The organism is Chryseobacterium takakiae (assembly GCF_900129385.1).
GTDB lineage: Bacteria > Bacteroidota > Bacteroidia > Flavobacteriales > Weeksellaceae > Chryseobacterium > Chryseobacterium takakiae.
Genome location: NZ_FQVO01000007.1, coordinates 57,672 through 173,014 on the forward strand (window position 1 = coordinate 57,672; position 115,343 = coordinate 173,014).

Annotated in this window: 112 protein-coding genes and 8 tRNA genes (2 of these 120 cut by a window edge); 77 read left to right on the forward strand and 43 right to left on the reverse strand. The window is 36.8% G+C overall.

Annotated elements, in window-relative coordinates:
* From BUA76_RS10285 to BUA76_RS10315, 7 genes are all read left to right on the forward strand, one after another.
* On the forward strand, positions 1-488 hold the 3' portion of the coding sequence (locus BUA76_RS10285) for a 3-ketoacyl-ACP reductase (protein ID WP_072884725.1). It extends 226 nt beyond the left edge of the window; only the last 488 of its 714 coding nucleotides appear in the window; the start codon falls outside the window, past its left edge; it ends in the stop codon at positions 486-488.
* Between the two features lie 359 nt (positions 489-847).
* A complete protein-coding gene (gene prmA, locus BUA76_RS10290; RefSeq protein ID WP_072884726.1) occupies positions 848-1,675 on the forward strand; it encodes a 50S ribosomal protein L11 methyltransferase in 828 nt (275 codons plus the stop codon).
* A 423-nt stretch (positions 1,676-2,098) separates the two neighbouring features.
* The gene (locus tag BUA76_RS10295) at positions 2,099-2,353 is read left to right on the forward strand and encodes a hypothetical protein (protein ID WP_072884727.1); all 255 of its coding nucleotides are present in this window, start codon (positions 2,099-2,101) and stop codon (positions 2,351-2,353) included.
* 61 nt (positions 2,354-2,414) lie between these two features.
* Complete coding sequence (locus BUA76_RS10300) at positions 2,415-3,770, forward strand: radical SAM/SPASM domain-containing protein (RefSeq protein WP_072884728.1); 1,356 nt, start codon at positions 2,415-2,417, stop codon at positions 3,768-3,770.
* Entirely contained in the window at positions 3,767-4,717 is a 951-nt protein-coding gene (locus BUA76_RS10305) for a hypothetical protein (RefSeq protein WP_143149896.1), read from the forward strand. The genes BUA76_RS10300 and BUA76_RS10305 overlap by 4 nt, the downstream gene beginning before the upstream one ends.
* 12 nt (positions 4,718-4,729) lie before the next feature.
* A complete protein-coding gene (locus BUA76_RS10310; protein WP_072884730.1) occupies positions 4,730-6,919 on the forward strand; it encodes a peptidase domain-containing ABC transporter in 2,190 nt (729 codons plus the stop codon).
* Between the two features lie 6 nt (positions 6,920-6,925).
* Complete coding sequence (locus BUA76_RS10315; protein WP_072884731.1) at positions 6,926-7,759, forward strand: GLPGLI family protein; 834 nt, start codon at positions 6,926-6,928, stop codon at positions 7,757-7,759.
* 99 nt (positions 7,760-7,858) lie between these two features.
* Here the strand turns inward: BUA76_RS10315 and BUA76_RS10320 are convergent, their stop codons facing one another.
* From BUA76_RS10320 to BUA76_RS10335, 4 genes are all read right to left on the reverse strand, one after another.
* Positions 7,859-8,275, reverse strand: a complete 417-nt coding sequence (locus BUA76_RS10320; protein WP_072884732.1) for an OsmC family protein — start codon at positions 8,273-8,275, stop codon at positions 7,859-7,861.
* 39 nt (positions 8,276-8,314) lie between these two features.
* Positions 8,315-9,085, reverse strand: a complete 771-nt coding sequence (locus BUA76_RS10325; RefSeq protein ID WP_072884733.1) for a type 1 glutamine amidotransferase domain-containing protein — start codon at positions 9,083-9,085, stop codon at positions 8,315-8,317.
* A gap of 573 nt (positions 9,086-9,658) precedes the next feature.
* Positions 9,659-9,732 (reverse strand) — tRNA-Arg (locus BUA76_RS10330).
* Between the two features lie 17 nt (positions 9,733-9,749).
* A tRNA-Pro gene (locus BUA76_RS10335) sits at positions 9,750-9,824 on the reverse strand.
* A gap of 150 nt (positions 9,825-9,974) precedes the next feature.
* Between BUA76_RS10335 and BUA76_RS10340 the strand changes: the two genes are divergently transcribed.
* Positions 9,975-10,343, forward strand: a complete 369-nt coding sequence (locus BUA76_RS10340) for a hypothetical protein (protein WP_143149897.1) — start codon at positions 9,975-9,977, stop codon at positions 10,341-10,343.
* A 133-nt stretch (positions 10,344-10,476) separates the two neighbouring features.
* Here the strand turns inward: BUA76_RS10340 and BUA76_RS10345 are convergent.
* The 3 genes from BUA76_RS10345 to BUA76_RS10355 all read right to left on the reverse strand — a co-directional run bounded on the left by BUA76_RS10345 (position 10,477) and on the right by BUA76_RS10355 (position 10,775).
* A tRNA-Arg gene (locus tag BUA76_RS10345) sits at positions 10,477-10,550 on the reverse strand.
* 46 nt (positions 10,551-10,596) lie between these two features.
* A tRNA-Pro gene (locus BUA76_RS10350) sits at positions 10,597-10,671 on the reverse strand.
* A 19-nt stretch (positions 10,672-10,690) separates the two neighbouring features.
* A tRNA-Ser gene (locus BUA76_RS10355) sits at positions 10,691-10,775 on the reverse strand.
* A 138-nt stretch (positions 10,776-10,913) separates the two neighbouring features.
* Between BUA76_RS10355 and BUA76_RS10360 the strand changes: the two genes are divergently transcribed.
* From BUA76_RS10360 to BUA76_RS10375, 4 genes are all read left to right on the forward strand, one after another.
* Positions 10,914-11,939 (forward strand): N-acetylmuramoyl-L-alanine amidase, encoded by a 1,026-nt coding sequence (locus BUA76_RS10360; protein WP_072884735.1) that lies wholly within the window; start codon positions 10,914-10,916, stop codon positions 11,937-11,939.
* 98 nt (positions 11,940-12,037) lie between these two features.
* A complete protein-coding gene (gene aspA, locus BUA76_RS10365; RefSeq protein WP_072884736.1) occupies positions 12,038-13,438 on the forward strand; it encodes an aspartate ammonia-lyase in 1,401 nt (466 codons plus the stop codon).
* A gap of 89 nt (positions 13,439-13,527) precedes the next feature.
* The gene (locus BUA76_RS10370) at positions 13,528-14,382 is read left to right on the forward strand and encodes a glycosyltransferase family 2 protein (protein ID WP_072884737.1); all 855 of its coding nucleotides are present in this window, start codon (positions 13,528-13,530) and stop codon (positions 14,380-14,382) included.
* Positions 14,383-14,431: 49 nt separating this feature from the next.
* Positions 14,432-15,499, forward strand: a complete 1,068-nt coding sequence (locus tag BUA76_RS10375) for a hypothetical protein (RefSeq protein WP_072884738.1) — start codon at positions 14,432-14,434, stop codon at positions 15,497-15,499.
* Here BUA76_RS10375 and BUA76_RS10380 read toward each other — a convergent pair.
* From BUA76_RS10380 to BUA76_RS10390, 3 genes are all read right to left on the reverse strand, one after another.
* A complete protein-coding gene (locus tag BUA76_RS10380) occupies positions 15,492-16,970 on the reverse strand; it encodes a lipopolysaccharide biosynthesis protein (protein ID WP_072884739.1) in 1,479 nt (492 codons plus the stop codon). The two genes, BUA76_RS10375 and BUA76_RS10380, sit on opposite strands and share 8 nt — an antisense overlap.
* Positions 16,971-16,972: 2 nt before the next feature.
* Positions 16,973-17,767, reverse strand: a complete 795-nt coding sequence (locus BUA76_RS10385) for an FkbM family methyltransferase (protein ID WP_072884740.1) — start codon at positions 17,765-17,767, stop codon at positions 16,973-16,975.
* A gap of 100 nt (positions 17,768-17,867) precedes the next feature.
* The gene (locus BUA76_RS10390; protein ID WP_072884866.1) at positions 17,868-18,533 is read right to left on the reverse strand and encodes a DUF2461 domain-containing protein; all 666 of its coding nucleotides are present in this window, start codon (positions 18,531-18,533) and stop codon (positions 17,868-17,870) included.
* Between the two features lie 239 nt (positions 18,534-18,772).
* Between BUA76_RS10390 and BUA76_RS10395 the strand changes: the two genes are divergently transcribed.
* The 9 genes from BUA76_RS10395 to BUA76_RS10430 all read left to right on the forward strand — a co-directional run bounded on the left by BUA76_RS10395 (position 18,773) and on the right by BUA76_RS10430 (position 26,438).
* The gene (locus BUA76_RS10395; RefSeq protein ID WP_072884741.1) at positions 18,773-20,455 is read left to right on the forward strand and encodes a DEAD/DEAH box helicase; all 1,683 of its coding nucleotides are present in this window, start codon (positions 18,773-18,775) and stop codon (positions 20,453-20,455) included.
* A gap of 151 nt (positions 20,456-20,606) precedes the next feature.
* On the forward strand, positions 20,607-21,245 hold the full coding sequence (locus tag BUA76_RS10400; protein ID WP_072884742.1) for a DUF47 domain-containing protein: 639 nt from the start codon (positions 20,607-20,609) through the stop codon (positions 21,243-21,245).
* Positions 21,246-21,265: 20 nt separating this feature from the next.
* Positions 21,266-22,408, forward strand: coding sequence for an inorganic phosphate transporter (locus BUA76_RS10405; RefSeq protein WP_072884743.1), 1,143 nt, complete (start codon positions 21,266-21,268; stop codon positions 22,406-22,408).
* Between the two features lie 106 nt (positions 22,409-22,514).
* Positions 22,515-22,748, forward strand: coding sequence for a hypothetical protein (locus tag BUA76_RS19090; protein ID WP_143149898.1), 234 nt, complete (start codon positions 22,515-22,517; stop codon positions 22,746-22,748).
* On the forward strand, positions 22,733-23,029 hold the full coding sequence (locus BUA76_RS10410) for a type II toxin-antitoxin system RelE/ParE family toxin (RefSeq protein ID WP_072884744.1): 297 nt from the start codon (positions 22,733-22,735) through the stop codon (positions 23,027-23,029). The genes BUA76_RS19090 and BUA76_RS10410 overlap by 16 nt, the downstream gene beginning before the upstream one ends.
* A 115-nt stretch (positions 23,030-23,144) precedes the next feature.
* The gene (locus BUA76_RS10415; protein ID WP_072884745.1) at positions 23,145-24,116 is read left to right on the forward strand and encodes a polyprenyl synthetase family protein; all 972 of its coding nucleotides are present in this window, start codon (positions 23,145-23,147) and stop codon (positions 24,114-24,116) included.
* A gap of 76 nt (positions 24,117-24,192) precedes the next feature.
* Positions 24,193-25,152, forward strand: a complete 960-nt coding sequence (locus BUA76_RS10420) for a GSCFA domain-containing protein (RefSeq protein ID WP_072884746.1) — start codon at positions 24,193-24,195, stop codon at positions 25,150-25,152.
* Positions 25,145-25,684 (forward strand): DUF4269 domain-containing protein, encoded by a 540-nt coding sequence (locus BUA76_RS10425; protein ID WP_072884747.1) that lies wholly within the window; start codon positions 25,145-25,147, stop codon positions 25,682-25,684. The genes BUA76_RS10420 and BUA76_RS10425 overlap by 8 nt, the downstream gene beginning before the upstream one ends.
* Complete coding sequence (locus BUA76_RS10430) at positions 25,677-26,438, forward strand: TatD family hydrolase (protein WP_072884748.1); 762 nt, start codon at positions 25,677-25,679, stop codon at positions 26,436-26,438. Before BUA76_RS10425 ends, BUA76_RS10430 begins: the two co-directional genes overlap by 8 nt.
* Before the next feature lie 95 nt (positions 26,439-26,533).
* On the opposite strand, the gene BUA76_RS10435 is transcribed toward BUA76_RS10430, so the two are convergent.
* The 5 genes from BUA76_RS10435 to BUA76_RS10455 all read right to left on the reverse strand — a co-directional run bounded on the left by BUA76_RS10435 (position 26,534) and on the right by BUA76_RS10455 (position 31,199).
* Positions 26,534-27,838: a DEAD/DEAH box helicase gene (locus BUA76_RS10435; protein WP_072884749.1), complete on the reverse strand. Its 1,305-nt coding sequence runs from the start codon at positions 27,836-27,838 to the stop codon at positions 26,534-26,536.
* 89 nt (positions 27,839-27,927) lie between these two features.
* Positions 27,928-28,416, reverse strand: coding sequence for a DUF6438 domain-containing protein (locus BUA76_RS10440; RefSeq protein ID WP_072884867.1), 489 nt, complete (start codon positions 28,414-28,416; stop codon positions 27,928-27,930).
* Positions 28,417-28,871: 455 nt separating this feature from the next.
* Entirely contained in the window at positions 28,872-29,855 is a 984-nt protein-coding gene (gene obgE, locus BUA76_RS10445) for a GTPase ObgE (protein ID WP_072884750.1), read from the reverse strand.
* Between the two features lie 80 nt (positions 29,856-29,935).
* Positions 29,936-30,517: an adenylate kinase gene (locus tag BUA76_RS10450; RefSeq protein ID WP_072884751.1), complete on the reverse strand. Its 582-nt coding sequence runs from the start codon at positions 30,515-30,517 to the stop codon at positions 29,936-29,938.
* Positions 30,518-30,644: 127 nt separating this feature from the next.
* Complete coding sequence (locus tag BUA76_RS10455; RefSeq protein WP_072884752.1) at positions 30,645-31,199, reverse strand: phosphoribosyltransferase; 555 nt, start codon at positions 31,197-31,199, stop codon at positions 30,645-30,647.
* Positions 31,200-31,627: 428 nt separating this feature from the next.
* Between BUA76_RS10455 and BUA76_RS10460 the strand changes: the two genes are divergently transcribed.
* The 32 genes from BUA76_RS10460 (at position 31,628) to BUA76_RS10615 (ending at position 57,155) form a co-directional block, all read left to right on the forward strand.
* On the forward strand, positions 31,628-32,971 hold the full coding sequence (locus BUA76_RS10460; RefSeq protein ID WP_072884753.1) for an AAA family ATPase: 1,344 nt from the start codon (positions 31,628-31,630) through the stop codon (positions 32,969-32,971).
* The gene (locus BUA76_RS10465) at positions 32,961-33,710 is read left to right on the forward strand and encodes an RloB family protein (protein ID WP_072884754.1); all 750 of its coding nucleotides are present in this window, start codon (positions 32,961-32,963) and stop codon (positions 33,708-33,710) included. Before BUA76_RS10460 ends, BUA76_RS10465 begins: the two co-directional genes overlap by 11 nt.
* 70 nt (positions 33,711-33,780) lie before the next feature.
* Complete coding sequence (locus tag BUA76_RS10470; RefSeq protein WP_072884755.1) at positions 33,781-35,067, forward strand: adenylosuccinate synthase; 1,287 nt, start codon at positions 33,781-33,783, stop codon at positions 35,065-35,067.
* A 267-nt stretch (positions 35,068-35,334) separates the two neighbouring features.
* Complete coding sequence (locus BUA76_RS10475) at positions 35,335-36,165, forward strand: energy transducer TonB (protein WP_072884756.1); 831 nt, start codon at positions 35,335-35,337, stop codon at positions 36,163-36,165.
* 163 nt (positions 36,166-36,328) lie between these two features.
* The gene (locus BUA76_RS10480; protein ID WP_072884757.1) at positions 36,329-37,102 is read left to right on the forward strand and encodes a ParA family protein; all 774 of its coding nucleotides are present in this window, start codon (positions 36,329-36,331) and stop codon (positions 37,100-37,102) included.
* Positions 37,103-37,139: 37 nt separating this feature from the next.
* Complete coding sequence (locus BUA76_RS10485) at positions 37,140-38,030, forward strand: ParB/RepB/Spo0J family partition protein (RefSeq protein WP_072884758.1); 891 nt, start codon at positions 37,140-37,142, stop codon at positions 38,028-38,030.
* Positions 38,031-38,672, forward strand: a complete 642-nt coding sequence (locus BUA76_RS10490) for a DUF5683 domain-containing protein (RefSeq protein ID WP_072884759.1) — start codon at positions 38,031-38,033, stop codon at positions 38,670-38,672. It abuts the gene before it with no gap.
* A 78-nt stretch (positions 38,673-38,750) separates the two neighbouring features.
* Positions 38,751-39,452, forward strand: a complete 702-nt coding sequence (gene dapB, locus BUA76_RS10495) for a 4-hydroxy-tetrahydrodipicolinate reductase (RefSeq protein ID WP_072884760.1) — start codon at positions 38,751-38,753, stop codon at positions 39,450-39,452.
* 119 nt (positions 39,453-39,571) lie between these two features.
* The gene (lepB, locus tag BUA76_RS10500) at positions 39,572-41,260 is read left to right on the forward strand and encodes a signal peptidase I (RefSeq protein WP_072884761.1); all 1,689 of its coding nucleotides are present in this window, start codon (positions 39,572-39,574) and stop codon (positions 41,258-41,260) included.
* A gap of 5 nt (positions 41,261-41,265) precedes the next feature.
* Complete coding sequence (gene lepB / locus BUA76_RS10505; RefSeq protein WP_072884762.1) at positions 41,266-41,943, forward strand: signal peptidase I; 678 nt, start codon at positions 41,266-41,268, stop codon at positions 41,941-41,943.
* A 4-nt stretch (positions 41,944-41,947) separates the two neighbouring features.
* Positions 41,948-42,565, forward strand: coding sequence for a WbqC family protein (locus BUA76_RS10510; protein ID WP_072884763.1), 618 nt, complete (start codon positions 41,948-41,950; stop codon positions 42,563-42,565).
* A 1-nt stretch (position 42,566) separates the two neighbouring features.
* Positions 42,567-44,243: a S8 family serine peptidase gene (locus BUA76_RS10515; RefSeq protein ID WP_072884764.1), complete on the forward strand. Its 1,677-nt coding sequence runs from the start codon at positions 42,567-42,569 to the stop codon at positions 44,241-44,243.
* Between the two features lie 126 nt (positions 44,244-44,369).
* On the forward strand, positions 44,370-44,864 hold the full coding sequence (locus BUA76_RS10520; RefSeq protein ID WP_072884765.1) for a lipocalin family protein: 495 nt from the start codon (positions 44,370-44,372) through the stop codon (positions 44,862-44,864).
* A gap of 44 nt (positions 44,865-44,908) precedes the next feature.
* The gene (locus BUA76_RS10525; protein WP_072884766.1) at positions 44,909-45,598 is read left to right on the forward strand and encodes a YiaD family glycine zipper/OmpA-like lipoprotein; all 690 of its coding nucleotides are present in this window, start codon (positions 44,909-44,911) and stop codon (positions 45,596-45,598) included.
* A 105-nt stretch (positions 45,599-45,703) separates the two neighbouring features.
* The gene (locus BUA76_RS10530) at positions 45,704-46,591 is read left to right on the forward strand and encodes a decaprenyl-phosphate phosphoribosyltransferase (RefSeq protein WP_072884767.1); all 888 of its coding nucleotides are present in this window, start codon (positions 45,704-45,706) and stop codon (positions 46,589-46,591) included.
* Positions 46,588-47,904: an FAD-binding oxidoreductase gene (locus BUA76_RS10535; protein ID WP_072884768.1), complete on the forward strand. Its 1,317-nt coding sequence runs from the start codon at positions 46,588-46,590 to the stop codon at positions 47,902-47,904. The genes BUA76_RS10530 and BUA76_RS10535 overlap by 4 nt, the downstream gene beginning before the upstream one ends.
* Positions 47,905-47,909: 5 nt before the next feature.
* Positions 47,910-48,635 carry an SDR family NAD(P)-dependent oxidoreductase gene (locus BUA76_RS10540; protein ID WP_072884769.1) on the forward strand — a complete coding sequence of 242 codons (726 nt, stop codon included), beginning with the start codon at positions 47,910-47,912 and terminating at the stop codon, positions 48,633-48,635.
* A gap of 62 nt (positions 48,636-48,697) precedes the next feature.
* Positions 48,698-49,285, forward strand: a complete 588-nt coding sequence (locus tag BUA76_RS10545) for an HAD-IB family hydrolase (RefSeq protein WP_072884770.1) — start codon at positions 48,698-48,700, stop codon at positions 49,283-49,285.
* A 114-nt stretch (positions 49,286-49,399) separates the two neighbouring features.
* Positions 49,400-50,575: a cysteine desulfurase family protein gene (locus BUA76_RS10550; protein WP_072884771.1), complete on the forward strand. Its 1,176-nt coding sequence runs from the start codon at positions 49,400-49,402 to the stop codon at positions 50,573-50,575.
* Between the two features lie 83 nt (positions 50,576-50,658).
* On the forward strand, positions 50,659-50,976 hold the full coding sequence (gene trxA / locus BUA76_RS10555; protein WP_029296722.1) for a thioredoxin: 318 nt from the start codon (positions 50,659-50,661) through the stop codon (positions 50,974-50,976).
* 126 nt (positions 50,977-51,102) lie between these two features.
* Positions 51,103-51,176: transfer RNA gene (locus tag BUA76_RS10560), tRNA-Asp, on the forward strand.
* Between the two features lie 30 nt (positions 51,177-51,206).
* Positions 51,207-51,280: transfer RNA gene (locus BUA76_RS10565), tRNA-Asp, on the forward strand.
* 30 nt (positions 51,281-51,310) lie between these two features.
* Positions 51,311-51,384 (forward strand) — tRNA-Asp (locus tag BUA76_RS10570).
* A gap of 193 nt (positions 51,385-51,577) precedes the next feature.
* Entirely contained in the window at positions 51,578-52,168 is a 591-nt protein-coding gene (locus tag BUA76_RS10575) for a sigma-70 family RNA polymerase sigma factor (protein ID WP_072884772.1), read from the forward strand.
* A 3-nt stretch (positions 52,169-52,171) separates the two neighbouring features.
* Positions 52,172-52,438 (forward strand): hypothetical protein, encoded by a 267-nt coding sequence (locus tag BUA76_RS10580; RefSeq protein ID WP_072884773.1) that lies wholly within the window; start codon positions 52,172-52,174, stop codon positions 52,436-52,438.
* A gap of 48 nt (positions 52,439-52,486) precedes the next feature.
* Positions 52,487-52,933, forward strand: a complete 447-nt coding sequence (locus BUA76_RS10585; RefSeq protein WP_072884774.1) for a YHS domain-containing (seleno)protein — start codon at positions 52,487-52,489, stop codon at positions 52,931-52,933.
* 6 nt (positions 52,934-52,939) lie between these two features.
* Positions 52,940-53,368 (forward strand): DM13 domain-containing protein, encoded by a 429-nt coding sequence (locus tag BUA76_RS10590; RefSeq protein WP_072884775.1) that lies wholly within the window; start codon positions 52,940-52,942, stop codon positions 53,366-53,368.
* Positions 53,369-53,370: 2 nt separating this feature from the next.
* A complete protein-coding gene (locus tag BUA76_RS10595) occupies positions 53,371-53,754 on the forward strand; it encodes a DoxX family protein (RefSeq protein WP_072884776.1) in 384 nt (127 codons plus the stop codon).
* Between the two features lie 15 nt (positions 53,755-53,769).
* Positions 53,770-54,258: a DinB family protein gene (locus tag BUA76_RS10600; RefSeq protein WP_072884777.1), complete on the forward strand. Its 489-nt coding sequence runs from the start codon at positions 53,770-53,772 to the stop codon at positions 54,256-54,258.
* On the forward strand, positions 54,246-54,959 hold the full coding sequence (locus BUA76_RS10605; protein ID WP_072884778.1) for an NRDE family protein: 714 nt from the start codon (positions 54,246-54,248) through the stop codon (positions 54,957-54,959). Before BUA76_RS10600 ends, BUA76_RS10605 begins: the two co-directional genes overlap by 13 nt.
* Complete coding sequence (locus BUA76_RS10610; protein WP_178337328.1) at positions 54,937-55,995, forward strand: ATP-grasp domain-containing protein; 1,059 nt, start codon at positions 54,937-54,939, stop codon at positions 55,993-55,995. The genes BUA76_RS10605 and BUA76_RS10610 overlap by 23 nt, the downstream gene beginning before the upstream one ends.
* 122 nt (positions 55,996-56,117) lie before the next feature.
* The gene (locus BUA76_RS10615) at positions 56,118-57,155 is read left to right on the forward strand and encodes a L,D-transpeptidase (protein WP_072884779.1); all 1,038 of its coding nucleotides are present in this window, start codon (positions 56,118-56,120) and stop codon (positions 57,153-57,155) included.
* Here BUA76_RS10615 and BUA76_RS10620 read toward each other — a convergent pair.
* From BUA76_RS10620 to BUA76_RS10630, 3 genes are all read right to left on the reverse strand, one after another.
* On the reverse strand, positions 57,152-57,676 hold the full coding sequence (locus BUA76_RS10620) for a hypothetical protein (RefSeq protein ID WP_072884780.1): 525 nt from the start codon (positions 57,674-57,676) through the stop codon (positions 57,152-57,154). The genes BUA76_RS10615 and BUA76_RS10620 overlap by 4 nt on opposite strands.
* 1 nt (position 57,677) lies before the next feature.
* Positions 57,678-59,003 carry a PDZ domain-containing protein gene (locus BUA76_RS10625; protein WP_072884781.1) on the reverse strand — a complete coding sequence of 442 codons (1,326 nt, stop codon included), beginning with the start codon at positions 59,001-59,003 and terminating at the stop codon, positions 57,678-57,680.
* Positions 59,004-59,113: 110 nt separating this feature from the next.
* On the reverse strand, positions 59,114-59,752 hold the full coding sequence (locus BUA76_RS10630) for an alpha/beta hydrolase (RefSeq protein ID WP_072884782.1): 639 nt from the start codon (positions 59,750-59,752) through the stop codon (positions 59,114-59,116).
* A gap of 210 nt (positions 59,753-59,962) precedes the next feature.
* Here BUA76_RS10630 and BUA76_RS10635 point away from each other — a divergent pair, with 210 nt between their 5' ends.
* Entirely contained in the window at positions 59,963-60,415 is a 453-nt protein-coding gene (locus BUA76_RS10635; RefSeq protein WP_072884869.1) for a hypothetical protein, read from the forward strand.
* 138 nt (positions 60,416-60,553) lie between these two features.
* On the opposite strand, the gene tyrS is transcribed toward BUA76_RS10635, so the two are convergent.
* Positions 60,554-61,849: a tyrosine--tRNA ligase gene (tyrS, locus tag BUA76_RS10640; protein WP_072884783.1), complete on the reverse strand. Its 1,296-nt coding sequence runs from the start codon at positions 61,847-61,849 to the stop codon at positions 60,554-60,556.
* A gap of 332 nt (positions 61,850-62,181) precedes the next feature.
* Between tyrS and BUA76_RS10645 the strand changes: the two genes are divergently transcribed.
* Positions 62,182-62,742, forward strand: a complete 561-nt coding sequence (locus BUA76_RS10645; RefSeq protein WP_072884784.1) for an RNA polymerase sigma factor — start codon at positions 62,182-62,184, stop codon at positions 62,740-62,742.
* Between the two features lie 24 nt (positions 62,743-62,766).
* On the opposite strand, the gene BUA76_RS10650 is transcribed toward BUA76_RS10645, so the two are convergent.
* Positions 62,767-63,399, reverse strand: coding sequence for a hypothetical protein (locus BUA76_RS10650; RefSeq protein WP_072884785.1), 633 nt, complete (start codon positions 63,397-63,399; stop codon positions 62,767-62,769).
* Positions 63,400-63,507: 108 nt separating this feature from the next.
* Here BUA76_RS10650 and lipA point away from each other — a divergent pair, with 108 nt between their 5' ends.
* Together lipA and BUA76_RS10660 are read left to right on the forward strand one after the other, a co-directional pair.
* A complete protein-coding gene (lipA, locus tag BUA76_RS10655; protein ID WP_072884786.1) occupies positions 63,508-64,374 on the forward strand; it encodes a lipoyl synthase in 867 nt (288 codons plus the stop codon).
* 214 nt (positions 64,375-64,588) lie between these two features.
* Entirely contained in the window at positions 64,589-65,785 is a 1,197-nt protein-coding gene (locus BUA76_RS10660; protein WP_178337329.1) for an MFS transporter, read from the forward strand.
* Between the two features lie 120 nt (positions 65,786-65,905).
* Here the strand turns inward: BUA76_RS10660 and BUA76_RS10665 are convergent, their stop codons facing one another.
* The 5 genes from BUA76_RS10665 to BUA76_RS10685 all read right to left on the reverse strand — a co-directional run bounded on the left by BUA76_RS10665 (position 65,906) and on the right by BUA76_RS10685 (position 70,603).
* Complete coding sequence (locus BUA76_RS10665) at positions 65,906-66,286, reverse strand: SpoIIAA family protein (RefSeq protein WP_029296622.1); 381 nt, start codon at positions 66,284-66,286, stop codon at positions 65,906-65,908.
* Positions 66,287-66,601: 315 nt separating this feature from the next.
* On the reverse strand, positions 66,602-67,801 hold the full coding sequence (locus BUA76_RS10670; RefSeq protein WP_072884787.1) for a VWA domain-containing protein: 1,200 nt from the start codon (positions 67,799-67,801) through the stop codon (positions 66,602-66,604).
* 11 nt (positions 67,802-67,812) lie between these two features.
* Complete coding sequence (locus tag BUA76_RS10675; protein WP_072884788.1) at positions 67,813-68,487, reverse strand: SIMPL domain-containing protein; 675 nt, start codon at positions 68,485-68,487, stop codon at positions 67,813-67,815.
* Between the two features lie 255 nt (positions 68,488-68,742).
* Positions 68,743-69,096, reverse strand: a complete 354-nt coding sequence (locus tag BUA76_RS10680; protein WP_072884789.1) for a hypothetical protein — start codon at positions 69,094-69,096, stop codon at positions 68,743-68,745.
* Positions 69,097-69,217: 121 nt separating this feature from the next.
* A complete protein-coding gene (locus BUA76_RS10685; RefSeq protein WP_072884790.1) occupies positions 69,218-70,603 on the reverse strand; it encodes a vWA domain-containing protein in 1,386 nt (461 codons plus the stop codon).
* Positions 70,604-70,733: 130 nt separating this feature from the next.
* Between BUA76_RS10685 and BUA76_RS10690 the strand changes: the two genes are divergently transcribed.
* From BUA76_RS10690 to BUA76_RS10700, 3 genes are all read left to right on the forward strand, one after another.
* Positions 70,734-72,515 (forward strand): tetratricopeptide repeat-containing sensor histidine kinase, encoded by a 1,782-nt coding sequence (locus BUA76_RS10690; RefSeq protein WP_072884791.1) that lies wholly within the window; start codon positions 70,734-70,736, stop codon positions 72,513-72,515.
* The gene (locus tag BUA76_RS10695; protein WP_072884792.1) at positions 72,512-73,246 is read left to right on the forward strand and encodes a LytR/AlgR family response regulator transcription factor; all 735 of its coding nucleotides are present in this window, start codon (positions 72,512-72,514) and stop codon (positions 73,244-73,246) included. Before BUA76_RS10690 ends, BUA76_RS10695 begins: the two co-directional genes overlap by 4 nt.
* Positions 73,247-73,965: 719 nt before the next feature.
* On the forward strand, positions 73,966-74,505 hold the full coding sequence (locus BUA76_RS10700; RefSeq protein ID WP_072884793.1) for a lipocalin family protein: 540 nt from the start codon (positions 73,966-73,968) through the stop codon (positions 74,503-74,505).
* Positions 74,506-74,571: 66 nt separating this feature from the next.
* On the opposite strand, the gene BUA76_RS10705 is transcribed toward BUA76_RS10700, so the two are convergent.
* Complete coding sequence (locus BUA76_RS10705) at positions 74,572-75,048, reverse strand: DUF7832 domain-containing protein (RefSeq protein WP_072884794.1); 477 nt, start codon at positions 75,046-75,048, stop codon at positions 74,572-74,574.
* 115 nt (positions 75,049-75,163) lie between these two features.
* Between BUA76_RS10705 and BUA76_RS10710 the strand changes: the two genes are divergently transcribed.
* The 7 genes from BUA76_RS10710 to mutY all read left to right on the forward strand — a co-directional run bounded on the left by BUA76_RS10710 (position 75,164) and on the right by mutY (position 84,572).
* Positions 75,164-76,420, forward strand: coding sequence for a CinA family nicotinamide mononucleotide deamidase-related protein (locus BUA76_RS10710; protein WP_072884795.1), 1,257 nt, complete (start codon positions 75,164-75,166; stop codon positions 76,418-76,420).
* Positions 76,421-76,515: 95 nt separating this feature from the next.
* Positions 76,516-78,543: a M13 family metallopeptidase gene (locus tag BUA76_RS10715; protein WP_072884796.1), complete on the forward strand. Its 2,028-nt coding sequence runs from the start codon at positions 76,516-76,518 to the stop codon at positions 78,541-78,543.
* A gap of 206 nt (positions 78,544-78,749) precedes the next feature.
* On the forward strand, positions 78,750-80,849 hold the full coding sequence (locus BUA76_RS10720; protein WP_072884797.1) for a M13 family metallopeptidase: 2,100 nt from the start codon (positions 78,750-78,752) through the stop codon (positions 80,847-80,849).
* A gap of 256 nt (positions 80,850-81,105) precedes the next feature.
* Positions 81,106-81,552, forward strand: a complete 447-nt coding sequence (locus BUA76_RS10725) for a type VI secretion system contractile sheath small subunit (protein ID WP_072884871.1) — start codon at positions 81,106-81,108, stop codon at positions 81,550-81,552.
* 21 nt (positions 81,553-81,573) lie between these two features.
* Positions 81,574-82,935 (forward strand): DUF5458 family protein, encoded by a 1,362-nt coding sequence (locus tag BUA76_RS10730; protein ID WP_072884798.1) that lies wholly within the window; start codon positions 81,574-81,576, stop codon positions 82,933-82,935.
* Positions 82,936-83,008: 73 nt separating this feature from the next.
* Positions 83,009-83,461, forward strand: a complete 453-nt coding sequence (locus BUA76_RS10735; protein WP_228408479.1) for a hypothetical protein — start codon at positions 83,009-83,011, stop codon at positions 83,459-83,461.
* 34 nt (positions 83,462-83,495) lie between these two features.
* Positions 83,496-84,572: an A/G-specific adenine glycosylase gene (gene mutY / locus BUA76_RS10740; protein WP_394332943.1), complete on the forward strand. Its 1,077-nt coding sequence runs from the start codon at positions 83,496-83,498 to the stop codon at positions 84,570-84,572.
* A 19-nt stretch (positions 84,573-84,591) separates the two neighbouring features.
* Here the strand turns inward: mutY and BUA76_RS10745 are convergent, their stop codons facing one another.
* Positions 84,592-85,680 (reverse strand): endonuclease/exonuclease/phosphatase family protein, encoded by a 1,089-nt coding sequence (locus tag BUA76_RS10745; protein WP_072884800.1) that lies wholly within the window; start codon positions 85,678-85,680, stop codon positions 84,592-84,594.
* A 108-nt stretch (positions 85,681-85,788) separates the two neighbouring features.
* Here BUA76_RS10745 and BUA76_RS10750 point away from each other — a divergent pair, with 108 nt between their 5' ends.
* From BUA76_RS10750 to bla, 3 genes are read left to right on the forward strand one after another with little or no spacing between them, the layout of a single operon-like run.
* Positions 85,789-86,223: a nuclear transport factor 2 family protein gene (locus BUA76_RS10750; protein WP_072884801.1), complete on the forward strand. Its 435-nt coding sequence runs from the start codon at positions 85,789-85,791 to the stop codon at positions 86,221-86,223.
* A gap of 7 nt (positions 86,224-86,230) precedes the next feature.
* The gene (gene gloA2, locus BUA76_RS10755) at positions 86,231-86,608 is read left to right on the forward strand and encodes an SMU1112c/YaeR family gloxylase I-like metalloprotein (protein WP_072884802.1); all 378 of its coding nucleotides are present in this window, start codon (positions 86,231-86,233) and stop codon (positions 86,606-86,608) included.
* Positions 86,609-86,617: 9 nt separating this feature from the next.
* Positions 86,618-87,496 (forward strand): subclass B3 metallo-beta-lactamase, encoded by an 879-nt coding sequence (bla, locus tag BUA76_RS10760; protein ID WP_072884803.1) that lies wholly within the window; start codon positions 86,618-86,620, stop codon positions 87,494-87,496.
* Here the strand turns inward: bla and BUA76_RS10765 are convergent.
* Together BUA76_RS10765 and BUA76_RS10770 are read right to left on the reverse strand one after the other, a co-directional pair.
* Positions 87,477-87,860: a DUF1634 domain-containing protein gene (locus tag BUA76_RS10765; RefSeq protein WP_072884804.1), complete on the reverse strand. Its 384-nt coding sequence runs from the start codon at positions 87,858-87,860 to the stop codon at positions 87,477-87,479. The two genes, bla and BUA76_RS10765, sit on opposite strands and share 20 nt — an antisense overlap.
* Complete coding sequence (locus tag BUA76_RS10770; RefSeq protein ID WP_072884805.1) at positions 87,860-88,690, reverse strand: sulfite exporter TauE/SafE family protein; 831 nt, start codon at positions 88,688-88,690, stop codon at positions 87,860-87,862. The genes BUA76_RS10765 and BUA76_RS10770 overlap by 1 nt, the downstream gene beginning before the upstream one ends.
* A gap of 85 nt (positions 88,691-88,775) precedes the next feature.
* On the opposite strand from BUA76_RS10770, the gene BUA76_RS10775 reads away from it, so the two are divergent.
* Positions 88,776-89,327 carry a DUF1543 domain-containing protein gene (locus tag BUA76_RS10775; RefSeq protein WP_072884806.1) on the forward strand — a complete coding sequence of 184 codons (552 nt, stop codon included), beginning with the start codon at positions 88,776-88,778 and terminating at the stop codon, positions 89,325-89,327.
* Between the two features lie 81 nt (positions 89,328-89,408).
* Entirely contained in the window at positions 89,409-90,521 is a 1,113-nt protein-coding gene (locus BUA76_RS10780; RefSeq protein ID WP_072884807.1) for a 5-(carboxyamino)imidazole ribonucleotide synthase, read from the forward strand.
* A 47-nt stretch (positions 90,522-90,568) separates the two neighbouring features.
* Here the strand turns inward: BUA76_RS10780 and BUA76_RS10785 are convergent, their stop codons facing one another.
* The 3 genes from BUA76_RS10785 to BUA76_RS10795 all read right to left on the reverse strand — a co-directional run bounded on the left by BUA76_RS10785 (position 90,569) and on the right by BUA76_RS10795 (position 94,265).
* Positions 90,569-92,692, reverse strand: coding sequence for a cation:proton antiporter (locus BUA76_RS10785; protein ID WP_072884808.1), 2,124 nt, complete (start codon positions 92,690-92,692; stop codon positions 90,569-90,571).
* A 6-nt stretch (positions 92,693-92,698) separates the two neighbouring features.
* Positions 92,699-93,262 (reverse strand): hypothetical protein, encoded by a 564-nt coding sequence (locus BUA76_RS10790; RefSeq protein WP_072884809.1) that lies wholly within the window; start codon positions 93,260-93,262, stop codon positions 92,699-92,701.
* A 94-nt stretch (positions 93,263-93,356) separates the two neighbouring features.
* Positions 93,357-94,265: a DMT family transporter gene (locus BUA76_RS10795; RefSeq protein ID WP_072884810.1), complete on the reverse strand. Its 909-nt coding sequence runs from the start codon at positions 94,263-94,265 to the stop codon at positions 93,357-93,359.
* Between the two features lie 145 nt (positions 94,266-94,410).
* Here BUA76_RS10795 and purE point away from each other — a divergent pair, with 145 nt between their 5' ends.
* Positions 94,411-94,914, forward strand: a complete 504-nt coding sequence (gene purE / locus BUA76_RS10800) for a 5-(carboxyamino)imidazole ribonucleotide mutase (RefSeq protein WP_072884811.1) — start codon at positions 94,411-94,413, stop codon at positions 94,912-94,914.
* A gap of 53 nt (positions 94,915-94,967) precedes the next feature.
* Here the strand turns inward: purE and BUA76_RS10805 are convergent, their stop codons facing one another.
* The 4 genes from BUA76_RS10805 to ahcY form a co-directional block, all read right to left on the reverse strand.
* Positions 94,968-96,347 (reverse strand): BspA family leucine-rich repeat surface protein, encoded by a 1,380-nt coding sequence (locus BUA76_RS10805; RefSeq protein WP_072884812.1) that lies wholly within the window; start codon positions 96,345-96,347, stop codon positions 94,968-94,970.
* Positions 96,348-96,368: 21 nt separating this feature from the next.
* Positions 96,369-97,922 carry a BspA family leucine-rich repeat surface protein gene (locus BUA76_RS10810; RefSeq protein ID WP_143149899.1) on the reverse strand — a complete coding sequence of 518 codons (1,554 nt, stop codon included), beginning with the start codon at positions 97,920-97,922 and terminating at the stop codon, positions 96,369-96,371.
* A 220-nt stretch (positions 97,923-98,142) separates the two neighbouring features.
* Positions 98,143-98,535: an inner membrane protein YiaA gene (gene yiaA, locus BUA76_RS10815; RefSeq protein WP_066435087.1), complete on the reverse strand. Its 393-nt coding sequence runs from the start codon at positions 98,533-98,535 to the stop codon at positions 98,143-98,145.
* Positions 98,536-98,675: 140 nt separating this feature from the next.
* On the reverse strand, positions 98,676-99,992 hold the full coding sequence (ahcY, locus tag BUA76_RS10820; protein ID WP_072884814.1) for an adenosylhomocysteinase: 1,317 nt from the start codon (positions 99,990-99,992) through the stop codon (positions 98,676-98,678).
* Positions 99,993-100,168: 176 nt separating this feature from the next.
* Here ahcY and BUA76_RS10825 point away from each other — a divergent pair, with 176 nt between their 5' ends.
* Positions 100,169-100,783 (forward strand): 4'-phosphopantetheinyl transferase family protein, encoded by a 615-nt coding sequence (locus tag BUA76_RS10825; protein WP_072884815.1) that lies wholly within the window; start codon positions 100,169-100,171, stop codon positions 100,781-100,783.
* On the opposite strand, the gene BUA76_RS10830 is transcribed toward BUA76_RS10825, so the two are convergent.
* The 3 genes from BUA76_RS10830 to porU all read right to left on the reverse strand — a co-directional run bounded on the left by BUA76_RS10830 (position 100,764) and on the right by porU (position 108,667).
* Complete coding sequence (locus tag BUA76_RS10830; protein ID WP_072884816.1) at positions 100,764-103,043, reverse strand: FUSC family protein; 2,280 nt, start codon at positions 103,041-103,043, stop codon at positions 100,764-100,766. The genes BUA76_RS10825 and BUA76_RS10830 overlap by 20 nt on opposite strands.
* 503 nt (positions 103,044-103,546) lie before the next feature.
* A complete protein-coding gene (gene porV / locus BUA76_RS10835) occupies positions 103,547-104,710 on the reverse strand; it encodes a type IX secretion system outer membrane channel protein PorV (protein WP_072884817.1) in 1,164 nt (387 codons plus the stop codon).
* Between the two features lie 60 nt (positions 104,711-104,770).
* The gene (gene porU / locus BUA76_RS10840) at positions 104,771-108,667 is read right to left on the reverse strand and encodes a type IX secretion system sortase PorU (protein WP_072884818.1); all 3,897 of its coding nucleotides are present in this window, start codon (positions 108,665-108,667) and stop codon (positions 104,771-104,773) included.
* Positions 108,668-108,831: 164 nt separating this feature from the next.
* Here porU and gldJ point away from each other — a divergent pair, with 164 nt between their 5' ends.
* Positions 108,832-110,427, forward strand: coding sequence for a gliding motility lipoprotein GldJ (gldJ, locus tag BUA76_RS10845; RefSeq protein WP_072884819.1), 1,596 nt, complete (start codon positions 108,832-108,834; stop codon positions 110,425-110,427).
* 64 nt (positions 110,428-110,491) lie between these two features.
* Positions 110,492-111,763 (forward strand): UDP-N-acetylmuramoyl-tripeptide--D-alanyl-D-alanine ligase, encoded by a 1,272-nt coding sequence (locus tag BUA76_RS10850; RefSeq protein ID WP_072884820.1) that lies wholly within the window; start codon positions 110,492-110,494, stop codon positions 111,761-111,763.
* Here the strand turns inward: BUA76_RS10850 and BUA76_RS10855 are convergent.
* Positions 111,756-112,367, reverse strand: a complete 612-nt coding sequence (locus BUA76_RS10855) for an NUDIX hydrolase (protein ID WP_072884821.1) — start codon at positions 112,365-112,367, stop codon at positions 111,756-111,758. The genes BUA76_RS10850 and BUA76_RS10855 overlap by 8 nt on opposite strands.
* Positions 112,368-112,406: 39 nt before the next feature.
* On the opposite strand from BUA76_RS10855, the gene BUA76_RS10860 reads away from it, so the two are divergent.
* Positions 112,407-112,796, forward strand: coding sequence for a hypothetical protein (locus BUA76_RS10860; RefSeq protein WP_029296880.1), 390 nt, complete (start codon positions 112,407-112,409; stop codon positions 112,794-112,796).
* 26 nt (positions 112,797-112,822) lie between these two features.
* Here the strand turns inward: BUA76_RS10860 and BUA76_RS10865 are convergent, their stop codons facing one another.
* The 3 genes in view from BUA76_RS10865 to BUA76_RS10875 are tightly spaced (at most 4 nt apart) and all read right to left on the reverse strand, a layout consistent with a single transcriptional unit that may run on beyond the window.
* Positions 112,823-113,866, reverse strand: a complete 1,044-nt coding sequence (locus BUA76_RS10865; protein WP_072884822.1) for an anhydro-N-acetylmuramic acid kinase — start codon at positions 113,864-113,866, stop codon at positions 112,823-112,825.
* Between the two features lie 4 nt (positions 113,867-113,870).
* Positions 113,871-114,464, reverse strand: coding sequence for an LPS export ABC transporter periplasmic protein LptC (gene lptC, locus BUA76_RS10870; RefSeq protein WP_072884823.1), 594 nt, complete (start codon positions 114,462-114,464; stop codon positions 113,871-113,873).
* A gap of 1 nt (position 114,465) precedes the next feature.
* Positions 114,466-115,343 carry the 3' portion of a hypothetical protein gene (locus tag BUA76_RS10875; protein ID WP_072884824.1) on the reverse strand. Its footprint extends 421 nt past the window's final position, so 878 of the gene's 1,299 nt are visible here — the last part of the coding sequence; its start codon lies off the right edge, out of view — the gene reads right to left on this strand; its stop codon occupies positions 114,466-114,468.

The following is a 115,343-nucleotide window of genomic DNA, read 5'->3' on the forward strand; positions in this document are numbered from 1 at the left end:
TGGCGGAACAGCTGGGAGGAATTGATATCCTGATTAATAACGCTGGAATCGGTGACTTCGGATCCATTGAAGATATGCCTTCCGAAACTTGGGAACAGGTTGTTAAAACCAATCTTTTCGGAGTGTATTATGCCGCAAAAGCAGTACATCCTTTTATGAAATCGAAAGGAGAGGGTGATATTATTAACGTTGCCTCAACGGCAGGTTTAAAAGGCGGACCGAATATGTCGGCTTATGCAGCTTCAAAAGCTGCAGTGATCTCCCTTTCACAGTCCATGATGGCAGAATGGAGAAAGCAGAACATCAGAGTGGTTACCCTTACGCCAAGTACCATTGCTTCGGATATGTCGATTCAGGGAGGTCTTACCGACGGGAATCCCGAAAAAGTGCTTCAGCCTGAAGATTTTGCAGAATGGGTAAGAGACATCCTGAAAATGAACAGAAGAGCTTTAATCGCAAACGGGTCTATTTTTTCTACAAATCCTTAAATGGTTGAAATTTAAAGTTTAATGTTTTGAGTTTGAAGTTTTTTAAACTTAATCAAAATAATTGCAAGCGGACTTAGGTTCGCTTTTTTTTATACTAAGTTTGCCCTTCTGAACAGGAAGAAGTGAGAGTGAAGAATCTCTGCTGATAAAAAATAGATTCTTCCTTCGTCAGAATGACATGCTTAATTTACAATCTCTGCTGAGTATAACCTGGAGATTTACAAACATTGTTCAGTCGTTGTGAACGAAATACTCAGAACAATAATTAAATCTTTGCACTTTTTCATGTTAAAAAAACAAAAGAACAATATTTCAATAAAATCAAAAAAGTAGTTTTATTTTTGCAGCAAATTATTCACATGCAAAATTATTTAGAATTCAATTTCAAAATTTCTCCGCTCCAGCCCTGGAACGAAATATTAATGGCAGAGCTTATTGAAATCGGTTTCGACAGCTTTACGGAAGAAATAGACGGTATTTTGGGATATATTCAGAAAGAATTATTTAATGAAGAAGCTTTGAAAGCATTGCCGCTTTTTCAGAATGAAGAGGTAAAAATAGAATACACTTTTCAGGAAATGCCGAATATCAACTGGAATGAAGAATGGGAAAAAAACTTTGAGCCAATTAATATTGATGATAAAGTCCTGATCCGTGCAGAATTTCACGAATCGGTTCCGGGAATGCATGAAATTGTTATCCAGCCGAAAATGTCTTTCGGAACGGGGCATCATCCAACCACCCATCTTATGATCCAGCAGATGATGGATATGGATTTCAAGGGTAAGAAAGTTCTGGATATGGGTTGCGGAACTTCGGTTCTGGCTATTTATGCAAAACAAATTGGAGCCGGAGATACGAAAGCTATCGATATCGATGAATGGTCGGTTGAAAATTCTAAAGAAAATGCAGCAAGAAATAATGTGGAGCTGGATATCGAACTGGGAACGGCAGAAAATTTAGGCAAAGAACATTACGATATTATTCTGGCCAATATCAACAGAAATATTTTAATTTCAGATATCCCGACTTACGTTTCCGTATTAAATGAAGGCGGTAAATTATTACTTTCCGGATTGTGTTTCTTTGATGTGGATGATATTCTGGAAGTTTGCAGAGAAAATGGATTACAGCTTAAAAAACAGCTTCAGAGAGAAGAATGGGTAAGTCTTCTGCTTGAAAAATAAATTCTATAAAGTGTTCATATAAAATCCTTTTAATTTTATAATATCAAAATATTTCTAAGTTTATACTGGACTGAATAAAATGATGCTCATTGAGTGTCATTTTGTTTTATATACATATATATTCTGTATATGTTGAGGTTTTAATCTGAATAGATATATATAATTGAGTTATTATTATGTATTGTTTAGAATGATTATAAATTTGTTAATTCTTTTGTTGGTTAATATTTTTTTTAATAACATTGTACCGTTGTACCGAAGTAAAATCGTTCTGATTTTATTCATTCTCGAAAATTTTGAATAATAATTTCCATGGGATATTCCTGTGGTTTTCTATTGTAATTTATCTAAAAAAATATATTCTGTATAGTCCTGTGTGGAATTAAAACTGTTCAGGTATTGTTTAACTGTAATTGTATAGCTATGAAAAATCAAAAATTACATGAATTATCTAAAAAAATCACTGAGAATAAAGTGAAGAGCTTAGATAATGAGTCAGCAATGATGATTACAGGTGGAACAGGAAACTTAAGTCTTGTTGCAACTTGTGGTACAAATGATTGCTGGGGATTTAGCGCGTCTGGTTGTGATAAGAACGGATGCTGGAGTTACCATGATAAAGTGGTAGCACCATCTTCTTTAGCACCAGCGTCATCATCGCCAACGGCTATTAAGTAAAAAACATGATGAGTGGTTTTATAACCACTCATCTTTTTAAAAACAAAAAACAATAACTAATATGAAATTCAAACTATCAAAATATATCCATGTTTTAGAAGATGAGGATATCCTCGCAGAGCACGTCATATTATTTTCTACCAGAACATCCGTTTCCATAGAAATTAAAAGAGAACTTTACGAACACATCAAGAATATAGAAATCCATAGAATACCCGATTCTATACTTGCAAAGCTGATTGCTTCAGAAATGTATGTTCCTCAGGATGAAGATGAGCTGCAAGAGGTGCTGACTGCCAATATACAAGACATTAATAACCAGGATCGCTATATTCTTTCTTATACAATACAGCCTTCCGGAAATTGCCAGCTGGGATGCCACTACTGCGGGCAAAAACATTTGAATAAGGTGATGTCTCAGGAGGTTCTGGATCTTTCCTATGACAGGATCATCAAAAAAAGCACGGAACTTAAAGATACCCTTAAGGAGATAAATATTACCTGGTATGGCGGTGAGCCGCTTACAGGATTGTCCGCACTTACAGAATTTTCCAGCCGTCTTATAAAATATTGTGATGAAAATAATCTGAAATACTCCTCCAATGTCATAACAAATGCACTGAATCTTAAATATTCTCTTTTTGAAAAACTGGTGCAGGACTGCAGGATTACCAACTACCAAATAACAGTAGACGGAATGAAGGAGTTTCATGATAAAAGAAGATATCTTAAAAATGGTAACGAAAGCTTTGATATCATCATACAGAATATAAAAAATATCGTAAATACCGAACTTTATAAAGAAAAAGCACATTTCAATATCAGATGCAATGTCGATTCTGAAAATAAAACGAATGTTTTGAGCTTTCTGGACTACCTGGAAGAAGAAAATATTCTTAAAAATGTAAGCTTTTATCTGGCTCCAATTCATGATTGGGGAGACAATAAAGCGACCATAAAAGGAATTTCCAAACAAGAATTTGCAGATCTTGAAATTGAAGTTCTCATGAAACTGATGGAAAAAGATACCTTCCTTAAAAAAGATATCGTACCCCCTAGAAATACGAAACCATGCATGGTGGTGAGCCAGACATCCGAGGTATTTGATGCCTTCGGGAATGTGTCTACTTGTTGGGAGGTTCCATATACTCCGTACTATGAGAATACAGAGTATTATTCCGGGAATATGCTGAAAGACAGTAATGTAAATAGTGAAAACACTATTATGAGAAAATGGTTCAGTGAAATTCCTACCAATGATTCGTGGTGTAAGAGTTGTAAATTTTTACCGCTATGCGGAGGTGCCTGTCCTAAAGATTGGAAGGAAGGAACACCTGCGTGCCCGTCTTTTAAATTTAATATAGATGACCGGCTACTTCTTCAGAGATATGTTAACGAAACTTCCTTAACCGTATGATGACAAACGAAAACAGCACAGAAATTCTAAAAAAAATCGAATTTTTAGAAAAAACAGAAGGTTATAAAGTGAAAAGACCGGGACACATCTTTAACGATCTTATTAATAACTTCAGGGATTCCGTATCCAAAGAGCATCTGGTTGATCTTTATTATTATATGAATATTTCCGAAAAAAGCCTTCATGATTTTAGAGGAATGAACATTGTGGCCGGAAATTATAAATGCAGTAAAATCGATGAAATTGGCGATCTTTTTATACAGCCTCTTGAAAAGGGAATGTACAGCCTGCATTATGCCTTGCTGGCTTACAAAGAATATGTAGAAAACAATAGTGATAAAGCAATCCAGTATTTGCAAAAAGCCATAGCAAATTCCATTGAGCAGTCGGAGACTTTTGGTTATTTCTCAATAACAATCGGGGAACAAACGCTTAATAAAATAAGAGTGTATGCTAGAGAAAAAGAGGTTGATCATGTTATTTCCGAAACCAGTAAGATTATCAGTCTTTTTGTATTTAATATCGATCAGGAAAATCTGAAATGCAGAGATAAAATAATGGAACTCGATGTAGAGGAAAAATACGGTATGATCCAGCATATTATCAATGGTACGGAGATAGCGCTCAGCAAAGCTTTTACTTATGAAGACAAATTAGATATTTTTAAAAAGATTTTTTCTCAGGTACTTATGAATACTGCCGAATATACAGATTTCGAAAATTTGTTGTGGGCATTTCAGGTTATTTCTGATATAGGGAAGCTACCGGAAGAAAAATGGTTGGAAAATGTGAATTCCTCATTTTACAAATTGAAGTATGCGCCAAAATCTTTACAGAAAATAATCGTGCAGACTGTAATATCATATAGTAAAGATCATCTTCAAGAGTTCGTAATGAAGCCTGCATTTAATGAAAATATAAAGTTTTTGGAAGTAAACCTAAATTAGAGAAATACATCAATGTTTAATAATTCATTTCCATTTTTTTTTCAGATAGAACAGGCGGATTGTGGAGCGACATGTCTGAAGACAATACTCAAATATTATGGAAAAGATTGTGATACATCTTACCTTAGAGAGTTAACGGAAGTTACAAGAACAGGAGTTTCACTGGCTGATATACATTCTGCTGCCCAAAAATTACATTTTCATTCTACACCCTTCAGGATAACCGTTGATAATTTGAAGGAGGATGTGCATTTGCCTTGTATATTGCATTGGGAGCAGGATCATTTCGTGGTTTTATACAAAATAAAGGATGATAAGTTCTATATTTCCGATCCTAAATTTGGAAAAGTAATTCTGAAACATAAGGAATTTTTAAAGTTATGGCAAAATAATAACAAAGATGGTATTGGTATTCAGCTTATTCCAAAAGAAGAATTTCTCAATTTAATACTTCCGGTACAAAAAGATTATGTTAAAAATTTAGCAATATTTGTTAAGCAAAATCTTGTAGGGCAGAGACAAAAAATATTTTGGATTGTTTTATTGACTTTGATCAGTACAATTATTTCTTATATACTTCCACAGGCTATAAAAGAAATGTTTGATTCGGCTTATTCCAAAAACAGTACCAATATTCTAATCTCAGTATTTGTCTTTCAGCTGGTTTTGTTTTTGGGACAATCCATTGTGAATACGGTACAGAATTTTGTAGGGATACACTTCAGCTCTCAGGTCAGCATTAAGATGCTCAACGGATTGCTTAATAAAGTAGTAAAGCTACCGGTCTCTTTTTTTGAAAACAAATTGTATTCGGATATTTTGCAGAAAATAGATGATCAGAATAAAATTGAAACCCTCTTAACCAGACAGTTTATCGGTGCTTTTTTTTCATTGACGCTTTTTATATGCCTGGAAATAAGACTTTTTGTCTACAATAAATACATTGCATTAGGAATGCTGTTGTTTGTAGTAGTTTCTATTTTCTGGATTTCATTGTTTTATGATAATCGTAGAAAAATTGATTATTACGCCTTTCGATTAAATTCCGAAAATAAAAATCAGCTTGTAGAGCTTATAACGGGAATGGTTTCTGTAAAAATAAGCAATGCCCATTTTTTCAAAATTGCAAACTGGCAGGAAACTCAAAAAAAAATATATGACAATAGGATAAAAAGCCTGATTCTTGAAAATTATCAAACCAACGTGATTTCTGTTTTAAAGCAGTTCGTGGTTTTATTTATTACTTTTTTATGTACCTATTGGGTAATAAAAGGAAAACTTACAATCGGCGAAATGATCAGTATAGGATATATCATTGGTATTATCTCTTCGCAGGCTGAATTTTTTTTCAACTTTTTTAAAACGGTACAGGATGCTAAACTGGTTTATGATCGTACATTATCAATCTACAGCTCAAAAGATGAAAATGAAAATTTGAAAAAAGGTAATCCTGTCATTCTGGACCAGGATATTACGATCAGTAATATGTATTATAAATATGGTGGGGCTAACCAGCCTTACGTTTTAAAAAATATTAACCTCGAAATCGAAAACTCTAATATTATAGCAATTGTAGGGGAAAGCGGAAGCGGTAAATCTACCCTGATGAAACTCTTACTTAATTTTTATACTCCAACCAAAGGTGAAATAAATATTGGAAGTGAAGCTTTATTCGGAATAGATCATGATTGGTGGAGGGATAACTGTGGAGTAGTTATGCAGGATTCTTATATATTCAGCGGATCTATCGGAGACAATATTTCTATGGAAGGCGACAGCTGGGATGAGGAAAGGCTTATTTACGCCTGCAAATTGGCAAATATTCATAGTTTTATCATGAATCTTCCGCTTAAATTCAATACTAAAATTGGAAATTCCGGCTCAGATCTGAGTGGAGGACAAAAACAAAGAATACTTATCGCAAGAGCGGTTTATAAAAATCCGCAATTTATATTTCTGGATGAGGCAACGTCTGCGCTTGATGCAGAAAATGAGATGATTATTCATAATAATCTGAATAATTTCTTTAGAGGAAAGACAGTGGTAATTATTGCCCACCGCTTATCTACAGTAAAAAATGCCGATAAAATTATAACTTTAAAAAATGGGGAAGTCGTTGAAGAAGGCAATCATGAAGAATTAATATTCAGAAGAGGAGAATATTACAATCTCGTAAAAAATCAATTAGAATTAAGTAAATAAATTAAAATGAAAAAAATAACAATATTTATAGCTGTCATTTTGTTTGCATTATCATATTCTCAAACAAACCGGTTTTATTATGAGGTAAAGATGAGAAACACTAATGCGGACGACTATAGGACAAGCGGAATGGTTCTCGACATAAATCCGGAGTCAATAAAGTTTTATGATGAGGATTTTATTGAGGTAGATTCTCTAAACAAAGCAGCGGAAGAAAAAAAAGTAGGATATGGCTCAAGGGCAAGTACTAAAACCGATCAGCTTATAGTAAGAAAACCAAACTCTTTTAAAAATACATGGTATAGGGATTTTTTTGATTATTTTGCCGTACAGACCAATGATGAGATGACGTGGAAAATTTTGCCTGAAACAACTACTTATCAAGGGTATAATCTGCAAAAGGCCACCACTGAATTCGGTGGACGCTCATGGATTGCATGGTTTTGTAAAGAAATCCCCATTAACGAAGGACCTTATAAGTTTAGAGGATTACCCGGACTGATATTTCTGTTGTCTGATACCAATGAGGATGTTATTTACAAGCTGGTTAAAAACAAAAAACTAAATTATACCTATAATACAAATAATTTTCTCGAAAAGCATTACGATAAAAATGCAGTTAAAATTTCTTTGAAAAAATATAATGATTATCTTATAGATATCTATGAAAATCCTACAAGGATGTTTAGGGATCAGGTGAATAACGGAAGTTCTGTTTCTTTTAAGGATAAAGAAGTTAAAAGCCCTGAAGAACTGAACCAGATGAAAAAAAATATGCAAAGAATGATAAAATCCCGGTATATACCCGTAGAATTAAATACAAGGCCTAATTTTCAATAATGGTATAGTGCTAACTTTGAAGTGAGGCATTATGAAATTGACTTTTTTAAACAAAGCCCGTCATACAAAGGTCATTAATTTGTATGACGGGAACAGATATTAATTTAATGTGTAATGTACGGTAATTTTTGTATTTAACAATTTGGAAACCGGGCAGTTTGCTTCTGCGTCTCTCACAAGTTCGTCGAATTTCGCAGGATCTATACCTGAAACCTTCGCAGATAGCGAAAGGTTGGATTGTGTAATGCTTCCGTCTTCCAGTACAATTTCACATTCAGTTCTCAGCTCATCTGCTGCAAAACCCGCTGCCTGAATATTAAAAGCCAGTTTCATACTGAAACATCCCGCATGTGCTGCGGCAATAAGCTCTTCCGGATTGGTGCCGATGCCGTCTGCAAAACGGGAATTGAAGCCGTATTGTGTATCATTCAGTACCGTGCTTTGAGTGTTTAAACTGCCTTTTCCTTCTTTACCTGTTCCGCTCCATAATGCGGTTGATTTTCTTTTGATCTGCATACTTTTGTGTTTATAGTTTAATGTTTTTAAAAAAAATGGTTACTCGCCCAACGCGGCAATAATTGCTTTAGCAGTTTCACTCCCGCTGAAATTTTGCTGTCCGGTTACAAGATTGCCGTCCCTTACCGCAAAACCCTTCCATAAACCGGCTTGGATATAGTTGGCACCAATAGCTTTCATTTCATCCTCAATTCTCCATGGCATAATATGTTGATCTCTCGGCAAAAGATTATAGTCCCAGACTGCGTTATCTGCAAAATCTTCCTCTACGTTGGCAAATCCCGTTACTGTTTTTCCTTTGGCAAGGTATTCTCCATTCCTTAGTTTCGCATATTTAAGTATGGCAACACCGTGACATAATGCTGCGGCTATTTTGCCTGCTTCGTAGAAAGACACAAATTTTTGGTGCAAGACTGTCGCTTCAGCAAAACTAAACATCGGGGCCTGTCCGCCAGCGACTATAATAGCATCAAATTCAGCAACATCAATATCGGCGACTTTTCTAGTGTTTTCAACAAGGCTTTTTAAAGAAGGTGTATGAATAAACCCCTGGCTTATAAGATCTGTGGAGGAGTAGCCGCTCGGGTCATTAGGATCACTCATGGCATCTGCTTCACATCTGCCTCCATCGGGAGAAAATATTTCTACATGGTATCCTTTTTCTGAAAATTCATAATAGGGGTGGGTGAGTTCACTCCACCAAAATCCAACAGGCCAACCTGTAGTGGTTGAAATGGCTGGGTTGGCAATTACCATAGCAATTTTTTTCGGGCTCTCGGGGCGAACCGCATTTGTGTTTTTCAGACTCATTTTTGTTTTTTTACAGGTGCAAATTAATTACATATCCGCATTAAATCAATATGGGCTCTTTTTGTAATAAGCTAACATTTTTGTAAGTGATCATTTACAGAGGATAACTATAATCCTGTGAAGATAAATAAACTTGACTATTCTGATTTAATGGGGATGCTAAAGGTTGGGCTGTAGAGAAGTTCTAGTAGGAAAAATATATAGTTAAAGTATCGAAACGAATGTGATAAAAAAACTAATAGCAAAAGCTATAAGGTTGAACGCGAAGGATTCGAACCTTTGACCGTCCCGATATAAATCGGCATGCTTTATCCGCTTAAGCGATCAATAAACTTTTATTGGAAAAATAGTATAAAGTATGGAAATGCATATAAATAAAAAACCTCACAACAAAAAGCTATGAGGTTTTTCTGTGAGCGCGAAAGGATTCGAACCTTTGACCGTCCCGATATAAATCGGGATGCTTTATCCGCTTAAGCGATCAATAAGTTTTTATTGAAAAAATATAGTATAAAAGTATCGAAACTAATATATAGCAAAAAACCTCATAACAAAAGCTATGAGGTCTTTCTGTGAGCGCGAAAGGATTCGAACCTTTGACCGTCTGCTTAGAAGGCAGATGCTCTATCCAGCTGAGCTACGCACCCTAAAATAAAGTTTAAAGTCGGGGCGGCAGGATTCGAACCTGCGACCTCCTGGTCCCAAACCAGGCGCGATGACCGGACTACGCTACGCCCCGATGAGGTCATCTTTAACAAGAATTACCTTGTTTTTTGTGGGTGCAAATATAGAGTCTTTTTTTGAATTATAAAAATAAAATCGTAATAATTTTTTAACAATAATATTTAATTAAATTTACACGATTCATAACCATTGCTTTATAAGTTTCATGATCAGAAAAATTTTACTTTTATTGTTTTCATTAATGATGATTTCAATTGCTTTTAATTATTATATCGAGAAAAAACTTAGCACTACATTTTTGGACATAGACCAGGAAAATTTACAATATTTAGAGCATCTTTCCAATGCCAATTTCTATGCGTACGGAATTGAAAATATAGGCGAAAATTTGCAACACGAATTGCATAAAATGGATATGGATAAATGTACATTAGAGGTAAGAAGAGATTATTTTTATTTTTTTCAAAATAAGGCTATTGATATTAGTAATGGTAAACAATGCCTGAGAATATATGTAAATTATAACCTTTTCAAATCTGTGTTTAGTATTTTAGGTTTTAAATCGTGTGAGTAAATAAAAAATGATAAAACAAAAAACCTCATAACAAAAGCTATATTTATTTAGCGATTGAGAAAAGAGGATGTAGCAATAACATATAGAGCTAATGTAAACAAAAAACCTCATAACAAAAGCTATGAGGTTTTTGTGAGCGCGAAAGGATTCGAACCTTTGACCGTCTGCTTAGAAGGCAGATGCTCTATCCAGCTGAGCTACGCACCCATTAAAAGTTGATTCCTGCTTAATGATCTTTAAGCATTTAAAAAAGTCGGGGCGGCAGGATTCGAACCTGCGACCTCCTGGTCCCAAACCAGGCGCGATGACCGGACTACGCTACGCCCCGAAAAAGATATATAGAAAAGCGGAGGGTAAGGGATTCGAACCCTTGCGACACTTTCGCGTCGACAGTTTAGCAAACTGCTCCGTTAACCACTCCGGCAACCCTCCTGTTTATCTTCGTTTTTTAATGATCGTTGTTCCTTTATTGCGAGTGCAAATATAGAATAGATTTCTTTATTTACCAAATATTTTTCAAGAAATATTTCCGTATTTTTGAGGTAATAAACTAAGAAAAAAAGTAAGCAAATGCGTAAAACATTATATATCATCGGATTAAGTACGGTCGTTTTTTCATGTACTTCACAGCAAAACGCAAAAAAAAGGCAGTACATCCCGAGAACCCCATCAATACAGCCGAAAACCACTGCTAATACTACTTCTGAAAAGCCAAAACCGAAGGTTTCTACAGAACACGGAGTAGATTTTTTCACCACCAATATCGCCGATGTGACAAAAAATGATAATACCGCAAGTTACGGATCCATTGTTTCTGCAAAACCTGCCGGTTATAAAGTGGTTAAAGACTATTTTCCAGCCATTGCACAGAATTTTAGACAAAGATATCTTATCCTTCATTATACAGCATTGCCGGATGATAAATCCATTACTGTTCTTACACAGCAGGCAGTAAGTGCTCATTACCTGGTAAACAATACTGGAGATAATGAAATTTACCAGTTGGTGGACGAAAATAAACGTGCTTATCATGCCGGAGTAAGTGCATGGAGAGCGGATAAAAACCTTAATGATACTTCAATTGGGATTGAAATTGTAAATACTGGCTATACAACGGATGCGTCCGGTAAAAGAGTTTTTGCGCCTTTTGACGAAGCGCAGATAAAAAAAGTAGCTGCTTTGGTAAAAGATATTGCAACCCGATATCAGATTCCGGCGACAAATATTCTTGCACACTCTGATATTGCACCTACCAGAAAACAGGATCCGGGACCATTGTTTCCGTGGAAAAGATTGTATGATGAATATCAGATCGGGATGTGGTATGATGATGCTGCTAAACAAAATTATTATGACCTGGCCGTTTCCACGGATTTCCCATCGAAATATAATGATTCAACATTTATTTTTAATGTTCAGACGCAGTTACAGAAATTCGGGTACGCATTGGATCTGAGCGGAAGATGGGATGATGCTACCAAGAAAACAATAGAAGCTTTCCAGTATCACTTCAGACCGCAGAATTATGACGGAATCATGGATCCTGAAACGTATGCAATATTACAAGCTTTGGTATTAAAATATCCGTTAAAATAAATGTACAATGTAGCAATTTATAAAAATAACAATGTCTAAATTCTATTACTATATTGGTACACTGTTACATTGATAAATTGTTATATTAATTATAAATTATGGAAAATTTCAGAAAAGAAAGCGATCTATTGGGGGAATTAAACGTCCCGATCAATGCTTATTATGGAGTACAGACGCAAAGAGCCATTAATAATTTTAAAATTTCAGGACAGCTGCTGTCTTCCTATCCTCAGTTTATCAGAGGACTGGCTTATGTAAAAAAAGCAGCGGCAAAAACCAATTATGAGCTCGGGCTTCTTGATGAGAGCATGTATTTCAATATTGCTGAAGTTTGTGATGAGATCATTAATGGCGAGCTCCACGAACAGTTTCCTGTAGATATGATCCAGGGAGGAGCGGGAACTTCCATTAACATGAACGCTAATGAGGTTGTTGCCAACAGGGTCTTAGAAAAATTAGGAAAAAATAAAGGCGAATATCAGTTTTGCTCACCGAATGATCATGTTAATCTTTCGCAGTCTACCAATGATACTTATCCAACAGCTATTAAAATGGGATTGCTGCAGATGAATGCAATTCTTGTTGAAAAGCTTGAAAAAATAGTTGAGGCATTCAGGGAAAAAGGAAAAGAATTCCATGATGTTATTAAAATGGGACGCACTCAGCTTCAGGATGCAGTTCCCATGACATTGGGTCAGGAATTTGAAGCATTTGCCGCAACGCTGGAAGAAGATATTTCTAAATTAAACAATAACGCCAATCTTTTTGTGGAAGTGAATATGGGAGCTACTGCCATTGGAACAGGATTGAATGCTCCTGTTGGCTATGCCGCTCTTTGCGCAAAGAATCTGGCTCAGATCAGTGGCTTTCCCATAGTTTCTGCGCCCGATTTGGTAGAAGCAACACCAGACACCGGATCATATGTTATTTATTCTTCCGCTATGAAACGGCTTGCCGTAAAGCTTTCAAAAATCTGTAATGATTTAAGGTTGCTTTCTTCAGGACCAAGAGCCGGCCTTTTCGAGATCAATCTCCCGCCGATGCAGCCGGGATCTTCTATTATGCCCGGTAAGGTGAATCCGGTGATTCCGGAGGTGGTGAACCAGGTTTGCTTTAAAGTGTTTGGAAATGATCTTACCGTAACTTTTGCTGCGGAAGCGGGACAGCTACAGCTTAATGTAATGGAACCGGTACTTTCGCACGCTATTATGGAAAATATTCATTTTCTTTGCAATGCATTGGATACGCTTCGTGAAAAATGTGTTGTCGGAATTACGGCAAACCGTGAAGTATGTTTAAATATGGTAAAACACAGCATCGGAATCGTAACGGCCCTGAATCCTTATATCGGGTATAAACATTCTACGGAAATCGCAAAAGAAGCCCTGGAAACCGGGAAAAGTGTTTATAATCTGGTATTGGAGAAAGGCATACTTTCCCAGGAAAAGCTGGATGAAATTCTTGATCCGAGAAACATGCTGAAGCCGCATAACAAATAATAAACAATAGCTGATAAGTGATAACTGATCAATTTAAAGCTAATTTTGTTAATCATTTATCACTTATCATTCATCATTTATAAATAAAAGTGAGGTTTTTAATCATAATTCCTGCACATAACGAAGAAAATAATCTTCCTTTCACTCTGGATTCTTTGCAGCGACAAAGCTGTAAGGATTTTAAAACAGTAGTTGTAAACGACGGTTCTACGGATAGAACTGCCGAAGTCATCAGCAAATACACAAATCATGATATCAGGTTTGAAACCGTGAACCTTCAGAAGTCTTTGCATCAGCCGGGCTCAAAGGTGGTTCACGCTTTTAAAAAAGGACTGGAAACACAAGATGTAAATACTTTTGACATCATTTGTAAATTTGATTCGGATGTTATTTTTCCTGAAAATTACCTTGAAAAAATAGATAAAGTATTTCGCAATAATCCGGATTATGGATTGGTTGGCGGATTGTTATATGTAGAGAAAAACGGAGATTGGGTATATGAAGGAAATTCCAATAAACATCATGTACGCGGACCGGTAAAAGCCTATCGGAAAGAAAGTTTTGTACAGATGAACGGCATCAGGGAAACCTTAGGCTGGGATAATATTGATGCGATTCTTCTTCAGAATCTTGGATGGAAAGAAGTTGTCCTTTCGGAATTGCATGTTCGGTTAATCAAAGTAAAAGGTGCAGATTACACCATAAAACCGGCAGAATATTACGGTAAATATTTCTATTTTTTAGGATTAAACAGATTTCTGGCTTGTGTGGCGGCTGGTAAGGAGGCAATGAAAAGCAAATCCGGCTCTTTCTTTTTTAAAATTATCAGTTCTTATGAAAACTGCCGCAGACAAAAATTAGAATTGAAAATTTCTGAAAATGAGCGAAAAATTATCAATCGGCAGCGTTGGGAAATGCTTAAAAGAAAATGGCTGAAAATGTAATTCGCATTTATAATATCTTTAATACTATAATAAATATTTTAATTTAAACTTGAAAAAAATTGCCTACATAGAAATTGATACCCATGCAGAAATTGCACAGTCTTTCATGGATGTTATGAACGGAACAGGTTCTTTTTCAATAGATTACTTTTTTTCAAAAAGAGTTAAAGATCAGGTTGCTGAAAACGGGGAAAACGTATTTATTTCAGACAGTTCCATGATTCTGGATCAGTTAATGTTAAAAAGATATGACCTTATTATCATTGGAACGGTTCATCGGTATTTCAATACATTTTCTACAATTGCCGAAAAATATAATACGGCAGTTATTGTTCATAACATCAATTTTATCAGGACTTCCAATTTCAGTCGCTTTAAAAGTATATTCAAAAAAGATAGAATTTACCGGTTAAAACTTTTGTGGAAAGAAGGATTACTGGATGCATCAAAAATTTACCGGAAAGCAAGAAAACTTTTGGTTCTGGATGAAGCATTGATTTCAGAAAACTTTAATTTTTTACCTATTTTTTACACGAAATATTCGGAAAAACCCCAGAATGAAATCCTTACTGTTGTTATTCCGGGTGGTGTTTCTCAAAAAAGGAGGGATTATAAAAAAGTATTTTTAGAAATAAAAAAAATTGAAGACTTGCATCATCATCCCGATTTTAAGAAAGTACCGATACAATTTGTTTTTTTAGGTAAGGCTGATCATGCTGAACTGAAGCAGCTTGCTGATCTGGAACATTCTTTACAACATGTTAATATTACTTATTTTTCGGAGAGAGTTTCGTCTGAAAATTTCGAGAATTGGATGAAGAAAGCGGATATTTTGTGGTGCCCGATTCAGCAGGAAACGGAATTTTTCAGCCAAAAAGAAATATATGGCAAAACAAAGATGACCGGAAACATTGGGGATTCCATAAAATTCGGGAAGCTTGCCGTGTTCCCGCAGAATTATCAATCAGCACTGGACTTTATTCTTCCCGAACAATCTGACCTTATTCAGCAGTTTGATGAGCTTAAAAATCTGAAATTCGATTTTCAGAAAGATTACAATAAAAAAACAGTCAGGCAAAAACTGGAAAATCTTCTGAACAGTTTAATCACTACTTGAATTTAAAGATACTTTTAATAAAGTTTTTGTTTACATAGTCTTCAATCGGGAAAACCTTCGTAAAATAGTTTCCTATAAAAATCAGGAGCAATACAACTGCAGGTTTATAAACGAGATTGATAAAATTGTTGCCGAAATTCGGAAGGACAATTGCCACGGTAATCGCCAGTGTACAGATAATGGATACAAAAATCATCTCAATGGTAAGCGGCGAAACTTTAAATACGAAATAATTAAATACGATCTTCACCACATTGTAGGTAATCAGTGAGATGGCTGTTGATAAAGCAATACCAATCAGTTTTAAATCCGTATTCTTCAGGAAATATAAATTTAAAAAAATCGTAAGTCCGGCCAGCAGAAGCATCACAAGAATATTAAATTTGTAGTATTTTGAAAGTGAGATAATGTTTCCGTTGAAACCTGTGGCAAGATCAATTAAAACAGCCGATCCCCAGATCCAGACCACCGGCTCGTACTCTCTTAGCAAGACCCCGTTTTTAGGCATGAAATAAGTCAGGTAAGGAAAACCGACCATGATGCAGGAAAACAGAACGGCACCTAAAAAATACAGCGTAAGCGATGTTTTCTTATGAAATTTATCCAGTCCTTCCATATCGCCGTCTGCAAGATTCTTACTGATTATTGGAGCTGAAATATTAAATAATCCCAGCTGTGGAATAGAAATCAGGGAGATCAATGCATACAGTGTAGAATAAATCCCGTTTTCCTCCATTCCCATATATTCCCCGATCATAAAGCTGTTGATTGCCAGATAATTCCCGAAAGTCCCCAGGAAACCGAAGAAACTGTAATTCATAAACTCTTTCCAGAACCCGTCTCTTTTAAAATAATCGGTACTGAAATCAAGATTGATTTTATCCAGCTTATTCGTGTAGTAAATATAACCGAACAGCATCAGTGCAAAAATTCCGAAGAAAAATGCCAGTGCCGTTTCCTGCGAAAATGCAAAATAAAAAAAAAGACAGAATGCTCCTAAATTGGCAATTTTAGGGAAAAGATTGTCAAAAATATTGGAAACGACAATGCGTTTATAGTTGGAAGTATACTTATTGAATATAGCGCACAACGATAACACTAAAATTAGCGGAAGGATAATTCCTTTGATATTCCATGCCTGGGTTTTTAAAAACTGAGGGTAAAAATAGGGGATTACAAAAAATACCCCGCAGAAAATGAGGAAATTAATAAAAATCGTAAGCAGTGACAGAGAAAGCATATTCTGATTTTTACCGTCTTGCTGCACGCTGTGAAAAAATTTCACATTTGCATATGAAATCCCGAAAACCACGAAAGGAACCAACATCTCCGCGGTCTGCATGCTGTATCGCAGCTTTCCGTAAAATTCAAAGTCATTCGGGAAAATGAAAATCGCGGAAACGGTACCCAGCAGGAAACCTACATAGCCAATAATAGAATACTTAAACCCCTGTCTTGCAACTACACTCATTTTTATTGACTTTTAGGAATAAAGATAATGTTGTTGATGTATTCTTTTTTATTTTTTTCGTCGCTTATATTTTTCAGTAAAATGTCTTCAGATAATTTTTCCAGCCCGAATGTATTTCTGTTGAGATAATGAGCATCATAACCCCAGGATTCTATCTCAGAGATTTCTTTCCAGATTGGATGGTCATGGTGTCTTTGCTCCATTTCCACCATCAGTACCGGCAAAAACTTACAGATTACTTCACGGGCTCCGTAAAGCGTTTTCATTTCATTGCCCTCAACATCTATTTTGATAAAATCCAGTCTGTGAAAGTTTTCAATAGCAGCCCAGTCATCAAGGCGTATAACTTTTACCTTTTCAGTATAGCTTCTTTCCTCACCTTTTTCTTTATAAGAGGTATTGAGGGTTCCTCTGGAAGCAATTGTTTTTCCGTTGATAATAGGAACTTTAAATTCCGCCGTTGTATTTTTATCCGAAAGCGCCAGCGGAAAAACCCGCATTTGTGGAAAGAGTCTTTTAAGCCTTCGGTATAGTTTTTTGTTGGGTTCAAAAGCGTAGATCTGTTCATGATCCAGCTTATTTTCCAGCTGGTACAAAAATGTGCCTACATTGGCTCCTATATCAAAAATAACTGCTTTTTTAGGAAGGAATTCTTTAATCCACACCAATTCCGGTTCAACATTTCTGGCAGAGAAATTATCTTTACTGAGATTATTTAAACTTTTAAAAAACCTTTTCTTGTAAAAACCGGGACTGATATATTGCAGATTTTCAGCAATTCTTTGGTATAGAGACATGCTTTTGCTTTTGACAAGAGCAAATATACGCAAAAATGTTAAATTAATGTTAAAATGGTAAAATTATAAACTTCTGATTATCAATGTGAATAGCTTGAAACTATAAGAACGGCGCATTCAGAAAATCATTCAGAGGCTTCATGGCGTTGAAGATTTTCGCGAGGTTTTTTGAAGCATTTTTATCCTGAATTTCTTTGTCTGAAAGATTATAAACTACAATGAAGCTCTTCAGTTTCAGGTATTCTGCCATAGGATCTTCTTTTTCAAATCCCTGCGGCACTTTTTTAAGTTTATCATCCTGATCAAGTTCCGGAAAATATTTTTTGAATTCCTTTTCATTTAAAATGTTTAGAAATTCTTTTCCATATAGTGAAATTTCTTTACGTAGTGTTTTAAGAACTGAAGATTCCGGCATATAGATTCCTCCGGCAATGAAAGATTTCCCTGGTTCCAGATGAAGGTAATAGCCGCCTTTCTGGCTGCCTTTTCCCATTCCCAGAGAAGCCCCGAAGTTGGTCTTATAAGGTGTTTTATCCTTTGAAAAACGGGTGTCCCTGTAAATTCTGAATAAAGATTTTTTTGCATCAATTTTTTCCAGCTCAGGATCAAATTCAGACATTTCTTTAATCAGATCCTCCAGAAAGAGTACTAAATTTTCCTGGGATTCTGTATAAAGGTTTTTGTTTTCCGTAAACCATTCGCGGTTGTTATTTTCAGTAAGTTGTCTTAAAAAATCAAAAACTTTTGGTGAAACTGCTGCAGACATAAATTTTTTATTTTCAACCAAAATTAATTAAAATTAAGCAACGGCGGCAAACATTTTTTACGGATATCAGTGAGCAGGCGGGGTAAATGGTATTAAATTAAAATTAAAAATAAGGGCATTTTTCTGCGGAAATTATAAAACCATTATCTGTTTTAAATATTAAATTATTGTTTCTGTAATAATAGTTAAAATGTAATTCAAATAATAATCGTATCTTTGCAAAAATTTTAAAATATTTAATGAATTTATTTACGGAAACCAATTTAAGTCCTGATATTCTTAAGGCTATTGGCGAACTGGGTTACGAAAGCCCGACAGAAATCCAAAAACAGACTATCCCTTTTATTCTTTCAGATATTCGCGACTTGATCGCACTTGCGCAGACAGGGACAGGCAAAACAGCAGCATTTTCGCTTCCGATTTTGGATATGATTGACGATACGAGTCGCAAAATCCAATTATTGGTCCTTTGTCCGACACGGGAATTATGTCTTCAGATTACGAAAGACATTAAAAACTACTCCAAATACATGAAAGACATCAAAACGACAGCCGTTTATGGTGGAAGCAGTATTATGGATCAAATCAGATCTCTTAAGGACAAACCGCAGATTATTGTGGGAACGCCCGGAAGAGTAATTGACCTTATTAACAGAAAAGCACTGGATTTTTCTGCAATTCACTGGCTGGTGCTGGATGAAGCAGATGAAATGCTTTCAATGGGTTTCAAAGATGAGTTGGAAACAATCCTGAGTGAAACTCCCGAAACGAAACAAACTTTCCTTTTCTCAGCAACAATGAGCAAGGAAGTGGAAAGAATTTCTAAAAGCTACCTGACAAAGCCGCACAGAATTTCTGTAGGTTCTATCAATGAAGTTAAGAAAAACATCAAGCATGAATACTACGTGATCGGTTATCGTCAAAAAAAGGAAGCTTTAAAAAGGCTTATTGACTCTAACCCGAATCAGTATTCTATTATTTTCTGCAGAACGAGAATGGAAACCCAGGAAGTTGCAGATTTCCTTATGCAGAACGGATATGCAGCAGATGCACTTCACGGAGATCTTTCTCAGGCGCAGAGAGATACGGTAATGAAGAAATTCAGACTTAAAAATATTGATATTCTTGTAGCTACAGACGTTGCCGCAAGAGGATTAGACGTAAATTCCCTGACTCACGTTATCCATTATTCTCTTCCGGATGATCCTGAAGTTTTCGTTCACCGAAGCGGAAGAACTGGTAGAGCAGGAAAAGACGGTATTTCTATTGCCCTGATCAAGCCTGAAGAAAGCAGAAAGCTGAAACAAATCAAATCAGTGACTAAAATTGAAATGCACGAAGGTAAAATTCCTACCGGAGAAGATATTATCAAGGCTCAGGTTGGAGGTGTTTTCGAAAGTCTTTTTGAGATCCATGAAGATTTCTTTGAATTTGACGACTCCCTGATTCCTGATCTATCAGCATTCACAAAAGAAGAGCTTGCTCACAAACTGCTTCAGTTCCAGCTGAAAGATCTTGCAATGTATTATAAAGACAGACATGATCTTGTTGATCAGAAATTAAGCAGCAGAGATGATGACGGAGGCTCAAGAAGAGACAGAAGAGATCGCGACAGAGACAGAGGAAGAGAGCGTGACCGTGACAGAGACCGTGGCGGAAAGCCAAGAAGGAAAAATGAAGATATGGTAAGATTCTTCTTTAATCTGGGTAAAAAAGATCAGCTGAAGAAGCTGGATGTCTTGGATATCATTAACAAAGCAACTTCCGGAAAAAGTAAGAAAAGAGCAGAGATCGGGGATATCGAAATCCTTGAGAAATTCTCATTCTTCGAAGTTGAAAAATCATTCAAAGACAATGTATTAAGCAACATTGGATCCATGAAATTTAAAGGAAAAGAAATGAGGGCTGAAGTAGCCAACTAATCTCCTTAAAACATACTGAAAACCGGCTGCATGGCCGGTTTTTTCATTTGGTAATCAATCTGTAATCCAATGTTAACAAAACTTAATGTTGTATTGTTTCAGGTAAGGGCGTTTTTTAAGAAATTTGCACACGAATTATAAATACTTAAAAATGGGAATTGGTAATATTTTCCACGCTTTTCAACCAAAAGATAAAATCTTCTTCGTACTGTTCGAAAAAGTAACTGAAAACCTTGTCGCAATGTCTGAGGAATTCAATGCAGGAATTAAAGATTTTGATCTTAATGATGATTCCATGCTTAAAAAAATGAGCGACTTCGAACATAAAAATGATGAACTTACTCATGAGATCTTTGTAGAACTTGGGAAAAACTTCATCACACCTTTCGACAGAGAAGATATTCATACCCTTGCTACAGGGCTGGATGATATTGCAGACTATATTTATGCCTCTACAAAATACATTTTCCTGTATAAATCTCCTGAGATGAAGGCATATTCCGATTTCTCATTATTGATTCACAAAGCTTGTCTTGAGATCCAGAATGCGATGAAAAACCTGAAAGGGTTCAAAAATATGGAACAGGTGAAAGAAGCTTGTATTAAGGTAAACTCTATCGAAAATATTGCAGACGACCTGCTTTCCAACTCAATGGTAGAATTGTTTGAAACCAACGACGCCATCAACATTATCAAAGTTTCATCTGTACTTAATTATCTTGAAGTCGTGACCGACAAAGCAGAAGATGTTGCCAACACAATTGAGAACATCATGATTAAATACGCTTAATTAATAATTATAATTAAACAATGGAATTTCCGATTTTACTTATAGTTATTATTGCTTTGGCTCTTATTTTCGATTACATTAATGGTTTTCATGATGCAGCCAACTCAATCGCGACTATTGTTTCTACAAAAGTTTTAACCCCTTTCCAGGCTGTACTTTGGGCAGCTCTTTGGAATTTCGCGGCGTTTTTTATTGCTGCTTATATTATTGGCGAATTTAAAATCGGTAACACGATTGCCAAAACCGTCAATGAAAATTTTATCACTCTCGAAGTTATATTTTCCGGGCTTGTAGCCGCCATTGCATGGAATCTCCTTACCTGGTGGTTCGGAATCCCTTCCTCTTCTTCGCACACACTTATCGGAGGCTTTTTAGGAGCCGCGCTGATGCATGCCTTCATGATGGATTACCACGATGTGGCTGCTGCTCAGCCGGGACTTGGATTTTGGGACACCTTTAAAGAGGCTTTCAACCAGGTAACACACCAGAGTGTTGTGAAATTTGATAAGGTAATTCCTATTTTCCTTTTCATTTTCATGGCTCCGATTATCGGGATGATTATCTCTATCATTATTACTTTAATTATTGTTCACCTTTATAAAAAATCAAATCCGCATAAAGCAGATCAGTCATTCAAAAGATTACAGCTGGCTTCTTCAGCACTGTTCAGCTTAGGTCATGGCCTTAATGACGCTCAGAAGGTAATGGGAATTATTGGAGCTGCATTGATTTACTATCATGTGGAAATGCTTCAGGACCCGGTTTATCTTGCTATTCCTGCTGCCGGACGTTTTGATTATTTTGCTGAACATTATATCTGGGTTCCGTTAGTATCTTTCTTGGCGATCGGTTTAGGAACCATGAGCGGAGGCTGGAAGATCATCAAAACAATGGGAACTAAAATTACAAAAGTAACTTCCCTTGAAGGAGTAAGCGCAGAAACTGCGGGAGCAATCACTCTGTTTATTACGGATCATTTCGGAATCCCTGTTTCTACAACACACACGATTACTGGTTCCATCATTGGGGTGGGTCTTACCAAAAGAGTATCTGCCGTACGATGGGGAATCACCGTGAGCCTTCTTTGGGCATGGGTTCTTACCATCCCTATCTCTGCAATTGTTGCGGGAATTATGTATCTCGTGGTTACATTTTTGTCTTAAAAACAAATTTATATTATACAAATATTAACTTTGCTCATCCGGGCAAAGTTTTTTGCTTTAAAGGATGAGAAAATTTTTATAATTTTATAGTAGTTAATAGAATGTTATGAGTACCGCAGAATTGAAAATAGATCTAATTAACCAGATTACCCTGATAAAAGATAAAGCCAGGTTGAAAGAATTATTGCAGCTGCTGAAATTTCAGGAAGATCAATCCGTTTATATAACCACTGATGAAGACAAAAGCGCCGTTTTTGAAGCCAGACGAGAAATTGAATATGGCAAAATTTCATCCGATGAAGATGTTCAAAAAGAAATTAATGAATGGCTAAAAAAATAATCTGGACGAATAAAGCCAAAAAGGAACTTATTGACATTTTAAAATATTGGATTGAAAGAAATCGATCTAACCTCTTCAGTATAAAATTAAATAATTTAATTAAAGACCAGCTGAAATTAATTGCAGAATTCCCAGAATCCGGAAAGAAAACAGATATACCGAACGTCAGCATGAAAATTATTCACAAATACCTTTTGTATTATGAATTGATAGACGGGAAAATTTATGTTTTGACAATTCGTCATGGAAATAAAAATCCTAAAACATTAAAATTGAAATAGATTAACTTGGTTTAAATTATTAATAAAAAATTAATTCCTCACCAGTAAAACGGTGAGGATTTTTGCTTTAAAAACCCCCGGAAAAATTGTATTTTTGCTCAAACTATTAGAATTTATGGAATTTTTAGACAGATACCAGCAGATTGTTGCGGATGCGATTGCCAAATATACTTTCAAGGACAAGCCGACGGAGTTGTACGAACCGATGAACTATATCATTTCACACGGTGGGAAGCGTCTTCGCCCGATTATGGTGCTTATGGCTTGCGACCTTTTCGGTGGTAATCTGAACGAAGCCATTAAGCCTGCTCTGGCGATTGAGTTTTTCCATAATTTTACCCTGATTCATGACGATATCATGGATGAGGCTCCACTGAGAAGAAATAAGCCCACCATTCACACACTGCACGGAATCAATGTGGGAATTCTTTCAGGAGACGGGCTCATGTTGAAAGCTTATAAATTCTTTGAAGATCTGGAACCTGAAACCTTCAAAGCCTGTATCAGGATATTCACGCACACCGGGCTCCTTTTGTGCGAAGGGCAGCAATATGATATTAATTTTGAAACTCAGGAAAACGTAACTTTTGATGATTACATCAGAATGATTACCTATAAAACCGGAGTTTTGAGCGCTTCATCATTCGAAATCGGAGCGTTGATAGCCAAGGCCAACTTTAAAGATGCGAAAGCAATTTTCAACTTTGGGAAACATATAGGGATTGCGTTTCAGATTATGGACGATTATCTAGATGTATTCGGAGACCAGGCACAGTTCGGGAAAAAACATGCCGGAGATATTTACGAAAATAAAAAAACGGTTCTTTACCTGATGGCAAGAGAGCACGCAACAGAAGAAGAAAGAAAAGAATTGGACTACTGGTACTCGAAAAAAACTGATAATATCGATAAAGTCTATGGCGTAGAGAAGATCTTCAGAAGAACGAAAGTAGACGAAAAAGCATTGCGACTGATTGAAAAACATAATGAAATCGGGCAGAGCTATCTTCAGAAAATTGATATTCCGGATGAAAAGAAAAAGCCGTTTGCAGAGCTGGCCAATTACTTATTAAGAAGAGAAAGCTAAAGTATTAATTTGAAAATGTACCAATTTTAAAATTCTAAATTGTTTCATTTTCAAATTTCAAAATTTTCAAAATGGAATGAAGTTCAGGACAGAAGTTGACATTAAAGAATCGCAGAAGAAAATCAGGCTTGAGGATAAAATATTTTCAATCGGCTCTTGTTTTGCTTCGGAAATGTCCGATCTTTTCAGTCAAGGACAAGTTCAGTCGCTGAATAATCCTTTCGGAACCGTTTTTAATCCCTTTTCGATCAGCAATTCGGTGAAAAGGCTTCATGATGCGGAATTTTATCATGAGGACGAATTAATCACGTTTAACGACGAATTTATTTCGCTGGACCATCACACCAGTTTTGATACAAGATATATTCACCAGACATTAAATAAAATCAATGCTAAAATAGAAGAAGGAAATTCTTTTCTTCAGGAAACGGATTGGGTAATTATCACGTACGGAACGTCTTTCATCTACGAATTTCTTCCCAAACAAAAGCTGGTCGCCAACTGTCATAAAATTCCGCAGAAATTCTTCGAAAAAAGATTGCTGAGCCATCAGGAAATTACAGATTCCATATACAATACGATACTGAACCTGAATGATATCTGTCAGGATGATGTTCAGATTCTCTTTACGGTTTCTCCGGTTCGGCATACAAAAGACGGAATGATTGAAAATCAATTAAGTAAATCGAAACTGATTACGGCGGTTCATGAAGCGATTCAGCAGTTTGAAAACTGTCATTACCTTCCGGTATACGAAGTTCTGATGGATGATTTAAGAGATTACCGTTTTTATAAAGAAGATCTGATCCATCCGAATACTCAGGCGGTGAATTATATCTTTGAGAAATTCGGAAATGCTTATTTTGCGGATGAAACCAAAGATTTTATCAAAGAGAATTTCAAGATCAACAAAGCACTGGAACACAGGACCGATGACGAAAAAGATCCGAAGTATATCGAGTTTAAAGAAAAGCTAAACCAAAAAATAGAAGCTCAGCGGCAGAAAGTAAAACATAAAATATTTTCCAATGCCTGATTTTACCACCATCGAATACCTGAAATCAGGAAATGAAAGACAGCAAAAAGCTTATCAGCTTCTTTCAAAATATCGCTTCTTTGAAAAACTACAAGCATATTCTCCAATTTTAGCCGGAACGATTCCTATTGAAATTGATGTTGAAGGCAGCGACCTTGATATCATCTGTGAAGTTGATCTCAGCTTTGAAGAAGATTTTTTAGATGAACTAATGTTTAGTGAATTTATTCCTGGAAATAATGATGTTAAGGTAAATTATCCGGTGATTGATGGTGAAAAATGTATCGTTCTTAATTTTGTGCTGGAAGATTTTCCCATCGAAATTTTCGGACAAAATATACCTACGATACAGCAGAACGCCTATCTCCATATGATAACAGAATATCGAATTTTGCAGGAAAAAGGAGAAGATTTTAAACAAAAAATAATACAGTTAAAACAGCAGGGAATGAAGACGGAGCCGGCTTTCGGGCTGTTGCTGGGGCTTAAAAATCCCTACAAAGACCTGTTAAAATTATATAAAAATGATTGATACCCATACGCATCTATACGCAGAAGAATTTGATGAAGACAGGAAAGAGGCTATTCAAAGAGCAATAAATAAAGGAATAACCGAATTTTATCTTCCCGCCATCGATTCAGAATCGCACGATAAAATGCTTCAGCTGGAAGCGGAATATCCGGGACAGATTTTTTCCATGATGGGCCTTCATCCATGTTATGTGAAACCTGAAACCTGGGAAAAAGAATTGGAAATCGTTAAAAATTATCTTGATGAAAGAGATTTTCCCGCCATCGGTGAAATCGGAATTGATCTGTATTGGGACAAAACCACGCTGGATATTCAGGTGAAAGCTTTTGAGCAGCAGATCGACTGGGCCATCGAAAAAGATTTGCCGATTGTGATTCATACGCGTGAAAGTTTTGATGAAACATTTGAAGTGCTGGAAAGAAAGAAGCACCCGAAACTGAGAGGGATTTTCCATTGTTTTTCAGGAAACCTTGAGCAGGCAAAACATGCCATTGATCTTAATTTTATCCTCGGAATCGGTGGAGTAGTCACCTTTAAAAACGGGAAAATAGACCAATTCCTGAATGAAATTCCTTTAGATAAAATCGTTCTCGAAACAGATTCTCCTTACCTCGCGCCGGTTCCGCACCGTGGAAAAAGAAATGAAAGCTCGTATCTTGATCTGGTTGCCGGAAAGCTCGTGAATATCTACGGAAAAGACTTTACGGAAATTGACAGGATAACGACAGAAAATGCAAGGAATTTATTTAAATAGTAATTTCAATAGGAACGGACTTCCGTTTTTCAAAATCAAAAGTTCAGCCGGCTTCAGCCAAAACATAAAAAGTCTTCCAAACGGAAGACTTTTTATTATTTTTTTCTTGTAAAATTTTTGTTCTTAGGCTTTTTAAATCCTGTAGGAGCGGCTGAAGAATCCGGTTTATTCCTGTTTTTTGATCTTGGAGCACCGGATCTTGAAGATTTCGGCTTATCTGAAGCGGGAGTAAAGGGTTTGTTATTAGAATCCCTCTTCTGGACCACAAGATTATCAGTATGAAACGGATGATCCTTAATCACCGGAATTTTTTTCCCGATCAGTTTTTCAGTGCTTTTCAGGTTTAATAAATCCAGGCCGTCTACAAAAGAGATGGAAGTTCCTTCTGCACCGGCTCTTCCTGTTCTTCCGATTCGGTGGACATACGTTTCGGAAACATCGGAAAGCTCAAAATTAATCACGAATTTCAGCTCATCAATATCAATTCCTCTCGCTGCAATATCGGTTGCCACCAAAACCCTTGTTTTGCCGGATTTAAAATTATTTAACGCATTCTGACGTGCATTCTGCGATTTATTACCGTGAATAGCTTCTGTTGTGATCTGATCTTTCTGAAGTTTTCTTGCGATTTTATCGGCGCCGTGTTTTGTTCTCGAAAAAACAAGAACAGAATCCGAGATATCATTCTTTAAAATATGCGTTAAAAGATTCAGCTTATTTTCTTTTTCAACAAAATAGACAGATTGCTTTATCGTATCCGCAGTTGATGAAACCGGTGTTACTTCTACTTTTACAGGATTGTTCAGAATAGAATCTGCCAATTTCTGTATTTCTGCCGGCATGGTAGCGGAGAAAAATAAGGTTTGCCTTTTCTGGGGTAATAGTTTAATAACTCTCTTCACGTCATGTACAAAACCCATGTCCAGCATCCTGTCGGCTTCGTCCAATACAAAGATTTCAAGATTTTTAAGGCTGATGATTCCCTGAGCAATAAAATCCAGTAATCTTCCCGGTGTTGCTACAAGGATATCTACTCCTTTTTTCAACGCAGCTTCCTGGTTTCCCTGTTTTACACCTCCGAATATCACAAGATGTTTTAAAGGTAAATATTTTCCGTACGCTTTGATGTTTTCTTCAATCTGGATAGCCAGCTCTCTTGTCGGCGTTAAAATTAAAGCCTTGATATTTTTGTTTGGAAATTTGTTCTGAGAAAGATTCTGAAGGATAGGAATGGCAAAAGCGGCCGTTTTTCCTGTTCCTGTCTGTGCGCATCCTAAAAAGTCCCTTCCTTTCGTAATTTCCGGAATCGATTTTTCCTGGATTGGAGTAGGGTTGGTATATCCTTGTTCCTGAATTGCCTTGGCAATAGGTTCTATTAAATTTAGATCTGTAAAATTCAAATGAATTGTTTTTTTATAATTACAACAAAAATTCCTTCATTTTGAAGGAATTATATTTTGCAAAGGTAGCTTAAATATTTTGAATGTGATTAATTCACTTTCGTCCACTGCTGGTTCTTTCTCAAATCTTCAAAAAAATGATACAGTTCCGAAAGTTTTTCACTTCCTTTTTTACCGTAATCTTCTACATGTTTTGAGGTTCCGTCTGTAAATTTTATTCTTAAATGAGAAGAAGGAAGATCGGTTACATTTTTTTCTCCATAATTGTTATTCAGATTTTTTACATCCAGTCCGTTGAGCATAGAGATCAATTTATTGTAATCATCTTGTTTAATCGTTCCTTTGAACGTTCCTTCGCGTGGCTTTGAGAATTCATCCTTTGAAGGCCTGTCGCTGAAGTTAAAATGTTCCGCTTCAAAAACAGCCGTTCTGTCTGCATTGATGGTCATCTTAAAAACCGGACAAAATCCGAAGCAAGGTGTTGCTTCATACTCAATAACAGAATATTTTGAATTCATTTTCCGGGAATTGCATGAAAATAAAACGATAAAGGCAAAAAGCCCGAATAGATATTTCATAATTTTAAATTTGGATTGAATTCTTTCAATAATTATTCCAAAAAACCAAGTATGGAAAGGGGGTGACATAAATTTAACAAAGGAAATTTTCAGAGTATAAAATTTATTCAAATAAAGCCCATTTAAATCATACTTAATACGTTTTATAGCTTTTCTTAATTTCTAAATTAAAATAAACTTTGTTTATTCTTAAAGTTAGCATTAACATTAAGAATTTTAGTAAGTTAAACCGACTGTGATTAAGAAATCAATACATTGATTTTTATTAAGTTTTTTTAAGCTAATGGAGCTTAATTTCTTAATGGTAAAATAAATTCCAAATTAAAAAGACTTATAATCAATCCAATAATTTAACTAAATTTAAATCATTTAAATTCATCTGAAAAAGCTGAACCCCGGGTTCTTTCCCGAGGTTCTATATTTTAATAATATTCTATTTGAAATAGTCTGATTTCTTATCCGTGAAGCTGCTTCCAGACCGCATCTTTCAGTTCCATAAGACCTTCTCCTGTAACACCGGAGAAAAATAATGGCTGTTTGTTTTCGGGGAATTCTGCCGCGATTTCCTTTTTCAATTCGTCATCCAGAAGATCTGATTTTGAAACGGAAACGATGAAATCTTTATCCAGCAATTCGGGATTGTATTCTTTCAGTTCATTTTCAAGGATCTTAAACTCCTGGAAATGATCTTCGGAATCGGCTGGAATTAAAAATAACAAAATTGAATTTCTTTCAATATGTCTTAAAAATCGGTGTCCCAATCCTTTACCTTCCGCTGCGCCTTCAATAATTCCCGGAATATCGGCCATTACAAAAGATTTGTAATTTCTGTAATCCACAATTCCCAAATTCGGTGTTAAAGTCGTAAATGCGTAATCGGCAATTTTTGGTTTGGCCGCTGAAACGGATGCTAATAAAGTAGATTTTCCGGCATTCGGGAAACCTACAAGGCCTACATCTGCAAGGATTTTAAGCTCAAAAGTAACGTAACCTTCCTGTCCGTCCATTCCAGGCTGTGCATATCTCGGCGTCTGGTTGGTAGAAGATTTGAAGTGCTCGTTTCCGAGGCCGCCTTTTCCGCCTTCCATCAGGATGATTTCCTGGCCATCTTCCAAAATTTCTCCGATGATTTCCCCGTCTTCATTTTTAGCAATCGTCCCGATCGGAACTTCGATGTATACATCGGCTCCGTACGCTCCGGTCAGCTGGTTTTTTCCTCCGTTTTCACCGCGTTCCGCTTTTACGTGACGCGTATAACGAAGGGGAAGTAAAGTCCACTCATTGGCATTCCCTTTCATGATGACGTGGCCTCCGCGGCCTCCGTCACCTCCGTCTGGACCACCTTTCGGAATATATTTTTCGCGGCGAAGATGGGCAGAACCTGCACCTCCGTGGCCGCTTTTACAATGAATCTTTACGTAATCTACAAAATTTGACATAATTTTAATTCAAGGTTTAATGTTGAAGGTTCAAAGTTTTAACCTTGAATTTGGAACTTTGAACCTTGAATCAAAAATTTTTATTTTTGAACCTTTTCTACTTCAGCAAAAAGTTTCTCAGAAATCTCGTCGATATCTCCAACGCCGTTGATTTCCACATATTTGCCCTGCTGCTTATACAGTTCGGCAACTTCTGCTGTTTTTGCGTAGTATTCTTTTATTCTGTTTTCGATGATCTCTACATTGCTGTCGTCTGATCTTCCGCTGATCTCTCCTCTCTTCAGAAGTCTTTCTACCAAAATTTTATCTTCAACCACCAGTGAAAGACAAATGTCGATCTCATCATTCAGTTCTTCTTTTACGATTTTTTCCAGGGCTTCCGTCTGAACCGCAGTTCTTGGGTAGCCGTCAAAAATAAATCCTGCCGCATCGGTAGGTTTTCTGATCTCGTCAATCAGCATATCTGTTGTTACCTGATCCGGAACGAGCTCTCCTTTGTCGATATAAGATTTTGCTAATTTCCCAAGCTCGGTATCATTTTTCATATTGAATCTGAAAAGGTCACCTGTTGAGATCTGTTTTAAATTGAATTTCTTAATCAGGTTCTGAGCCTGAGTTCCTTTTCCACTTCCCGGAGGGCCGAACAGAACAATGTTTATCATAATGTGGTTTCGCTGTTGGCAATTGGCGACTGGCTTCTTGCTCTTAGCATTTTTAAATTAATAATTACTTTTTATTTAGATATAATTTTTAAAAGCTAATAGCCAAAAGCTAGAAGCTAATAGCAATTTAGTGGTTGATTTGTCCTTCTTCCAGTTGATACAGATTTGGTAGGTTTCTTCCCAATTCATCATAATCCAGTCCGTAGCCGAGAACAAATTTGTTTGGAATCTCTTTTCCGATGTAGTCTAATTTGAAATCTTTTTTATATACTTCCGGTTTCAGTAAGAATGAAGCCAGCTTAACTGATTTCGGGCGTTGTGTTTCCTTGAAATATTTGAAAAGGCTTTCCACAGTATTCCCGGTATCCACAATGTCTTCCACCAAAATGATATGACGGTCTTTCACGTCTTTGGTCAGTTCCATTTTCTGGTAAACGATCCCGGTAGATTCCGTTCCTACATACGAGCTCATCTGGATAAAAGCAATTTCGCACGGACCCGGATAATGTTTCAACAGGTCTGAGAAGAACATGATTACCCCGTTTAATACTCCGATGAAAACAGGAACTTCATCCTTGTAATCTTCATAAATTTTTAAAGCCGTAGCTTTTACAATCTCCTGAATTTCGGCGTCCTCTAAATAAGGAACAAAAGTTTTGTCGTGAACTTTAATACTTTCCATAAAATTTTAGTAGACGGCAAAGTTAAGGATTTTTGATGAAAGTTTTTTATGGGTGGAAGAGGGTTTGTTTGTAGCGCAAAGATGTGGTAAACCTTACAGGTTTCAAACACCTGTAAGGTTTGATGATTTCCTGGTATACGCTGTTTAAACCTTGAAGGTTTTTATTTGATATCTTGATTATCCTCAATGAATAATGATGTTGATCTTCAAATTGTAGAAATTCTGACGAATTCTATTAAGGATTATCATGGAACTTTGGTGGTGATTTCGCATGAGGAGGTATTTTTGGATTGGGGTGAGGAGTATAATACTGCTATATTAATGTTAAACGATATTTTCTCTTAGTAAACGTCTTTGTAAGATATTTTATTTATTTTTTATTTCATTTAAGAGATTTTTTCGTAGTTTAGTTGTTTAAATTTAAAGATATGTTAATAAGATTTGTTGTCGAAAATTTCCTATCCTTTGATAAGGAAACTGAATTCAACATGTTAGTTGGGAACTTTAAAAATCACAAGAATCATATTTATCCAGGCCCTGTTAAAAGGCTGAGAGCCGCAGCAATTTATGGTGCCAATGGAGCAGGAAAGTCAAACATTGTTAAAGCAATAGAGTTTATGCAAGATATCATAAAGAATAATGGTATCCATCAAATTGTTAATAATCTGAAATTTAAACTTAATAATGAGAATAAAGTCAAGCCCATAAGTTTTGAAATCGAGTTTTTAATTGGTCGGAAAGCATATAGATATGGACTTTCATTCGATAATAATATAATTTTATCGGAATGGTTAATTGAATCGGGTATAAAAAAAGAAGATAAAATTATTTTTGAGAGATCAACAACAGTTAAAGGAAAGACCAAAATTCGGTTTCATGAACAATTTATTAAAAATACTAAACAAAAGATAATTGTTGAAATTTTAGAGGATAATCTGTTAAAGCCAAGTGAAACTCTTCTATCTAAAGAATTTGAACTCAAAATTAAACTGTTATCTCAAGTCAAATTTAAAATTACCAATCAATTAATTATTATACATCCACATAGTAGAGTAAGTAATTTAGTAGTGTTCATGACTTATTCCTTAGGATTTCATGATTTTTCTAATATTTTACTAAAGTCTTTCGATACAGGCATTAAAGAATTAAAGGTTGAAACTTTTGACTTTGACAAATTTTTTGGTGAAGATGATGAAGTTTTAAAACAATCTATAATTGATGACTTGGAATTTGGGGATACAGAAGAAATCACAATGTTTCATAAAAATAAAGAAATTATGGTAAGTAAGGAGGGCAATAGCTATACTGTAAAAAAACTTACATCTTCACATATCGATAATAAAGGGAACTCAGTCAGTTTTGAATTAGATGAAGAATCAGATGGCACCCAGAGGCTGTTAGATTTCATTCCTGCCTTCAATGGTGTTTTAACTCAAGATATGACATTTATTATTGATGAAATTGATCAGAGTTTACATCCAGCCCTATTAAAAGCGGTCATTAGTAAAATCATGTCAGAAAAGTATACTAAAGGACAATTGATATTTACGACTCACGAGTCAAATCTTTTAGATTTAGATATTTTTCGACAAGATGAAATATGGTTTGTTGAAAAAGATAGGCAATCAGGAAGTTCATCTATTTATTCACTAAGTGAGTATAAGCCCCGTTATGATTTGGACGTGAGAAAAGGATATTTAAAAGGGAGATTTGGAGCTATACCATTTTTAGCAGATTTGGAGTTATTAAAATGGAATGAACATGATTCATAAAAAAAGAGGGTACAAAAGGGAAACTCAAAAAGATTTGCTTAGGGATTATAAATTATTTGCTATTGCTTGTGAAGGAGGAAAAAGAGAGCCTCAATATTTTCGATTGTTTGAGTTTTTATCCACAAGAATTAAGGTGGATATAATTGAAGAAAAAGTTCAAGATGAAGAACTTTTACAAAAATTCGAAACAAAATCTGCACCAAAATGGGTATTAGATCGGGCGGTTAAATATATTGAACAAGAGGGATTAATTGATGAAGATGAACTTTGGTTTGTTATGGATGTTGACAGATGGACCTCAAAACAATTAAGAGAAATGATAGACTATTGTTCAGATAAGCCCAATTGGAATATTGTTTTAAGTAATCCTTGTTTTGAAGTTTGGCTTTTTTTACATAGAAAAGAAAATTTTAATAATTCAAAATCAATCCAATGTAAAGAGTTTAAGGACGAGATTTCCAATTTTGATTCTGAAGGATATAATCCTTTAAACTTTATAACATTAATAAAAGATGCTGTAATCCATGCAAAAACTTTGGATAGTGATCCCAATAATGAAATTCCTTTATTAAAGGAAACGAAGGTTTATAAACTTATTGAGTCTATTTTAAAGTTTGTAAGTAAAAAGCAATTTACAGAATTTGTTAACGAAAAGCATCCGCAACTAATCAGAGAATCTTTAAAAAAAGGTAATAAAAATAAAATTATTAAAAGTAAAAGAAACATATCTCAAAAATAAATTCCACCACAAATTTGCCCACCCAATTTTTTAAAAGTAATTTTGCATGAATCTAAAATAAAAGTAAAATATGTCAACTTACGTAGTTGTAGGTCTTCAGTACGGAGATGAAGGGAAAGGAAAAATCACGGATGTTTTATCGGCCAAATCGGATTATGTGGTGCGCTTCCAGGGGGGAGACAACGCAGGGCATACCGTATATGTAGGCGATGAAAAATTCGTATTGCACCTTCTTCCGTCGGGAGTTCTTCAGTGCAAAGGGAAATGTATCATTGCCAACGGAGTAGTGGTAAACCCTAAATCTTTCATTAAGGAGGTGAATCAGATCGAAAGCAAAGGCTTGAGAACGGATCATATTTTCATCAGCAGAAGAGCGCATGTCATCATGCCTTACCACATTCTTTTGGATACATACCGTGAAGAAGAGCACGGAGGAACGCAGATCGGGACCACCAAAAAAGGGATCGGACCTTGCTACGAAGATAAAATTGCCAGAGTGGGAATCAGAATGATTGATCTTCTCAATCCGGAGATTTTAAGAGAAAAAATTGAGAAAAACCTAAAAATCAAGAATTCTCTTTTTGAAAAATATTTCGACAAACCGACATTGGATGTTGAAGAAATTTACAATGAATATTTAGAGATCGGAAAACAACTTCAGGACAGAATCGTTGATACGGAACTGGAACTGAATGAAGCCATCAGAGACGGTAAAAACGTTTTATTCGAAGGAGCACAGGCTTTAATGCTGGATATCGACTTCGGAACGTATCCGTACGTAACATCCTCTTCACCGTCAACCGGAGGAGTTTGTACCGGGGCAGGAGTGCCGCCAACTTCCCTTCAGAACCTGATCGGTGTTGCCAAAGCATACTGTACAAGAGTGGGTAACGGACCTTTTCCATCAGAATTAGACAATGAATTAGGAGAAAAAATCAGACAAATTGGTGGTGAATTCGGAGCGACTACAGGAAGACCGAGAAGAACCGGATGGTTGGATCTTGTTTCATTGAAGCATGCTTGTATGATTAACGGAATCAACAATTTAGTGATTACTAAACTGGATGTTCTTACAGGGATTGACAACCTGAAAGTAGTGACGCATTACAAAACCGAAGACGGAAAAATCATCGATTATTTTACTTCATCAACTGAAAAATTATATAACTACGAACCGATTTACCAGGATCTGCCGGGTTGGAAAGAAGATATCACGAAAGCAAGAAGCTATGACGAGCTTCCTGATACAGCTCAAAAATATATCGAGTTTATCGAAAAGTATTTAGGAATCAATGTTTACTTAGTTTCTGTTGGCCCTGAAAGAAGCCAGAACATCATCAGAAAAGAATTATTCTAAAAATAATTGTATTACTATATTGAAAAGACTGTCGGAAGATGGTCTTTTTTTTATTTATTCTAAATAATTGAAAATCAAAAAAATGGAAATTATTTTAAAAACAATTGTTATTTAAAGCATAGTTAAATTTTTAATATTGATATTAAATTTTTTAAAATGTTGATTTTTTAATAATAAAATGGCAAAAATTTTGATATTGGATAAATAACCATGGATTTAAGGTGAAAACCTGATAATCTCAATTTAACAATTTAAATATCAAAAAGGATGAAACACATGCATCAGAATCAGGAATTTCGTTTTAACGAAGTTCTTTTCGAGCACCGCAATAAGCAATACGGTGCCTATGTCTTAAGAAATGAATCAGACAGAATTTTAACAAAAGCACTTTTTATTGGAGTAAGCGTTTTAGCGGCGATTTCTTTGACGCCTCTAGTTATTAATGCATTTAAAAGTGGGCCAATTACAGTACCAACCGGAGTTCAAATAAACCTTAAAGATCCAGTAATTCCGGATGATGTTATTGTACCTCCAAAGCCACAACCTCTTCCTCAGACTACGCAGCCTGCTGTGAGAACCTATGATAGCACTGTTAAAACTCCTTCCAGAAATGCTCCGGATACAAATACTGAGGAAGTTCCGGATGACGCAGTAGCTGGATTGGTAAATAATTTCAAGGCAGATCCTGCTCCTCCACATTATGTTCCAACAGCACCTACTATTAATACGGGTCCTGTTTCAGTACCTGCTCCGCCGAGACCTGAAGTTAAGCCGGTAGATGGAAATGGTATTCCTACTGCTGTAGACGTAGAAGCAAGTTTCGTAGGCGGTCTGGATTCTTTCAGAAATAAAGTTATGAATAACTTCGACGGGTCAGGATTTGATTCCGGAGAAGTAATGAAAACAATGGTTACTTTTATTGTTGAAAAAGACGGTACTATTTCAGGAATTAAAGCTGACGGAAAAGACACGGATTTTAACAGCGAAGCAATGAGGACTATTAAAAGTATTAAAGGAAAATGGGTGCCTGCCAAAGTAAACGGTCAACCTGTAAGAAGCTACTTTAAATTCCCGATTTCCATGAAGTTCGATAATTAAACATAAATACAGATCTTGAACAGTTATCCACAAATAATTTTTTTTGTGGATAATTTTTTTTTAGGTTAAAAGCCTTGTTAACAATATTTTAACTCATTTTTCGTTTTATCGGTTCATCAATAGCACGGAAAAATGTGTATTTTTGAAACTTAAAGTTCTAAGAATGGCAAAAATCATAGGTATCGCTAATCAGAAAGGAGGTGTTGGAAAAACAACAACAGCTGTTAATTTAGCCGCGGCATTAGGGGTATTGGAAAAGAAAATATTAATCATTGATGCTGATCCTCAGGCCAATGCAACCTCCGGTTTAGGAGTGGATGATGTTCAGTATTCTACATACAACTTATTGGAGCACAGTGTTGAAACGGAAAAATGCATCAAGCAGACGGCTACGCCGAATCTGGACATCGTGCCTTCACACATCGATCTTGTCGCAGCTGAAATTGAACTTGTTGATAAAGAAGACAGGGAATATATGCTCAAAAAAGCACTTCAAAGTGTAAGAGACAAGTATGACTATATCATCATCGACTGTGCGCCGAGTTTAGGTTTGATTACCGTTAACGCTCTTACAGCGGCTGATTCCGTAATCATCCCGATCCAGTGTGAATATTTCGCATTGGAAGGTTTGGGGAAACTCCTGAATACCATCAAAAACGTACAGAAAATCCACAACAAAGACCTTGATATCGAAGGTTTGCTGCTTACTATGTACGACAGCAGATTGAGATTATCCAATCAGGTCGTGGAAGAAGTGAATGCGCACTTCCCGGAAATGGTTTTTGAAACCATCATCAGCAGAAATGTACGTTTAAGCGAGGCACCAAGTTTTGGGGAAAGTATCCTGAATTACGATGCCGAAAGTAAAGGAGCGGTTCAGTACATCCAGCTTGCAGAAGAGGTTCTGTTGAAAAATGAAAAATTAGTAAAGAATTAAAAGGCCATTAGCCAGATAAGCTAAAAGCTAGAAAAATATGAAGGATAAAAAAAGAGCGATGGGACGCGGATTGGGTGCTATTCTTAGTGCGGAATCCAAAGCAACGATCAATTCTGCCACCGATGAGGGAGCAGATAAGTTTGTAGGAAATATCGTTGAAATTTCAATAGAAGATATTTATCCGAACGCCACCCAACCAAGAACATATTTTGACGAAAAAGCATTAAACGAGCTTGCTCAGTCTATCAAAAACTTAGGGGTAATTCAGCCGATTACGTTGAGAAAAGATGGGGAGAAGTTTGAAATCATATCGGGAGAAAGACGTTACAGGGCTAGTAAATTGGCAGGTCTGGAAACAATTCCTGCCTATATCCGTCTGGTAAACGATCAGGAGCTCCTTGAGATGGCGCTTGTTGAAAATATCCAGAGAGAAGATCTTGATGCAATAGAAATTGCCCTTACTTATCAGCGATTAATGGATGAGATTGGTCTCACTCAGGAAAATCTCAGCCAGAGAGTAGGGAAAGACAGAAGCACGATTACCAATTCTATCAGGCTGCTAAGGTTAAATCCGGATATTCAGAATGCCATCCGAAGCGGAGAAATTTCTGCAGGACACGGAAGAGCGATTATCAGTCTTGAAAATGAAGAACATCAGCAGATTCTTTTTGATCTTATTATCAAGGAAAAACTTAATGTTCGGCAGGCTGAACAGGCTGCTACAGCTTTAAAAAATCCAAAATCTCCTGCGGCAAAAAGAGCGAAGGCAGAGCTTTCCAATAATTATAAAAGGGCTCAGAAAACAATCTCGGATATATTGGATGTAAAAGTAGAAATCAAAACCTCCGGAAACGGTAAAAAAGGTAAAATTGTTCTCGATTTCAAAAATGAAGATGAGCTTGAATATATTTTATCTCATATAAAATAAATGAAAAAATCACTTTTCACTTTTTTTCTGTGTTTCTCTGCGATGTTCTTTTCTCAGGTGAATCCTAACGATACTATTAGGGTAGAATATCATCCGAAAGACAGTGTCTCGGTAGAAAAAAACAATACATTAACAGAAGAAAATGTTGTTTCGGACCTTGAAAAAGCAAATGGCCCGACTAATAATACGCTTAAGCTTAACCCTACAAGAGCGGGGCTTTATTCTGCCGTTTTTCCGGGATTAGGACAATTCTACAACAAGAAATACTGGAAGATCCCTATCGTTTGGGGAGCTGTTGGTGCAGGAGTCGGAATTGCCGTCTGGAACGATAATCAATACCGAAAATACAGGGAATATTACATCGCAAAACTCAATGGTACACCCAACGAGTTTGTTGATTCTCATCCCTGGCTGGATAAAGTAGCGCTGGGAAATGCACAGGATCGTGCCAAAAGGCAAAGGGATTATGCCATCGCTGCATCAGCCTTAATTTATATACTGAATATTGTGGATGCCGTGGTAGATGCACACCTTTATGAAAGCCGGAAAGATCCGGATCTTACATTTACTCCTTCGGTAATTCAGGATCAGTACGGAATTGCACCTCCCAAAACAGGAATCAGCTTAAGTTATAAATTTTAGATAACAAACTTAAAACAGTATTAGCTTAAAAAGTTTTAGCAACCCTTTGCTTAAAAAAAAGCATTAGAATAAAAAAATATGAGAATAGCATTAGTTGGATACGGAAAAATGGGCAAAATTATTGATGAAATTGCCACTAAAAGAGGTCATGAAGTAGTGTCCAGACTGAAAGAAACTCCGACTGCTGAAAATCTTAATAACCCGGATGTTGTCATTGAATTTTCTTTGCCTGAAGTAGCGTATGAAAATATCAAAGCCTGTCTTGAAAATAAAGTTCCGGTAATCTGTGGTACTACAGGCTGGCTGGAGAAAAAAACTGAAATCGAACAGTTAGCGGTTCAGAATAATACGGCGTTTTTATACGGTTCAAATTTTAGTTTAGGCGTAAATTTATTTTTTGCCTTAAACGAAAAACTGGCAGACCTAATGAAAAATGTAGATGAATATTCCTGCCAGCTGGAAGAGATTCATCATATCCATAAAAAAGATGCACCAAGCGGAACAGCCATTTCCATTGCAGAAGGTATCTTTAACAATAACCCGAAATTCAATTCATGGAAACTGGAAGAAACCCAGGGCAATCAGTTGGGAATCTTTGCAATCCGCGAAGATGAAGTCCCGGGAACACACAGTGTATTTTACAGAAGTGAAGTGGATGAAATTGAGATCAAGCATACTGCTTTCAACAGAAACGGTTTTGCACTGGGAGCCGTAGTCGCTGCAGAATGGATTAAGGATAAAAAAGGAAATTTTACGATGAAGGATGTTTTGGGGCTTTAATTTGTAACAAAATTCCTACATTGCAAACTAATACGGTGAATGATGAATTGTCAATATTTTTCTGATCATTTGTCAATCATTATTCATCAATTATATTATAGATTAGGCACAAAAAATTTATGAATTATTTTTTAACTTATACAGTTTACGTTCTCATTTTGTCTGTACTGATGGGGATTTCAACCTGGAAACTGTTCAAAAAGCTCGGGTATAATCCACTCTTTGCTTTCATTCCTTTTTACAATTATTTTATCATTTTAAAAGAAACCAAACATCCGAAATGGTGGGCAGTTCTGTCTTATTTACCGATAGTGGGACCGATCATGATGTCTGTGTTTCATTTATACCTGATGAAGAAATTTGGGAAAACACTTTTTAAAGATCAGCTTCTTACGGTAATTCTTCCGTTTATTTACATGGCAACCGTTAATTACAGTAAAGATGTTGAGCTGGAAGATGAAAATGAATTGTTCCTTACAGACGAAGAAAAAGATGCAAAAAAGAAAGATTCTTTCCTGGGATCAGTGACATTTGCAGTAGTTTTTGCAACAATTATCCACGTTTTTGTTACCCAGCCTTTCGGGATTCCTACAGGATCTATGGAAAGAACGTTGCTCGTAGGAGATTTCCTTTTCGTTAATAAATGGAGCTACGGATACAGACTCCCGATGCGTCCTTTGGCCATCCCTTTTCTTCAGGGAACCATTTTCGATGCCGGTGAAAAAGGAAATCCTAAAGACGACCCAAAGTCATACGTTGATGGGGTAAAGTTACCTTACGAAAGAATATTGCAGTTCAACAAGCCACAGAAACATGATGTAGTCGTTTTCAATTACCCTCAGGATTCTGTACACACGGCGATCGACAGAAGAGACCCGTATGTAAAAAGATGTGTAGCAGTAGCCGGAGATGTTTTCGAAATGAGAGCCGGGAGACTCTTCGTCAACGGAAAACCGGAGACCATTTTGGGGGATCAGGAAATCCAGCATGCTTATTACGTGGAGACGGGAAGCCAGTTGGATATTCCAGGTTTATATAATACATATGGCTTTTTACCGGTTCAGGAAAAACCTCAGGCAAATGGAAAGTTTATTTATACTTTTCAGGGTTTAACAGATAATATTGCAGCACAGATTAAGCAGCTTCCGCAAGTTATACAAATGCATGAAGATATTGCAGAGAAAGGGTATTCCGATATTCGATATTTTCCTAGAAAAGATAATAACGGAAATGTTTTAGGAGATGAAAATGGTCAAGTATTATTCTCAAGTAAAATTGATACGACCAATTGTATCTTCCCAATTAATAAAAAATGGAATCAGGATTGGTACGGTCCTTTAACAATTCCTAAAAAAGGCGACGTGGTTACTTTAAATCAGGAAACGCTGCCGGAATATCAGTGGATTATTTCCGAATACGAACACAATAGTTTAGAAAATAAAAACGGTAAAATTTTCATCAACGGGAAAGAAGCCAATCAATACACCATCAAACAGGACTATTATATGATGGTTGGAGACAACAGAGATGCTTCTTTAGATGCGAGATTCTTCGGTTTTGTTCCTGAAGAAAATATTGTTGGAAAACCAATGTTCACCTGGATGAGCCTTCAGGGAGCTTTTGCAGATAATTCTTCTTCATACCAGGCTCCGTTTAAAGTTCGTTGGGACAGAATGTTCAAAGCAACGAATACCGGAGAAGCCAACAAAACTTCTTACTGGTGGATTGCGGCAATAATTCTTATCTTATTCTTTGGATGGGAGTATTTTGTGAAATTATTCAGAAAGAAAAAAACAGACGATGAATAGACCGAATGTTTAAAAATAAAATTTACAATAGAGTTCTCCTTGCAGGAAGCTTTATTATTACACTTTTAATTATTGCAAAACTCTCCGGAGTTTTGCAATATGCTTATGTACCCCAGGCTGGTTGTGAACCAAACATAAAAAAAGGTTCATTTGTTATCGTTACCAGTATCCTTCCTTATGAAAAATTTAAATTATTGACTTATAATCAAAACTCAGAAGAATTTGGCAAAGGTGTCTATATCCAAAGGCTGGCGGGTACAGAGGGAGATAAAATTCAGATTAAGGATGGTAATTTACTTGTAAATAACGAATTGGCTGATACGGGAATTCGTTTAAAACATTTATATAAAATTGACAGAGCTTTTGTTAATGATTTAATGTCAAAAGGAGTTTCTGAAAATGAATTCTACCAGATCGATGAAAACTACTTCCTGATTAATCTAAGCGAAAATCAACTTAGTGACCACTTCTTTTACGAAAGGTTTATAAATCCCAATCCGGATCAAGATATTGTGAAAATTTATCATAAAGATTGGACAGCAGATAACTTCGGACCAGTTACAATTCCTCCGGGAAAAGTATTTTTTCTTGGAGATAATAGAAATGCAAGTCTGGATTCAAGGTTTATTGGATTTGTTGACGAAAGTGAAATAACGGGAAGGGTTATTTATCCTAAAAATTAAAATTATGAGCACAATATTATTACCGGCATTTTATTTACCACCGATCTCATGGTTTTCAGTTTTTCTGAATCCTGAACATGAAATTGTATTTGAACAGTTTGAAAACTTTCCAAAGCAGACCTACAGAAACAGAGCCAATATATACGGAGCCAATGGTAAGCTATCATTAATTATACCTATTTCCCATAACGGGAAAAGAGAATACAAGGATATTGAAATTTCGTACCGTGAAGATTGGCAAAATCTTCACTGGAAGTCCATTAAAACAGCCTACCAGAGTTCTCCATATTTTGAGTTCTATGAAGATAAACTCAGGAAAATTTTTGAAATTGAAGAAAAAAAACTCCTGGATTTTAATCTGAAAGTCCTGGAAGTCATTCAACAGATTCTTAAAACCGAAAAGGCATACTCTTTGAATACAGAATACATCAAAAATCCTGAAGAGATCAACTTTAGGGAAAAGTTTTCAGCAAAAAAACCTTCAGAATTTGAGATGGAAGAATATTATCAGACATTTTCCGATAAACTGGGATTCTTAAAAGATTTGTCAATTTTAGATCTTATCTGTAACAAAGGACCAGAATCTCTTACTTATATTAAAAATATTAAACAATCATACTGACATGAAAAAGGTATTATTAGCCGCTATTTTTTTAGTGGGATTCGGTTTCTCGCATGCGCAGGAAGCCAAAGCGGGCTCTGATCCGATGAAAGATAAGGATCTTATGACATGGTATCATAAAGATTTTGCTGCTACCAAAATTTATGGAGTTAACACAGACAATGCTTATAAATATTTAGAATCCAAAGGTCTTAAACCTAAAACAGTTGTTGTAGGTGTTTTAGACAGCGGTGTACAAGTAGATCATCCAGGGCTTGTTAAAAATGTATGGAGCAACCCTAATGAAGTTCCGGGTAACGGTAAAGATGATGACGGAAACGGATACATTGACGATGTTCACGGATGGAATTTCATCGGCGGAAAAAATGGGGATATCGATATTGACAATATGGAAGTAACACGCGTTGTTGCCAAATACAAACCCGTTTTCGAAGGTGAAGATTCTGCCAAAAACAAAGCAAACCAGGCTAAAATGCCGGAAGAATTCGCAATGTACATGAAATCTAAGGAGATCTTCACCAAAAAAAGTATGGAGGCAAGACAAGGTTTCCAAACCTATACAATGATCAACGAAGCAATTCCTACAATGGTAAAATTGTTGAACGGAAAAGCGATTACTCCGGAAAATGTTGCGACAATAAAACCTGCTGATCAAAAAGAAGCTATGGCTGCGCAGGTTTTGGCTCAGGTGGCTCAAAGCCCGGAATTTAAAGGCAAATCTGCTGCAGAATTCGAAAAAGCAATGAGCGGACAAATCAAAGAAGCATTAGATTATTTCGGTCCACAGGAAAAGCAGTATAACCTTGATTACGATCCGAGAAAAGAAATCGTAGGTGATAATTATGATGATTATTCCGAAAAAAAATATGGAAACAATCATTATGAAGGCCCTGATGCGGAACACGGAACACACGTTGCCGGAATTATTGCGGGACTTCCAAACGGAAGCGAAACACAGTATGGGGTAGCTTCAAAAGTTGCTAAAATTATGTCTGTAAGAACCGTTCCTAATGGTGACGAGAGAGATAAAGATGTTGCTAATGCTATCAGATATGCTGTAGACAACGGAGCCAAAGTATTAAATATGAGTTTCGGAAAACCGGTTTCTCCTGGTAAAAATGTAGTTTGGGATGCCTTCAAATATGCTCAGGATAAAGGCGTTTTATTAGTTAAAGCTGCGGGTAATGAGAATGAAGATGTTGCAGAACACCTTGCTTATCCTACCAACTTCAAGAATGTAACGGATGATAAGCCATTTGTAAATAACGTTTTGGTAGTAGGAGCAAGTACTAATGACAATAACGCTTTAAGAGCAGGTTTTTCCAATTACAACAAAAAAATGGTAAACGTATTTGCACCGGGGCAGGAAATTTATTCTACGGTTCCTCACAGCGAATATAAATATCTTCAGGGGACTTCAATGGCTTCTCCGGTAGTAGCAGGAGCTGCAGCTGTTCTCTTGGCTTATATGCCTAATCTTACACCGGCTCAGGTTATCGAATCTTTGGTAAAATCAAGTAACGCAAGTACAGCTAATGATTTTGGAAACTATTCCGAGGCGGGAGGTGTAATAGACCTTAAAAAAGCTGCAGAATATGCTTATACCAATTTTTATAACGGGAAAAAAGGGGCACCTCAAAAGGCTACAAAATCCGTAAAAAAGACTGTTAAAAAATAGTTTATCTGCTTATATTAAGTCTTAATTATAGAAAGTCCGAAATTTTCGGACTTTTTTTATTGCTATTTTATATTTTTGGCACGGTTTTTTGTAATCTTATTTTAACAAAAAATAATAAACTACAATATGAAAAAGTTACTATTTACAGCGATGCTGGGAGCTTCAGTTTTTGCAGTATCTTGTTCCGGAGTTAAAAATGCGAAAACGGCTCAAAACCAAAGATCAGAATTTCTTAAAATGAAAGGAGACTGGCAGATTGTCAGTGTAAATTATGATAAACAGTTCAAAGTAAAGCCGTTCGATGATGGAATTGATGCACAATGTTTCGTAGGAAGCCACTGGAGATTGATTCCTAATAACTGGACTGGTGCTTACACCGTTAATGGGGGCGGAACTTGCGGAACTGGTTTTACACAGCCTATTAAAATTGACGTGGCAAGCGGGAATACTTTTAGCTTTAAAAAAATTGCCGATGGTACGAAAGCCAAACAAAATACGGCCGGCTACACCCTTACACTTACAAGCCAAACCACAGATCAGTTTTCACTGGAACAGAATATTCCATCAGGCGGAGAAAATGTAAGGATTGTATATAATTTCGAAAGAACCGGAATGAAATAATCAGTAGAATCTGAATTTAAAATTAACAATAAAATTAAACAGAAATGAAATTTACAAAAACATATATAGGAGGCCTTTTTTTATCTTCAGCTTTATTGCTTACAAGCTGTGAAGCCGTAAAGAATTCTAACCATCAGCAAAGAGGTACTGCCGTAGGTGTAGCATCAGGAGCTGTAATCGGTGGTATTCTTGGTAACAATGTAGGAAGAGGAGGAAATGGAGCAATTGGTGCTGTTTTAGGAGGTGTTATCGGTGGTGTAGCCGGTAATGTAATCGGTTCTAAAATGGATAAACAGGCAAGAGAAATTAAAGAAACTTTGCCGGGAGCTGAAGTAGAAAGAGTTGGAGACGGTATTAAAATTACTTTAAATGAAAGTATTGTTAATTTCGATTTTGATTCATCAGCCCTTACAACTGCTGCTAAAACCAATCTTGATAAGCTGGCGCAGGTTCTTATTAATAACCCGGATACGAACATCAATATTTACGGACACACAGACAGCAAAGGATCAGATTCCTATAATATGTCCCTTTCAGAAAGAAGAGCAAACTCCGTAAAATCTTATTTAATGGGAAAAGGAATTGCTTCCAGCAGATTGTTTGCTAAAGGAGAAGGAGAAGCAATGCCAGTAGCTTCTAACGATACAGACGCAGGAAGAGCAAAAAACAGAAGGGTTGAATTTGCAATTACAGCGAATGAAAAGATGATCAATGACGCACAGAACGGACAATAGTAATCACATATAAATATTTTCTTAAATAACCGCTTTTGCGGTTATTTTTGTATTTTTATGCTGGCTTTCTTTAAAATTATTATTTTTGTATTTGAAATAACATAAATGAAGAAATATTTTAAACTGCTCCGTGTAGAGCAATGGGTAAAAAACCTGTTTGTTTTTGTTCCGCTTTTTTTTTCAGGTAATATTAAAAATATCGATCTGCTTTCTAAAAGTATTTTCGCTTTCATTATTTTCTCTCTGGCAGCAAGTGCCGTTTATATACTGAATGATTACAACGACATTGAAGCCGATAAAAAACACCCCGAAAAAAGAAGAAGGCCTCTGGCCAGCGGCGCCATTTCAAAATCTCAGGCAATAGCAATCTTTATAGGGCTTATTGCAGCAGATATTGCACTGGTATTTTTTTCGCAGGCCTATTTTCAGCAGAATCTATGGAAATTTGCTACCATTATCGGTTCTTATTTTCTGATGAATCTTGCTTATACATTCAGACTGAAACATGTTCCTATTATTGATATTTCCATTATTGCTCTGGGATTTGTGCTCAGGGTTTTAGCAGGAGGATATATTACCGGGATCAGTATTTCTCAGTGGGCTATTTTACTCACTTTCGTGCTTGCTCTTGTATTGGCTATAGGAAAAAGAAGAGGGGAACTCATTAATGCACAGATTTCAGGTAAAACAAGAAAAGCTTTGGACGGATATAATGTTCAGTTTGCAGATATTGCACTTTCTATTTCTGTAACCCTTGCTATAGTTTGCTATTTGATGTTTACGCTTTCACCGGAAGTACAGGCAAAATTTCATCAGCGTGTTTTCTTCACGGTAATTTTCGTTGTTTTTGCTTTTCTAAGATATTTACAGCAGACGCTGGTTTACAACAGAACAGAATCTCCCACCAAAATTGTGTATCGTGACAGATATATTCAGGTTACTTTATTGCTGTGGGTCGCTGCATTTTTAATTCAAATATATTTTAAAAAATGAAGCCGGATTTTGTACAGAAAGTAACCAACTGGGGAAATTTTCCCATTGTGGAAAAGGAAATGCGGTCTGAAGACAGTTTCCAAAAGATAAAAGAGTTTGTACTTACCCATAATGAAGTTATTGCAAGGGGAAACGGAAGATGTTACGGAGATGCTTCACTGGGAGAACATATATTTTCAACAAAAAAACTTAATAAATTCATAAGCTTTGACCGGTTAAACGGAGTTATCGAATGTGAATCGGGAGTTCTGCTTTCTGATGTCCTGGAAATTGCCGTACCACAGGGATATTTCCTGTTTGTCACTCCGGGTACAAAATTCGTATCGGTAGGAGGAGCCATTGCATCAGATGTACATGGTAAAAATCATCATAGTGAAGGGTGCTTTTCAGAATATGTCATTGAATTTAAATTAATGATTGAAACTGGCGATATTATTACCTGCTCAAGGGAAGAAAATCCTGGAAAGTTCTGGTCTACCATTGGAGGAATGGGACTGACGGGAATTATTCTTACCGCAAAATTCAGGCTTAAAAATATTCAGACGGCGTATATTCGTCAGGAAAGTATTAAAGCGGAAAATCTTGATGAAATTTTCAAGCTCTTCGAAGAAAGTGAAAGCTGGACCTATAATGTAGCATGGATCGACTGTCTTCAAAAAGGTAAAAATATTGGAAGAAGTATTTTGATGAGGGGAGAACATGCTTTTCAGCATGAACTGCCTCAAAAATTCAGAGATCAGCCTCTAAGGCTTAAAAAGAAGTTTGAACCCAAAGTTCCTTTTTATTTTCCGGGATTTGTTTTAAATGCTTTTACCGTTAAGATTTTTAATTACTTTTACTTTAAAAAGCAATCTAAAAAAGAAGTCACAGATTTTATTGATTACGAAACATTTTTTTATCCTCTTGATTTTGTAAGAGACTGGAACAGGATCTACGGAAAATCCGGATTTATTCAATATCAAATGATGATTCCTAAAGAAAAAGGCAAGGAGGGAATGAGAAAAATTCTTGAAACAATTGCCAATAGCGGAAACGGCTCATTTTTGGCGGTGTTAAAGCTGTACGGGAAAGAAAACCCACACGCTTACAATTCCTTTCCTTTTGAAGGATATTCGTTGGCACTGGATTTTAAAGTAAATTCAAAATTAAGAAAGTTAATCGATAGGCTGGATGATATCGTAGAAGAATATCATGGAAAGATTTATCTTACGAAAGATAGTATGAGCAGATCATCGCTTACTAATTACCTCCAGAATGTTCAGAGTTCAAAATTTGTGTCTTTACAGCACAAAAGAATCATAAATAACAGTTAACACGGATGATTGTTTTAGGAAGTACATCGGAAGTAGCACAGGCATTTGTGGAAGAAGCCCTGAAACAGGGAGAAAAGTTTGAAAAAATTTACCTCATCACCTCAAATGTGGAAACCGCAGAAAGATTTGCAAGGCATATTGACGTGAAATTTCTTCAGCAGGCTGAAGTGTTAGATATGGATCTGATGAAAGAAGCAGACTACAGCGCGTTTGAAAAGATCAATTCCAATCTTTTGTTTTGTGCCGCAGGATATTTGGGCGAAGGAACCGCAGAAGGATTATATGATGATAAAAATACGGAAAAAATCATCGGCATCAACTATGCGAAACTTGTTCCGGTACTCAATTATTTTGCACAGAAATTTGAAAGCAGAAGATCCGGAACAATTATCGGGCTTTCATCGGTGGCCGGTGATCGTGGAAGACAGAGCAACTTTATTTACGGCAGTGCTAAAGCAGCTTTTACGGCTTATCTGAGTGGTCTCAGGAATTACCTTTCAGATAAAAAAGTGCACGTGATGACTGTGAAACCGGGATTTATGGCTACCAAAATGACCGAAGGGCTTTCCCTGAATCCTGCACTTACGGCAAGCCCCAATCAGGCAGCAGGATATATTTTCAAAGCTTATAGAAAAAGGAGAAACACAGTGTATGTTTTGCCTGTCTGGGGAGTAATTATGTTTGTCATCAGAAATATTCCGGAGTTTATATTTAAAAAGCTTAAGCTCTAAATTATCTACAGTTAAAAATATCTTTCCGACATTTGCGTTAAGATACATTAAAGAAAAATCCAATGAAGAAATTGTATTGTTTTGATTTCGACGGGACCCTTACGTATAAAGATACCATGTTTATGTATCTTAGGTTTTACGATCCGGTAAAATTCAGATTACAGTTTCTGAAGCACATTCCGCTTTTTGTTTTGCTTAAATTAAAACTTGCCGATACCGAAAAGGTGAAAAAAAGTTTTATAGGTTCTATTCTTAAAGGCCAGATGCAGGAAAAAATAGAAAAAAAATCCAACCAGTTTTTTGAGCATTATTATCCGAAAATTATTCGCGAGAATGCATTGGATTTTATCCGGAATATTGATCGTGAGCATACACACAGCCTTTTGGTAACCGCTTCATTGGATATCTGGGCAAAACCCTTTGCGGAAGCTTTCCAGATGGAGCTCGTGGCAACAAAAGCAGAATTTAAAAACGGGGTTTTCACAGGTAATTTTATAGGAAAAAACTGTAACGGGAAAGAAAAACTGATCCGCATACAGACGGAAATCGCCAGCAGGAAATATGATAAAATCATCGCTTTCGGAGATACCTCAGGAGACAGGTATATGCTTCAATGGGCAAATGAAGGACATTATCAATTTTTTCACTAATTTTGGGAAATGAAATTCAGCATAAGGATTAGGCTTTAAAGCTGAAAAATAAATCCTTAAGCTGCTGTTTTCGGTAATAAACTGATTCCGTAGAAATAAAATTTTCAAAGTAAAATGAATAAAATATATTTAGATAACGCTGCCACAACGCCTCTTGCAGAAGAAGTTATCGATGCAATGGTAGATACCATGAAAATGAATTTTGGTAACCCGTCTTCAACGCACAGTTTCGGACAGGAAGCAAAAATTCTTATCGAAAACGTAAGAAGGCAGGTTGCAGATTATCTTCATGTTACTCCGGCCGAAATCATATTCACATCCTGCGGGACGGAATCCAATAATATGATTATCAAATCTGCCGTTGATCATCTTGGAGTACAGAGAATTATCAGTTCTCCTCTGGAACACAAATGTGTTTCCGAGAGTATCCTGGATATGAAAAACAGAAAAGGAGTAGAAGTAAACTACATCCGTCCTGATGAGAAAGGAGATATCGATCTTACAAAGCTGGAAGCATTACTGAAGTCTTCAGATAAAAAAACATTGGTAAGCCTGATGCATGCCAACAACGAAATAGGAAATCTTACCGATATTAAAAAGGTGGCAGAACTTTGTAAAGCCAATAATGCGCTTTTCCATTCGGATACGGTACAGACCATGGCACATATGCAGCTGGACTTTTCCGATATTCAGGTAGATTTTGCATCATGCAGTGCGCATAAATTTCACGGTCCGAAAGGTGTAGGTTTTGCCTTTATCAGAAAATCAAGCGGGCTAAAAGGTATTATTACCGGAGGACCACAGGAAAGAAGTCTCAGAGCAGGAACAGAAAACGTAGCCGGAATTGTAGGATTAGGAAAAGCATTGGAACTTTCTCTGAATCACTTGGAAGAATACGCATCTCATATGCAGAATATTAAAGCATACGCTGTAGAAAAGCTTACGCAAACTGTTCCCGGCATTAAGTTTAATGGAAGAAGTAATGAAAAAGAAACCAGTCTTTATACAGTTTTAAGTGCTTTATTGCCTTATAAAAACCCGTTAATTGGTCTTCAGCTGGATATGAAAGGAATAGCAATTTCTCAGGGGAGTGCATGTTCTTCAGGAGCATCTAAGCCATCAATGGTAATGATGATGGTACTTTCTGAAGATGAAATGGACCACTGTACGCCTTTACGGATCTCTTTTAGCCATATGACCACTACCGAAGATATTGATGCCTTAGCAGATGCTTTGCATGAAATTTCTAAAGACTTTGTTATAGAAAATACAAATGTTGAGCATAGATAACTCTATTACTCAAATGGCGTAATTTTGGTGTTAGTTTATAAGTAAACAAGAATATAATATTAATTAAATAAAAGAAATTAAAAATGGCTTTAGAAATTACAGACAGCTCATTTCAGGAAACGGTTTTAAAATCAGATAAGCCGGTATTGGTAGACTTTTGGGCAGTATGGTGCGGACCTTGTAGAACGTTGGGACCAATTATCGAAGAGGTTGCAACGGATTTCGAAGGGAAAGCGGTAGTGGGAAAAGTGGATGTAGACAACAACCAGGAAATTTCAATGCAGTATGGGATTAGAAATATTCCTACAGTACTTATTTTTAAGAATGGTGAAGTTGTTGACAAATTAGTTGGTGTGGCTCCAAAAGATGTGATCGCTCAAAAACTAAGCGCACACTTATAAAATAATAAGTTTGATAATGAATGCCTTCCATTTTTGGAAGGCTTTTTTTTCTAAAATAATTTGCAGGAAAGGAAAAAAGTTGTAGTTTTGCAATCACAAAAAAGAAACAACGTTCTTTAAAAAAATGATCCGGTAGTTCAGCTGGTTAGAATGCCGCCCTGTCACGGCGGAGGTCGCGGGTTCGAGTCCCGTCCGGATCGCAGAAGTTTTATCAATTTCTTTAAAAAATTGATCCGGTAGTTCAGTTGGTTAGAATGCCGCCCTGTCACGGCGGAGGTCGCGGGTTCGAGTCCCGTCCGGATCGCAGAAGTTTTATCAGTTTCTTTAAAAAATTGATCCGGTAGTTCAGCTGGTTAGAATGCCGCCCTGTCACGGCGGAGGTCGCGGGTTCGAGTCCCGTCCGGATCGCAGTTAAAGTCATCAATTAATTTTGGTGACTTTTTTTATTGTAAACTTGATTCTCCATACAATAAAAAAAGTACTTTTTAAGCAGTATATTTATCATGTATATATCTCACATTAGATTGTTCTTGCATGCATCAAATTCATTCTGAAGAAATATCTTTTTCTAGTATATTTGTCATATCTAAACAGAACAGTGATGAAAAATAATGATTCAGGTTTAGCTCCCGAACAATGGGTAGATACATTTGCTGATTTTCTTTACAGCTTTGCTATAACCAGAGTAAACTCCAGAGAGGATGCCGAAGATATTGTGCAGGACACTTTCTTGGCAGCATTTAAAAATGCAGGCAAATTTGAAGAAAGATCATCCGTAAAAACATGGCTTACCAGCATTCTCAAAAATAAAATTATAGATTATTACAGGAAAAAAAGCCATAGCAGCCAAAGCTACGAAGACTATCTTGGGGAAACGGAAGCGTCATTCGAAAATGCATTTTTCAATCAGGACAACTATGGCAGATGGAAGCAGGATATTAATAAAAATTATCTCTCCGAAAGTGCAGACGATTATCTTTTAAGCAAAGAGTTTTATAAAATCATGGAATTCTGCCTGCAAAAACTACCTTCAAAGCTAAAACCTGTTTTCGTTGCCAAATATATGCTGGATGAAGATGCCGAAAAAATTTGTAAGGAATTTAATATTACTTCGTCTAATTATTGGGTCCTTCTTTTCCGGGCTAAAACACTCCTGAGAAGCTGCCTTGAAAAAAATGAAATTACTTTGTAGATTATGAAATTTATTAACAACCTTTTACACAACTGTGAGGAGACCTCTCTTAACATCGTTAAATCCGAAGAAACTTCTTTGTCTGTGTCAGAATGGCTGAAGGTGAAATTTCATATTGCATTTTGCAAATGCTGCAGGAATTTCGGCAAACAGACCAAAGCAATGGATAAAGCATTACAATATCACTTTCATGAAAATATCTCTGGAAAAGAAACAAAAGCTTCTGATGCATTAAAGAACAAGATAAAAGAAAATTTACAAAAAATGTAAAATTTTGTAAGGAATAAAATTTTGTCCCGTCTAAGCTTAAAATAAGCAATGAAAACAAAATTCTTTATTCCGTTTCTATTATTGATAAGCAGTATTCTATTATCACAAACTTCAAACATTAATCAGGAAAATGGTGTTGCCAATTATGGCTATGATGTGGTAAGTTATTTTTCCGGAAAACCGCAGCACGGATCAGCAAAAAATGCTGTAAAATATCAGGGAACAGATTATTACTTCGTCAACGCTGAAAATAAAGCTAAATTTCAGAAAGAACCCGGGAAATATCTCCCTCAATATGGTGGTTATTGTGCTTTTGCAATGGGAGATTATGGTAAAAAAGTACAGGTAGATCCCAAAACATACAAAATTACGGATGGGAAACTGTATCTGTTTTACAATAAGCTCTTAACCAACACCCTTACAAGTTGGAATAAAGATGAAAAAAACCTTGTCATTAAGGCAGATAAAAACTGGAAAAAATTTACAACAAAATAATAAATGATGAAAAAATTAATCTTGATTCTTGCAGCAGGCTTATTTCTTCAGAGCTGTGTAAGAGAAAACACTTCCACCGAAGATTTAATGGAAATGGCCCCGGAAAACGCCAAGCTTATTTCCTCCGGAGATTTTATGAAGGGACCTTACGGAAACAATATCGGCGGGAAAGCAGAGATTTACGAGAAAGACGGTGTTTACACACTTGCTTTTGATAAAGATTTTTCAGTAAGCAACGGGCCGGATCTTTATGTATATCTAAGTACAGAACAGCAGCCTAATAATTTTATTTCGCTGGGAAAACTAAAATCCGTTAACGGTGGACAAGTATATACCTTTGCGACAAAGCCGGATTTAGATACCTATAAATACGCTGTGGTACACTGTCAGCAATACAATCATCTATTCTCATACGCATTACTTCAAAAAAAATAAACATGAAAAAAATTGTAAATTGGGTAATCAGACTTGTCCCCGTAATCATTATGCTGCAAACACTTTATTTTAAATTTTCCGCAGCACCGGAATCCGTATATATTTTCTCAAAAATTGGGATGGAACCTTATGGAAGGATAGGAATTGGTGTTCTGGAGCTGATTGCGTCCATTCTTATTTTAATACCGAGAACCACCTCATATGGCGCTGTTTTAGGGCTGGGGCTGATGCTGGGAGCCATCCGGTTTCATGTTACGGAATTAGGGATCGAAGTGCAGAACGATGGGGGAAAGCTGTTTTATCTGGCGGTAATTGTCGCAGTATTTTGTGTATTATTAATTGCCATACACCAAAAACAGATTTTTTCTCTATTTTCTAAAAAATAAAATGAGCATAACTTTATGATAAGAAGTATTGAAAATAATCTGCAGGAATTATCCCGGATAATAGGCCCAATTTCAGATCATTTGTATACAAAGAAAAGCAAATACTTGTTTGGAAGTTCAATCGGGCAGCACATCAGGCACATCCTTGAAATGTATGAAGTATTGCTGTCCGGTTACCATTCAGGAAAATTTTCTTTTGAAAACAGGAAAAGGAACCAGACTCTTGAAGAAAATGTGAAAGAAATGCTCAATACCATTGAAAGCATCTCCGCTGAAATCAATAAAAAAGATAAAGAGCTGATATGCGTTCTGCACGATCATGCAAACCAACAGCAGGAACTTAAAACAACCTATTTCCGGGAGTTGCTCTATTGCTTTGAACACGGGATCCATCATCAGGCATTAATAAAAGTTGCCCTTAAAGAATTTGAATGGGAAAATATCCCTGAGAATTTCGGAGTGGCCCCTTCAACGGTAAAATTCAGACTTGCATGTGTACAGTAAGCTATTTTAAAACCCGGGATTCAATAATTTTTACCTCTAATCGGGATGAGAAAAAAAACCGGGAAAAAGCACTCTTTCCAAATACTTTGGAGCTGGAGGACCGTTTATTGTATTTCCCTAAAGATAAAAAAGCATCAGGAACCTGGTTTGTGATTGATGACAAAGGCAATGCAGCGATCCTCTTGAACGGGGCTTTCCAAAAACATATAAGCAATCCGCCCTATAAGAAAAGCAGGGGAATCGTACTTTTAGATATTGTTAAAGACAAAAATTTTTTGCACGCTTTTCAGGAATATGACTTGTCAGGAATAGAACCTTTTCAGTTATTGGTTTTCTTCGATAAAAAATTAATGAGGCTGCTTTGGGACGGAACCGTTAAACATCAATTTTTCTTAAATGAAAATGAAAGCCATCTGCTTTCTTCCAAAACATTGTACAACGACAGTATTGAAAATGAAAGGCAAAAAGATTTCATGCGATTTCAGATGGGTAGAAATATAGAATCCGGGGAAATACTTAATTTCCACAAAAAACATCAGATAGAAAAAGAACCTGAAATAGATTTATCAATAAAAGAAGAATATATTACGGTAAGCATCACCCAGCTTATTATTAAACAAGATAGGATTCATTTTGCATATCATGATCTTACAGAAAACACAATACAACATACAAAAATTGAGAAAAGAAGTCTTGTTTAAACTGCGATACAAATGGCATCGCTTAATCCACTGGGAGTTTTGGCCTATGTGGGCAGTTTATCTTCCATGTATTGTCTATTACTTTTGGATCAGCCTGAAATCACGGTCTTTCGGTTTCTTTAGAGCGGTAAATCCTGCCATTGTTCATGGCGGAATGACACTGGAAGATAAAAATTTTGTCAACCGGCTTTTACCCCAAAATTATCGGGCAAAATCTTTTCTTATTGAATGCGAAACTAACCTGCAGGAAATCGAAAGTATAATCCGGAAAAACGGCCTGGAATATCCTGTTATTTTAAAACCCAATAATGGCTGCAGAGGCAGGAATGTAGAATTGATAAGAAATAACGAAAGTCTTAAAAAGTATCTTGAAAACAACGGAAATGAAGACCTGCTTTTGGAAGAATATATTAGTTTCCCTAATGAAATCGGGGTTTTCTACATCAGGTTTCCTAATGAAAAAAAGGGTTTCATCAGCGGCATTGTAGAAAAGAAAGGCATTACGGTTACGGGAAATGGGCAACAGACTCTGGGCGAACTCATACAATACAATCTTCGGTATCACTCGTTTTATCTGAAAATTTTTCAAGATGACTGTCACCAGATCAACTGTATTCCCGATGCAAATGAACAAATAGTTGTAAGCAGTATTGGAAATCATGCAAGAGGAGCGACATTTTATGATGTTTCGGATAAAATTTCAGAAAAGCTTACCGATGTATTTAATGAGATCTGTTCTTCCGTAGATGGTTTTTATTATGGAAGATTTGATGTGAAATTTAATAGCTGGGAAGAGCTTGAAAGTGGAGAAAATTTCAGGATTATAGAATTAAATGGCGCCGCATCAGAACCTACTTTTATTTATGATCCCCGACATTCTTATTTTTTTGCCATTAAAGAAATCATAAGGCATTGGAATTTCATGTATAAAATTGCAAAGTTTAATAAGAAAAAAGGACATTCCTTTACAAGCCGTGAAGATTGCTGGAAAATCCTCAAAGAATTTAATCCTTTCCTGACATCATCAGGAATCTAAAGATTTAGAATGTTTTTATAAACAGGCACCGTATTTTTACGGTATTTTAAATTCCGTTTTTATTATTCGGATTTAGGTCTGATATTTGTACTGGTTAGCAAAACGATTCGGGTACTTTATTTATGAAAAACATATTGAAAAAAAAATCATTTCTTTTCACATTACTTATAGCCTTAACAGTAGTTTCCTGCAAAAAGGAAATTGAAAAAATCAACGATAAAATCAGTGATGTATCTTCATCTATATCAGATGATTCTAAAACAAAAGACTCTTTGGAAGCAAAAAAAGATTCTGTGGTGCAAAAACCATCATTACCTCCTGCAATGCAGGAATATGGTTTTTATAATGCCTATATTTTTCCTAAAGACAAAAAAGTAAGAGACTCTCTTTTTGCTTCATTCAATAAAAAGTTTACTGAAAAAGAGCGTTATGCCATACTTGCTTTAAACAGACTTGATTCCAAAAATAAATGGAATGCAGATACGTTAGTAGTTCCTGCCAAGATTGATACTACATTAATGGAATATTCTCCGTTTCCCATGCAGCTGGATGTGTTGAGTCCGGTTAAAAAATTTGTTGTCTTTTCTTACCCGATTCAGGCATACGGTGTTTATTCCAACGGAAGCTTGGTAAAATGGGGTCCGACAAGTATGGGAAAAAAGGCCGCTAAAACAAAAACGGGACTTACGTTTGCCAACTGGAAAAAAAAGCTGGCGATATCTACAGTAGACAGCGAATGGAAACTTCCTTATAATTTCAATATCTTTAATCTGGACGGAATCGGTTGGCATCAGTATGATCTTCCGGGATATCCTGCTTCACACTCCTGTTTGCGATTGCTGATGAATGATGCGAAATGGCTGTATAACTATGCTGATACCTGGGTTCTTAATCCGGGAGGGGCTACCACCAAAGCTAGAGGCACCGCAGTTCTTGTATATGGAGATTATCCTTGGGGAAAACGTAAACCATGGAGGAAATTGCTAAATGACCCAAATTCCAATAATATTTCTGTTGAAGAAATGACAAAAATGATCGAACCCAATATTGAAAAAATATTGAAAGAACAGGATAATAGAGAAAGGGTAGTAGACTCTATCAAAGCTGCAAAAGCAGTTTTGGAGCAAATGCCTCAGACGACCAAAACCCTGGAGCCTTAATCTTTCTTTTCAAACTGTAACGTAGATTCTTCTGCAAACCTACGGAGATTTAACATCTCATCTTTGGCTTTATGCTGCCCGAATCTTGCTGCAGCATAGGTAATCACAATACACAACAGCATAAGGAAAGAAGCATTCAGAGCCCAAGGAAACTCATGGCTGTTAATCTGTTTTTCTACATAGTACATGGAAAAAAATACCATCCAGAGGATGGAAAAAGAAAAATAAAGAAACATAAAAAACGTCCAGACGGCAGAACTTGGGCCAAAGATACCACGTATGGTCGTTTCGTTATCTTCAATTTCTATCCGTAAGGATAATCTGGGTTTCCAATAGCCTTCATCTTCGGTTTTTACACAAATTGTCGCTACTTCTTTATTGATATTTCCGGAAAATTCGTCTTTATGTTCTGCCAGATATTTTTTCAGATTTTCTGCATACTCGTCTTTGGTGAGATGGGTAAACATTTTGAACCGCGGTCTGGTTCTTATTTTGTCTATGGTTGTTTCTTCTGTTTTCATATTATTCCTGATAAGGTATAGGGTCTTCCAAAGTAAAACGAAGGGACATCGTTTTGTTTTTTCGTTCAATAATCATTTCTATGGTACGGCCTTCGTCGGATTTCATAAGTTCTAAAATCTTTTGTAAGGTCATATCTGCAGTTTTCTTGCCATTTATGGTAATAAGCCGGTCATCTTTCTGTAATCCTGCTTTCGCTCCGGGAGAATCTTTTCTTACTCCTGCAATTGAGAAAATGGGTTTAAGAATGAAATTATACTGCACGCTGCTGCTGAATATTTCAGTACCTCCTGAAGGTTTGCTTTGGCTTTTGGTGGGAAGATTTACAATATCTTTTGTCCATTCCATCCCGTCCTGTTTAAAATCCAGACCGCTCATATTGAAATGAAAAGGATCATAAAAATTGCGGTTTTTTTTGAGGTATATTTTCGCATGAGGATAATCCAGAGCTACGGTAAAACGTCTCATAATATCTCCTCCTACAGAACCTTTTCTGTTTTCAACGAGGCTTACGTGTTGTATGGAATATTCATCGGGCATTGCCGTAAGTGGTTTCTCGAATTTAAAATTACCTAAATAGAGATTATGGATACGGCTTCTTTTGCCGTAGATATCACCATTAAAGCCTCTTCCCAGAAAATCATCAATATTGGGACGGTTATATACAAAATCTTTTATGAGTTTAGGGAAAAGCCATATCGGGTCACTATTTCCAAGATCAATAAGAAGTTTTGATCTTTTTCTTTCCTTTGTCATTTCCACATCAGCAAAAATGTAAGGTTTATTTTTTTCAATACTTATTTCAAGTTCATTGAAACTTTTTATCTTTTTTCTAAACATGCTCTCATCTTTATAAATGGTAAGTTTTTTAGCCATATAGTCAATAAGAACAGGATGATTCTTAAAAAAATGGTAACCGATTATTCCGTTCACTGGAATTCCAACATGAGAAGAAATATTGAAGTCCTGATCGGTAATGATATATACGGTCATGGAATCATTCACGAAATTTTTTCCGATTTTTCCAAAATTATTTTCCGACCGGAATCCGTCAATACTTCTTTCTCCTCCTAATCCTGAAAATTTTATTTTTTCAACGTTTATAAGTTTTAGCTCTTTATTTTCCAGACTGAAGATGGACGTTTCAGCAACTCCCGTATCCAGTAAAAAGGTGAGTTCTGCGCCATTGATATTAACCGGAATGAATATAAGATTGTTGATAAATTTAAATGGAATAACTGTTTTTTTTGCGTCCCTAAGTTCAAAAGAGTTCTGGGCATTGATAAAAATACCAAAGAAAAAAAACCAGAAAAAAAATATAACTTTCATGTATGGAATTTAATCATTTTATCTGAATTTTAATAAAAAAAGCATTCTCAATAGAAGAGAATGCCTGGATATTTTTAAACAATTAAAAGAACGTATGAATAATTGTAAATTTATTTCCGGAAAAAGTCCATAAGATCCATATAATTTTTCTGATTTACACCGTGGCCGCTCATATATTCTCTGAACGAAAAATAACACCCGAGATCATACAGCAGATCGGCAGCTTTTCTTCCCCAGTCCAGCGGAATGATAGCATCGTCGGTACCATGTGAAATAAAAAAACGTAATTTTTCAAGCTTTTTCTTATCTTTTACAATATTGTCCAGCAGTTTTTCTTCGGGATAGCTGCTTAGGCACGCAATCAGATTAAACATTTCAGGATATCTCAGGGCAAGTGCATAGCATAGAATCCCACCCTGACTGAAACCGCAGAGATGTGTTTTTCCGTTCGTAATGCCGTAACGGTTGATGATATTCAGGATGTTTTCCAAAATACTGTTTAGGGATTCTGTTGCCTGTTGAACATCAACAAAACGTTCAGGATTATTAAAATCGATATCATACCATGAATATCCCTCAAATTGTGTTGGTTTAGGTGCTCTGAAGCTTACGATGATCCAGTCTGCAGGAAGGGTTTCCCGAAAGCTGAAAAGATCCTGTTCATTGCTTCCGTATCCGTGAAACATAAAAAGAATCGTTGTTTCTGAAGTTATATGTTCCGGCTCTCTTACAATATAATCTAAATTCATTAGGCAAAGATAATTAATAAAGGTTGAATGATGATTTCATAAAGTAAAAATGAGACCATGTTTAATGAAGTGACAAACTGTCTTTATATTGCAAATACGATTTATTAAATCGATATTTTTTAGAATTTTTTATTGGAAAATTTTCACGAAACCTATTTTTATATTGATAAAAAACCTATATTTGAAACATTAAAAATCTATTTGGAAAAAATGAAGCAATTTTACAAATCAAAAAGTTTACTGAAGCTTTCTTTTTTATTCGCCGTATTATTTTCGGTAATTTCTGTTCTTAACTCTTGTAAAGATGATGACGAAGACGAGTTCACGGATCATATTATTCAGCTTGAGGCAAAAATAAATATAAAAGGCCCAACACCTCCTCCTACAACGCCTCCTACGGTGAATTTTAAAGCGGTTGTTACCCAAATAGGAACAAGTCCTCAGACAACTTTTAACCCAACAGGATTAGTTTGGTCATCAGGAGATCAATTTGTAAGCTCAAGTCAGTCTCAGGTAAGTATTGCTGCCAATGCAGTTCTTCCATATGCAGACTCAGAATTGATTGTAAATATTTACGTTGACGGAGAACTTGCAAAAACAGAAAAAGTAATAGGATCCGGAGAAAAAAACGCTTCTACTTATTACAGCTTCTTAGAATTATAAGAATACACTTTAACAACATATGAAGACTGCTTAGGCAGTCTTTTTTTATGAGGAAATATAAATACTAAGTCGGGTATTTAAAAACAATCGGGCGCGGGATTTTAAATCCCGCGCCCGATTGTTTTTATAATGAAGAAATTAAATCACTTTTACAATAAAATAATTTTTCTTTCCTTTTTGAAGCAAAAGGAATTTACCGTCGATAAGGTCGCTTTCATTGGCTATAAAAGTGTCATTCACTTTTTGCTTGTTGACCGAAATGGCATTGCCTTTGATTTCTCTGGAGGCTTCACTTTTAGATTTCAGAAAACCTGACTTTTCCGAAAGAAGATCAATAATATTAATGCCTAAAGCATCAGATTTTGCGATCTCTTTTTGTGGTACACCGTCGAAAAGTTCAAGAAAAGTTGCTTCATCCAGACTTACCATATCTTCAGCAGTGGAACGTCCGAAAAGAATTTCAGAAGCCTTCAATGCTTTTTCATATTCTTCTCTTCCATGAACCCAAACCGTAACTTCTTCAGCCAGTTTTTTCTGAAGTTTTCTCTCATTAGGCGCTGTTTTATGTTCTTCAATTAAATTTTCAATTTCCTCTTTTCCTAAGAATGTATAGAATTTTATGAATCGTTCAGCGTCGTCATCCGTTGCATTCAGCCAGAACTGGTAGAATTTGTAAGGCGAAGTTTTTTTCTTGTCCAGCCAATAATTTTCTCCGCTTTCAGATTTACCGAATTTGGAACCATCGGCTTTGGTGATCAAAGGAACTGTCAATGCAAACGCTTCGCCCTGTGCTTTTCTTCGGATCAGCTCCGTCCCGGTGGTGATATTTCCCCATTGGTCAGAACCTCCCATCTGAAGTTTTACATTATTATTCTGGTACAAATGCAGGAAATCATATCCCTGGATTAGCTGATATGTAAATTCGGTAAAGCTCATTCCATCTGCTCCGGCTTCTCCTGAAAATCTCTTTTTCACAGAATCTTTGGCCATCATATAATTAACCGTAATATTTTTTCCCACATTTTTTGCAAAATCAAGGAAAGAAATATTCTTCATCCAGTCATAGTTATTGACAAGCTCAGCTTTATTGGGCTCACTTCCTGAGAAATCAAGAAATCGGGACAATTGGTTTTTCAGGCAGTCTACATAATGAAGAAGTGTTTCCTCATCCAAAAGGTTTCTTTCTGAAGATTTTCCCGAAGGATCTCCAATCATTCCCGTAGCACCTCCCACCAAAGCAATCGGCTTATGGCCATGCTGTTGAAAGTGAGCAAGAATTTTTATCTGAATAAGACTTCCAATATGTAAAGAATCTGCAGTAGGATCAAAACCGATATAAGCCGTTGTTGTTTCCTTATTCAGCTGTTCATCCGTTCCGGGCATCATGTCTGCAAAAAGACCGCGCCATTTCAATTCTTCAATAAAAGAGTTCATTATTTTTAACTTTAAAATTTAATGTGCAAAGATAATCATTTCAGGGAAATAAGGGCAAACGGATAATCTGTCATTTGCAATGGATAACTTCTAATTTGTTTAAGAACTGTTTGAGCACGTTGAATTTTTTTAGGAGCTTTTTCCTGCTCTCCGCACTCGCTATTTTTAGGATTACGGCGGCGCGGCGGAGCCGCGCCGCCGTAATCCTAAAAATGAGCTCAGACAATCGCTGCGATCAGGGCTAAACTTCAGTCGGAATTACAACTATTTGAGCGAAATTCATTTGATAACGTGCTTTGTGCTTTTAGCCAAAATCAATATATTTGTTTATAATGAACGAAGAACAATTATTCCAGCTTATTACAAAGGCAAAGGAAAAAGACCAAAAGGCACAGACCAGGCTCATCAACATTTTTTGGGTTGATGTTTTCTCTTTCGTAATGAAAAAAGTTCATGATGAAAATGATGCTGATGAAATAACAGTGAATGTTTTTTCAAAAGTATTATCAAAGCTGGATATGTACGATCCACATTTTCAGTTTAAAACCTGGATACTTACCATTGCTCAGAATACCATCATCGATTTTTGGAGAAGAAAAAGCAGGGAAAACCAGGATCCTACCGAAAACCTTGATGAAGTAAAAAATCAGTACGCAAAATCACCGGAAGAACTCATGATCTCTGAAGAAGAGCAGAAAAAAATAATCAAAACCATAGAATCGCTGGATGCCAATTATCAGGATATTATCAGGCTGCGGTTTTTTGAGGAGAAGAGTATTAAAGAAATAGCGGAGGAACTCGGCATTTCTGTTGCCAATACCAAAGTTCGGGTGATGCGCGCGAAAAAAGTGCTGGCTGAGTTGTTAAAGAACAATGAATTTGAGGATAATTAATCACTAATAAAGTCTTACCCTTAACTATAAATAAACTTTCTCCTTTGTTTTCGGAAGAAGAATTTCTATTCGCTCCTTTTGATTTCTGTTCTGAAGATTAAGTTTTATCCCTTTTTTTATCACTGTTTCTTTCCTGGAATCTCCGTATTCTTTCCTGTTTTCAACCTCTTTTTCAAAAATCAGCTTTCCGGTGGAAAGATTAAAATCAATATCAGTCCAATATTCCTCTGGTTTTCCACTGCCGGATGAATAACCGATCAATTCAAAATGCCCGTTCTGAAATCTATATTTATCCGTATAGCCCCATTTCCAGCTGCTGCCTCCGGCCTGGGTAATCATTAAGATTCCATCTTTAATTTCGGTAGTCTGATAAGGATCGCCCATCATTCCGCCGTCATTGCTTTTCAGAATGGCGTTTCTGGATTTTTCAAGGATTGTCCATTTTTGATTTACTTTTTTCAATATCTGGATCTCGCGGATATTTCCGTACTCTGTAGTGTCTTTGGTATTGTAAACAATTACTTTTTCGGGAATGAGATCTCCATCCAGATCTCCGTCAACGGTTTCAATAATGGTGGCGGCATCTGGCTGAAATTCTTTTTGGGCAAAGCACAATATATTTAATGTAACCGTTAAAAAACATAAGATGGATTTCATAGGAAGATATTTATATTTAAAATTACAAAATTATATCTTTCATCAATCTCTGTCTTTGATTGTTTCGATAAAAAAATCACTAACTTTGAACCTTCAATTGAGATAGAGATGGAGGATTTAATTCAAAATACAACCGTTCAGAAACCAAAATGGATCCGTGTAAAACTGCCTACCGGTAAGAATTACAGAGAACTGAGAACTTTGGTTGATAAATATAAATTAAATACAATCTGCCAGAGTGGAAGCTGCCCGAATATGGGCGAATGCTGGGGCGAAGGGACGGCAACCTTCATGATTCTGGGGAATATCTGCACAAGAAGCTGCGGATTTTGCGGAGTAAAAACAGGAAAGCCGCTTGATGTAAACTGGGACGAACCGGAAAAAGTGGCGCGCTCCATCAAATTAATGAAAATCAAACATGCCGTTCTTACTTCGGTAGACCGTGATGATCTGAAAGATATGGGATCTATTCTCTGGGCAGAAACGGTAAATGCGGTAAGAAGAATTTCTCCGGGAACAACCATGGAAACACTGATTCCTGATTTTCAGGGGATCACAAAACACATTGACCGCCTGGTTGATGTGGCTCCAGAAGTAATTTCCCACAACATGGAAACAGTAAAACGACTTACCCGTGAAGTAAGAATCCAGGCAAAATATGAAAGAAGTCTTGAAGTCTTGAGATATCTTAAAGAAGCAGGACAGCGAAGAACCAAAACCGGAGTAATGCTCGGTTTAGGTGAAACGAAAGATGAAGTTTTCCAGACCATTGAAGACATCAGAAATGCCAACGTAGATGTTATTACTTTAGGACAATATCTTCAGCCGACCAAGAAACATCTTCCTGTAAAGAGATTCATCACTCCCGAAGAGTTCGATGAGTTTGGAGATTTTGCAAGAAGCTTAGGGTTCAGGCATGTGGAAAGTTCGCCACTGGTGAGAAGTTCTTATCACGCAGAAAAACATATTCACTAATCATACATCGCTTCACTTCTGAAGCGATTTTTTTGACCATATAATTTTGTTGCTTGCTTTCAGCAATAAGTATATTTCAATAACTAGAAACTTTATTCTTATTAAACATATTTAGTTTTTTATTTAATGAAGTTAATATACAAGAGCTTTATGTCATTTTGGTTAAAGCATAAATGATTATTTATAGTGAATTTTGCACTTTCAAAGAAGTATAATGAAGATAGATAAAAAAATAATACCTCTTGCCATTGGAGGATTGGGAATCGGAACGACAGAATTTACCATTATGGGACTGCTTCCCGATATGGCAAAGAGTTTACAGATCAGTATTCCGGAAGCGGGACACCTCATCTCTGCATATGCGTTTGGAGTAGTGGTAGGTGCTCCCATCCTGATCGGATATTCGGTGAAGTTTCCTCCCAAGAAAGTGCTGATGGCATTGATGGTAATTTTCACATTGTTTAATGCATTTTCTGCTATGGCTCCTGACTATACAACGATGATGATCATTCGTTTTCTTTCGGGTCTTCCGCATGGAGCATTTTTCGGAGTCGGAACAGTAGTTGCGGCAAGAATGGCAGCAAAGGGAAAAGAAGCATTCAATATCTCCCTCATGTTCACCGGACTTACCATTGCCAATCTCGCCATGGTTCCTCTCGTAACCTATATTGGCCATACCTTTCATTGGAGATGGTATTTTGCAATTGTTTCGGTAATTGGTTTGTTGGCTCTCTTGTTTCTAAAGCTTTGGCTTCCTGATGTGAAGTCTGATAAAGAAACGCATTTTATGGAAGAATTAAAGTTTCTCAAAAAAAGACAGTCATGGCTGGTTTTAATGATTACGGCGATTGGTTTTGGCGGACTATTTACATGGTTCAGTTATATTACGCCGCTTATGACCATTGTTTCAGGAATACCGGAAAGCTATATGGCTTACGTAATGATTTTGGCCGGAGCCGGAATGGTAGTCGGGAATCTTGTTGGAGGATATTTATCAGACAGGCTAAATCCGGAGAAAACGTGCGTTTTGCTTTTGCTTTTAATGATGATTTCTCTGGCCGGCGTATTTTTCTTATCGGAATACCGTAATGTATCACTTATCCTTACCTTCATTTGCGGAGCATTGTCTATGTCTGTATCAGCACCGATTAATATCATGATGATGAAAGCTGCACCGAAAAGCGAAATGATGGCCGCAGCATTTATGCAGGCAGCCTTCAATATTGCCAATGCGATGGGAGCATTTCTTGGCGGAATTCCGTTGGAAAAAGGATATGCGTTCAATTATCCTTCACTGGTAGGAGTGGGAATGACCCTGATAGGATTAATTATCAGCATACGATACAAATATCTGTACGCTTCAGTAGAAGTTCAGGAAACAATAACCGAATGTGTTTCATGCGAAAAATAAAGCAAAGTTATGCTGCTTAAGAATTATTTGATAAAAATAAGTGGCAGCAATTTACTTGTTGACAAAAAACAAAATAGGCCATCTCTAAAGATCGCCTATTTTGTTTTTATGAAAAGCTCATTACGCTTCTACTTCATTGCCGTTTTTGCACCAGTAAAGAGCATTGTAAAGATTTCCTTTGGGGAAAGATTTAAACTCTCCCGGCATCAACACACTGAAAATGTCTGTAAAATTCTGCACTCCTTCTTTATCCGTAACAATAGCGGTTCTGTTCCACTTTGTTAAGTTTTTTAATCCTAAAAGCGCATCCTGCAGCCAGGCTCCCATGGTAAAATTATCCAGATCTGTATCCAGGTACAACAGGTAGTTCAGTTCATTAAACTGATCCACCTTTTGCTTTACTCTTGGGATTACCAGGTTTTCAAAATCTTCTTTTGTTACTTCTCCCGTTGCATTGAAAGCAGCAACATTCTCCGGAGCTTCTGGAATAATCGTTATCATATTGTAATATTTATTGTGGTTTAGATTTTAGGTTGATAACAAAAAGTAAACCATTATTTAATATTGGGTTAACAAAAGGTTTAATTGTTTAAATTTGGTTTAAATCTTTCGTAACATATTTTCCGGCGGCAAAGCCGCCGGAAAACAAAAGGCCGCGGCAATCTGCCGCGGCCTCACACAAAATACACTGTGACTTCAGATATATATAGCCACATCTTATGAAAATGATTTTCGCAGTATTAGTTTTTTTACCTTTAACTATTGGCTTCCAGACACAAGCCACTTAAAATTGATTCTATCCGGAAATAAGCTACCCTAAATACTATATCCGTTTTTCTTCGCCAGTTCAAGAACTGAGCTTTCAATCGCTTTTCCCAAATCATCGGCATCAGCGTTTCCTCGTTTTTTCATTTCAGCATCAATATATTCCTGGCGTTTCTTTGAGAGTGCTTCAATTTCTTTCTGGATTTTCTCTCTTTCAGCGGATTTTTGAGCCACCGCCTTTTTAACTTCTTCTTTACTTTTGCCTTTCAGTTCTGCCGGAAGTTCAGATTCTTTTACTTCCGAAATAAAATCTTTATCTTTTTCTGCACGGTCTACAAGATCCCAATGATCATTTTTGTAAGCATTTTTTTTGGATTTGGCGACAGTCCTTTCTACTGCATTGGAAGCAGACTGTACTTCCGCATTTTTATCCTGAAGCATCTGCTTGGCTTTAAATTCCGAACCGTGGCTTCCGTAATACATGTAGGTATCATTCAGTTTTGCATTGCATTCGGAGATTCTTATGTCATAAGGCGTTTCAATATAAATAACCTTCTGGTCGCTGTCGATGTTAAAATATTTCCCTTCACCGAGCGATGCGCCGTTCTGCCAGAAAGTACGGATTCCTTCATCCCTGTTTCCACAAAAAATAGTATTGGTATAAATATTTTTTCGCTTTGCATCCGAAATCACATTTTTATAGCTTATTCTTCCCTGATCAAAAGGTTCGTTTCCGGCGATATAGATCAGCTTCATGCTTTTATCATTGCTGTCCCAGTTCAGGTTCATTGAAGCATCCCGGATTACTGCGCCGCAATATTCATTGCCGCCATTGGTTCTCAGGGCAAACAGTTTTTCGGAAACCAGATCCAGATCCTGGGTAAGTGGAGTGACTTGCCGGATATAATTTTCATCACTGATGCCATCGTTTCCGTACTCATACAGTGCGATTTCCACTTGGGCTGATTTTCCGTTGTACTTTAACGTGGTGAGTGTATTGACAATATTCCAGAGTCTTGATTTTGCCTGGTCAATCAGTCCATCCATGCTGTTGGAGGTATCCAGAAGAAGAGCCACCTGAATTTTATTTTCGCTCGCTGCAGGTGTTGTTGAAGTTTCATGGTCAACAAATCTTCTTTCAGTAGGAGGAACACGTCTGCCTTTGCTGCACATTAAGTTTTCCCCGGAATTCTGTGCACTCAGAAGAGCCAAAGTTCCTATCGTCAGTGTTAAAATTTTAAAAGTTGTCATGATTTCTGTTTTTAAAGAATTTCGTATTTCGTTTTGATGCTGTATTTCAGCTTGATATTATCAATGTTTTCAAATGAATAATCAACATTGGCATCGGCAGCCTCCAGTTGAATATTCGCCGCTTTCGCTCTGAAATTGATTGGCAGTACAGTATCACTGGTATAATCTTCAATTTCCACGATTTCAAGAGGATTTCCGGTTTTTTTGCCCATACTTTCAAGCAGGTAATCTGCTTTTTCTTTGGCTGCTTTCAGAGCATTGATTTTTACTGTTTTTCTGTAATCGGCAATTTTTGTATTCCTGATCTCGTCGATGTTGATGCTGGTAATCCATTTTTGGTTGAGGTTTTCAAAGAGATTCCCCATATCGGTTTTTTTGGTTACTTTAAACTGAAGGCTTTTCGTAAAAACTTTGGTTTTAGAATAGATATTCTGATACATCGATTTGAATTTGATGTCTTCGTTTTTTACACCGTTGTTTTTCAGGATTTCAAACAGCTGTTTCTCGTTGTCGGCAAGCTGGTTTTTATTATCTCCTTTAATGCCGATGTTAAAAAGAATCTCGTCCGGTTCTACTTCCATTTCTGCAATTCCTGTTACTTCAATAAAGTTTTTCTTTGTTTCCTGTGCGTTGATCATACTTCCGAATACAAATAATCCGATCAGTAAAAAATGTCTCAATCTCATAATTTCCTGTTTTTAATTTTAAATTTCTACAGTAAAATTACACAGGATAACAACCGGAAATCTGCAGACTTGGTGAAGTGAAGGTTTGACTTGGTGAGTTGAGGAAAATTGGTTACAATAAATGGCTGCCACCCTAGCCCCGATTGAAACGACATCCTTTTTGGTTGCGGCTGGAGCGTAGCGGAAGCCGTAACCAAAAAGATACAGTGGAAAGCGGGATTAAGCTTCAAATAAAAACAGTCCTGAGAAGAACTGCTATTTGTTAGTCAAAATAATTGATTTTCCATTTCGGGTAACGAGTTTTTTTACCTCAGGAAAAAGTTTGGTGCGGATAATGAGCTCATCATTATTTTCTGAAATGGTATAGGTTTCGGAAGTTGCAAGGGCATCGTCAATATCATGTTCAAAAAGTTTGGTAGAACCGGACTGATCCACCGAGTAAAAATCTACTTTGTAATCATGAAGTCCGGTCTGGTAAAATTTGTAGACAATTTTTTCATTGAGATCACTGGAAATGATCTTGGTTTCAATAAAATTGTCTTGTTCAAGAAACGAACAGCTCTGCAGGAATAATACAGGCAAAAGAAAAAAGTAAAGCTGTTTTTTCATAGTTATGTTTGGTTTTAACAAATGTATGCAATGCTAAATGGTTGACTGTTAACGGAATTTCAATTTTCATATTACCATTTTTTCATATAAACTTTACTAGAAATGGAAATTGCATGAAGATTTACTCATAAGAATTTGTATGCAGCCTTGGTGAATATTGTAAGGCAATATCATAAATTCTCCTCAAGTCTTCGTCTTTTTTATTGCAGAATGACTGATAATAATTGATGATGTTTTGCATGGATTTTTTGGTATTCCCAATATTGGTTTGCGAAAAATATTTTGCTGCTTTTTTGAGTTCCGTAGCCATTTTGGCAATCTGAAAATTTTTCTTTAATTCCTGTTGCGTTGTTTCCGTCATTGCATCATATCCTTTTTTTGAAGAAACTTTTTTTATTTCATCATTCTTTTCATAGACCAAAGAAGCTGTGATTGAAGAATTTTCCCGTTCGTTTTTTTCAACTTCCATCAGGAAAATCTGGGTTTGTCCGCAATCCAGGTTTTCAAGTTCTACTTCAATCTCATGATTGGAAATATACTTAGGCTGGTATCCGTAAAATTTATTGATTCTCATGCCTTCAGGAAGGTTGATGGTAAGTTTCGGCTTTTTTCCAATGTTGTATAAAAGGCTTTCCAACTCATCTTTAAATGTCTTTTGAATATCTTTCTCAGCATCTCCTATAAAATAATTGGAGCCTCTTCCAGACGTTGCAATTTGCCGTAGTAAATAGAAATCCAGTTGCTGCCCAACTCCAATGGTACTGATGTCAATTCCTTTATCGTTATATTCTTTTGATTGTTTCAAAATGGTCTCAGGATCCGTAATTCCGGAGTTTGTCATTCCGTCGGTAAGAAGAATTACTTTACTGTTGTAATCTTTGGTATTGTGTTTTTGTGCTTCCGAATAGCCCATCATCATCCCCGAATGAATATTCGTAGAGCCTGACGGATAAATACTTTCAATAATTGAATCTAAATTTCCTGCAACCTCTTTTATTTTGGACGACTTTAAAACCAGATTGGCGGTATCATCAAATTTGACAATTGAAATGATATCTTCGGGTTTCAAGCCTTTTACAAAAACTTTAAGTGCCGTTTTTACTTTTTCCAATTTTCCGCCGCCCATAGATCCGCTATTGTCGATAACCAGAGAAACATTTACGTTGTTTGAATGCTGCCTGTCTGAAACATTCTGCGTTGCGAGCCCGATTTGAACTAAAAAATTGTCGTCCGAACGAAGAACTGTATTGTCATAATCAATACTTAATGCCACTTCATTTTTCTTTGGAATTTTAATCTGATGTTTGTGATAATTCATAAAATCTTCTACAATGATGGTGTTTTCATTAAGAAATCCATGCTCATTTGCACTCGAAAGTCCGTTGCTCACTGTATGCGAAACAGAGCCTGAAGAAACTCCGTACTGCGCTTTTGAGATATTGAAAATGAATGTAGAAGAGAAAAGGTAAATGAATGTGCTTTTGTTTAAAACAGATAAATTTTTCATGATAATTAAATTTGAATTATGCTGCAAACTTAATCCTGTAAAGTCAGCAGAAAATACTCAACTTGGTAAATGCCGCATTTCACTTGGTGAATAGTTTTTGCAGGATTATATATATGTATATCTTTGTTTTATGAAAATGGTAAGGATTTTTGTGCTTTTCTTAGTAATGACTTTTGGGACTGTCGCGTATTCCCAGAGCAAGGTTGTGGAAGAAGTTCAGGTACAGAGCAAAAAGCTGAAGAAAGCTGTCGATAAAAAAGATGAATCGGCACAGGCAGATTCTTACTACAATATCGGAGAGACTTTTTTCAATGACGGAAACTTCAGGAAAAGCGAAGAATATTATATTAAAGCTAAAAATATCTATGAAAAGCTCAACGACAAACCGAATATTGAAAAAGCCAGCCGGAAATTAGCACAATCCCAGGAAAAGCAGAATAAAATCACTCCGGCAATCAGCAACTACAGCCGGGCTGCAGAAGTTGCGCCCTCGAAAAGCCGTGCGCTGAATACCAATGATGTCACCAGGCTTTCCGTTAATTCTCCCGAAGCAAAGGAAGAGGCAATTCAAAACAATATTCAGCTCAATGAAAAAGATAATGATAAAGGAGATCTTGCAGCAAGCTACAGCCAGATGGCAGATGTCAACATTCAGCAGAATGATATTCCGAAAGCGGAAGCAAATCTGAAAAATGCTTATAAAATTTCTAAAAAAGAAGCACCGCAGCAGGCATTGGAAATCAATCAGAAATTAACGGATTTTTATGTTGAAAACAAAAATTACGATAAAGCGATTGAAGCCAAAAAGACCATTTTAAAAGAAGATTTTGTTAAAGAAAATTCTAAAAAGGAAGTGGAGCAGATTCAGGAGCTGGCAGACATTTATATCAAGAAAGATGATGTAGGAGAAGCAATCAGTTTATTAAAAAAATCGTACGGAATCGCTTTGGAAAAAGGACATACGCTTGAGGCACAGAAAAGTGTAAAAAAACTCGACAGCCTCTACAATGTTTCCGAAAATACAGATGCTTCGGTGCAGCTTTACCGCGATTTTTTAGGAAAACTCCCGGATCTGGTGGCAAAAGATAAAAGCCTGGTTGACGAAAAAATACTGGAAGATACCGAACAGCGAATTTCCCAGCTGGAAAAAGAGAAACAGCTTAAGGATGAGCTTATCCGCAAGAAAAATGTATTCAATTACAGTTTAATCGGAGCTTTGGTGGTTTTAATTGCACTTATCATCTTTATTTTCAGAACGCTGAAAAAAGTACAGGTGAAGAACAAGAAAATTGCACTGCAGTCGCTGCGCCGTGAGATGAATCCGCACTTTATTTTCAATAGCTTAAATTCGGTTAATCATTTCATCGCAACCAATAACGAACTGGAAGCCAATCAATATTTAACCAAATTCTCAAAGCTGATGCGCGGCGTGATGGAAAACTCCACCGAAGATTTTATCCCGTTTCAGCAGGAGCTGGATCTGCTGCAGAATTATCTTGCGCTGGAAAAAACGCGTTTCGCAGATAAATTCGATTACGAAATTGAAGTGGATGAAAGCCTCAATACCCAAAGCCTGAAAGTTCCCGGAATGCTGGTGCAGCCGTTCCTTGAAAATGCTATCTGGCACGGACTTCGGTACAGAACAACGAAAGGTTTTTTAAAATTACATTTTGAAAAAGAAAATCAATATTTGAAAATTACTGTTGAAGACAACGGCATCGGGATCGAAGAAAGCAAAAAACAGAAAACGGAACATCAGAAAGCAAGAAAAGGTCGCGGAATGAAGAATACGCTGGAAAGAATCGCTCTGCTGAACGATCTTTACCATCAGGAAATTCAATGCAACATTACAGATAAGCAAAATGAACAGGGTGTTTTTGTGGAAATCAGATATAAATTGGTGAACAAATGAAAATAAAAGCCGTCATCGTAGACGATGAAATGATCGCAAGAGAAGTTTTGAGGAATTACCTCAACAAATATTGTCCGCAGGTAGAGATTTTGGGCGAGGCGGAGAATATTAAGGAAGCTGTTCCGCTGATTACCGAAAAGCAGCCGCAACTGGTTTTCCTGGATGTGGAAATGCCTTTCGGGAATGCCTTTGATGTATTGGAAGCAACGAAGGAAATTTCATACGAAACAATTTTTATTACCGCTTTTTCACAATATTCGCTTCAGGCCCTCAACAAATCGGCGAGTTATTATATTTTAAAGCCGATCGACATTCAGGAACTGATTCTGGCAGTCAATAAAGTCGCGGAAAGCATTGAGAAAAAAGAAGATTTCAACCGCAATAAAATTCTCCTCGAAAACTTAAAGTTAAAACCCGAAAAACAACAGCTGATTCTCCCGACGTTACAGGGATTTGATGTGGTAAAAACGGAAGACATCGTACGGCTTCAGGCAGACGGAAATTTCACGCAGGTATTTCTAACGGACGGTTCCAAAAAAATGGTATGCCGGTTTTTGAAACATTTCGACGATCTGCTGGAACATCCTTTTGTGAGGGTGCACCGTTCCCATATCATCAATGTCAATTTCGTGAAATCTTACCACAAAAGCGGTACAGCAACCCTTTCCGACAATACCGAAATTGAAATTTCCGGAAGTTTTAAAGATCATTTCCTGAAAGTTTTTTCTTAATTTTTTGGGCAGCTTTTTCCGCCTTCCGCTCCCGCTTTTTTGTTTCACAAAAAGAGCTCCGCTCAAGTCGGGCTGCAACAATCTAAGTCACAAGTACAATTTCCGGGAGTTTTTTTACAAGTGAATTATAATAAATCTTTGTCTTTCTTTATTAAAATGAAATGCCATTGTTTATCTTAAAAAAAATAAGAATTTATTATAAAAAAATGTCTCTCTTAGCGATAAAAAACCGCAAGGTTATACAAAGAATTATAAAAAAATATTGATTTATAAAGCTAAACAGAGCCGTTTCACTTATTTTAGAAAAACAATAATTCAAAATGCACAATGGGTGTTGTTTAAAGTAAAGTTAGAAAACTCTATAGAGTTTATCTGTGTAGAAGTTATATTCGCAATAAGCTCGGCGTTCCGTAGGAACGCTATCTTTAGAATATTGTCGCATTACAGATACCAATCCTACGGATTGATTGATGGGTTTATTCTTATTTCTACACAGATTCTGCTCCTAAAGGAGCAAACTCTTTTTTACTTTAATCAATTTAATTAAAAGCTTTCAAAAAGTAAACATTCCTTTGTTTTTCCTTGATAAAATAATTTGGTTTCGAAAATCAGTAATTTAATATATTTCTTATCGCGAATTCACGGTAAAATACAAAGTCAGCCAATAAATTTTCAGGCATTATTTTTGAAGAATTCAGGATACCACAAAAAATTCTATTATGAAGACTTTTCAGAAAATTGCCATCCCTGTTTCTCTGGGTGTTTTAGGACTTCTTATTTTAAATTCATGTTCGGTAGGAATTCCCAAAGGTGCCACCGCAGTTCAGAATTTCAACGCCGACAGATATCTCGGAACCTGGTATGAAATGGCCCGCTTCGATTATAAATTCGAGAAAGATATGGATAATGTTACCGCAACTTATTCCAAAAATCCAGACGGAACCATTAAAGTGGACAATAAAGGCTACAATTATGTAAAAAAAGAATGGAAACAGTCTGTAGGAGAGGCTCGGTTCGTCAATAAAGAAACAGAAGCACGTCTGAAAGTCTCTTTCTTTAAACCCATCTGGTCCGGCTATAACGTGGTGGATATTGATGATAATTACCAATATGCCTTAGTGATGGGAAATAATTTAAAATACCTCTGGATTCTTTCCCGTACCAAAGAACTTCCGGAAAGCATCAGGCAGCGATTCCTGGAAAAAGCTAAAAGGGTAGGGTATAATACCGATGAACTAATCTGGGTTAAGCACAATTAATTATGATAAACTTTAAGATATAAACCTCACAGGTTTTTAAAACCTGTGAGGTTTTTTAATTTTTAATTAGTTCAGGTTTTTATACTCTTTCCACTCCTCAAAGCGGTAATCAATAATCTGTTTCATCAAATCATAATTTTCGTAGGTGTCTTCAATATGATAGAACGTTTCGTATTCATAATCATTTTCTTCTGCTTTGGTATCAAAGAGATTGACGTAGTCATCGGCAAATGAGCTGAATCGGTTTCCAAAATCCGTTTCATCCTTATAATAATCCTGCGCAAAAGCATTTCCCATCGCATTCAGATCATATTCGGAAAGCTTTCCGTCCATCGCATCCATAATAAATTCCGCACCGGTAATTTCACGGCGTTTTAACTGTTCTATCTGTTCTTCATAATCTTTTCTCAGATCATCGGAAATCAAACCTTTATGAATGCACCAGTTCAGGAACATTCCGGTGTGGGTGGCGCCGTTTTTTTCAGGAAGCTCTTGGGGAAAATCGCCGCCATAATGCCAGGAAGCATCATCATATTTAGACATATTTTTTAATTATAGTTTTAAACAATTTTAGCCAAAAATAGAAAAAATCAATTTATATTGCCGGACACAGAGAATTTTCCGTCATTTGTGTAGAATTTTTTTCTACAGTTATTATATGAAAAATGCCGTTCTCATTACTATTGGTGACGAAATCCTTTCCGGAAATACCGTGGATACCAATTCTAATTTCATTGCCACAGAGCTTAAAAATATAGGAATAAAAGTTTCTCAGATTCTTACCATTTCAGATGAGATTGAAACCATTAAAAAAGCCATTGACTCTGCTTTTCAGATCGGGGATCTCATCATTACAACAGGAGGTTTGGGGCCAACCCGGGATGATAAAACCAAGAAAGCCATTGCCGAATTTTTTAATGACGAAATTGCGCTGGATGAGGTGACGTTTAATCATCTGAAAGCATATATGGAAAGGCGGGGCCGACTGGAGATCCTTGAAAGAAACCGCGAACAGGCTTTTGTTCCCACAAAATCAAAAGTTTTCCAGAATCATTACGGAACAGCACCTTGCATGATGATGGAAGAAAACGGGAAACTGCTTTTCAGTCTTCCCGGCGTTCCTTATGAAGTAAAACCATTGATCAAGGATCAGATCATACCGTATCTGCAGGAAAAATTCAGCCTGAATTATATTACCACCAGAATTGTTTCAGTAGTGGGAATTCCTGAAAGTATTTTAGCAGATAGGATAGAAGACTGGGAACTGGCTTTACCTGAAAACTTAGCGCTGTCTTATCTTCCGGTCGGGACAAGAGTAAAACTGAGACTCACGGCAACCGGAGAAAATGAGCCGCTCCTTCAGCAGCAGCTGGAAGAAGAAATTCAGAAATTGCTGCCGTTAATTAAAGACAATGTTATTGCCACTTCTGAAGATAAAATTGAAAAAATTCTTGCTGAAATTTTAGTGGAAAGAAAATTAACGATTTCTACCGCAGAAAGCTGCACCGGTGGAGAATTGGCCAAAATGATCACTTCAGTTCCCGGGAGTTCAGCGTATTTTCTTGGCGGTATCATTGCCTACGCAACAGAGAAAAAGATTGATATTTTAAAGATTAAAAAAGAAACAGTAGAAGAATTCACAGTGGTCAGCGAGCAGGTTGCCGATGAAATGGCAGAAGGCTGTCAGAAATTATTTAATACGGATATTGCTTTATCAACCACCGGTGTGGCCGGTCCGGGAAAAGGTGAGGACGGAAAAGAAGTGGGAACCGTTTTTTACACAGTAAGAGTAGGAAATCAGGCGGTTACCTCAAGGTTATACATGCCGCATCTGGAAAGACTTGATTTTATGCATTTCGTTTCGCAAAAAGTGATTCAGGATCTGGTAGGGATTTTAATTTCGGAGAAAAACTAGGTGGTAAACAGCCAAATGAACATCATTAAATAATAGTAAATTTTTAAGTAACAAATTGTATCTAAAATATACTTATTGTATAAATTGTAATTATAATGAAAAAATTAACGCTATCTCTGCTTTTATTAGGAGGAATTTGTTCACAGATGGTGAACGCTCAGGCGACCGATAAAGGGTTGGACCTTAGCCTGATGGATAAATCAGTACGTCCTCAGGATGATTTTTATAACTACGTAAGCGGAACATGGATGAAAACCGCTAAAATCCCTTCCGATAAACCAACATGGGGAAGTTTCAACAAGCTGGCGGAAGATACCGATAACAATTCAATGACGATTCTGAATTCTCTTTTGAAAGATAAATTTGCAGATGGAACAGAAGGTAAAAAAATTCAGGATCTGTACGCAACGTATATGAATATCCAGAAGAGAAATGCAGACGGAATCAAGCCGATCCAGGCAAACATTAGCAAAATAGACGCGATTAAAAATCTTAAAGATCTTCAGAATTATTTAACTTCTGTAACGAAAGAAGGGGAAAATATTCTGTATGGTTGGGGAATAGATGCAGATCTGAAAGATTCTAAAATGAATGCCGTTTATTTAGGAAATGCATCTCTTGGATTAGGTAGAGATTACTATCAGAAAGTGAATGATAAAAACACGGAAGCTCTTGCAGAATACACAAAATATGTAGCTTCTATGCTGAAAGAATTAGGATACAAAAACGCTGATGCGGCTGCAAAAGGTATTGTAGACTATGAGAAGAGCGTTGCTAAGACGTATCTTACCAATGAGCAGAGCCGTGACAATACGCTTCAGTACAACCCAAGAACGATGGCTGAATTGAAGACATTAGTAAAAGGGGTGGATCTTCCTGCTTATCTTAAAGCGGTTGGCGTAAATACAGATAAAGTAATCATCGGAGAAATCGGTTATTATAAAGATTTTGATAAATTGGTTAACGAGAAAAATCTTCCTGTAATTAAAGATTATCTTAAATTCCACATGATCAACGGAAGTGCTTCTTATTTAAGCGAAAAGCTGGGAGACATGAGATTTGCTTTTTACGGTAAATACTTAAGAGGTCAGCAGGAGCAGAGAGCTTTGAACAAAAGAGGATATGAGCTGATCAACGGAACTTTAGGAGAAGCCTTCGGGAAATTATATGTTGAGAAATATTTCCCGGCAGAAGCGAAAGCCCAGATGGTAGAGCTGATTGATTATCTGAAGAAAAGCTTTGCCGTACACATCAACAATTTAGCATGGATGTCTTCCACAACCAAGGAAAAGGCAATGCAGAAATTGAATAAATTCACGGTAAAAGTTGCATATCCTGATAAATGGAAAGATTATTCTAAATTAACCATTGTTCCGGAATCTAAAGGTGGGAATTTATACGCAAACCTTCAGAATATTACAGAATGGCAGTATAATAAAGATTTAGCTAAAATCGGGAAGCCTGTTGATAAATCAGAGTGGGGGATGACGCCGCAAACGGTGAATGCCTATTACAACCCGGTAAACAACGAGATTGTATTCCCTGCAGCCATTCTTCAGCCGCCTTTCTTCAATCCTAATGCAGATGCAGCTGTTAATTTCGGGGGAATCGGTGCCGTGATCGGTCACGAAATGAGCCACGGATTTGATGATTCCGGAGCACAGTTTGATGCAGACGGAAACCTGGTAGACTGGTGGACTCCGGAAGATAAAGCCAACTTCGAAAAAGCAACGAAAGCGCTTGCTTCTCAGTATGACAAATACGAGCCGGTAAAAGGAACTTTTGTAAACGGAACCTTTACCAACGGTGAAAATATCGCCGACTTAGGTGGAGTAAATATTGCTTATGATGCGCTACAAATGTATCTGAAAGACAAAGGAAATCCTGGACCTATCAGCGGTTACACACAGGATCAGAGATTCTTCCTGAGCTGGGCAACCGTTTGGAGAACATTATCCAGCGAAAAATACATGATCAACCAAGTGAAAACAGATCCGCATTCTCCTGGATATTTCAGAAGTTTCGGGCCTCTTACCAATGTTGATGCCTTCTACAAAGCATTCGATGTGAAAGAAGGCGACAAGCTTTACAAAAAACCGGAAGAAAGAATCAAAATTTGGTAATAAACACTTATTCAAAATAGAAACCGTTCAGCAATGAGCGGTTTTTTTATTAAAAGATTTTACTTCTCACCGCTCTCTCACCTCCCACCTCTCACGTCTCACGTCTCACTTCTTACTTCTCACTAACTTTAAACTTCAAACCATAACCTTTTATGAATAAATTATGTATATTTGGTAAGTTTGTGTACAATCAAAAAATATTTTTAATGAAAAAGCTAAATATCGGAATACTTGCCTTTTCCGGGCTTGTATTTTTAAATTCGTGTGGTACGGCTAAAACGGCAGATGCTCAGAAACCTGAAACGGTAAAAGAGACTGCTGCAGAACCGGTGAAAAAAGAGGAAATGAAAGAAGAAGGAATCAATTTATCATACATGGATAAATCGGTTCGTCCGCAGGATGATTTTTTTAGCTACGTAAACGGAAACTGGGTGAAAACCACTCAGATTCCTTCAGATAAAGCGAGCTGGGGATCTTTCAATGCACTGAGAGAAAATGTAGATGATGCTTCTTTAGATATTTTAAATAAAATCTTATCAGAATCATATTCTGCAGGTTCAGAAGGTGAAAAAATCCAGAATCTATATGCTTCTTTTATGGATACGAATAAAAGAAATGCAGAAGGGCTGGCTCCCATCAAAGGGGATCTGGCTAAAATCGATGCCATCAAAAACCTGAATGACCTTCAGAAATATCTGCTTGACGCAACAAAGTTGGGTGATAATTCATTTTACGGCTGGAGAGTAGGCGCAGATCTCAAAAATTCTAAAATGAATGCCGTGTATCTTGGAGGTCCGGATCTTGGGCTGGGAAGGGATTATTACCAAAAAGTAAATGAGGCCAACACCAAAACACTGGCAGAATATCAATCTTATGTAGGCAAATTGTTCGGAGTTTTAGGTTATAAAAATTCCGAAGCTGCGGCAAAAAATGTAGTTGATTTTGAAAAACAGCTTGCTAATTATTTATTAACCCTGGAACAGAACAGGGATGCCAATTTAAGATACAACCCGAAAAACGTTTCCGAGCTTCCGGCTTTGGTTAAAAACGTAAATCTTCAGACCTATCTTAAAAATGCAGGAGTTAATACAGACAGAGTCATCATCGGAGAGCTGAAATATTATCAGAATATGGATTCTTTCATCACCCAGAAAAATCTTCCACTGTTAAAAGATTATCTGAAATATCATCTGATTAATGGAAATGCAAGCAATTTGGATGAAAATCTGGAACAGATCAGATTTGATTTTTATTCAAAATATCTTCAGGGACAAAAAGAACAGCGCCCGATGAATAAGCGCGGACTTTCGCTCGTGAATGGTGTTTTAGGCGAAGCATTCGGAAAACTGTATGTTGAGAAATATTTTACTCCGGAGTCCAAGGCTCAGATGGAAACTTATATTGATTATATCTTAAAATCTTTTAAGCAGCACATCAATGATATGGACTGGATGTCTCCGGCAACAAAAGTAAAAGCGCAGGAAAAACTCTCTAAATTCACCGTAAAAATAGCTTATCCGGATAAATGGAAAGATTATACGCAGTTAAAAGTAGAATCTCCGAAAGCAGGTGCAACGCTGTATTCCAATCTTCAGAATGTTTCTGCATGGCAGTATCAGAGAAGTCTGGATAAAATCGGGAAACCGGTTGATAAAACAGAATGGGGAATGACTCCGCAAACGGTAAATGCCTATTACAGCGGTTCTAATAACGAAATTGTTTTCCCGGCGGCAATCCTTCAGCCTCCTTTCTATAACCCGAAAGCCGATCCTGCCGTAAACTTCGGAGGAATCGGAGCCGTAATTGGTCATGAGATTTCCCACGGATTCGATGACAGCGGTTCAAGATTTGACGGTGACGGAAACCTTAACAACTGGTGGACAGATGAAGACCGTAAAAACTTTGATGCGAAAGTGGCACAGCTTGGTGCACAGTACAGTGCCTACGAACCGGTGAAAGGAAGTTTTGTAAACGGTAAATTTACAAGCGGTGAAAATATCGGAGATCTTGGAGGCGTGGCAGTTGCTTATGATGCGCTTCAGATGTATCTTAAAGATCACGGAAATCCGGGACTGATCAGCGGTTTCACACAGGATCAGCGGTTTTTTATGAGCTGGGCAACAGTATGGAGAACAAAATCTACGGATCAGTATATGATCAATCAGGTAAAAACAGATCCGCATTCTCCGGGCGTTTTCAGGGCTTTTGGTCCGTTGGTAAATCAGGATGCATTCATCAAAGCATTTGATATTAAACCGGGTGACAAAATGTATAAAGCGCCGGAAGAAAGAATAAAAATTTGGTAAACAGCCAAAAATTGTTAGAAAAGAGAAACGTATCAGAAATGGTGCGTTTTTTTATTTATTTTTTCATAGCTTAGTGATATCGTAAATGTTGATTTTTGATTAATATTTAATTAATTAAGTTAAATATTAAAGAAAATTCTTAACAAAATTTTGTATGTTACAGTTTTTTTTTAAATTTAAACATTGGATTGGTCAGCTATTTGATGCTGATAAATACGATTCACACCAAAATAAAAAATCTCAAAATAACAATAATATGGCAATGTTTAATTATGGCGTTGGCGGAAACGAAGTGAAAGTGGATGCCAATGAAGCTATCCAGAACATACAGGAGAATAAGTCTTTGATTGTGAGCCAGCTTACTTCAGAAGAATCTTATGTTCCTGAAATTGTAACAGGATTAAAAACAGTGGAAGACGTCTTCAGGCATTTCCAGCCTTCTGTAAACGTACAGCACGAGACGGAAGACGGCACTGTGGTAGAAGAAGAATTCCGTTTTCAGAATCTTGCAGACTTTACCCCTAAAAACCTTACCCAGAAATCGGCATACCTCCAGCAATTAAGCATGGAGCAGGAACAATATAACAAAATTGTACGCCAGCTGAAAACCAATAAAATTCTGCGCAATATGCTGGAAAACGATCAGACAAGAGCTGCGTTTATCGAGGTATTGAAGGAAGTGGCACAAGAACTTGAAAAATAATCTAAAGACTTTACACTAATCATGGATAGTAAATTACAGGCAGCTGAAAACCAACAACAGGGGCAGCAGCAACACGCAGGTCAGCCGAAGGGTAATCCGCTTGCCGAACTCAATAAAATCGGAGGTTTTGGTTTTGTAGAATCCGTTGTAGACGGGATCGCCAATATGAACCCCACCAGAAAAGCGAGGAAAGAAATATTCCTTAATGACAGCAACAAAGAAGAAGAAAGAAAAGAACTTCTCCAGAAAATAAATCTTTGGGTAAATCTTCTTGAAAGCAATGATTCGGCTGATAAAATGGCTGAAACCTGCAAATCAAAAGCGCAGTCTGCAGATCAGAGTTTAAAATCAAACCTAAAAAATACACTGGATGCCGTACGCCAGCTGGAAACGAATTACAGAACGGTTGCTCAGTTTTATAAAAACACAGAACTCGATAAAGTAGACAATGTAAGTATTGTTAATGCAAGTTTAGACCAGGTTTCTGATCTTGATAATCCTTTATTCATAGATGCTATCGCAGAAGAATTCAAGAATTATTATGACCGTCTCGACCTTCGTGATAATTATTCAATTTTAGCAATTCCAGGATATCTGGGATCGAATAAAGTCATCGAAAAATGGGCGAAAATCTGTAACGAAAATAAAGTAATGATGGTTACCGATTTTGCCAACCTTGATAAACCGGATGATGTTGTAGACCTATTCCATTCCGCAAACCTTACAGGTGGAGAATTACACAGAAGTAATGTGATTATGACCTGTAACTGGCTGGTGGGCCGTGGCAAAGCTGAAGAAGTAGGAGAGGAGGAAAATGTTGAGCTTCCGCCGTCTACTTCACTTGCCGGAAAAATCCACAAAACGCTGATGTCTCAGGTGGCAGCCGGAAAAAAACACGGAAATATTAATGAAGTAGATGCCGTAAAATTTGAATTAAAGAAGAGTGAGATTTCCCAGCTTGAAAAAATGGGTCTTGTTCCAATGGTCAATGAATACGGTAAAATCATGGCATTCTCCGCAAAAACGTTGTTTACAGGAGACAATATCGGGTTGCAGACGTACTCGGTGGTTCGTGTATTCGACTATGTAACGAAAGTATTACTGGATTTCTTAAACCGAAGAGCTTTCGAAAACTGGAATGCCAAAAATGAAGATGATCTGAGAAGACAGATTGTTCAGTTTCTGGATAATATCAAAGGCCCGGACAAACTGATTGAAAAGTTTAAAATCGTTCGTTTTGAGCAGGACAGAGTGAATAAAGACAGGGTTTGGCTGGACATCCGCCTTACCCCGTATTTCCCTACAAAAAGTTTCGTGATCAAATTAGACGGTCATAAAGGAGACGACGGGAATGAATGGGATGCAGAATATGCCCAGGAATAAAAAATATAAATCAATAATAAACCGATGCTTGTTCATCGGTTTTTTTCTATCAAATCAATATAAATATTTCAGCATGAAAGGCAGATTATTCTATTTTTTGCCATTAATTTTTTTGGCTTTATGTTGTGAAGAAAAAAAGATTCAGCAGAAGCAGGCAGTAGATCTTTTTGCAGATGAAAGACAGGAAGGAAAAGCATATGTCATGAAACCACAGGAATGTTTTGATGAGAGCGAAATGGTAGTTTCTTCCGGAAGTGTAACGTTGGTGGATCAGTCTTCCGGGCGCGGAAAATCCATTTTTATTTACAGAATCACCTCAGGAGAGGTGTTGAAAACAACAAGAGATTCGGTAATTAATTTCTCTTTTCAGTTTCTTTCCAATCAAAAGCTTCCGTTTAAAAAAGATTCTGTATCATACATTTATCTTAAAAAACTGGAAGGTTACCGTTTTATAGCAAAAGAAATGAAGTTAAAATATCAGTGGCTTAAAGCCGCTCCTGTATACTCAGTAAAACAGGAAAATTAAATTATCTTTGTATGGCAAATTCAAAGCTGTGGTTTTGATATGGAAATTAAATAATGAAGACGAACATTTGGAAAAAATAGAAAATACAGACCTTAAACCTATTGGCAATAAACTCCTGAAGTGGTACGAAAAAAATGCCAGAGACCTTCCTTTCCGCCAGACAAAAGATCCGTATAAAATATGGATCTGCGAAATTGTTTTTCAGCAGACAAGGATTAACCAGGGACTTGGTCATTATACTAATTTTATTGAAAGATTTCCGGATGTGAAAACGCTTGCGGAAGCTGATGAAAATGAAGTCCTGCTGTATTGGAAAGGATTGGGATATTATTCAAGAGCGATTAACGTTCATAAAGCGGCTCAGCAGATTATGAATGATTATGATGGAATATTTCCTCACGAGTATGAAGAAATCCTAAAGCTGAAAGGAGTTGGTAAATATACGGCAGCGGCAGTTTCCAGCATCTGTTTCAATGGCAGGGTTCCGGCAGTGGACGGTAATTTTTACCGTGTTTTAAGCCGCATTTTTGCGGATGATTTTGATATTTCAAACTCAAAGGCTTTTAATTATTTTTCAGAACTGGCTCATTTAATCTTACCCGAAAATGTGGGAGATTTTAATCAGGCCATGATGGATCTGGGTTCTGAAATCTGTAAACCTAAAAATACTTTGTGCGGAGAATGTCCTTTAAACCAGGATTGTATTGCTTTCTTAACCAATAAAGTTTATGAATTTCCCGTTAAAACAAAGAAAATAAAAGCAGCCGGTCTTGAGCTGAAATATTACTTCGTACACCGAAACGGAGAATTTTTAATTCAACAAAGAAAAGACGATTTTATCTGGAAAAAACTGTTTGAATTTCCTCCTGAAATTTCCGATGAATTGGTACCTTTTATTAAAAGCGTAAAAACAGTGAACCACAAACTTACGCACAAAAACTTAAACATTGAAATTTACAATGTAGAAGTAGGCTCGGAAGAAGCATGGAAACATTTTATTGCTGAAAATGATTACATCATCAGTGATTATGAAAGTTCTCACCAGAAATCTTTCCCGAAACCGCTGGAAAATTATATTGGAAATTATCACACGGCGTACAGGATTTTATAATTGAATGATCCTGTATCCGTTATCCTTCTGTTACTATTGTGTCTCTGTCTCCGTTTTCCTCTTTTCCCTCTTCAATCATTTCCTCGGCTTCTGCCTTTTCTTCTTTAGTGGCGTGGTCAATGCGTTCCTCCTGCTTTTTATCCTGCTCGTGGTCAATAAAGAATTCGCAGTACACCGGAAGATGATCGGAACCGAAATTTTCAAGGGTTTTCAAATCTTCAATAAAAATTTGTTCACTGTGAAACATCAGGTCAATTGGAAATCTCAGCAGACGGTATTTTGCATGGAATGTAGATACAAATGAACGCCCGATTCTGGGATCGATGAGGTGACTGGTTTTTCTAAATAGGATGGAGGATTTGGACCAGGCTACATTATTAAAATCCCCGACAACAATAACAGGTTTTTTAATTTCTATCACTCTTTTGGCAGTGCTCAGCAGATCGCCGTCCCGTTCTTTGGAAGTTTCTTCTTCGGTAGGACTTGGCGGCGGCGGATGAACTCCGAAAAATACAAACGAAAAACCGTCTTCGGTTTTTAAATGCGCTTCAATGCTCGGAATATCGTCTGCGACAAAATAATGCGTCTGTGAACTTTCAAGTTCAAGTTTTGAATAAAAATGCATCCCGTAGGTGTTTTCCAGTGTTACCTTATGCTGATACGGATAATCTTTTTCTAAAGTCCTCAACGCTTTTTCCCAATCGCCATTGCTTTCCATGGTAAGGAACATATCGGGCTGATATTTTTCAATCAACTGAATAAAGCGCTCATATTCCTTATTAAACTGGTACACATTGGCGGAAATAAAATGCAGCTTTTCGGAAGACTGGTATTTTTGAGTGTATTTTTTAACAGGATACAATGGCGTATATCTTATCAGGATAACACTGTGATGGATCAGCATAACAAACAAAAGCCCTTGATAATACCAGAAATATTCGGATTTACAAGGAGTGGCGAAACCGAGAATAATAGTCAAAAGTATAAATACGGTGATCTGTATTTTACCAAATTCCGGAACCCGGAATATCCAGTGAGAATGTTGAATTTTTGGCAGTATGGTTACAATAAACAACAATACAGTCAGAATCAGATAAGCTGTCCACATATATTAAAATAATTCTATAAATTTAATTTATTTTTTATTATTGCTCAAATCAAATTATCTTTAAAGCATATTCTTAACAACAATTAAGCTATCGAAATACATTTTACCATGAATAAAATTTTTGCATTCCTATTGCTTTCAGGAAGTTTATGTTTCGGGCAAAATAAGGAAATAGAACAGCCTGTAAGAACTTTATTTACTGCGATGAAAAACGCAGATGCCGGGCTGCTGAGAACCGTTTTTTCTGAAACAGCAATTCTGCAGACCATTACCAAAGATGGTGTGAAGAATCAGGATGTTAATGATTTTATAAACTCGGTTTCTAAAGTAGAAAAAAATGATCTCGATGAAAAAATCATTATTGAAGCCATCCATACCGACGGAAACCTGGCGAGCGTTTTTACACCCTATGCTTTCTATTTTAAAGGTAAATTTTCGCATTGTGGAGCAAACAGCTTTCAGCTGATAAAAGAGAACGGAGCATGGAAAATCCAATACCTGATTGATACGAGAAGAAAAGATAACTGCAAAGAAATACAATAAATTTTTAATGAAAATCCACCATATCGCCATCATCTGTTCAGATTATGAAATTTCAAAAAAATTCTATACTGAAGTTTTAGGATTAAATATCATTCGTGAAGTATACCGTGAAGAGAGGCAGTCTTTTAAGTTGGATCTTGCCATCGGAGATCATTACGTGATTGAGCTGTTTTCCTTTCCCGATCCTCCGGCAAGGCCTTCCCGGCCTGAAGCTTGCGGCTTGAGACATCTGGCTTTTTCCGTTGATCATGTTAATGAAAAAAGAGAAGAATTAATTCAAAAAGGACTACATTGTGAAGAAATCAGGATTGATGAATTTACAGGGAAGGAATTCTTCTTTACCCAGGATCCGGACCACTTGCCGCTTGAATTTTATGAAATGTAAAAAATAATCATGAAAAAATATATAATAATTTTAGGACTGTTAATGGCAGTTCAGTTGCATGCACAGGTCGTTAATGAGCCCAAAAACCATCCTAAAGAATGGTCGCAGCCTTATGAGCCGTTTCGTATTGCCGGAAATCTGTATTATGTGGGAACTTATGATCTTGCTTCATATCTTATCGTAACAGATAAAGGGAATATCCTCATTAACACGGGATTAGAGGATTCACTTCCGGTAATTAAGAACAATATTAAAAAACTTGGTTTTAAATACCAGAATATCAAAGTTTTACTGCTTACTCAGGCGCATTATGATCATTTAGGCGCAATGGCAGCGGTTAAAAAAGAAACAGGAGCAAAATTATATGTTGATGCCGCGGATGCTGAAGTCTTGAAAAGCGGAGGGAAAACGGATTATGAAATGGGAAAATATGGCGTAACCTTTAAACCGGTTACCCCGGATCATATTTTAAAAGATAAAGGCATTGTAAAGCTTGGAAATACCACCCTCACTATGCTTCATCATCCCGGACATACAAAAGGTTCCTGCAGTTTTATATTTGAAACTAAAGATAACAGAAGGAATTACAAAGTGCTGATTGCCAATATGCCGACCATTATTATTGATAAAAAGTTTTCCGAAGTTACTGCTTATCCGTCTATTGAAAAAGATTATCAATACACATTAAATGAAATGAAAAAGCTCAATTTCGATATTTGGGTAGCATCCCATGCAAGCCAGTTTGACCTTCATAAAAAGCGTAAGCCGAAAGATGCTTACAATCCGGACGCATTTATGAACAAAAAAGAATATTTTGATCAGCTTGATGAGCTGGAAAAAGATTATCTAGAAAAAAAATCAGAAGAACTTAATGGGCATAACCGGTAAAGAAACTGATCGCCATAATCGCCAGAACGATGGAAGAAATGACTACATAGGTGTAGTCTTTTTCTTTTAAATACCCGATCAGTGCAAAAATAATCCTCATTAAAGGCGTAAAGATCAGAAGCAAAATCCCAAGCTGAATGATGGCCATTCCTTCACCTTTGCAAAGCGAATTCCAGAAATGTCCCCAAACCTTTTCTGAGGAACTTCCCATATCCAGGGAGGTATATTTTTTAGGCATTTTAAAACCCTCTGTAAATAGCTTTACAAAACCAATCAGTGAGGTGACAACGGAAAGAATAACTCCCAGTCTCAGCAAATTTCCTACGGAACGGTTCAGATCAACATCCGTGAAGTTCTTTTTCATTATCTGAAGCTTTTATTGATACCGTTATACATCATATATACAGAAAGGATTGTAATTACAATTGCAAAAAATACCTTTAGTTTTTTTGTTTTTGAGACCATCAGTGTTTTAGAACCGATGAAGCTGCCTACAACAACCCCGATTAAAACCGGAGCTACAATCACAGGAACAATTTCACCCCTCTGAAAATAGATCAGGGCACTGGCAACCGCAGTAACGCCAATCATAAAATTACTTGTAGTGGTAGAAACTTTAAACGGCAGTTTCATCATATTATCCATGGCCAAAACCTTTAAAGCTCCGGAACCAATCCCCAAAAGTCCGGACATTGCTCCTGCAAACATCATCATCAGAAATCCGGGAACCGTATTCCTTGCAGAATAGCTTTTTAAAACACCTTTATCAGGAAACGTTCCGTACAGTTTCAGTTTTTCTTCAAGACTGCCTTTAATTACAGGTTCCTGATGGTCTGGCTTGCCTTTTAAATTTAAAATTACCGTTAAAAGAAGGATGCTTGCAAAAATGATTCCGATGGTATTGGGATTAAGCATTCCGGAAACCAGAGCTCCAACGATGGCTCCCGCCGTTGTGGCAATCTCCAGAAACATTCCGATCCTCATATTGGTGAACCCTTCTTTTACAAAAGCAACGGCAGCTCCTGAGGAAGTTCCGATCACAGAAATAAGAGAAGCACCAATGGCGTAATGCATAGGAACACCAAAACCCAGTGTTAATAAAGGAATAATAATAACTCCTCCTCCCAAGCCGGTCAGTGAACCCAGAAGTCCTGCCGAAATTGCTCCGAGGAAGAGAATAATGATTTCTGACATGCTACAAATATAAAACTATTGCATTAGTCTGCCAAACGTTTAAAAAAGATAAATTTGACGTATTTTTGCGTAAACAAAATTGAATATGAAACTTTTTTATGTCATTCTGGGAGCAACACCACCCGGTAGAAATATTGAGCAGCACGATGTGTTTTTCGGGATTGCAGAGAACCTGAAAGATCTTGTGGAGGATATGAAAGCTTTCTGGAAAGAAGCCAAAGGAAAAATTCATATCGACTGTTATCAGGAAGTGAAATTCGTAGATGGATATGAAGTGAAAATTGTTGAAAGAGGGCAGGAGACCTCCGAAGAACAGCTTTATTTTATCAATCTGGGAGGATACAAAAGAGGTTATTTTGAAGAATTTCATGAACAGCATCTGGTAGTGGGAGCTTCAATGGGAGAAGCCGTAAAAAAAGCAAAGGCTACGGAATTTTATAAAACGATGGGCTTTAAGGGGGCAACCAGCCATATTGATGAAAAACTTGGAGTGGACATTGATGATATTTTTCCGGTAAAAGAAATTCTTCCTTCTGAAATGAAACAGAAATATGCGATTTCCCTGGTAAAATCAGATGCGGAAAATCAGGAGAATTTTGTAAGCCTGGGCTATCTGAAGATTGATAAAATCCAGTAAGATAATATATTAAAATATAAGCTTTAGGGCTTTATTAAATATTCCTTAAAATAAAAATCTAACAGAAAAAATAAAAAGTAAATGAAAATAGGAATTTTAGGGGGCGGGCAGCTCGGAAGAATGTTGATTCAGGAAGCACTGAAATATGACGATGAATTTTATACACTCGATCCGTCTCCTGATGCACCATGCCATAATATTTCTTACTTTACACAAGGAAATTTCAACGATTACGAAACGGTTCTGAATTTTGGTAAAGATAAAGATGTGGTGACTATTGAAATTGAACATGTGAATGCAGATGCACTGGCCGAACTTGAAAATCAGGGAATAAAAGTAGTTCCGAATTCCAATATCATTAAAACCATTCAGCAGAAAATTCTTCAGAAACAATTCTATAAAGACCACGATATTCCGAGCCCGGAATTTGAAGTGATGGACGGAAGTTCCGACGAAATAAAAATGCCAATACCTTTCGTACAGAAAATGAATACGGGTGGATATGACGGGAAAGGAGTGCAGGTAATCCGCACGGCGGAAGATATGAAGAACCTGTGGACACAGGATTCCGTTATTGAGAAACTGGTGGATATCGACAAAGAGCTTTCCGTAATTGTGGCCAGAAATGAAAACGGTGAAACCAAAACGTTTCCTGTAACGGAAATGGTGGCAGACCCCAAACTGAATCTTCTGGATTTCAATATTTGCCCGGTGGTCTTGGCTGAGGAAATTGAAGAACAGATCAATTCCATCACTGAAAAATTCTTAAATGCCATTAATTCTCCGGGACTATTCGCCATTGAATTATTTTTGGATAAAGAAGGAAAAGTTTGGGTAAATGAAACGGCTCCGAGACTTCATAATTCCGGTCATCAAAGCCAGGAAGGAAACGCAAATTCGCAGTTTGAGCAAATGTATCGTGTTGTGAAAAATTTACCTTTAGCCGACACCGATGCCATTATTTACAGCGGAATGCTGAATCTTGTTGGCGCGGAAGGTTATTCCGGAAAAGTAATCTATGAAGGAATGGAAGAAGTCCTGAGATTGCCTGAAACCTACATTCACCTCTACGGAAAAACCGAAACCAAACCCGGAAGAAAAATGGGACACATCAATGTTCTGGCAGAATCCCGGGAGGAACTGATGGAAAAACTGGTGATGGTAAAAGGAATGGTGAAAGTAATTGCAAAATGATACTGAGTCCTGACAGAGTTTGAAAACTCTGTCAGGGCTTTAGCATTCTATTTAAAAATCTTTTTAATAATATTTCCGATTTCCATGAAATCATCATGGTTTCCTACCGATCTTCTTTCAAGACTATTTTCATCATACTCCGAATAAGGAAAGATTAACAGATAATTTTTATCAGGCAGGCTTTTATTCAGCAATTCCGGAATTAATCTCATTCTTGGAATATAAGAATGCATTCCCCGTTTTGCCATAAAAAGAATTAATGCTTCGTCCTCCTGAAGTTTTGAAGCGGTTTCTTCACCGTCTTTCCAGGTTTTCATAATGATAAATTCAGCTTCGATATTGGCTTTTTTAAGAATTCTCTGAAGGATGTTCAGAATATTTTCTGCGGCATAAAAAACAACCGTTGCCCCTGAATTTCTGGCAATATTCCATACTCTTAAAAGCGCATGGAAAAATCCGGCTTCCTTGTGAGCATTTTCAGGAATCATGACGGCGTATTTCTTAATGGTTGATAAAGGTTGCGCGGCGTGGTAAACAAGTACATTGACATCGTCGTTTTGAAGATAGCCATTGTAAAGATTGTACACGAAAGAAGGGGAGAACCCTTTTTCATCCTCCAATCCGATGATGAGATCTGTAATATTCTGTTCTTTAATAACGTTATTGATTCCGTTTACCACATCATTATCGTATCTCTTCAAAGTCTGCATTTTTACGTCTGAGGCTGCCGCCATATTGGCTGCCTGATGCAAAAGCTTTTCTGCATTTTTTACGGATGATTCATTTTTATCTTCATTAATAACATTTAACGCAAATAAATCTTCTGTATTGGAATGTGCTTTAATCATGATTCCAAGATTTACCATTCTTTCCACCGTGGCTTCATAATTTAAGGCTAAAAGAATATTTTCATCTTCATGGTTTTTACCCGAAACCGTGTCTTCGTTATCCTGCTCGGCAATTTTTTGTGCACTCGACATAGAGATAAAGGAGGAAATCGTACAGGAAATAAGGATCAGCAGAATGCTTCCGTTAAGAACATGCTCATTGAGCAAACGAACAGGTTCTCCGGTTTCTGTTTCAGAAAGAATAATATTATAACCTACCATCACCGTTGCAAGTGTAGCCGCTGCAGATGCAGAGCTTAATCCGAAAATCAGTTTTCCTTCTTCTTTGGTAAACCTGAATGTTTTTTGTGCTACAACGGAAGAAATATATTTACCGCCAATGGAAGCAACCAGCATAATAGAAGCAACCTTTAACGTTTCAAAACTGTTGAAAAAAACTTTAAAGTCAATCAGCATTCCGACACTGATGAGAAAAAACGGGATAAAAATGGCATTTCCCACAAATTCCACACGATTCATTAATGATGAGGTATGCGGAATAAGCCTGTTTAATGCAAGTCCTGCAAAGAACGCCCCGATAATGGCTTCCACACCTGCCAATTCTGCTAAAACTGCGGCGAAGTAAATCATTACCAGAACAAAAATATACTGGGAAATTTTATCGTCTATTTTTTTGAAAAACCAACGCCCTATCAGAGGGAAAATCATCAGTACGATAAGTCCGAAAACGATAAAGGAAACAGATAGCTTAACCCAAAAAGAAGTTCCCACATCACCCTGAACCATCCCGACAACAACGGCCAGTACTAATAAAGTAGCAACGTCCGTAATCATGGTTCCGCCAACTGTAATGTTTACTGCCCGGTTTTTTGCTATTCCCATTTTACTGATTAGAGGATAAGTAATAAGAGTCTGTGAGGAAAACAGACTGGCAAAAAGAACGGAGGTAAGCACGGAAAAGCTAAGGAGATAATAAGATCCTAAATATCCTAAAATAAAAGGAAATATAAATGCATATCCGCCATATCCCAGGCTTTTCCATTTATTTTTTTTAAAATCCCCCATATCAATTTCCAGACCTGCCAGGAACATAATGTATAAAAGTCCGGTAGTTCCGGTAACAACAATGCTGCTGTCCCTTGCCAGAATATTAAAACCATTCGGACCAATTACTGCTCCGGCAATAATGAGGCCCAGAAGATGCGGAACTTTTATTTTATTCAGAAGAAGGGGAGCTGCCAGAATGATAATCAGCACAAGCAGAAACTTTAGTACCGGGTCTTCGATGGGGAAACTCAGATTATGTATGCTCAGTAAGTTCATAAATGTTTATTTGGTTGAACGGGTAAGTTCTACGGAGAATCTTGCCATACAGTTGTCTACAGCTATTGTTCTCGTACCTCTGATTTTGTTTGGTGAAATTTCATTCAGCAAAACATTCATTTCTACCTGTTTTTTTGAAGTGGAATCTGTTTTATAATTGAGTTTGATCTCGTTGTTTTCAAATTTCCCGGAGTATATTCTTACCAAATTGTTATTATTGATAATTTTAGTGGAAAGCTGCAAAGAATCGCTGTCGAATTCCCAGGTATCAGTACGCTGATCTCCAACCACATAATCGTTACAATTGGATTCTGTGCAGATTACTTTTCCTGTCCATGCACCGGCAACCTCTTTTGGCCAGACTGTAATTTTTATGGAATCTTTTTTTGAGAAAATGCTGTCTCTCATCTTTAAAAGTGATTGATATTCAGATTCTTTCTGGGCAAATTGTTTTTCTTTTTCCAGCAACTGTTTTTCTCTCATCATAAGATCAGTTTCCTTTTTTTTATCGTCACAGGCAACTAAAAGAAATGAAATCGTAATGATAATAAATAGTACGTTTTTAAGCATATTGTAATTTTGGGTTAAACAATATAATAAAAAATGAGGAAAATAAGAAATTATGAAGGCCCAAATCCTTATGTAGATCTTTATCGGAAGCTTTTTATTTAACCAATTTGTGCCTCTTAAACATTTCCCGATTGTAATTGATCACAAACACCCCAAGAATGATCAGACCTGCGGCAATGATAAATTTAGCAGAAATATCTTCCTTAAGAAGCAGCCAGCTTAAGAATATGGAAATAATGGTATTTACATACGCCAGGATGGAAACCTGAACCGGTGAAACTCTCGTTAAGGCATAATGATAAGCAAAAAAAGCGGCTACGGAACCAAATAAAGATAAATATAACATGGCCGAAACACTTTTCAGTGACCAGTTCCCGAAATTATAATCTTCGGTGAATAAAAAAGCGAATATAATCTGAATGATTCCGGCAAAAGCAAACTGATAAAAAAGGTTTAATGAAATATTTTTACTCTGGATATTCATCTTTTTTGTGAAAATAGTTCCGGAAGCCCAACCTAAAATACCACAAAACAGAAGAAAAATCCCAAATCTGTACTCCGGAATCGCAAGATCATGGATGCCGTCCCAGAAGATGAATGTTATTCCTCCGAAACACAATGATACCCCGATAAGAGCCCTGAAGGTAAACTTCTGTAAACCTAATGACACGCTTCCAAGAAATACGATAATGGGTGATGTGGCACTGATTAAAGAAGTAAGGCTGCTGGTAAGTGTTTCCTCTGCAACCGTTGTTAATCCGTTGGCAACGATCAGCATTAATGATGAAAAAACAAGCTGATAACCCAGATTTTTCCAGCCGATCCACTGGAACTGTCTTCTGTACAAAAGTATCATAAGCATGATGACAGAAGCCAGAAACTGACGGATTCCCGCTACAAACCATGCTGGGATAGTTTCAACGGCAACCCGGATGGATAAAAAAGTAGTTCCCCAGACAATTGCAACAGTCAGAATTGCGAGCGTAAGTTTATAATCTTTCAAAATGTGGTTGTATGGTTAGCAAAAATACTTAATTTAAAATTGAATGCCTTTTAAGACAGCGCATGCCGTTGATAGGAACAACTTTTGCGCCTTTTTGCATGGAGCTTATTAATTTTTTATCTTTGAGGATCTAATAAACAGAAGAATGGTAGGAATTATTATGGGAAGTCAGAGCGACTTGCCGATCATGGAACAGGCTGCAAATTTTTTAAAATCTTTGGATATTCCGTATGAGCTGACGGTAGTTTCCGCACACAGAACGCCGGAAAGAATGTTCGATTATGCCAAAACAGCCAAAGAAAGAGGCCTGAAAGTAATTGTTGCCGGAGCAGGCGGGGCTGCACATCTTCCGGGAATGGTGGCAAGTTGTACAACATTACCTGTGATTGGAGTTCCTATTTTATCAAGTAATTCTATTGACGGATGGGATTCTGTCTTGTCAATTCTTCAGATGCCGGGCGGAATTCCTGTGGCAACTGTTGCTTTGAATGGTGCTTTGAATGCCGGAATTTTAGCTGCAAAAATTATAGGAAGCTCAGACGCGTCGGTGGCTGAAAATCTTCAGAAATATCAGGATTCCCTGAAAGATAAAGTATTGGGAACGGTTGATGATATTAAAGCACAGCATCCTAATCATTTTGATCAGTAACAGATAATGATAAATCAATCTGGGCCCACGAAAATCGTGAGCCCAGATTGATTTTATTGCCTTATGAATTTGAAGGTTTTAGTTTCATTTTTAGATTTCAGCTGCAGAATATAGTTGCCGGATTCTAAATTTTGAACGTCTATTCTTCCCTTATCCGGAATTCCCCTTTTAACAACTCTTCCGCTCATATCAATGATGGAAAAATGTTCAGCATCAAAGTTTTTTATATGAATAAAGTCGGTGGCAGGATTTGGATAGATACCGATTGTATCTCTAAAATGGTTTTCTGAAGTGGATAACAATTGTTCGCACTCCGCACTGTAAACATCTCCTGATAACAGCCACCCTTTGTTGTTCATTAAATAATTTCTGGCGATTACGGATGATGAAGAGCTGTAGATAAGCGATGCAACACTATTCAAATTAATCCCTGAAGGAGTAATGGAATTGTTTGCCCATCCTTCCAATGTATCTCCGTAGTTTGCGCAATCCATTCCCGAATTGGCGATCATATTTGTGGCTGCAGAAAGTACGCCCAAATTCCATCTTCCTAAGCTGTAATTAAATGTGACTGCCTCCTCTAATATGGACCTCATATCTGTAACTTTTGAGGTATTCCAGTCTGTAATATCCTGGTTGAACTCCGAACAGATATGCAACATATGCATCATGCTGGTAACGTTTGAAGTGTTCCAGTTTCCTATGGGCTGATTAAATTTTGGAAGATAGTGGAACATCCAGTCCATATTGGTAACATTCGAGACATTCCAGTTTCCAATCGGTTGGTTGAAGTTTCCTGCACTCGCGAATAAATGACTCATATTGGTTACGGATGAAGTGTCCCAAAGATTAAACGAAGGATTTCCTATGAGGGATGTACATTTGTTGAACATCGCTACCATGCTTGTTACTGATGATAGATCCGGAATGTCGGTTGCTGTTATATCTAAGTTTGTACAGTCGGAAAATGCCCATTCCATATTTGCCCATTGAATGTTTCCCCATTGTGAAACTTCTAATATTTTTTTTGTATCTCCATTGAAAGACAAAATGTTAGGTATTTTGAGGCTTGGCGAAATGAATGCCGTGTTTGGAAATTTTATCGTATGAAAATTTCCGTTACCATTCCTGATTTTAACCTTGTAAGTAGCATCTGCGGGATTCGGATTAAGAGGTGTTCCGAAATCGATAAGAAAATGATCTGCGGAAGTTACTGTAAAACTATTGTTGTGTGCCGGAAATCCTATCTCTTCCCAAGATACATTGAAATTGTTCCCTGCTCCGGGAAACCAGATCTGATTAACCGTAGAACCGGATCCTGAAAAAACCGTTGTACTTTGGTTGCTGGGTTTCCAGATGGTGATAAACTCATTCTGAGCTTCTAATGTTTGACAAAAAATCAGACATAATAAAGTAACGATATATTTTAACATAAGTAATATTTAAGGGTAATTTTATTCTTTAATGAATTTGTAAGCCTGAACTTTATCTTTTGTAACGATCTGTAAAATGTAATTTCCTTTTGATAAAGTGCTGATGTTGATGATTTCATTTTCTATCTTTCCTTCCCTGAGTAACCTTCCGGATGCATCAATAATTCTGAATTTTTCAGCGTCATGTAGATGTTCTGTATGGATATTATCTTTCGCGGGATTAGGATAAATTGAAGTTGCTTTTGTATTCTTAATATCGGAGGTTGCCAGAAAACAGCTTCCAACTGAGTCTCCTGAAATGATCCAGTTTTTATTATTAATCAGAAAGTCTCTTTCGTTAACAATATTTGAGGCGTATTTTGCCGGCATTGTAGATCCCAGGTTGACATTGTTTGCCGTATTGGGATTGTTTGCCCAGGCTACAAGTGTTTTACTGTAGTTGTTGCAGTCGATAGCAGTATTTACAATCATGCTTGAAGCATCGCTCACTGATGCTAAATTCCAGTTTTCGAATGACTGATTATAGCTTGATGCCTCTGTTAAAAAAGTATTTATCGTTGTAACGTTACTTACATTCCAGGAGTTTAAATTTTGGTTGAATGAGGTACAGCCATGGAATACGTGTGCCATATTTGTAACATTTGCTGTGTTCCACATATTTAAAGGCTGATTAAATACGGGAATCATATGAAACATAAAATGCATATCCTGAAGACTTGAGGTATTCCAATTATCCAATCGCTGATTGAAGCTTACACATTGACCAAACATCCAGGCCATATTGGTAACTTTTGAAACATCCCAATTGTTTACACTTTGATTGAATGCTGCTCTTCCGGCCAGCATATAACCCATATCTGTAGCTGAAGAAGTATTCCAGTTTCCTATAAAGGGTGAATTGAACTGATGAGGAATAGTAGAAGTGCTTGTAAGGCATGAAAACATAAAGCTGAAGTTTTTAACTTTAGAAGTATTCCAGTTTTGCATAGAAGGAGCTCCTGTAAATTGCGGAGTTCCAAAAAACATAAAGGATGCATCTGTAACAGCGTTAAGGTTTGGGCTGTCTGTTGCAGTAAGCTGCATGGATTGGCAATTGGTAAAAGCAGAATTCATAGAGATCCATGAGATGTCTCCCCATTGTTCTATTTCTGTTATTTTATCAGCGCTGCCAAACATTTGCCATATTGGTATAACCAGTTCTGCAGCATTAAATAACTGAGCTGTTCCAAATTTTATTTGTCTGAAAACACCGTTTCCGTTGGACACTTTTACTCTGTAGGTTGCACCGGAAGAATCCCCGCTTGATGTTCCGAAATCAATTAAAACCTGATTCGTAGAGGTTACATTGGTCATAATTCCGTTGTGAAGCGGATAACCAATTTCTTCCCACTCTATTGTATAGTTTTCTCCGTTCCCGGGAAACCAGATTTGGTTTGAATTTGCCTGAAAAGGAGCGTCTACAGTTACACTGGGATTTGAAACAAGGCCAGGTTGCCAAATAGTGATAAACTCATTCTGTGCTTTTGTAATATGAAAGAAGAAAATACAGATTGTAATGAGTAAAAATTTTTTCATAGTTATATAATTTGGTGTGAGAAATTACGAAATGTAATTTTTATCAATATAAATATTTAATTAATATTGTTATTTTGACTAATTTTTATTATTAAATATTTTTTATTAAAAGCAAATGTAATGTTTTTTTATCAATTCTTTAATTTGTGAATTAAAATAATATGAAAATAAAATACTCATCAAATTTGATGAGCATCGGATGATTGAATAAACAGACAGATTAATCTTCTATCATATTGTCCCTTGTATTCTTTTGTACGGCAATCGCGCCAAAAAGAGCCAGCAAGAAAGCAAATGCGTAAAACCCTTTTTCACTTGGAAGGATGGTGGCATTCCAAAGACCTATTGCCAGTAAAACCAAAGATGACAGGGTGGCAAACCAGCAGATTCCGTAATAAATATCGGTTACTTTAATATTCTCCAGTCGGTCACGAACGGCCTTCTGTAAAGAAACCACAGCAAATAACCCGTACAAAAGAATGGTGAAATAATAGCCTTTCTCATTAAGTTCCATTTCCGCTCTGGCAAGTCCAACGATGAAGCCTATCATTCCTGCCCCTAAAGCGACCCAGGACGCTGCCACAAATGCAGTCGATACATTTTGTTTTTTCATGTTATTGTTTTATTAAAGGGCTAAAGATATTAATTTTAATTGAATGCCAACTATAACTTAATTTCTGAAATTTTATTGCTTAATGATAAAAGAAAAACTCTCCTTTTCAGGAGAGTTCTATATATAAAGCGATGAGTTTATTAATATCTGTAATATTCCGGTTTGAAAGGTCCTTCAACATTTACCCCGATATAATCAGCCTGTTCCTGAGAAAGCGTTTCCAGTTCAACACTTAATTTCTTAAGGTGAAGGGCGGCTACTTTTTCATCAAGATGCTTTGGAAGCATATATACTTCATTTTTGTATGCTGCAGAATTATTCCAAAGTTCGATCTGAGCCAATGTTTGGTTTGAGAAAGAATTTGACATTACGAAGCTTGGATGTCCGGTTGCACATCCTAAGTTTACCAATCTACCTTCAGCAAGGATAATAACTTCTTTACCTTCTTCCAGTGTATAGATATCAACCTGTGGTTTTACCTCAGATTTTGTGTGACCATAGTTTTCGTTCAGCCAAGCCATATCGATTTCGTTATCGAAGTGGCCGATGTTACAAACGATTGCTTTATCCTTTAATTTTAAGAAATGTTCTTTTCTTACAATGTTAAAGTTACCTGTAGTGGTGATTACAATATCTGCATTATCAACTACAGTATCAAGTCTTTTAACTTCATATCCGTCCATAGCAGCCTGAAGCGCACAGATCGGATCAATTTCTGTTACCGTAACAATTGATCCCGCTCCTCTGAAAGATGCAGCAGTACCTTTTCCAACGTCTCCATAACCGCAAACAACCACTCTTTTTCCTGCAAGCATGATATCAGTTGCTCTTCTTACAGCATCTACAGCAGATTCTTTACATCCGTATTTGTTATCAAATTTAGATTTGGTTACAGAATCATTTACATTGATGGCAGGCATTACCAAAGTTCCGTTTTTCATTCTTTCGTAAAGCCTGTGAACACCTGTTGTGGTTTCTTCGGAAAGACCTTTGATTTCTTTGGTTAGTTCAGGATATTTATCAAAAACCATGTTTGTTAAATCTCCACCATCATCAAGGATCATATTTAAAGGCTTTCTGTCTTCGCCGAAAAATAAAGTCTGTTCAATACACCAGTCGAATTCTTCTGCATTCATACCTTTCCATGCGTATACAGGAATTCCGGCAGCAGCAATAGCCGCAGCAGCGTGATCCTGAGTGGAAAAAATATTACAAGAAGACCAGGTAACTTCAGCTCCTAGAGCAACCAATGTCTCAATAAGCACAGCTGTCTGAATGGTCATGTGAAGACATCCTGCAATTCTTGCTCCTTTTAACGGCTGAGAAGGTCCGTATTCTTCACGGATGGCCATAAGACCAGGCATTTCAGCCTCTGCAAGATTAATTTCTTTTCTTCCCCATTCTGCCAGGGAGATATCCTTAACTTTGTAAGGAAGATATTGTGTTGTAGTACTCATATGCAAATGAATAAGTTTAAATTCAATAATATGCAAAAATACAACTAATAATTAAGATATAAAAACCACATCTTCCGAACTTAAGATAAGTGTTAAATATCATATTAATTTTGAAATTCATCACAGGATATTCCAGCGTAGAAATTTTCATTAATTTTACACCAATAAATTAATAAATGCCACTTTACCGCGACTTTTCTGATGACAATGCTACAATTCTCGTATGGAAATATGATGAAACGGAGGATCTTGATATTCATAAACTTCTGGAACCTGAAAATGCAGAGAAAGTAAAAGACTACCATCCCAAGAAGCTGCTCGAAGTTTTAATGGTCCGCAAACTACTTAAAGGTCTTAAGCCAAACTCGAAAATTTTATATAATGAAAGAGAGCCGTTTCTTTCTCCGAAGGATGCCGAAATCTCCATCACCCATTCTTTTCCTTTTGCAGCAATAGCTATTTCTAAAAATAAGATAGGAATTGATATTGAGAAATTTAATCCTAAAATTCTCAGGGTAATTGATAAATTCACCTATGAAAATGAAAGAGGATTCATTCCTTTTGATAATGAAGTAACGTTTTACACCATTATCTGGAGCGTGAAGGAAAGCATGTATAAAATCCATCATTCCAAGCACTGGTCACTAAAAAAGCATTATGAAGTAAAACCTTTTGAACTGAAGCATCTCCATAATATCAAATGCCGGGTGCATGATGATACCATGTCTGATGAATTTAAAGCCAGGGTAGAATTTTTCGATGAATATTGTTTTACGATTGTTGAGGAATAACCTTCTGCGTTTTACTTTCGGTCTCATTCTGATATTTCTCAATTACTTTTCGCTGCTCTTTGGCAACATCAAAAATCAATTCAAGAATGTCATGAATATTTTTAAGTTCTGTAAGATGCGAGATCTTATCGGGGTCTCTCAGGTCATAGGTTTCATTTTCTATAAGCTGTGTTTTTCTTTTCATAATCAGATCATCAAGAGAAGAATCTTCCGGTTCTATTCTACTCTCCATATTCAGGGTCTCCGTTATTTTATTGCCATTTAAAAGGTTGCAGACTTTCTGCATTTCTGCTTCAATTTTACGGCTCCAGCCTCCTGCATCTATTTCAGGATATTTTTCATCATCCTTTACATATTGTGAAAGCGATGCTGTATAGGCTGTTATAAGATGGGAGGTAGCAACAAACTGATGGACAACTTCCAGTTTTTTCTGCTGATTTTTGGGTTCTGAAATCATCCTCTGGAAATTATCAGAGAGATTGGCGAGCGAAATAATCGCATTTTTCCGCTTTACTTTATAATCCTGAACATCAAAACCTTCTTCAAGAAATTTTGAGATTACGCTCCGGAAATAAATCAGGTTGCATTCTGCGGATTTTTTCATTAAATCCAGATTCTGGGTATGTTCCCATACCGGAAGTACAACGTAAGCCACCAATGATGTAATCACGGCCGCAACTATAGTATCAACAATTCTGTCTCTGAAAATAATGTTGACATTGCCCGGACTGAGGAAATTAAAGCTCAGAAAAACATAGATCGTCATGAACAAAACAGCCCAGAAATATTTGCCTTTCAGAAAGCTGAAACACATGATCATGCTTAACAGAAGAATGGTAAAAAGCAGCTCATTAATCTGAATATAATGTAAAATTGCGTAAGCAATTATCGCACCGGCAATAGTTCCATACAATCTTAATAGATTTCTTTTCTTGGTAATAGAGTAGGCCGGTTTTAAGATCGCCACTATAGTAATCAAAATCCAGTAGGTATGCCCGATTCCTAAAAACTGAAAGAGAGAAAACAGATATCCGATCAACAAAGCAATGGTAATCCGAAGGGCATGTCTGAAATGGGATGAAGAGAATGAAATATTATTCTTTAAAACTTTAATATTGAGTTTTTCTTCATTAGGCATGAATTTTTTGAGGTCCAATCCTGTGGAGAGGCTCTTGGCCAGTTTAACGTTCTGAGAAAAGACCTTATAAATTTCATTGATCTCTTTGGTGATTTCATTAATACGCATCAGGATCTGTCTGAGCACCATAAAATTCTCAAAGTTTTCAGGGGAAATACGCTTGTTTCTCAGTTCAAAATAGTCATTATTCAGATATTTCAATTCTTCTTCAAGATTAGAAATGGGTCTCGCCCTCGTGCCAATCTGAAGTGATATTCCTATATTGGTAATCTCCTCGGAAAGGAGGTTGAGGTAATCATGAATTTTTACTAAAATCGTGGTGTCTTCAAAACTCTGCTGCAATTTCTGATAATCACTTTCCGAAGTCATCAGCTTTTCATGAAGATCCATCGAATTAAGGAACATCAGCATTAACAGCCGGCTCGTCGTAGTGGATTCGTTAACAATGGTTCTTGTTTTGAAAACAGTTTCACGGGTTTCTTCCTGAAGATTTTTTATTTCGATCTGCTTGGCGATGACCTGCGTTGTCAGTTTATCGAAATCCGGGTTTTTCTGATAATAATTGGCTTTGATTTTTAAAAACTCTGCCAGTTGAAGATAGTTTTCCCCGATCATCTGGCTTGCCAGCTTATAGGGCTGAATGGTTGTTACGATTAAAAATATCAGCAAAAACCAAATGCATCCTGATGCAAAAATCAAAAGGCTTTTTAGAATATTAGCGCCGGTTAAATGTCCGTCAATAAAGATGGCAAGAACAACCAGTGATAATGAACCGACTGCCGCAAGTCTCTGTCCGTATACGCCAATAAGCGAAAAGAACATTCCGAAAACGATGATTTCTGCAAAAACCAGAATTTTGATACTCATCACAAGACTTGCTATCAATGCTACAAATACGAAGCAAATGATGGCAAATGTTAATGCATTTCTTCTCCTTATAAAAGGCCCCGGCTGATCTGTAAGTGCTACAAAGCTTGTTCCGAGAGGGAAGAGAAAGTATTCTTTAAGAATGCCGAAATGAGCAAGAACAAGACACGGAAGCACAGTAGCCAGCGTAATTCTGATAGCAGAATATACATATTGACTGGTAACAAATTTTTTGAGTTCCGCAGAATAGTTCATACTACAAAAATAAGAGTTAAATGTGAATTGCAGGTTTTAGTTGGTTAGGTAAATATGAACTTTTTTAATGATTTATAACTACATGACATGTAAGCATTATCAATATGCTACTATTATACACAGAAATTCAGTATCAAATTCTAAACCATCTGAATAAATTTTTAAGAAATGTAACCTATGAAAAACTAGAGAATTTACAGTTTTCAACATTTTAATCCTCATCGTTGGCTAAGAAAGTCAGAATTTTCAATGGTTGCTGAGGATCTCGAAGTCATCAGTCCTGAAATATAGCCCCGATCGCAGCAATTGTATGAGCTCATTTTTCGGTTTCGGGCGGCGCGGCTACGCCGCGCCGCCCGAAACCGAAAAATAGCGAGTGCGGAGAGCGGGAAAATTGCTCCTAAAAAAACATAATAGATACAATCCGACGAAGTTAACAAGCTCCGGAAAATAAAAAAAGTCCCATAATATATGAGACTTTTTGAGTTTGTATGTAAAATTTCTTAATAATCTACATTTGATGTTTCTTCACCGATATTCCAGGTTAATCCGAAACGTAGGGTATTATCCAATGCCGTATTGATTTTGGATACATTGATCAGATACGAGATGTCCAGACCGAAAGAACGGTATTTTAATCCGATACCTGCTGTAGCAAACTGTCTTGCTCCCTGCTCTTCACTTTCATGGAAATAACCTGTTCTTACAGAGAATGCGTTGTCATAAGAATATTCCAGAGCTCCACTCATCATGATAGAGTTGGGATTTTTAAAGGATTTTCCGATACCCGCCATTACGCCAACGTTTGGAACTTCATAGATCGGCTGTCTTGTATTAGGATCAGTTCCTACATATTCTGAACCGGGAACCAAAATTTTGGACCCTTCAAAGCTGATGCCCACTCTGTTCATATCATCAAGGTACATGTCGTAGCCAACCCCTAATCTTGCCATGGTAGGAAGATAAGATCTTGACTCTTCGTTTCCGGTATAATCTAATTTGGGACCAAGATTCTGTACCGCAAAACCGGCATTAACTTTTCCGTCCATACCTCCGAAACTTGAAAATCTTGGAGAAGTATAGTATCCTGAAACGTCTACTGCAAAGGAATTAGCAGGCTTTAATGTTGTATCCGTATTAAATCCTCCGGCCAAGTCTGAACGGATGAATCTACCGGTAACAGCCATGGAGTAAGAATCTGAAAGTTTAAGGCCATACGCTACGTCGATGGAGAATTCGTTTGGCTTGGAAGTTCCCAATGAAGTTACTTCATTTCCTACTAACTGAGTAAGATCCACTTCACCCATATTAAAGTAATAAATACTTGCTGAAATGGTAGATCGCTCTTCCTGCCCTAAAAATTTATGGAACGCTCCATATAATAAAAACACATCATTGGTAAGTTTTCCCATGTAAGGAGTGTAATTTAATCCCACGGAAGAACTTGTTCTGCTGAAAGGATATTTTGCGGCATTCCAGAATTGAGAAAAAGCATCCGGAGAGGTAACGACACCCTGATCCCCCATACCTCCAGCTCTTGCATCTGGCGCGATTCTTAAGAAAGGAGCTCCGGTTAATACAGGTCTTACAAGGCTTAAATCTTGAGAATAGCCTAAAAAGCCAGCACTTAACCCAATTCCTAAAAGCAGTTTAGTAGTTAAATTCATATGTTGTCTTTTATATATTATCAGTTTTTTGTTGATATTATTATTGTTATTGTTTTAAAATTATTTCAAAAGTACCATTTTTTCTACAGCTGTAGCACTTCCTTTGCATTTTTCTTGATTTTGACTTTTTGCAAATATCTTAAAAATATACGTACCTTTTGCTACTGTGGCACCAAAATCATCTCTTCCATCCCATTCGATAGCCTGACGCGGCGTTCTAAAGCCCTGCAGGAACGGTTCTGCAACTACCGGCTGAGATAAAGTTCTTACCAGTTTTCCGGTAATGGTATAAATCTGAACATTCACATCCAATATATCATCACAATTATGCTCAAAATGAATATACGTCTTGTTGGTAAAAGGATTCGGCCAGTTTAACGGTCTGTTAATCACCAGATGCTGGTCTGCTTCATCCTTAACTTCAAAATTTAACGTTGCAGTTGTAGAATTATTGTTTATATCCCAAACTTTAAATGTCAGTTGATGCTGCCCTGTGGAAAGATTCCTGAAAGGATAAGTTACATTCCCTTTCTGATAGTCTGCCAGACTTGGATTCAGGCATCCATTTCCTTCTCCGGAAGCAAAAAAATCATTTAATACAACGGTGTTTATAATTTGGCCGTCCAAATATACAGTAATATCGTGACCGATACCAGATCCCGTAGAATTAATTCCCGTATCATCCGTAATACATGCAAGCAGCATTGGATTCTGATCTGTAATGCCACCATCGGCAAAGTTGGTATTGTTCATATAAAGCTTCACTTTCGGCGGCTCATTGTCGTTGATTCCGTTCGGATTGATATCTCCAACCTGTACTGCCTGATTATTGAATACATCGCTTGCTTTATTATCTGCATATCCAAGAATTCTTCCTTGTCCCACAGCGTAATTAATATCTTTAGGTACATAAAACTCTACCGTGAAAACTCCGTTTACAGCAGTTCCCGAAGCTTTTACAATGGCGCTACCTTCTTCTGTATATTGTAGAACAGGAGTTAGACCGCCATCATTATTCAACGTGGTTTTATTTAATCTTTTATCAAAAATATTAATGACCACACGTCCGTTAAAATTTGTATTAATGGTTCCGTTCGGATTATTAATGTGCCCTGTTACTTTAACAAAATCCAAACCTCTGATAAGTCCCGGAACCGGTGTGTCAATATTATCAATGACAAGTAATCGTTGTGGTCTGCTAAGTTTCATCGCAGGATCTCCCAGAAAATTAACTTTCAGGTGGTCTGTTGCTGAACCTTTTTGCTTTTTGGCGTTCAGGTGTGCAACTCCGAGTGTCTGAAAATCATCATTATTCAGCTTAAAAATATTCTGGGTGTACAGATTGGTAAAATCCACTCCGTATCCTACATCAATAGCCCGGCTTGAAGTAATCATTGATGCAGGGCCGCCCTGTTTCATTTTAAGAAACTGCTCCCCTGCAGAAGAGGTATCAGGCTCATCCCAAAGCGTAAACTCACAGGTAATGGTTGACACAAAAGGGAATCTGCTGTATACATTAGAAAAATTGTTGGCATTCTGAATTTCAGATAACGTTAAAACTCTTTCCTGTGCCCATCCGTTGATTCCTCCATGTCCGAAATAGAACATATACAGACTGTTTCCTATGTCATTTGAAATAGCCTGATTTACCTGAGGGTATCTTTGTCCGCCCGCGGTACTCTGTGCCTGAAAAGCATCCAGATACAACTTTCTTACATTGTATTCTTTAAGTACGGATGTAGGCTGTTCGAAGACTGTTACTAAAGAATTATTCATGACCGTATGGAAAGGTGTTCCACCGTCATTATCATCATCTACAATAAAATCAAGCTTCATTTTCCATTCTCCGAACGGAGTAGACTGTCCCGATAAGCTGTTGTAATAAGCCAGCGTCTTATCCATCATATTGGCCGCTTCCGTTACATTCGCAGCAGGAAGTCTTCCAACAGGAAGATCTGGAAGGTTATTGGTAATAAATTCGGTTGTTTGTGGCTTTGTCATTACAATATAATCATCTGTAACAAATGATCTTATCACATCTGCAGATTCTTCGCTTTGATAACTGGTCACAACATTTGAATTATTGGAGATTCTGTTCTTAAAATCATAGGAAGTATCTCCTAAAACAAATACATATTTTAAGGTTCCTAAAGGTGTATTCAGTTTTGTCACAAAGTCCCTTATTGCCGTAAGATCTCTGCTTCCGCTTCCGAATTCGTTATATATTTTGTCTGTATCAACAATCTGTACATTATAATTGTTTTTGGTCTGATGATAGTTGGCAAGTCTCTGCGCCTGTCCCATCATTTCCGGAATGGTAATGATCAGATAATCTATATTCTGAAGTGCGGAAAGATTCTGGTTATTGATACGTCCTACAAATTGTGGAGAATAGGCTGCATCTGCTTTAAAAGCTACAAATTCATTATTAAAATTCTGGTCTGCTGCCGTATAAGCAAAATTAAATGTTGTATTTCCTGCCGCTTTATTGACTCTTCTGTTGGCATTGGTAACGTCTGTAACATCCCAGATCTGCTCTGCGGAAGAGGCATTGGATAAGCTGAAACCATAGGTCGTATTGCTCCCGCTTACGAGTGAGAAATCCCTGAAATTCATTTGTGTACCGTTGAAGCTAAGGTTATCCTTATATTGTACTTCGAGATAATCTACATAAAAATTTCCGTTGGGATTAACTGTAATATTTGGTTTTAGGTTAAATGTAATCTGATTTCCGCTCAATCCTGTTATTATTCCGGAATATCTCAATGGGAAAAATTCATTCGTTCCTCCGGAGTTTGCAGATGGAATAACCGTGTTTAGAGGATTTTGTGTATTAATATCAAATGATATACTGTTTTGCTGTGATTTGTATCCTATTACCTGTACTCTGTACCGTATTTCATCACCACCCTGAATGGCTGATGCCGTAGTAAAGGTTACTGCTTTATCCGTTGTAAACGGGGTGTCTTCCACCCACAATCTTCCTACTTTCATCAGGTTTTTCTGATCTTTATTGATAACCTGGTAGTTATCAAATCTTGTAATCAGCGGGGTAGCAGGCAGGTTGACATCCACTGTCTGAATTCTTTTCCCCGGACCTTTGTCAAAATTGATATAGTAATAAGAATAATCTTCATAAATGTTTTTCACATTCTCACTTCTGTCACTTCTGGTATCTTTTCTTTTAAATCCGTTTCCGTTGGAAGTGTTGTAAAGATTATATCCATCCGGTCCCTGTGCATAGAACAATGCATAATCACTGTCATGCCATACACCGTCATCTTCTCCCACAACCTGGATTGCATTTTCCTGAAGCGCGCTGTATTTCACATCCTGATTGAATTCAGGAAGCATGATGCCTCCATTTCCGTAGATTCTGAAGTTTTTAGGATTTACAGAAGAAGGATTGATCCCGTTATCCTGCAGAAACTGTTTCGTAATTTTAAAAATCCCGGATTTATCAACCTTAATCTTATAAAAATTTCCGGTTGATAATGGGTTTGCAGTGGTTCCAACTTTTAAAGTGCTTCCAAGGTTGTTGGAGGCATTTGTTTCTGAAATTTCAAATGAAGACAAGCGTTTTACCTGTCCTTTTTCTCTTTTAAATAAAGCGACGTTAATATTTGCAAAGCGTTCACCTTCAGAATTATAATAAGCAACATCTTTAATTTCATATTCAGGGAGAAGATCTTTGCTTATCTCATATAAATCTTTTGCAGGGATAGTTTCCCACACAGGATTGGAAACTTTTAACTGCTTTTCGCCAACCTGTTGTCTGGTTGTTATAAAAATGTTATTTTGGCTGAATGAAAATCCCTGATTTTTAAAATTGGGAAGATTGAGTTTGGTATCACCATAATCCCGGATTTTAGAGCCGTCCCATTCTATGGAGATCCTCTGAGCCCAGAGTGTTGATACGAAGCCTAATAAAAATAAAAGCGAAATTTTTTGTTTCATATTTATTGTTGAAATTTCTGAATTACAAAATAAATGAAAATTTTATAATTAAATTGTGATACAATAAAATTAATTTGTTAACGTTTTTCAAAAAAATCAACTCTTTACTTGATTTATTGAATAATTTATTTTTTCTTTGTACTTTGAAAATATTTATATCGACTATGAAAAAACTAAAGTTGTTTTCATTAATAGCATTAAGTTCTACACTTGCATTAACCAGTTGCGGAGGATCTAATAATGGCGGCGGTACTAAAAAATTTGTCAGCAAAACAGGTTGGAAACCAAACGAGAAACAAGGTTGGTTTTTTGCAGGAAAGCAACAAAAACAAAAGGGTTGGCCGGGAATGGTATATGTAGAAGGTGGAACTTTTACAATGGGATTAGTGAAAGATGATGTTATGCACGATTGGAATAACTCACCGCGCAGAATGCAGGTAAGCTCTTTCTTTATCGGGGAAACTGAAATTACTAACTACGAATACCGCGAATACCTTACATGGTTGAAGTATGTATTCCCTCCAAGCGATCCAAGCTTTAAGGAAATCTACAACGGTGCTTTACCGGATACCTTATTGTGGGACAACAAATTATCTAGAAATGATTACAACGAGACGTATTTCCGTTCTCCGGAGTTCGATTACTATCCTGTAGTGGGTGTATCTTGGACTCAGGCAAACAGATATTGCGAATGGTTGTCAGACAGAGCGAACGAAAAAGCTTTGATGCAGGCAGGTATTATCGCAAAAGATTTGTATATCAACGAATCCAACAACCAGGGCGGAACTGCATTCAATATGGATAAATTCAAGTCGAATGATCCTGAAATGCAGGGATACATCAACGAAAAAAGAATGCAGCAGAAAACAGGTTTGAAAACAACAAACCAAAGATTGCTTGCTGCCAACAGAGCTCCGAACGCTGCAATGGTAACAAAATTCAGACTTCCTACAGAAGTAGAATGGGAATATGCAGCTTTAGGTTTAGCTAAAAACAGAGAGTATAACCAATATATGGGTAAAACACCTCAAATCGAAAAATTAAGAGGGACTAAAGGAAGAGAAAGAGGAATGTTCCTTGAAAACTTCAAAATGGGTGCTGGTGATTACTCCGGTATCGCAGGTTGGAAGAACGACGGATCGGCACAGACTTCTGATGTTAGACAATTCCCTTCAAATGATTTAGGTATTTATGGTATGTACGGAAACGTTGCAGAATGGACGGCAGATGTATACAGACCAATCATTGATGAAGATTTCAGCGATTTCAACTATTACAGAGGAAATATGCCTCAAGCTATTGTAAGAAACGGAGACGGTACATACAAAATGGTAGATGAAACCGGAATCAAATATGATACATTGGCAGACGGCAGATTAGTTTACAGAAGTCTTCCGGGACAATTTGAAAGAGAAACCATTGCTGATTACAGAAATTACAGAGATGGAGACAGAATGTCTTCTTTAGACTATAGAAATGCTTCTGATTCTGCTTCAACATACGATATGTACAACTCTCCTAAATCAAGGTTTATTGTAGATGGGAACGGTAGAGTCGTATTACAGAAAGACAGAAAAGAAAGAACTTCTGAAATTTCTAACGATATCAGAGTAGTAAAAGGTGGTTCTTGGCAGGATACAGCGTACTGGCTGGATCCGGGACAAAGAAGATATAAAAACCAAAACAAAGCATACGGATGGATTGGATTCCGTGTGGCTCAGGATGCAAGAGCAAACGACAAGAGTAGAACAAGAAGATAATATTTATCAAAATAATTTTCAAAAAAACCTTCCGGAATTCTGGAAGGTTTTTTATTTTTGAAGCATGAATACAGAACAGTTTTACCCTTTGTTTTTACAAGCTGCAAATGTTGTTATCGACAGCAGAAAAATTGAAAAAAATGATATTTTCTTTGCCTTTTCAGGAGAAAATTTCAATGCAGCCGTATTAGCTGAACAAGCCGTAGACAAAGGGGCATTGGCTGTTATTGTAGAACAGCAGGAGTATGAAAACCCTGAAAAGAAAATCTTTTATGTGCCTTCAACATTAGCTTTTCTACAGGAACTTGCAAGATACCACAGAAAAAAACTTCAGATTCCTATTATCGGATTAACGGGCAGCAATGGAAAAACAACAACAAAGGAAATTATTCATGCTGTACTTTCCGAAAAGTTTAATGTTCAATATACGCGTGGAAATTTAAACAATCATATCGGAGTTCCTTTAACCATTCTTTCGATTACATCTGAACATGAAATGGCAGTAGTAGAAATGGGAGCCAATCATCAGAAAGAAATTGAGTTTCTTTGTACAATCTCAATGCCTGACTTCGGATATATCACCAATTTCGGAAAGGCACATCTGGAAGGATTCGGTGGAGTTGAAGGGGTAATTAAAGGAAAATCTGAATTATACGATTATCTTAAAAATAATGGCAAAACAATTCTTATAAATGATAATGATCCTGTGCAGATTGAGAAAACAAAAGAATACTCAAGAAAAATCACTTTCGGAAGTAGGGAATCAGATTATCAGTTTGAATTGTTTTCAGAGCAAAATTTTGTAGGCTTAATCTATAAAAACCAAAAAGCTGTTTCAAAACTTACGGGAGAATATAATTTTACCAATTTGTGTGCTGCGGCAAGTTTGGGACTTTATTTCGGAATTGACTTTGATAAAATCATTTATGCGATTGAACATTATATGCCTACCAATATGCGTTCTCAGATCGTTGAAAAAGGAAATAAAACACTGGTTTTGGATACTTACAACGCCAATCCGAGTTCGATGGCAGCTTCCCTTAAAAACTTTATTACTTTTGAAGGCTCAAAAACAGTCATCATCGGCGATATGCTGGAACTGGGGGGTGAAAGTGAAAGAGAACACCTGGCGATCTTGAAACTTGCCATGGATCTTGGATTTGATGAAATCATTACGGTAGGAAAAATCTTCAGAACGGTCTATCATTCATCACTAAGCTTCGAAGACACTTCATCTTTAACAGAATATATTAAAATAAATCCAATATCTTCAAGAAATATTTTGCTAAAAGGCTCAAGAGGTATCGCACTGGAGAAAGTATTAGAGTTTATTTAATCTTTGTATTCCAGAATTCTCTGATAATAAGCCTGATATTTTTAAATGTGCTTGGGAAAACTTCCTCTCTAATCTGAAGGGTATTTTTCCAGGCAACTTCCGTGATACCTTCTTCAATCTGTGGTTTTGAAGTATCCTGGCCATCAAAGTTCATTTCAAACCAATGCGTGCATTTTAATACTTTATCGCCGTTTCTTTCAATGTAAATATGGTATGTGGTGTTGATAAAGCTTAGCAGTTCCACATTCTGCAATCCGGTTTCTTCTTCAATTTCTCTTACGGCAGATTCTTCACGGGATTCTCCCTTTTCCATTTTTCCTTTCGGAAGGTCCCATTTTCCAAGTCTTTTGATGAAAAGAATATCTCCATTCGGCTTACTCACGATACCGCCCGCAGCTTCTATAATCCTGAAGAGTTTTTGAAATTCAGACCAGATCTCATCAATATTTTCACCAAAGATATTTAATTCCTTTACAGATGTATTTTCAAGAAGATCGAGCGCGATCTCCAGGCTTGTGACGTTTTCGTATCCAAGCGTTTTTTCTAAGTTTTCAGATTGCTTAGACAACAGTAATTTTTTTTCGTTCACAAAAACTTTATACATATATTTGTAAGAATTAAGAATTTAATACAAAAATAAAAAATGAATTTAGAAGGACGAAAGATTATTGTGAATAAATCATCTAAAGACCTGGTAGAAATACTTAAATCTCCTGAAAATTATAAAGATTTTATGCCGGATGGTTTACAGAAGTTTGAAACGAGAGAAGACGGATTTAAATTCGGGCTGCAGGGCATGCCGGAAATTGCCCTTAAAATAGATGAAGTGACCGATGAAAAGGCGGTTTTGAAGTCTGCAAGTTCCAATCTGGATTTTTCACTGACTGCGGCTTTGCATCCTCTTAATGAAAACCAGACCGAAGTACAGATGTTGTTTGAAGGAAAGTTTAATCCGTTTATCAAAATGATGGTGGAAAAACCTCTCCAGAATTTTATCAACACTCTTACTGATAAGATTGAAGCTTATAAATAATAATACCTCCGCAAACGGAGGTTTTTTTATGCAATAATTCCCGAACAATGATCAGCAGCACTTCCCGTAGCAGAAGCAAGTACATTAACTTCATTATTCAACTTTAAAACTCCCATCAAAGCAAAGATAAGAGCTTCTTTATAATCAATGATTTCTTTGCCTGGAATTATAATTTCAGCCTTTGTTTTATCTCGGATTTTTTCAACTAAATGGTTATTGTAAGTTCCGCCGCCTGTTATAAGTACATTTTTCAGACGGTTTTTATTAATCACCTCAGCAATCTGGTGCGCTGCATGTTCCGTCATGGTTGCCAGAGCATCAAGGCTTTCCACCTTTTGGAGCAGTGGGAATATATTTTCGTTACACCATTCAATGCCTAAAGATTTGGGATGGGATTGATGATAAAATTCTAATGAATTTAATGAGGAAAGAAGACCTTCGTGAATGATTCCTTTTTTGGCAAAATTCCCGTTTTCATCGAAATTTTTACCTAAATCTTGAGCCAGTTTATTGAGAACAATATTTACCGGAGCAATATCAAAAGCAATTCTTCTGCCTTCAGACTGTAATGAAATATTCGAAAAACCTCCGAGGTTTAGGCATGCCTGATATTCAGAAAAAAGAAGCTCGTCACCAATTGGCACCAATGGAGCTCCGTTACCACCCATTAAAACATCCTGGCTCCGGAAATCATAAACAACAGGAATACCAGTTTTCAGCCTGATAGCACGGCCATCACCGATTTGAAACGTAAATTTCTTCTGGGGCTGATGATAAACCGTATGGCCGTGAGAAGCGATAAGATCTATGTTTTTAAGCTCATACCTTTCAATAAAGCTTTTTACGGTTTGTCCTAAAAAAAATCCGTATGCAGAGTGCAATTCCAGCAGTTGTTCTGCGGAAAGATCTATTGCATGCTTTAAGTCATTGTAAAGATTTTCAGAATAAGAAACCGTTTCAGCCTTTATAATTTGGAAACTCCAGAGAGGAGCTTTTTCAAATTTTACAAAACAAATATCCAGACCATCTAAACTCGTTCCGGACATGAGTCCTATCGCATGAAAAGTCATAAGGTTATTTTTGTTTTTCAGATAGTTTGTCGGTAGTAAAATCTCCCGAATTCTGGTAAAAGACGTATTCGGAAAAGTCATCTTTAGCGGTCATTCCGTGTGCCCCGATCAGTGTAGACCCGTCTTTCATCGTTACATAAACCGTATCTTTTGTATAGATTCTTTTCTTTCTCTGATCCCAGAAAACAGATTGCATGGCGAATCTCTCATTTTCATTCGTGGTAATTCTTACATCGCCTCGCGCTTCGTAAAATTGTTTGTAATCATAGAACTTCGCGTATTTCGCTTTGATCGTTCCGGGTGTTTTAGGCTTTTTTTTATCGAAAAAAAGAATATTCACTCCTTTTCTTGCTACGGTATAAGGACTGTCGATAAGCTCATATTTTTCAATAATGGGAGCTTTGGCACGCATCGTTACAAAACCTGAATCCCGCTGAATAATATTGGCGTTATTGATAATCTGTGAAGCAAAATTTTTATTGTTTTTGCCTTTGTTATTGGTAAAATCTTCCTCACAGGATGTTACCATAAAAAATATAGCACAACTAAAAAGGTATGCTATATTTTTTTTATATGATATGTTTCCCAAGAACTTCATTTTAGTTGTAAAGCGTCTTTCTGAACCACTTATCTGCAAAATTGAAACCAACTCTCAGGTTAATGTAGTTTTGGTTGATGAGGTTATTTTTAAGGGTGCCTCTTTTTCCGACTTCAAGACCCAGCTCAAGACCGCTCATTCTGGTTATGCTGCTGTTTTTGAATGGAAGGAGAACCCCTCCCGAAACCCCGAATTTATTGATGTTTTGTCCCGCAATCTGTAAGCTTCCTTTTTCATAAAAAGCTCCGTAACGGTAAACAATTCTGGAAAAATAACTTCTGAAGTTATTATAATTAGGCAAATACCAGCCTCCGGCAGAAATTCTGTAAGAATCCTGAAGATCCAGGGACTGTCCGAAATAAGCAATGCTTTCTCCCTTTTTATAATCTCCCTGAACAGATAAGAACCATTTGTTCTCTTCTCCGTATCCTACCCCTAAAGAGGCTTGTAACGGCATAAGATTTTTAGAGTCCGTACTTCTTTTCTCAATAATACTTTCATTAGCTTTTACAGTTTGGCCGGCATCAGAATAGAAGTATGTACTGTTTACATAATCAGTAGTCATGTTACTTGTATTACCAAAAGTAGTGGTTGCACCAATCGTAAGTTTTCTGTCGGTACTCGTATTCAAATTCTGGTAGCTTGCTCCCAGCGTAAAGTTGAAATTTTTGATGCTGTTTTTGGTTTCATAGCCGTTAATAAGCTCTGCACTGGCATAAGTAAGCTCATTCAGATCATAAAGGTTACCAAAATAGTAATTGGCTCTGGCTCCTACTGCAAATTTATCATTGACTTTATAGCCTAATGCAATCTGAGCGGTATTTAATGTTCCGCTTCCTTTGAATCTATTGCCCCTTTTATCGTATACTACACCGTTTT

What these genes read in the sequence shown, in the direction of transcription:
- prmA (WP_072884726.1), top strand. Translation starts at nt 848, where the DNA reads ATGCAAAATTATTTAGAATTCAATTTCAAAATTTCTCCGCTCCAGCCC.
- BUA76_RS10295 (WP_072884727.1), top strand. Translation starts at nt 2,099, where the DNA reads ATGAAAAATCAAAAATTACATGAATTATCTAAAAAAATCACTGAGAAT.
- BUA76_RS10300 (WP_072884728.1), top strand. Translation starts at nt 2,415, where the DNA reads ATGAAATTCAAACTATCAAAATATATCCATGTTTTAGAAGATGAGGAT.
- BUA76_RS10305 (WP_143149896.1), top strand. Translation starts at nt 3,767, where the DNA reads ATGATGACAAACGAAAACAGCACAGAAATTCTAAAAAAAATCGAATTT.
- BUA76_RS10310 (WP_072884730.1), top strand. Translation starts at nt 4,730, where the DNA reads ATGTTTAATAATTCATTTCCATTTTTTTTTCAGATAGAACAGGCGGAT.
- BUA76_RS10315 (WP_072884731.1), top strand. Translation starts at nt 6,926, where the DNA reads ATGAAAAAAATAACAATATTTATAGCTGTCATTTTGTTTGCATTATCA.
- BUA76_RS10320 (WP_072884732.1), bottom strand. Translation starts at nt 8,275, where the DNA reads ATGCAGATCAAAAGAAAATCAACCGCATTATGGAGCGGAACAGGTAAA.
- BUA76_RS10325 (WP_072884733.1), bottom strand. Translation starts at nt 9,085, where the DNA reads ATGAGTCTGAAAAACACAAATGCGGTTCGCCCCGAGAGCCCGAAAAAA.
- BUA76_RS10340 (WP_143149897.1), top strand. Translation starts at nt 9,975, where the DNA reads ATGATCAGAAAAATTTTACTTTTATTGTTTTCATTAATGATGATTTCA.
- BUA76_RS10360 (WP_072884735.1), top strand. Translation starts at nt 10,914, where the DNA reads ATGCGTAAAACATTATATATCATCGGATTAAGTACGGTCGTTTTTTCA.
- aspA (WP_072884736.1), top strand. Translation starts at nt 12,038, where the DNA reads ATGGAAAATTTCAGAAAAGAAAGCGATCTATTGGGGGAATTAAACGTC.
- BUA76_RS10380 (WP_072884739.1), bottom strand. Translation starts at nt 16,970, where the DNA reads ATGAGTGTAGTTGCAAGACAGGGGTTTAAGTATTCTATTATTGGCTAT.
- BUA76_RS10385 (WP_072884740.1), bottom strand. Translation starts at nt 17,767, where the DNA reads ATGTCTCTATACCAAAGAATTGCTGAAAATCTGCAATATATCAGTCCC.
- BUA76_RS10390 (WP_072884866.1), bottom strand. Translation starts at nt 18,533, where the DNA reads ATGTCTGCAGCAGTTTCACCAAAAGTTTTTGATTTTTTAAGACAACTT.
- BUA76_RS10395 (WP_072884741.1), top strand. Translation starts at nt 18,773, where the DNA reads ATGAATTTATTTACGGAAACCAATTTAAGTCCTGATATTCTTAAGGCT.
- BUA76_RS10400 (WP_072884742.1), top strand. Translation starts at nt 20,607, where the DNA reads ATGGGAATTGGTAATATTTTCCACGCTTTTCAACCAAAAGATAAAATC.
- BUA76_RS10405 (WP_072884743.1), top strand. Translation starts at nt 21,266, where the DNA reads ATGGAATTTCCGATTTTACTTATAGTTATTATTGCTTTGGCTCTTATT.
- BUA76_RS19090 (WP_143149898.1), top strand. Translation starts at nt 22,515, where the DNA reads ATGAGTACCGCAGAATTGAAAATAGATCTAATTAACCAGATTACCCTG.
- BUA76_RS10410 (WP_072884744.1), top strand. Translation starts at nt 22,733, where the DNA reads ATGGCTAAAAAAATAATCTGGACGAATAAAGCCAAAAAGGAACTTATT.
- BUA76_RS10415 (WP_072884745.1), top strand. Translation starts at nt 23,145, where the DNA reads ATGGAATTTTTAGACAGATACCAGCAGATTGTTGCGGATGCGATTGCC.
- BUA76_RS10420 (WP_072884746.1), top strand. Translation starts at nt 24,193, where the DNA reads ATGAAGTTCAGGACAGAAGTTGACATTAAAGAATCGCAGAAGAAAATC.
- BUA76_RS10425 (WP_072884747.1), top strand. Translation starts at nt 25,145, where the DNA reads ATGCCTGATTTTACCACCATCGAATACCTGAAATCAGGAAATGAAAGA.
- BUA76_RS10430 (WP_072884748.1), top strand. Translation starts at nt 25,677, where the DNA reads ATGATTGATACCCATACGCATCTATACGCAGAAGAATTTGATGAAGAC.
- BUA76_RS10440 (WP_072884867.1), bottom strand. Translation starts at nt 28,416, where the DNA reads ATGAAATATCTATTCGGGCTTTTTGCCTTTATCGTTTTATTTTCATGC.
- obgE (WP_072884750.1), bottom strand. Translation starts at nt 29,855, where the DNA reads ATGTCAAATTTTGTAGATTACGTAAAGATTCATTGTAAAAGCGGCCAC.
- BUA76_RS10450 (WP_072884751.1), bottom strand. Translation starts at nt 30,517, where the DNA reads ATGATAAACATTGTTCTGTTCGGCCCTCCGGGAAGTGGAAAAGGAACT.
- BUA76_RS10455 (WP_072884752.1), bottom strand. Translation starts at nt 31,199, where the DNA reads ATGGAAAGTATTAAAGTTCACGACAAAACTTTTGTTCCTTATTTAGAG.
- BUA76_RS10460 (WP_072884753.1), top strand. Translation starts at nt 31,628, where the DNA reads ATGTTAATAAGATTTGTTGTCGAAAATTTCCTATCCTTTGATAAGGAA.
- BUA76_RS10465 (WP_072884754.1), top strand. Translation starts at nt 32,961, where the DNA reads ATGATTCATAAAAAAAGAGGGTACAAAAGGGAAACTCAAAAAGATTTG.
- BUA76_RS10470 (WP_072884755.1), top strand. Translation starts at nt 33,781, where the DNA reads ATGTCAACTTACGTAGTTGTAGGTCTTCAGTACGGAGATGAAGGGAAA.
- BUA76_RS10475 (WP_072884756.1), top strand. Translation starts at nt 35,335, where the DNA reads ATGAAACACATGCATCAGAATCAGGAATTTCGTTTTAACGAAGTTCTT.
- BUA76_RS10480 (WP_072884757.1), top strand. Translation starts at nt 36,329, where the DNA reads ATGGCAAAAATCATAGGTATCGCTAATCAGAAAGGAGGTGTTGGAAAA.
- BUA76_RS10485 (WP_072884758.1), top strand. Translation starts at nt 37,140, where the DNA reads ATGAAGGATAAAAAAAGAGCGATGGGACGCGGATTGGGTGCTATTCTT.
- BUA76_RS10490 (WP_072884759.1), top strand. Translation starts at nt 38,031, where the DNA reads ATGAAAAAATCACTTTTCACTTTTTTTCTGTGTTTCTCTGCGATGTTC.
- dapB (WP_072884760.1), top strand. Translation starts at nt 38,751, where the DNA reads ATGAGAATAGCATTAGTTGGATACGGAAAAATGGGCAAAATTATTGAT.
- lepB (WP_072884761.1), top strand. Translation starts at nt 39,572, where the DNA reads ATGAATTATTTTTTAACTTATACAGTTTACGTTCTCATTTTGTCTGTA.
- lepB (WP_072884762.1), top strand. Translation starts at nt 41,266, where the DNA reads ATGTTTAAAAATAAAATTTACAATAGAGTTCTCCTTGCAGGAAGCTTT.
- BUA76_RS10510 (WP_072884763.1), top strand. Translation starts at nt 41,948, where the DNA reads ATGAGCACAATATTATTACCGGCATTTTATTTACCACCGATCTCATGG.
- BUA76_RS10515 (WP_072884764.1), top strand. Translation starts at nt 42,567, where the DNA reads ATGAAAAAGGTATTATTAGCCGCTATTTTTTTAGTGGGATTCGGTTTC.
- BUA76_RS10520 (WP_072884765.1), top strand. Translation starts at nt 44,370, where the DNA reads ATGAAAAAGTTACTATTTACAGCGATGCTGGGAGCTTCAGTTTTTGCA.
- BUA76_RS10525 (WP_072884766.1), top strand. Translation starts at nt 44,909, where the DNA reads ATGAAATTTACAAAAACATATATAGGAGGCCTTTTTTTATCTTCAGCT.
- BUA76_RS10530 (WP_072884767.1), top strand. Translation starts at nt 45,704, where the DNA reads ATGAAGAAATATTTTAAACTGCTCCGTGTAGAGCAATGGGTAAAAAAC.
- BUA76_RS10535 (WP_072884768.1), top strand. Translation starts at nt 46,588, where the DNA reads ATGAAGCCGGATTTTGTACAGAAAGTAACCAACTGGGGAAATTTTCCC.
- BUA76_RS10540 (WP_072884769.1), top strand. Translation starts at nt 47,910, where the DNA reads ATGATTGTTTTAGGAAGTACATCGGAAGTAGCACAGGCATTTGTGGAA.
- BUA76_RS10545 (WP_072884770.1), top strand. Translation starts at nt 48,698, where the DNA reads ATGAAGAAATTGTATTGTTTTGATTTCGACGGGACCCTTACGTATAAA.
- BUA76_RS10550 (WP_072884771.1), top strand. Translation starts at nt 49,400, where the DNA reads ATGAATAAAATATATTTAGATAACGCTGCCACAACGCCTCTTGCAGAA.
- trxA (WP_029296722.1), top strand. Translation starts at nt 50,659, where the DNA reads ATGGCTTTAGAAATTACAGACAGCTCATTTCAGGAAACGGTTTTAAAA.
- BUA76_RS10575 (WP_072884772.1), top strand. Translation starts at nt 51,578, where the DNA reads ATGAAAAATAATGATTCAGGTTTAGCTCCCGAACAATGGGTAGATACA.
- BUA76_RS10580 (WP_072884773.1), top strand. Translation starts at nt 52,172, where the DNA reads ATGAAATTTATTAACAACCTTTTACACAACTGTGAGGAGACCTCTCTT.
- BUA76_RS10585 (WP_072884774.1), top strand. Translation starts at nt 52,487, where the DNA reads ATGAAAACAAAATTCTTTATTCCGTTTCTATTATTGATAAGCAGTATT.
- BUA76_RS10590 (WP_072884775.1), top strand. Translation starts at nt 52,940, where the DNA reads ATGAAAAAATTAATCTTGATTCTTGCAGCAGGCTTATTTCTTCAGAGC.
- BUA76_RS10595 (WP_072884776.1), top strand. Translation starts at nt 53,371, where the DNA reads ATGAAAAAAATTGTAAATTGGGTAATCAGACTTGTCCCCGTAATCATT.
- BUA76_RS10600 (WP_072884777.1), top strand. Translation starts at nt 53,770, where the DNA reads ATGATAAGAAGTATTGAAAATAATCTGCAGGAATTATCCCGGATAATA.
- BUA76_RS10605 (WP_072884778.1), top strand. Translation starts at nt 54,246, where the DNA reads ATGTGTACAGTAAGCTATTTTAAAACCCGGGATTCAATAATTTTTACC.
- BUA76_RS10615 (WP_072884779.1), top strand. Translation starts at nt 56,118, where the DNA reads ATGAAAAACATATTGAAAAAAAAATCATTTCTTTTCACATTACTTATA.
- BUA76_RS10620 (WP_072884780.1), bottom strand. Translation starts at nt 57,676, where the DNA reads ATGAAAACAGAAGAAACAACCATAGACAAAATAAGAACCAGACCGCGG.
- BUA76_RS10625 (WP_072884781.1), bottom strand. Translation starts at nt 59,003, where the DNA reads ATGAAAGTTATATTTTTTTTCTGGTTTTTTTTCTTTGGTATTTTTATC.
- BUA76_RS10630 (WP_072884782.1), bottom strand. Translation starts at nt 59,752, where the DNA reads ATGAATTTAGATTATATTGTAAGAGAGCCGGAACATATAACTTCAGAA.
- BUA76_RS10635 (WP_072884869.1), top strand. Translation starts at nt 59,963, where the DNA reads ATGAAGCAATTTTACAAATCAAAAAGTTTACTGAAGCTTTCTTTTTTA.
- tyrS (WP_072884783.1), bottom strand. Translation starts at nt 61,849, where the DNA reads ATGAACTCTTTTATTGAAGAATTGAAATGGCGCGGTCTTTTTGCAGAC.
- BUA76_RS10645 (WP_072884784.1), top strand. Translation starts at nt 62,182, where the DNA reads ATGAACGAAGAACAATTATTCCAGCTTATTACAAAGGCAAAGGAAAAA.
- BUA76_RS10650 (WP_072884785.1), bottom strand. Translation starts at nt 63,399, where the DNA reads ATGAAATCCATCTTATGTTTTTTAACGGTTACATTAAATATATTGTGC.
- lipA (WP_072884786.1), top strand. Translation starts at nt 63,508, where the DNA reads ATGGAGGATTTAATTCAAAATACAACCGTTCAGAAACCAAAATGGATC.
- BUA76_RS10660 (WP_178337329.1), top strand. Translation starts at nt 64,589, where the DNA reads ATGAAGATAGATAAAAAAATAATACCTCTTGCCATTGGAGGATTGGGA.
- BUA76_RS10665 (WP_029296622.1), bottom strand. Translation starts at nt 66,286, where the DNA reads ATGATAACGATTATTCCAGAAGCTCCGGAGAATGTTGCTGCTTTCAAT.
- BUA76_RS10670 (WP_072884787.1), bottom strand. Translation starts at nt 67,801, where the DNA reads ATGACAACTTTTAAAATTTTAACACTGACGATAGGAACTTTGGCTCTT.
- BUA76_RS10675 (WP_072884788.1), bottom strand. Translation starts at nt 68,487, where the DNA reads ATGAGATTGAGACATTTTTTACTGATCGGATTATTTGTATTCGGAAGT.
- BUA76_RS10680 (WP_072884789.1), bottom strand. Translation starts at nt 69,096, where the DNA reads ATGAAAAAACAGCTTTACTTTTTTCTTTTGCCTGTATTATTCCTGCAG.
- BUA76_RS10685 (WP_072884790.1), bottom strand. Translation starts at nt 70,603, where the DNA reads ATGAAAAATTTATCTGTTTTAAACAAAAGCACATTCATTTACCTTTTC.
- BUA76_RS10690 (WP_072884791.1), top strand. Translation starts at nt 70,734, where the DNA reads ATGAAAATGGTAAGGATTTTTGTGCTTTTCTTAGTAATGACTTTTGGG.
- BUA76_RS10695 (WP_072884792.1), top strand. Translation starts at nt 72,512, where the DNA reads ATGAAAATAAAAGCCGTCATCGTAGACGATGAAATGATCGCAAGAGAA.
- BUA76_RS10700 (WP_072884793.1), top strand. Translation starts at nt 73,966, where the DNA reads ATGAAGACTTTTCAGAAAATTGCCATCCCTGTTTCTCTGGGTGTTTTA.
- BUA76_RS10705 (WP_072884794.1), bottom strand. Translation starts at nt 75,048, where the DNA reads ATGTCTAAATATGATGATGCTTCCTGGCATTATGGCGGCGATTTTCCC.
- BUA76_RS10710 (WP_072884795.1), top strand. Translation starts at nt 75,164, where the DNA reads ATGAAAAATGCCGTTCTCATTACTATTGGTGACGAAATCCTTTCCGGA.
- BUA76_RS10715 (WP_072884796.1), top strand. Translation starts at nt 76,516, where the DNA reads ATGAAAAAATTAACGCTATCTCTGCTTTTATTAGGAGGAATTTGTTCA.
- BUA76_RS10720 (WP_072884797.1), top strand. Translation starts at nt 78,750, where the DNA reads ATGAAAAAGCTAAATATCGGAATACTTGCCTTTTCCGGGCTTGTATTT.
- BUA76_RS10725 (WP_072884871.1), top strand. Translation starts at nt 81,106, where the DNA reads ATGGCAATGTTTAATTATGGCGTTGGCGGAAACGAAGTGAAAGTGGAT.
- BUA76_RS10730 (WP_072884798.1), top strand. Translation starts at nt 81,574, where the DNA reads ATGGATAGTAAATTACAGGCAGCTGAAAACCAACAACAGGGGCAGCAG.
- BUA76_RS10735 (WP_228408479.1), top strand. Translation starts at nt 83,009, where the DNA reads ATGAAAGGCAGATTATTCTATTTTTTGCCATTAATTTTTTTGGCTTTA.
- BUA76_RS10745 (WP_072884800.1), bottom strand. Translation starts at nt 85,680, where the DNA reads ATGTGGACAGCTTATCTGATTCTGACTGTATTGTTGTTTATTGTAACC.
- BUA76_RS10750 (WP_072884801.1), top strand. Translation starts at nt 85,789, where the DNA reads ATGAATAAAATTTTTGCATTCCTATTGCTTTCAGGAAGTTTATGTTTC.
- gloA2 (WP_072884802.1), top strand. Translation starts at nt 86,231, where the DNA reads ATGAAAATCCACCATATCGCCATCATCTGTTCAGATTATGAAATTTCA.
- bla (WP_072884803.1), top strand. Translation starts at nt 86,618, where the DNA reads ATGAAAAAATATATAATAATTTTAGGACTGTTAATGGCAGTTCAGTTG.
- BUA76_RS10765 (WP_072884804.1), bottom strand. Translation starts at nt 87,860, where the DNA reads ATGAAAAAGAACTTCACGGATGTTGATCTGAACCGTTCCGTAGGAAAT.
- BUA76_RS10770 (WP_072884805.1), bottom strand. Translation starts at nt 88,690, where the DNA reads ATGTCAGAAATCATTATTCTCTTCCTCGGAGCAATTTCGGCAGGACTT.
- BUA76_RS10775 (WP_072884806.1), top strand. Translation starts at nt 88,776, where the DNA reads ATGAAACTTTTTTATGTCATTCTGGGAGCAACACCACCCGGTAGAAAT.
- BUA76_RS10780 (WP_072884807.1), top strand. Translation starts at nt 89,409, where the DNA reads ATGAAAATAGGAATTTTAGGGGGCGGGCAGCTCGGAAGAATGTTGATT.
- BUA76_RS10785 (WP_072884808.1), bottom strand. Translation starts at nt 92,692, where the DNA reads ATGAACTTACTGAGCATACATAATCTGAGTTTCCCCATCGAAGACCCG.
- BUA76_RS10790 (WP_072884809.1), bottom strand. Translation starts at nt 93,262, where the DNA reads ATGCTTAAAAACGTACTATTTATTATCATTACGATTTCATTTCTTTTA.
- purE (WP_072884811.1), top strand. Translation starts at nt 94,411, where the DNA reads ATGGTAGGAATTATTATGGGAAGTCAGAGCGACTTGCCGATCATGGAA.
- BUA76_RS10805 (WP_072884812.1), bottom strand. Translation starts at nt 96,347, where the DNA reads ATGTTAAAATATATCGTTACTTTATTATGTCTGATTTTTTGTCAAACA.
- BUA76_RS10810 (WP_143149899.1), bottom strand. Translation starts at nt 97,922, where the DNA reads ATGAAAAAATTTTTACTCATTACAATCTGTATTTTCTTCTTTCATATT.
- yiaA (WP_066435087.1), bottom strand. Translation starts at nt 98,535, where the DNA reads ATGAAAAAACAAAATGTATCGACTGCATTTGTGGCAGCGTCCTGGGTC.
- ahcY (WP_072884814.1), bottom strand. Translation starts at nt 99,992, where the DNA reads ATGAGTACTACAACACAATATCTTCCTTACAAAGTTAAGGATATCTCC.
- BUA76_RS10825 (WP_072884815.1), top strand. Translation starts at nt 100,169, where the DNA reads ATGCCACTTTACCGCGACTTTTCTGATGACAATGCTACAATTCTCGTA.
- BUA76_RS10830 (WP_072884816.1), bottom strand. Translation starts at nt 103,043, where the DNA reads ATGAACTATTCTGCGGAACTCAAAAAATTTGTTACCAGTCAATATGTA.
- porV (WP_072884817.1), bottom strand. Translation starts at nt 104,710, where the DNA reads ATGAATTTAACTACTAAACTGCTTTTAGGAATTGGGTTAAGTGCTGGC.
- porU (WP_072884818.1), bottom strand. Translation starts at nt 108,667, where the DNA reads ATGAAACAAAAAATTTCGCTTTTATTTTTATTAGGCTTCGTATCAACA.
- gldJ (WP_072884819.1), top strand. Translation starts at nt 108,832, where the DNA reads ATGAAAAAACTAAAGTTGTTTTCATTAATAGCATTAAGTTCTACACTT.
- BUA76_RS10850 (WP_072884820.1), top strand. Translation starts at nt 110,492, where the DNA reads ATGAATACAGAACAGTTTTACCCTTTGTTTTTACAAGCTGCAAATGTT.
- BUA76_RS10855 (WP_072884821.1), bottom strand. Translation starts at nt 112,367, where the DNA reads ATGTATAAAGTTTTTGTGAACGAAAAAAAATTACTGTTGTCTAAGCAA.
- BUA76_RS10860 (WP_029296880.1), top strand. Translation starts at nt 112,407, where the DNA reads ATGAATTTAGAAGGACGAAAGATTATTGTGAATAAATCATCTAAAGAC.
- BUA76_RS10865 (WP_072884822.1), bottom strand. Translation starts at nt 113,866, where the DNA reads ATGACTTTTCATGCGATAGGACTCATGTCCGGAACGAGTTTAGATGGT.
- lptC (WP_072884823.1), bottom strand. Translation starts at nt 114,464, where the DNA reads ATGAAGTTCTTGGGAAACATATCATATAAAAAAAATATAGCATACCTT.